Source organism: Streptomyces sp. NEAU-sy36 (genome assembly GCF_013423905.1).
GTDB classification, from domain to species: domain Bacteria; phylum Actinomycetota; class Actinomycetes; order Streptomycetales; family Streptomycetaceae; genus Streptomyces; species Streptomyces misionensis.
On the sequence record NZ_CP058977.1, the window covers coordinates 5,305,174 to 5,420,516 of the forward strand.

At 72.4% G+C, this 115,343-nt stretch carries 58 protein-coding genes and 1 tRNA gene (2 of these 59 only partly in view); 21 read left to right on the forward strand and 38 right to left on the reverse strand.

The window, feature by feature from the left end; all coding sequences use genetic code 11:
* Both HZZ00_RS23375 and HZZ00_RS23380 read left to right on the forward strand, forming a co-directional pair.
* Nucleotides 1-191: the final stretch of a 3-hydroxybutyrate dehydrogenase gene (locus HZZ00_RS23375; RefSeq protein ID WP_180328288.1), read on the forward strand. The gene continues 637 nt to the left of window position 1, outside the view; 191 of the gene's 828 nt are visible here — the last part of the coding sequence; its start codon lies beyond the left edge, outside the window; the stop codon is at nucleotides 189-191.
* Nucleotides 192-363: 172 nt separating this feature from the next.
* Nucleotides 364-460 (forward strand) — tRNA-OTHER (locus HZZ00_RS23380).
* 65 nt (nucleotides 461-525) lie between these two features.
* Here HZZ00_RS23380 and HZZ00_RS23385 read toward each other — a convergent pair.
* Nucleotides 526-1,092, reverse strand: a complete 567-nt coding sequence (locus tag HZZ00_RS23385) for a hypothetical protein (RefSeq protein WP_180328289.1) — start codon at nucleotides 1,090-1,092, stop codon at nucleotides 526-528.
* Nucleotides 1,093-1,329: 237 nt separating this feature from the next.
* Here HZZ00_RS23385 and HZZ00_RS39260 point away from each other — a divergent pair, with 237 nt between their 5' ends.
* From HZZ00_RS39260 to HZZ00_RS23400, 3 genes are all read left to right on the forward strand, one after another.
* Nucleotides 1,330-2,250, forward strand: coding sequence for a DUF4157 domain-containing protein (locus HZZ00_RS39260; protein ID WP_180328290.1), 921 nt, complete (start codon nucleotides 1,330-1,332; stop codon nucleotides 2,248-2,250).
* The gene (locus HZZ00_RS23395) at nucleotides 2,247-2,723 is read left to right on the forward strand and encodes a hypothetical protein (protein ID WP_180328291.1); all 477 of its coding nucleotides are present in this window, start codon (nucleotides 2,247-2,249) and stop codon (nucleotides 2,721-2,723) included. Before HZZ00_RS39260 ends, HZZ00_RS23395 begins: the two co-directional genes overlap by 4 nt.
* A gap of 145 nt (nucleotides 2,724-2,868) precedes the next feature.
* Complete coding sequence (locus HZZ00_RS23400; protein ID WP_180328292.1) at nucleotides 2,869-4,851, forward strand: lamin tail domain-containing protein; 1,983 nt, start codon at nucleotides 2,869-2,871, stop codon at nucleotides 4,849-4,851.
* 32 nt (nucleotides 4,852-4,883) lie between these two features.
* Here HZZ00_RS23400 and HZZ00_RS23405 read toward each other — a convergent pair whose 3' ends face one another.
* Together HZZ00_RS23405 and HZZ00_RS23410 are read right to left on the reverse strand one after the other, a co-directional pair.
* Nucleotides 4,884-5,372: a GNAT family N-acetyltransferase gene (locus tag HZZ00_RS23405; protein ID WP_180328293.1), complete on the reverse strand. Its 489-nt coding sequence runs from the start codon at nucleotides 5,370-5,372 to the stop codon at nucleotides 4,884-4,886.
* Nucleotides 5,373-5,779: 407 nt separating this feature from the next.
* Nucleotides 5,780-6,760 (reverse strand): GlxA family transcriptional regulator, encoded by a 981-nt coding sequence (locus HZZ00_RS23410; RefSeq protein ID WP_180328294.1) that lies wholly within the window; start codon nucleotides 6,758-6,760, stop codon nucleotides 5,780-5,782.
* A gap of 130 nt (nucleotides 6,761-6,890) precedes the next feature.
* On the opposite strand from HZZ00_RS23410, the gene HZZ00_RS23415 reads away from it, so the two are divergent.
* The gene (locus tag HZZ00_RS23415; RefSeq protein ID WP_180333673.1) at nucleotides 6,891-7,856 is read left to right on the forward strand and encodes an NADP-dependent oxidoreductase; all 966 of its coding nucleotides are present in this window, start codon (nucleotides 6,891-6,893) and stop codon (nucleotides 7,854-7,856) included.
* A gap of 193 nt (nucleotides 7,857-8,049) precedes the next feature.
* Here HZZ00_RS23415 and HZZ00_RS23420 read toward each other — a convergent pair whose 3' ends face one another.
* The 13 genes from HZZ00_RS23420 to HZZ00_RS23480 form a co-directional block, all read right to left on the reverse strand.
* The gene (locus tag HZZ00_RS23420) at nucleotides 8,050-9,294 is read right to left on the reverse strand and encodes an ATP-grasp domain-containing protein (RefSeq protein WP_180328295.1); all 1,245 of its coding nucleotides are present in this window, start codon (nucleotides 9,292-9,294) and stop codon (nucleotides 8,050-8,052) included.
* A 110-nt stretch (nucleotides 9,295-9,404) separates the two neighbouring features.
* The gene (locus HZZ00_RS23425; protein WP_180328296.1) at nucleotides 9,405-10,460 is read right to left on the reverse strand and encodes a hypothetical protein; all 1,056 of its coding nucleotides are present in this window, start codon (nucleotides 10,458-10,460) and stop codon (nucleotides 9,405-9,407) included.
* Nucleotides 10,450-11,706 (reverse strand): hypothetical protein, encoded by a 1,257-nt coding sequence (locus tag HZZ00_RS23430; protein WP_180328297.1) that lies wholly within the window; start codon nucleotides 11,704-11,706, stop codon nucleotides 10,450-10,452. The genes HZZ00_RS23425 and HZZ00_RS23430 overlap by 11 nt, the downstream gene beginning before the upstream one ends.
* Nucleotides 11,703-12,872 carry an acetyl-CoA carboxylase biotin carboxylase subunit family protein gene (locus tag HZZ00_RS23435; RefSeq protein ID WP_180328298.1) on the reverse strand — a complete coding sequence of 390 codons (1,170 nt, stop codon included), beginning with the start codon at nucleotides 12,870-12,872 and terminating at the stop codon, nucleotides 11,703-11,705. The genes HZZ00_RS23430 and HZZ00_RS23435 overlap by 4 nt, the downstream gene beginning before the upstream one ends.
* A complete protein-coding gene (locus tag HZZ00_RS23440; protein WP_180328299.1) occupies nucleotides 12,873-14,033 on the reverse strand; it encodes an acetyl-CoA carboxylase biotin carboxylase subunit family protein in 1,161 nt (386 codons plus the stop codon). It lies immediately after the preceding gene.
* A complete protein-coding gene (locus tag HZZ00_RS23445; protein WP_180328300.1) occupies nucleotides 14,030-14,482 on the reverse strand; it encodes a GNAT family N-acetyltransferase in 453 nt (150 codons plus the stop codon). The genes HZZ00_RS23440 and HZZ00_RS23445 overlap by 4 nt, the downstream gene beginning before the upstream one ends.
* Entirely contained in the window at nucleotides 14,479-15,243 is a 765-nt protein-coding gene (locus tag HZZ00_RS23450; protein ID WP_180328301.1) for a trans-aconitate 2-methyltransferase, read from the reverse strand. Before HZZ00_RS23450 ends, HZZ00_RS23445 begins: the two co-directional genes overlap by 4 nt.
* A 5-nt stretch (nucleotides 15,244-15,248) precedes the next feature.
* Complete coding sequence (locus tag HZZ00_RS23455; protein ID WP_219013922.1) at nucleotides 15,249-15,704, reverse strand: hypothetical protein; 456 nt, start codon at nucleotides 15,702-15,704, stop codon at nucleotides 15,249-15,251.
* Nucleotides 15,705-15,742: 38 nt separating this feature from the next.
* Nucleotides 15,743-16,978, reverse strand: a complete 1,236-nt coding sequence (locus HZZ00_RS23460) for an aconitase/3-isopropylmalate dehydratase large subunit family protein (protein ID WP_180328303.1) — start codon at nucleotides 16,976-16,978, stop codon at nucleotides 15,743-15,745.
* A gap of 8 nt (nucleotides 16,979-16,986) precedes the next feature.
* Complete coding sequence (locus tag HZZ00_RS23465) at nucleotides 16,987-18,117, reverse strand: hypothetical protein (RefSeq protein WP_180328304.1); 1,131 nt, start codon at nucleotides 18,115-18,117, stop codon at nucleotides 16,987-16,989.
* Nucleotides 18,118-18,132: 15 nt separating this feature from the next.
* Nucleotides 18,133-19,485 carry an LLM class flavin-dependent oxidoreductase gene (locus HZZ00_RS23470; RefSeq protein WP_257585151.1) on the reverse strand — a complete coding sequence of 451 codons (1,353 nt, stop codon included), beginning with the start codon at nucleotides 19,483-19,485 and terminating at the stop codon, nucleotides 18,133-18,135.
* Nucleotides 19,486-19,502: 17 nt separating this feature from the next.
* Nucleotides 19,503-20,423: an isocitrate lyase/phosphoenolpyruvate mutase family protein gene (locus HZZ00_RS23475; RefSeq protein WP_180328305.1), complete on the reverse strand. Its 921-nt coding sequence runs from the start codon at nucleotides 20,421-20,423 to the stop codon at nucleotides 19,503-19,505.
* Between the two features lie 675 nt (nucleotides 20,424-21,098).
* Nucleotides 21,099-21,998, reverse strand: a complete 900-nt coding sequence (locus tag HZZ00_RS23480) for a LysR family transcriptional regulator (protein WP_257585153.1) — start codon at nucleotides 21,996-21,998, stop codon at nucleotides 21,099-21,101.
* A gap of 123 nt (nucleotides 21,999-22,121) precedes the next feature.
* On the opposite strand from HZZ00_RS23480, the gene HZZ00_RS23485 reads away from it, so the two are divergent.
* Both HZZ00_RS23485 and HZZ00_RS23490 read left to right on the forward strand, forming a co-directional pair.
* Nucleotides 22,122-23,117: an FAD-dependent oxidoreductase gene (locus HZZ00_RS23485; protein ID WP_180328306.1), complete on the forward strand. Its 996-nt coding sequence runs from the start codon at nucleotides 22,122-22,124 to the stop codon at nucleotides 23,115-23,117.
* Complete coding sequence (locus HZZ00_RS23490; protein WP_180328307.1) at nucleotides 23,114-24,034, forward strand: hypothetical protein; 921 nt, start codon at nucleotides 23,114-23,116, stop codon at nucleotides 24,032-24,034. Before HZZ00_RS23485 ends, HZZ00_RS23490 begins: the two co-directional genes overlap by 4 nt.
* Nucleotides 24,035-24,543: 509 nt before the next feature.
* Here the strand turns inward: HZZ00_RS23490 and HZZ00_RS23495 are convergent.
* The 5 genes from HZZ00_RS23495 to HZZ00_RS23515 form a co-directional block, all read right to left on the reverse strand.
* Nucleotides 24,544-25,767 (reverse strand): cytochrome P450, encoded by a 1,224-nt coding sequence (locus HZZ00_RS23495; protein ID WP_180328308.1) that lies wholly within the window; start codon nucleotides 25,765-25,767, stop codon nucleotides 24,544-24,546.
* A gap of 35 nt (nucleotides 25,768-25,802) precedes the next feature.
* Entirely contained in the window at nucleotides 25,803-29,033 is a 3,231-nt protein-coding gene (gene fabD / locus HZZ00_RS23500; protein WP_306856112.1) for an ACP S-malonyltransferase, read from the reverse strand.
* Nucleotides 29,034-29,041: 8 nt separating this feature from the next.
* On the reverse strand, nucleotides 29,042-50,551 hold the full coding sequence (locus tag HZZ00_RS23505; RefSeq protein ID WP_180328310.1) for a non-ribosomal peptide synthetase/type I polyketide synthase: 21,510 nt from the start codon (nucleotides 50,549-50,551) through the stop codon (nucleotides 29,042-29,044).
* Between the two features lie 2 nt (nucleotides 50,552-50,553).
* Entirely contained in the window at nucleotides 50,554-58,761 is an 8,208-nt protein-coding gene (locus tag HZZ00_RS23510) for an SDR family NAD(P)-dependent oxidoreductase (protein ID WP_180328311.1), read from the reverse strand.
* Nucleotides 58,762-58,828: 67 nt separating this feature from the next.
* Complete coding sequence (locus HZZ00_RS23515; protein WP_180328312.1) at nucleotides 58,829-58,990, reverse strand: hypothetical protein; 162 nt, start codon at nucleotides 58,988-58,990, stop codon at nucleotides 58,829-58,831.
* Nucleotides 58,991-59,683: 693 nt separating this feature from the next.
* Between HZZ00_RS23515 and HZZ00_RS23520 the strand changes: the two genes are divergently transcribed.
* Entirely contained in the window at nucleotides 59,684-61,108 is a 1,425-nt protein-coding gene (locus HZZ00_RS23520; protein ID WP_180328313.1) for a DHA2 family efflux MFS transporter permease subunit, read from the forward strand.
* Nucleotides 61,109-61,347: 239 nt separating this feature from the next.
* A complete protein-coding gene (locus HZZ00_RS23525) occupies nucleotides 61,348-62,388 on the forward strand; it encodes a ketoacyl-ACP synthase III family protein (protein ID WP_180328314.1) in 1,041 nt (346 codons plus the stop codon).
* Between the two features lie 73 nt (nucleotides 62,389-62,461).
* Here the strand turns inward: HZZ00_RS23525 and HZZ00_RS23530 are convergent, their stop codons facing one another.
* Nucleotides 62,462-63,220, reverse strand: a complete 759-nt coding sequence (locus HZZ00_RS23530; RefSeq protein WP_180328315.1) for a 3-hydroxyacyl-CoA dehydrogenase — start codon at nucleotides 63,218-63,220, stop codon at nucleotides 62,462-62,464.
* Between the two features lie 502 nt (nucleotides 63,221-63,722).
* Here HZZ00_RS23530 and HZZ00_RS23535 point away from each other — a divergent pair.
* From HZZ00_RS23535 to HZZ00_RS23555, 5 genes are all read left to right on the forward strand, one after another.
* Nucleotides 63,723-72,116: an SDR family NAD(P)-dependent oxidoreductase gene (locus HZZ00_RS23535; protein ID WP_180328316.1), complete on the forward strand. Its 8,394-nt coding sequence runs from the start codon at nucleotides 63,723-63,725 to the stop codon at nucleotides 72,114-72,116.
* Nucleotides 72,117-72,130: 14 nt separating this feature from the next.
* The gene (locus tag HZZ00_RS23540) at nucleotides 72,131-81,331 is read left to right on the forward strand and encodes a non-ribosomal peptide synthetase (protein ID WP_180328317.1); all 9,201 of its coding nucleotides are present in this window, start codon (nucleotides 72,131-72,133) and stop codon (nucleotides 81,329-81,331) included.
* 75 nt (nucleotides 81,332-81,406) lie between these two features.
* Complete coding sequence (locus tag HZZ00_RS23545) at nucleotides 81,407-82,639, forward strand: LLM class flavin-dependent oxidoreductase (RefSeq protein WP_180328318.1); 1,233 nt, start codon at nucleotides 81,407-81,409, stop codon at nucleotides 82,637-82,639.
* A gap of 422 nt (nucleotides 82,640-83,061) precedes the next feature.
* Nucleotides 83,062-84,441 carry an MFS transporter gene (locus HZZ00_RS23550; RefSeq protein ID WP_180328319.1) on the forward strand — a complete coding sequence of 460 codons (1,380 nt, stop codon included), beginning with the start codon at nucleotides 83,062-83,064 and terminating at the stop codon, nucleotides 84,439-84,441.
* Nucleotides 84,442-84,655: 214 nt separating this feature from the next.
* Nucleotides 84,656-86,608 (forward strand): GAF domain-containing protein, encoded by a 1,953-nt coding sequence (locus tag HZZ00_RS23555; RefSeq protein WP_180328320.1) that lies wholly within the window; start codon nucleotides 84,656-84,658, stop codon nucleotides 86,606-86,608.
* A gap of 31 nt (nucleotides 86,609-86,639) precedes the next feature.
* Here the strand turns inward: HZZ00_RS23555 and HZZ00_RS23560 are convergent, their stop codons facing one another.
* From HZZ00_RS23560 to HZZ00_RS23585, 6 genes are read right to left on the reverse strand one after another with little or no spacing between them, the layout of a single operon-like run.
* A complete protein-coding gene (locus HZZ00_RS23560) occupies nucleotides 86,640-87,563 on the reverse strand; it encodes an alpha/beta fold hydrolase (RefSeq protein ID WP_180328321.1) in 924 nt (307 codons plus the stop codon).
* The gene (locus HZZ00_RS23565) at nucleotides 87,560-88,693 is read right to left on the reverse strand and encodes a branched-chain amino acid ABC transporter permease (protein WP_180328322.1); all 1,134 of its coding nucleotides are present in this window, start codon (nucleotides 88,691-88,693) and stop codon (nucleotides 87,560-87,562) included. Before HZZ00_RS23565 ends, HZZ00_RS23560 begins: the two co-directional genes overlap by 4 nt.
* Nucleotides 88,690-89,577 (reverse strand): branched-chain amino acid ABC transporter permease, encoded by an 888-nt coding sequence (locus tag HZZ00_RS23570; protein WP_180328323.1) that lies wholly within the window; start codon nucleotides 89,575-89,577, stop codon nucleotides 88,690-88,692. Before HZZ00_RS23570 ends, HZZ00_RS23565 begins: the two co-directional genes overlap by 4 nt.
* Nucleotides 89,577-90,377 carry an ABC transporter ATP-binding protein gene (locus tag HZZ00_RS23575; RefSeq protein WP_180328324.1) on the reverse strand — a complete coding sequence of 267 codons (801 nt, stop codon included), beginning with the start codon at nucleotides 90,375-90,377 and terminating at the stop codon, nucleotides 89,577-89,579. The genes HZZ00_RS23570 and HZZ00_RS23575 overlap by 1 nt, the downstream gene beginning before the upstream one ends.
* Entirely contained in the window at nucleotides 90,374-91,186 is an 813-nt protein-coding gene (locus tag HZZ00_RS23580) for an ABC transporter ATP-binding protein (protein WP_180328325.1), read from the reverse strand. Before HZZ00_RS23580 ends, HZZ00_RS23575 begins: the two co-directional genes overlap by 4 nt.
* Nucleotides 91,186-92,421 (reverse strand): substrate-binding domain-containing protein, encoded by a 1,236-nt coding sequence (locus HZZ00_RS23585; RefSeq protein WP_180328326.1) that lies wholly within the window; start codon nucleotides 92,419-92,421, stop codon nucleotides 91,186-91,188. Before HZZ00_RS23585 ends, HZZ00_RS23580 begins: the two co-directional genes overlap by 1 nt.
* Before the next feature lie 225 nt (nucleotides 92,422-92,646).
* Between HZZ00_RS23585 and HZZ00_RS23590 the strand changes: the two genes are divergently transcribed.
* Nucleotides 92,647-93,438: a CoA transferase subunit A gene (locus HZZ00_RS23590; protein WP_180328327.1), complete on the forward strand. Its 792-nt coding sequence runs from the start codon at nucleotides 92,647-92,649 to the stop codon at nucleotides 93,436-93,438.
* Nucleotides 93,439-93,440: 2 nt separating this feature from the next.
* A complete protein-coding gene (locus tag HZZ00_RS23595) occupies nucleotides 93,441-94,079 on the forward strand; it encodes a 3-oxoacid CoA-transferase subunit B (protein ID WP_180328328.1) in 639 nt (212 codons plus the stop codon).
* Between the two features lie 76 nt (nucleotides 94,080-94,155).
* Here the strand turns inward: HZZ00_RS23595 and HZZ00_RS23600 are convergent, their stop codons facing one another.
* The 8 genes from HZZ00_RS23600 to HZZ00_RS23635 all read right to left on the reverse strand — a co-directional run bounded on the left by HZZ00_RS23600 (nucleotide 94,156) and on the right by HZZ00_RS23635 (nucleotide 108,904).
* Nucleotides 94,156-95,274: a hypothetical protein gene (locus HZZ00_RS23600; protein ID WP_180328329.1), complete on the reverse strand. Its 1,119-nt coding sequence runs from the start codon at nucleotides 95,272-95,274 to the stop codon at nucleotides 94,156-94,158.
* A 185-nt stretch (nucleotides 95,275-95,459) separates the two neighbouring features.
* Complete coding sequence (locus HZZ00_RS23605; protein WP_180328330.1) at nucleotides 95,460-96,806, reverse strand: MFS transporter; 1,347 nt, start codon at nucleotides 96,804-96,806, stop codon at nucleotides 95,460-95,462.
* A gap of 268 nt (nucleotides 96,807-97,074) precedes the next feature.
* Complete coding sequence (locus HZZ00_RS23610) at nucleotides 97,075-97,770, reverse strand: formyltransferase family protein (protein ID WP_180328331.1); 696 nt, start codon at nucleotides 97,768-97,770, stop codon at nucleotides 97,075-97,077.
* 34 nt (nucleotides 97,771-97,804) lie between these two features.
* Entirely contained in the window at nucleotides 97,805-98,002 is a 198-nt protein-coding gene (locus HZZ00_RS23615) for an MbtH family NRPS accessory protein (protein ID WP_180328332.1), read from the reverse strand.
* Nucleotides 97,999-99,240 (reverse strand): cytochrome P450, encoded by a 1,242-nt coding sequence (locus tag HZZ00_RS23620; RefSeq protein WP_180328333.1) that lies wholly within the window; start codon nucleotides 99,238-99,240, stop codon nucleotides 97,999-98,001. Before HZZ00_RS23620 ends, HZZ00_RS23615 begins: the two co-directional genes overlap by 4 nt.
* Nucleotides 99,237-101,018, reverse strand: a complete 1,782-nt coding sequence (locus HZZ00_RS23625; protein WP_180328334.1) for a type I polyketide synthase — start codon at nucleotides 101,016-101,018, stop codon at nucleotides 99,237-99,239. Before HZZ00_RS23625 ends, HZZ00_RS23620 begins: the two co-directional genes overlap by 4 nt.
* Before the next feature lie 33 nt (nucleotides 101,019-101,051).
* A complete protein-coding gene (locus HZZ00_RS23630; RefSeq protein ID WP_180328335.1) occupies nucleotides 101,052-102,872 on the reverse strand; it encodes an amino acid adenylation domain-containing protein in 1,821 nt (606 codons plus the stop codon).
* Complete coding sequence (locus HZZ00_RS23635) at nucleotides 102,869-108,904, reverse strand: type I polyketide synthase (RefSeq protein WP_180328336.1); 6,036 nt, start codon at nucleotides 108,902-108,904, stop codon at nucleotides 102,869-102,871. The genes HZZ00_RS23630 and HZZ00_RS23635 overlap by 4 nt, the downstream gene beginning before the upstream one ends.
* 1,096 nt (nucleotides 108,905-110,000) lie before the next feature.
* Between HZZ00_RS23635 and HZZ00_RS23640 the strand changes: the two genes are divergently transcribed.
* The 4 genes from HZZ00_RS23640 to HZZ00_RS23655 all read left to right on the forward strand — a co-directional run bounded on the left by HZZ00_RS23640 (nucleotide 110,001) and on the right by HZZ00_RS23655 (nucleotide 114,098).
* Nucleotides 110,001-111,785 (forward strand): fatty acyl-AMP ligase, encoded by a 1,785-nt coding sequence (locus HZZ00_RS23640; protein ID WP_257585166.1) that lies wholly within the window; start codon nucleotides 110,001-110,003, stop codon nucleotides 111,783-111,785.
* Nucleotides 111,782-112,783: a beta-ketoacyl-ACP synthase III gene (locus HZZ00_RS23645; RefSeq protein WP_374028478.1), complete on the forward strand. Its 1,002-nt coding sequence runs from the start codon at nucleotides 111,782-111,784 to the stop codon at nucleotides 112,781-112,783. Before HZZ00_RS23640 ends, HZZ00_RS23645 begins: the two co-directional genes overlap by 4 nt.
* A 218-nt stretch (nucleotides 112,784-113,001) precedes the next feature.
* Complete coding sequence (locus tag HZZ00_RS23650) at nucleotides 113,002-113,544, forward strand: MOSC domain-containing protein (RefSeq protein ID WP_180328338.1); 543 nt, start codon at nucleotides 113,002-113,004, stop codon at nucleotides 113,542-113,544.
* Between the two features lie 14 nt (nucleotides 113,545-113,558).
* Nucleotides 113,559-114,098, forward strand: coding sequence for a GNAT family N-acetyltransferase (locus tag HZZ00_RS23655; protein WP_180328339.1), 540 nt, complete (start codon nucleotides 113,559-113,561; stop codon nucleotides 114,096-114,098).
* 46 nt (nucleotides 114,099-114,144) lie between these two features.
* On the opposite strand, the gene HZZ00_RS23660 is transcribed toward HZZ00_RS23655, so the two are convergent.
* Nucleotides 114,145-115,200, reverse strand: a complete 1,056-nt coding sequence (locus HZZ00_RS23660; RefSeq protein WP_180328340.1) for an enoyl-CoA hydratase/isomerase family protein — start codon at nucleotides 115,198-115,200, stop codon at nucleotides 114,145-114,147.
* Nucleotides 115,201-115,304: 104 nt separating this feature from the next.
* On the reverse strand, nucleotides 115,305-115,343 hold the final stretch of the coding sequence (locus HZZ00_RS23665; protein ID WP_180328341.1) for a sterol desaturase family protein. It continues 795 nt past the right edge of the window; the window shows 39 of its 834 coding nt (coding positions 796-834); its start codon lies beyond the right edge, outside the window; its stop codon occupies nucleotides 115,305-115,307.

Below are 115,343 nucleotides of genomic sequence, written 5' to 3' on the forward strand. Positions count from 1 at the left end.
CCGACCAGGCGCGCGCCCACGGCATCTCCGAGGCGGAGGTGCTGGACCGGGTGTTCCTGGACCGCACGGCGATCAAGCGCCTGATCGAGCCGGAGGAGGTCGCCGAGGCGGCCCTGTGGCTGTGCACGGCGCGCAGCGGCCACATCACCGGCGGCTCGATCCCTCTGGACGGGGGCTGGACGGCCCGTTGAGGGCCGGTCGTCCGGGGTCGCCGGGCCGCGCGGGGTGACGGCTGCGGAAGCGCGAGACCGAGGCCCGGTGACGTGCCGGTCCCCGGTGTGCTGACGTGTCAGCCCCGTGTCAGGGGCCCATGCGATTCTCTTTCACGTGAACGGCCCCCGGAACCAGCGGGGCCGGGAGCGAGGAGAGGTGCCCGGGGTGGTTGATCGGGGACCGGCGAGCACGCCTCGGGGTCGGATCCCTTCAGGGGTCCACGCAGGTTCGAATCCTGCCCTCTCCGCTCCATGCGGCGCGCCGCCCGCCGGGGAACACCGGGAGGGCGGCGCGCCGTCGCGGGCGAATCCGTCAGCGGTCGGCGACGGCTCTGGGATCGACCTCGCAGTGCGCGATCTCCTCCACGCGCCCCGTGCTCACCGCGGACACCCGGAGGGTCGCCCTGCCCCTCGCGGGCACCGACACCTCGTTGCCCGTGTCGGCGACGGCGAAGCCCCGCGCGTCCTTGAAGCTCATCTTCACCATGAAGACCCCCTCGCGTCCGTTCGGGTTCCTGACCTCGACGGTCGCGTACGGGTCCGCGGTGCTCGCGCAGTGCACGAGCACCGCGGTGCCGTCCTCGAGGGGCCGGGCGGCGGCGTGGGAGGAGGACGCCGTGGGGGTGGGGGCGGGAGTGCGGGTGGGCCGTGACCGGCGCGACCCGCCGCCCGTACTCGTACTCGTCGCTGAGTCGTCCGGGTCACTGCCGGACGAGCCGCTGCCCCGCGCCGTCGACGAACCGTCGTGGTCCTGGTGGGAGCTGCTGCAACCGCCACCACCGTGGCTCCTGTGGCCATGACCCGACGAGAACCCGGTCAGGGCCAGCACGACCATCGCCGACACCGCCGTGACCTTGAGCGTGCGCCCCCGTGTGTACATGCCATCACCCTATCCGGAGCCGTCCGGGACGTTTTCGGGGGGCGGCCCTCCGCCCTGCCGCCGGAGCCGGGACAGTGGGCCGCGGGTGTCGAAGCCCCGCCCAAGGAGGCGCGCCGTGCCGGGGGTGTCCGTTCGGGCAACGGTTCATGCCCTCGCTTCGGTCCGCCCGGCCCTGTACGCAGGTCCGGCCGGGCACGAAAGTGGACGCCCGGTACTTCAAGGTCACCGGAGGATGCCATGCGCGCTCAGCGGACCGCTCAGCAGACCGGCGACGAGACGCTCCGTTCCGCTCCCGGGAACGCGCGGCGGCCGTCCACCACCGCGGCCGTCCTGCCCGGCGGTGCGCTCTCCGCCATGAGCCCCGCGGCGGTGTCGGCCCTTCAGCGCTCCGTCGGGAACGCCGCCGTCTGCCGCATGCTCGAAGAACAGCGCGCCCGCTCGGGCGGCCGGCCGGACTCCCGTGACGGGCAGCCGTCACCGGTGGTGCAGCGCTCACGCGTGCACGACGTGCTGAACACTCCGGGACGACCCCTGGATCCGGCCGTCCGGGCCGAGTTGGAGCCCCGGATGGGGGCCGACTTCTCCGGTGTCCGCGTCCACGACGACGCCGCGGCGCGCGCCTCCGCCGCCGAGGTCGGTGCCCGCGCCTACACCTCCGGGCAGCACATCGTCATCGGCGAGGGCGGTGGCGACGCACACACGCTGGCCCACGAGCTCACCCACGTCATCCAGCAGCGGCAGGGCCCCGTCGCCGGCACCGACAACGGCGGCGGCCTGCGGATCTCCGACCCTTCCGATCCGTTCGAGCGGGAAGCCGAGGCGAACGCCCGCCGGGTGCTGGCGGATCACGCCCCGATCCAGCGGATCGCCGGCACACCCCTCGCGTCGTCCACCACGATCCAGCGGATGAAGGACGATGAATTCGATGAACTGATGAACGACAGGGACCTCGACGCCTCCGACGACGAGATGGATTTCGAGTTCGCGCTCGAAGAGGCCCTGCGTTTCGCGCCTCGCGGCACCGGGACGGAGGAGGACCCGCCGAAGAGGCCGTCGAGAAGCCCATGGACGGCGCGTCCCGCCTCAAGCGCGCCAACGAGCGCCGTACCAGGCGCGGAGTTCCGGCGAAGGGCGACCTCATCGGGAGCAAACCGGTGACGCCGTTCGGAGCGGTCTCCCTGAACCAGGGATACGAGGGCGACCTGGGGGCCGTCGTCAAGAGCAGGAAGGACGACTACCCCGGCACGCAGGGTCGGGAGTGGGAGAAGTACGCCCACCTCCTGCCGCGCCTGAGTCCCGCACAGCGGGTGGCCCTCGCGGACGCGGTGGGAGCGGGCTCGCTGACTCCCGAGAACGCGCGCCTCTTCCAGCAGGACAGCGAAGCCCGACGTGCCGCCGCCGTGCTGTACGGCATGGCGCACAACGCCGAGGAACTCCGGTACCCCGGAGCCGGCAAGGCGTTGCGCGCGGCCCTGAGGAACAACGACGGGAACTACTCCGTGGAGGAGTTCTGCGCGAACTTCCCGATGGCGAAGCCAGGTGGCGCGGGGGCGTTCCGAGGGGAACCCCGGCTGTCGTCGCCGACGCGAGCCACGTTGGAGGCGATGTCCGACTCCTCCGAGGAGGAATGAGCGCTACAGGCCCACGCCGCGCCCACCGCGCGGACCGCCGGCTCGTGTGCCGGTGTCGGGTCGCGCCTGGCGTTCCGGTAGCCAGCAGGCGGAGTTCGGCTGGAGTTCACGCTGTCTCAAGAGCGTGTCGCGAGAGTCGCGCCTCGTGCCTACCTCACACTCGCGTGCCGGCGTCGCCTCCGTATGCGCCGCGGCTCTGACGCTCTCAGGACTGCTCGTCACAGGGGTGCTCGCCGCCCAGCCCGCGGCCGCGGCGGACCCGGCCGACTACCAGAACGTCCGGATCAACGAGGTCACCTCGTCGAACAACGACACGGTCGAGCTGTTCAACGCCGGCTCGACCGCGGTGAGCATCAGCGGCTGGAAGGTGTCCGACGACAGCTTCTCGCCGCAGTCGTTCAGCCCGTCCTCCGGCACGATCCCGGCCGGCGGCTTCGTCACCTTCGACTCGCCCAAGGGGCTGGGCGATGCGGACAAGCTGGTGATCTACACGGCCGGCGGCACGGTGGTCGACCGCGTCGAGTGGGCCACCGGCAAGGCCAAGCCGGCGATGGCGCGCTGCGGCGGCGACGGGACCGGCGCGTGGGTCACCACGACCGCGGCGACCACGTTCGGCGCCCCGAACGCCCCCGGCTGCCCCGCCTCGGTCCCGGCGGCGAGCCGGGTGCGGATCAACGAGGTCACCTCCGGCGACGCGGACACCGTGGAGCTGTACAACGGCGGCACCAGCGCGGTCGCCGTCGGGTCGTGGAAGTACGTCGACGGGGACACCTCCCACTCCCCCGCCGCCCTCTCGTCCTCCTCGCCGAGCGCGACCAGCATCCCCGCCGGCGGCTACGTCACCTTCGACTCCGCCCTCGGCCTCGGCGACAGCGACTCGCTCTTCCTCGTCGACGGCAACGGCGACACGATCGACTCGGTGACCTGGGCGACCGGTGGCGCCAAGCCGTCGAGCGAGCGCTGCGCCAACGGCACCGGCTGGTTCCGGACCTCCACCACCGCGACGTTCGGGGGCGCCAACTCCTGCTCGGGCGGCAGCGCAGGCAGCGGCGGCGACGGTGGTGACACCGGACGGCTGCTGGGCGGCGGCGGCTCGCTCACCAGCGGCTGCGCCCCCGAGGCGCCCACCGGCACGGGTTCCGCCCCGGCGGGCACCCTGGCCTGGCCGGGCGGGAAGGACGTCACGATCGCCGACGACGTCTGCGCCTTCACCACGTCCACCGGCCCCGAAGGCCGGGACCTGAGCGGCCTGGCGTTCGACCCGTCGAACCCGTCGGTGCTGTGGGCGGCGAAGAACAAGAACTGGCTGTTCAAGCTGGTCAAGAGCAACGGCAAGTGGATCCCGGACCCGTCGTGGAGCGCGACCGGCAAGCAGCTCCGCTTCCTGGGCGGCTCCGGCGAGCCGGACTCCGAGGGGCTGACGGTCGGCGGCAACGGGCACGTCTACGTGACCTCCGAGCGCGACAACGCCAAGAACACGGTCCCCAAGGACACGATCATGGAGTTCGACCCGTCCGCCGCCGGCTCGACGCTCACGCCGCTCCACCAGTGGGACATGACCGCCCAGTTCCCACAGCTGAACACCGGCAGCAAGGACGACGCCAACCTGGGCTTCGAGGGCGTCGGCTACGTGCCGGACAGCTGGCTGACCGCCAACGGCTGGGTGGATCCGCTCACCGGTGCCGCCTACGACCCGGCGAACTACCCGCTGCACGGGTCGGGTCTGTTCTTCGCCGGCCTGGAGTGGGACGGCACGCTGCACGTCTACGGCCTGAACTCCGACGGCACGTTCACCACGTTCGGCACGATCTCCACCGGCAAGGCCTCCGTGATGGACGTGACGTTCGACGCCGGAACCCAGCGCATCATCGCCACCTGTGACAACACCTGCGGAGAGACGCACACCTTCATGAAGGTCGACTCCACCGGCGCGATCGTCCCGGACGTGACGTACACGAACCCGGCCGTCATGCCCACCGACAACCTGGAAGGGTTCGCCATCGCGCCGGCCTCGACCTGCGCGAACGGCTCACGCGAGGCGGTCTGGACCGACGACGGCGTCTACGGCTTCGGCCCCGGCAGCTCCTCGTACGGGCACGCCCTCTACAGCGGCACCTTCCCCTGCTGAACTCCCCGCCCGAACCCAGCCGGCGGACCGCCTCACCGCGGAGGGATGCGGAACTCGAATTCGGGGCGGTCCCACGGCACGGCGGGCGGGGTCGCGCGCGCGGTCCCCGTCCGCACCGCACCGACGCGGTGGTAGAAGTCCTCGGCGGGAAGGTGTGACACCACCTTGACCCGGTCGAGCCCGGCGGCACGGGCCTCGCACCGCATGTGCTCGACGAGCATCCGTCCGATACCCCGCCCTTGCGCTTCGTCCGCGACGAACAGCAGGTCGAGCTCCGGCGGGGCGAGGACGAGCGAGTAGAACCCGAGGACCCGGCCGCCGTCCTCCGCGCCGTCGACCGCCACGAAACTGCGGTGGGCCTCGATGTAGTCGGGACCGACCCGGTAGCCCGCGACCGCGGACGCGTACTGCCCCTGGTAGGCGCCCGAGCCGCGCACGAGCCGCGTGAGCCGCCTGGCGTCGCGCGCGACGGTCCTCCGTATCGTGATCGACCGGCCGACCGGGGAAGTGCGTGAACCCATCGGGCGAGTATGCCGCACCGGAAAGTGCCCGCCCGCGGCGGGTCGACGGTCGAGGCGGGGCGGGCCGTGCGGTCGGCCGGTGGGGCGGAGGGTCGGCGGGCGCCGTGTACCCGCGCGGCGAACCCGGGCCCGGCAGGAGACGCGGCCCCCGGCAGCGGCAGCCCGGCACTTCCCCGGGCTCAGCCCTCCCCGTCCGGCGCGACCGCGCCCGGGATCATCCGGGCGGTCGGCCGGAACCGCTTGCTGAAAGCGGCTGCGTACGCGTCCCACGCGACGGACACCGGCCGATCGGCCGCAGCCTGCTCACCGGCCGCTTCAGGAAGCCGGCCGGCTGCACCACGTCGTCCCGGAGTGCCGGCGCGGCGGCCGATCCGCGCCGGGCGTTCCCGTGGCGCCCGCCCGGGTGGTCACGCCGCGGGCATGCGCTCCGGTGCGTGGTGGGCGCGCCGGTAGGCCAGCGGTGACAGGCCCAGGTACGTGTGGAAGTGCTTGCGCAGGGCGACGGGGTCGCCGAAGCCGCAGGTGGTGGCGATCCGTGCGACGGTCAGGTCGGTGGTCTCCAGCAGTAGGCGCGCGTGCTCCAGCCGTCGCTGCGCCAGCCACTTCAGCGGGCTGCTGCCCACCTCAGCCCGGAACCGCCGGGTGAAGGTGCGCACGCTCATGTGCGCGTGCCGGGCCATGTCCTCCAGGGTGAGCGGCTCGGCCAGCCGGCCCAGCGCCCACTGCCGGGTCGCCGAAGTGGACCGGTCGGTGTCCCGCGGTACCGGGTGCTCGATGAACTGCGCCTGCCCGCCCTCGCGCCACGGCGCCACCACGCAGCGCCGGGCGGCGGCCGAGGCCACCGCCGCCCCGTGGTCCAGTCGCACCAGGTGCAGGCACAGGTCGATGCCGGCCGCGCCGCCGGCGGACGTGAGGATGCGCCCGTTGTCGACGAAGAGCACGTCCGGGTCGACCTCGACCGCGGGGAACAGCCGCGCCAGCGCGTCGCACAGCGCCCAGTGCGTGGTGGCCCGCCGGCCGTCCAGCAGACCGGCCGCCGCGAGCAGGAAGGCCGAGGTGCACAGGCTGACGATGCGGGTCCGCGGCCCTATCCGGTCCAGCGCCGCGGCGAGTTCCCCGGGGAGCGTGCCGGTGGCGAGCAGGTCCTCGGTGGGCTCCTGCGTGGCGAGCACGACGGTGTCCGCGGTCTCCAGCGCCGACTCGTCGTGGTCGACGACGAGCCGGTAGTCCTCGTGCGTGCGTACCGGCCGTCCGCCGAGGGAGCAGGTGACGACGGAGTACAGACGGGTCCCGTCCGGTTCACAGGCCTCGTTGAAGACCCGGGCGGGGATGCCCAGGTCCAGCGGCAGGACTCCGTCGAGGGCGAGCACGGCGACACGATGCGGCATGGCCGGAATGGTACGACAGGTGGCCCTCCGGCCACTCACTCGTCTCCTCGCGCACCCGCCACTCTTTCTCCTGCGGGGGCCGCGGCCCCCGCAGGAGAAAGAGAGTGAGACGGACATGAGCGAGGCGAACATGAGCGAGCACACCATGCGGGCTGTCACCCAGACCGAGTTCGGCGGGCCGGAGGTGCTGACCGTCGAGGAGGTCGCCCGCCCCGAGCCGCTGCCGACCGAGGTGCTGGTGCGGGTGCACGCGGCCGGCGTCAACCCGGTGGACTGGAAGACCCGCGAGGGTCAGGGCATGGCGGGGCTCCAGACGTTCCCGCTGATCCTCGGCTGGGACGTGTCCGGGGTCGTCGAGGAGGTCGGCTTCGGCGTCACCACGCTGAGGCCGGGCGACGAGGTGTACGGCATGCCGTGGTTCCCGCGCGCCGCCGGCGGCTACGCCGAGTACGTGACCGCACCGGCCCGCCAGTGGGCCCGCAAGCCGGCCACCCTGGACCATGTGCACGCGGCCGCCGTGCCGCTGGCGGCGCTGACCGCCTGGCAGACCGTGGTCGACACCGCCCACGTCCGGGCCGGGCAGCGCGTCCTGATCACGGCCGCCGCAGGCGGCGTGGGCCACTTCGCGGTCCAGTTCGCCCGGCACCTGGGCGCCCATGTGATCGCCACCGCGAGCGCCGCACGCCACCCGTGGCTCAAGGAACTCGGTGCCGACGAGACCGTCGACTACACCACCACCCGCTTCGAGGACGCCGTCGAGGGCGTCGACGTCGTCATCGACCTGGTGGGCGACGCCCACGACCTGACCAGCACACGCTCACTGAGGGTGCTGCGCCCGGGCGGCCTGCTGGTCGCCGTCCCGTCCGGTGTCTCCCCGGAACTGACCCGGGCCGCCGAGGAGGCCGGCAAGCGGGCCACCGCGTACCTGGTCGAGCCGGACGGCGTGGCGCTGACCACGATCGCGGGCCTGATCGACGCGGGCGAGGTCTCCGTCGAGGTGGAGGGAACCTTCCCGCTGGAGCGGGCCGGCGCGGCCCACGCCCGCGTCGAGTCCGGCCGCACCCGCGGCAAGATCGTCCTTACCGTCGCCGGCTGACCACCCGAGCGGCTTGTCCCCCACCCGGTCGCCACGGCGCGGGGCCCCCACCGGCTGGGGAACGACGAGGAAGGCCGCGCCCGTACGACCTGTCACGCACTCGGGTTTCCTGGCCCGTCGTCCGTCCGGGAGGGTTCGACTTCCTGACCCGCGCCGGGACTTCCCGAGGACGGGACGGCCGCCGGGACCACCGTCAGGACGCGGCGGCGGAACGTGCGGCGGCCGTGAACCAGGCGGCGACGTCCGCCGCGGTCGACTCCACGTCCGCGACGCTCGTTCCCCGCACCACGGCGCGCCCGGCGCGGGTGGTGGTGGTCCGGGGGCTCGTCATGACCGAGCCCACCGCGAGCTTCAGCTCCGCGTCGACCACGCCGGACCTGGCCCGGATGTCCTCGACCGAGGGCATGGACAGCACCCTTCCCGGCGGAGCGCTCAGGGTCACCCAGCCGAACAGGGCGCCGTCGGGGGGCCCATCGGTTCGTGCGGGCGGGGCGGCACCCAGCACCGCCGCCGCCCAGTGCCGGTGCAGATCGATGCCCGTGGTCAGCAGGACGGTCCGGTCGATGCGTCCGCCCGCGATACGGCCGCCGCACTCGCCGAAGACGAGGGTGCCGTCCGCCTGCTCGAAGGCCTCCAGGTGGTACACCCCGTCGGCGAAGCCCAGGGCGTCGGCCGTCTGCCGGACCAGGTGCCGGGCCCGTGTGTAGCGCGCCTCCTCCGCCGCGGCCCGCAGCGCGACCGAGCCGTTGAGCGCGCCGTCCAGCGCGGTGATCTGATTCCTGAAGTACCGGGACACGCAGATCTCGACCACCTGGCCGTCTCTGACCGCACCGTCGATGTGCAGTTCGTCGCCCGGCACGAACTCCTCGCACAGCCAGGGACCCGCGCCGTGCTCCCGCTGCCAGCGGGCGACGTCGGCGGCACGGCGCAGCGCCCTGGTGTCCTGGGCCCCCGCCCCCGACGGCGGCTTGACGACGACCGGCAGTCCGCCCACCTCGGCGACGGCCTGCGCCAGTTCTCCCGGCTGCACGAAGACCGCGGACCGCGCCAACGGCACGCCGGCGCGGCGCAGTGCCGTCTTCTGGGCCTGCTTGTCGCGCAACAGCACCGCGGCGGACAGGGGCAGCGCACGCGCCGCGCAGGACGCGCCGATCAGCGCGGCCGCCACCAGCCCGTGTTCAAGGGCGCTGGTGACCACGTCGAACTCGCCGAGCGCGATGGCGTCCCGGGCCAGTCCCAGCAGGACCTGCTCGGCGTCCATCGGGTCCTCGACCACCACGATCCGCTCGACCAGGCCGCGGCCCGACAGCGAGGCCGCGTGCCGGGGCGTGGCGACACAGGTGATCCGTGCCCCCCGCTCCCCCAGTGCCGCCACGGACTCGTCCGGCTTCGCGCCGAGCAGCAGGACCCGCCCGCCACCACCGACATCACGCGACATCTTCCCCTCCCGAGGTAACCACCGTCCGACATCGCCGCGGGGGTGACCGCGGCGCCCGCCCCCCGACCCGTCACCACGCCCTTCGCCACCGGCTCCGCCGCGTCGCCGGGTCACCCGGCGCCCAGGGTGGCCCGCTCGAACGGGTCGATCCGCCGCGCGAAGTCCCCGTGTTCGGCGACCGCCAGCCCCTGGCTGTACGGCACGCCGTGGCGCTCCAGCTGCGCCGCGACCGCCGGTGACGGGCCGGCGAACCGCAGCAGATCGGTCTCCGGGACCACCACGATCCTCGGGTCGCGCATGTCCTCGGCGGCGGCCTGTCGCAGGGTGGCGAGGCGGTGTTCGACATGCGGCCAGTAGCCGGCCATCTTGGCGCCGCCCAGCACGTGGCAGTCGCCCAGCAGCGCGAGCATCGCCAGGTTGCTGTAGTTGTCCAGCACGGTCGCCTGCCCCACCGGGCACTCCACGAGCACACCGTCGGGACCCGCCCGCCGGCCCTGCGCCTGCTCGGTGAGCAGACGGCACCAGGCGGGCAGCGCCTCGCCGCCGTCGGACGCCGGACCGGCCGCCCGTTCCCGCACGAAGGAGACGAGCAGGGAGAGCGGCAGATACGTCACCGTCCGCCCGGACACCATGCCGGCCGCCCTTTCGACCACCGCGCCGAGCAGCATGTAGGAGACGGCCAGGTCCGCCCCCCACCGGGCGGCGCGGGACGCTTCGAGATCGGTCGCGGACGCCTCCTCGGGCACGACGTCCATCGGCGGCCGGCCGGCGACGATCACGTGCTTGCGCTTCTTGTTCCGGGAGAACTGGCGGTGGCAGCGCACCTTCCCGTCCTCGCCCAGGTACCACCAGGCGTAGGGCCGCCAGCCGAGGTCGGAGAAGTTGATGTGGGTGAGGACGACGCGCACGTGGTGGGCCGGGTCCGGGCCCCGTCGCTGGACGCTCCCCGCGTACCAGCAGACCCGCGTGCGCGGGTCGAACACATTGGGGCTGGCGTGCGGCAGCGACACGAGGACGGACTCGCTCGCCGCCCACCGGTCCAGCGCGGCGTCGTCGAGACCCAGCAGGGCCAGGGCCTCACCGGCCGCGGCGGCCGGGGCGTCCGCGCGGATCAGGTCCAGGCGCTTGCGCCGTACGTAGTCGATGAACGCGGTCTTAGTTCGCACCGACCAGTTCCTCCATCTCCCTGCTCCGTCCCACGCCCCACCAGCTGAACCCGGCCGCGCCCAGCACGAGGGCGAGCGCGATCCAGGCGGCGGTGAGGCCGAGTGCTTCGACGAGCCAGCCGGCCACGAGTGCGGCACCGCACTTGGCGACCCCCGCCACGGCGTTGCGCACCACCGTGAACCGGCCCACCTGGTCCTCGGGGGGCGCCTGGTTGGTCAGCACCTGCATCACCATCACATGGGTGGTGACGACCGCGCTGAGCACGAGGAAGAGCATGACGACGGCGGCCGGCCAGCGGGTGACGGCGATGCCGACGGCCAACGCGGCGCCGGTGAGGAACGCGGTCCGCAGGACGAGGTCCGACGACAGCCGCCCGCTGGACAGCGCGGTGCCCGCGAGGAACCCGCCGCTCATGCCGGCCACGCTGAGCACCGCGTAGAAGTCACCGGACCCGGGCGAGACCGTCTGCGCCAGCGGCACGGCGACGGTGGACATGAAGGGCAGTGCGCCACTGCTGGGGAAGGAGTACAGCAGGATCGTGCGCAGGACCCGCGAACCGGCCGACGTGCTCCCCGCCCGCTCTCGCCGGCCCGGCGCCGCCACCGGCCCGGCTTCCCGCGCCGCGGCCGCCGGCGGGTCCTCGGCCCCGCGCGGCGACGGCGGTGCGGCGCGCCGCACCGCCATGAGTCCGGCCAGATAGAGCAGGGCCGTGGTGGCGAAGCACCAGCCGACCGCACCGAACCCCAGCAGCACGCCCGCGGCTCCGCCGCCGACCGCCCCGCCCGCCTGCGCCAACGAGGTGGAGCGCTGGCGCAGCCGTACGGCGTCGGCCGCCGCGTACCCCTGGCGGATGAACCGCCCCGCGTGCGCCTTGTTCATCGTCTTCACGAAGCTCAGGCTGCACTGCACGGCGGCGAACGCGGCCAGGGCGGGCCCCGGCGGCGAGCCGGCCATCCACACCAGGGTGAGCAGCGCGGACCCGGTGAACAGCACCCAGTTCGTCACGGACAGCCGGTGGGCCGCGTCCCCCGAATCGGCCCGCTTGCGGACGAGCAGTCCGAGGACGACGCCCGGCAGGTACGCCGCGGCGTTCATCGCCCCGGTCACCACCGCGTTGTGGCTCAGGCGGTAGGAGGCCCACATGATGGTGACCGCCTGGAGGGTCTCGGCGACACTGCTCGTGCAGAAGAAGGCGAGCAGCCACCTGCCGCTGCGCGCCGACCGCGAAGTTGCCTCGTGCTTCATCCGGCCGTGCCGATTCCCGTGGTCACCGGCCCGGCGCCGCTCTGGGTCGTGACGGCGGCGCGCAGCCGGTCGGCCCCCTCGGGGGTCAGTCCCTCGAAGTAGGCGCGGTACTCGAAGTCGCAGGAGTTCGTCGGATCGGCGCCCCGGGCCCGGTTCCCCTCGCCGATGAGGACGACGCCGGGCAACCGGCCGGCCTGCGCCGCGGGCAGCGGCAGGCTGCCGTCGGGGTTGGGGCGGGCCCAGAGCATCCCGCTGATCTCGGCCGCCGGGCGCAGCGGCGCGAAGCCGAGACCGTCCATGCCGAGTTGCGTGGCCACGAAGGCGCCCCAGATGTCCGCTCCGGTCGTGACGCGCAGCAGTTCCCCCCAGCCGGCACCGGCCGGGCGCATGCCGACCTCGCCGAAGGACAGGCGGGCACCGTCGTACAGGAACTCCACGTGGAAGACGCCGTCGCCGGCGTCGAGTTCCTCGATCACCCGGTGGGTGAGTTCGGTCAGCCGGGGCCGCAGCGGGTCGTCGCGGCGCAGGAACGACGTGCCCCAGGTGCCGGCGGTCTGCAACGCCGGCCGGTCGTACTCGGAGATCACCAGCCAGGAGACCCGGCCGGCGTGGAAGGCACCGTCGCAGTGGAACTCACGCTCGACCGCGACGGCCTCCTCGACCAGCCACAGGCCGTCCTGGCCCGCGAGCCAGTCGCGGGCCCGGCCGACCGGCATCCGGCGTACGTCGCGTGATGCCGAGGAGGCGATCGGCTTGACGACCACCTCGGTGACGTCGGCCCCGTCCCGCGGCCCGTCGGCCAGGAACCGCCCGGACAGCCAGGCGCGGGGAGAAGGCACCACGGAGCTGAGCCTGCCGCGCATCCGCCACTTGTTCGTGACCAGCAGGCTCTGCGCGTAGTCGAGTCCCGGCAGGCCGTACTGGCTGCGCAGGAAACCGGCGGCGAGCATGGTGCTCTCGCTCGTCGCCACCACCGCGGCGAACGGCCGGCGGGCCATCAGCTCGTCGGCGGCGCGCAGGAGCTCCGGTCCGGGCAGGCCGCCGTGCCGCTCGGCGTCGGCGGGGAGACGGACGAACTCGTGGGTGTCCGAGAAGGTGTCCATGGCCCGGCGGGCCCATTCCTTGTCGCGCCCGAGCACGAGCACGCGGGTCCTGGATTCCGACACTTAGGCGCTCCGGTTGAAGTCAGCTATCGCACGCAGTTCGTGCACCAGTTCCTTGTGGGTCGCCGCCTTGACGATGGCGTGTCCGCAGCGGCCGTAGATGCCCTCCCGGCCGTTCTCCGGCGCGGGGTAGTCCAGTTCGACCAACTCGAAGCGGTCGCGGAAGGAGTCCTCCGTCAGGTCCGGGTCGGGGCTGCGGACCAGGTAGATCCAGCCGAACAGCTCGGCGGGCCCGCTCGCCCGCCCGGGTAGCTCGGGCACCCGGCCGAGGGCCACGTCGATCGTGGCACCGTACAGATCGACTCCGTGTGTCATGCGCAGCACCTCGGGTGTCAGGGCGCCGGCCGGCCGCGCTCCCACCTCGCCCAGGACCAGTTCCCCGTCGGGCCTGATGAACGCCTCAAGGTGGAAGACGGTGTCGGGGGCGGCCAGCTCGCGCAGCACGTCGGACGCGAACCGGGTGGCGCGGTCGGCCAGTTCGCTCTCGGCGGGGCCGAGGGGTGCGTCGGCGACCGCCTTCCCCCGGGTCCAGCCCATCAGCGGGTCCAGGTAGCTCGACACCGCCGCCCAGACGGGGCGGCCGTCCCACCACACGCCGTCGACGTGGATCTCGCGTCCCTCGACGTACGACTCGGCGACCGTCCGGACGTCGGACACGAACGGATGGCGGCGCAGGTAGTCGTCGAGTTCGGCCTGGTCGTGGACGGCCTCCGTGGCCTGGGAGCCGAAGCCGTCCGCCGGTTTGACCACGAAGGTCGCGCCCAGGCGCTCCGCCAGTGCCGTGTAGTCGGGATCGGAGGGTTTCACGTACACGCACTCGGCCGTCGGAATGGCCGGGGACACGGCGGCCTTCTGGATCCGTTTGTCGCGGAACCGCAGGCACCGCGCCGGGTCGGTGTCGCCGGGCAGCCCGAACACCGAACGCAGTACGGTCGCCGCGAACATGGGGTGTTCATGGCCGGTGACGACCGCGCTGATGCCGCCGCCCGGGTACTCCGTCACGGCACGCAGGACCTCCTCGGCGTCGGCGAGGTCGGCGACCCTCGTGTACGACAGGCCGCTCAGCCCCGGCTTCAGCTTGTCGACGACGAAGTGCAGATCAAGGTCGCGCCGCCGAGCCGCCTCGACGAACCCTGCTCGATACCCCAGACAGACAACAGTCACTCTCGTACACCGATCTCTTTGACGTACAGGTGGTGGGCCGGGGGGAACGGTCCCGTCGGCCGGTACCCCAGGGAGGTGAAGAACTCGATGTTGGCGCCGAGGCTGTCGCGCAGGGCGACGACCATACGGCGCGTTCCCAGGTCGAGGGCCCGCTCCTCCACGGCGGTGACCAGTCGCGTCCCTATGCCGCACCGGCGCCAGGGGGCGCCGACGGACAGCGCGTCCAGGGTGTGCCCCGCCGGATCCGGCGTCTGGTGCACCACGCCCACGAGTTCGTCCTCCGTGTGCGCCATCAGCCAGGAGGAGGCGCAGGCGCGGACGGCCTCTTCGGACCATCGCAGGGCGGTCGGCCGGAACCCCGCCGTGAAAGGCCGGTACACCTCCTGGACCAGGTCCGCCACGGACGCCGCGTCGGCGGCGCCCGCCTGCCGGATCCGGACGGTGATCACTGCGGTCGGACGGCGTAGAACGCCTCGCTGACGTAGGGGAGTTCCAGTCGCCCACCGTCCTCGTGCTGCGCGCACAGCCGGCGCACCCGGGCGTAGAAGACCGGCCCGACGGCGGCCACGGCACGCTGGGCCTGTGTGGAGGAGGAGCTCATGGTGACGAATTCCTCGGTCGTCAGCGTCTGGGTCCAGTCCGCCGCTCGGCGCTCCACCCGCGTGAACGTCCCGCCCAGTTCGGCGGCGATGTCGAAGCTGCGGTAGGAGCGGCTGTAGCCCGGGGAGAGTTCCTCCAGCAGGTCCTCGTACGCGGCGGCGAATCCGCCGGCCGCGTGGTTGCGGTTGTTCTGGATGACCAGGCACACCCCGGTGGGGCTCAGGCACCTGGCGGCCTCCCGCACGTAGGCGGCCCGGTCCATCCACTGGTAGGACTGGGCGGCGACCACGAGGTCGAGGGTGGCGGACGGGCACGAGGCGAGGTAGCCCTCGGCCGTGCCTTCATGCCATACGACCTGCGGGAACTTCTCGCGTCCGACGCGGATCATGTCCGTCGAGACGTCGACGGCGTGCACCTCGGCGTCGGCGGGCAGCTGCGGCAGCAGTCCCTCCAGGGCGATGCCGGTGCCGGCCCCGGCGTCGACGACCCGCAGCCGGCCGGCCTTCGGGAGGTACTCGCCAAGGTGCTGGAAAAGTTCGGCGGGGTAGCGCGGCCGGGCCTGATCGTAGTTGTTGGCCAGTCCGTCGAACTTGGCTTCGGTGGTGGACAAGTGGCTTACTCTCCGGGAACTCGGGTCTTCACACGGGACAGGAGCCCGCCCTGACTGATCATCTCCAGGAGCAGGGGCGGTGGTTTCGGGAAGGTGGAGAGGGTCGTCCCCTCGCAACGGATCTCCCCGCGTCCGAGATCGAGGGATATGGTCATCCCCTCGGTCAGACGGTCGGTGTCGGTCTCGATGGCCGGCAGGGCCAGGTTCCAGCAGTTGCGGAAGAGGATCCGCCCGAAGCGAGGGGCGATCACCAGGCCGATCCCGTTGGCCAGGAGCGTGGAGACGGCCTGCTCCCGGGAGCTGCCGATGCCGAAGACGGAGTCGCTGACGATCGCGTCCCCCGGCTGGACGGTGTCGACGAACCCGGGGAGGTACGCCTCGAACAGGTGCGGTGCGAGCAGCTTCGGATCGGTGTGCATGTGCTTGTACCGGGCGGGGATGATGTCGTCGGTCGAGACCATACCCGCGACTCGGCGTACCCGGTGGGTCGATGTGTGTGTCACGGCAGGTCCTCCACACGGGGAATCGCACCGGACAACGCGGTGGCGGCGGCCACGACGGGCGAGGACAGGTAGATGTCGGCCTCGGGGTTGCCCATCCGGCCGCGGAAGTTGCGGTTCATGGTGGACAGCACGTTCTCGCCCCGGGCGGGCAGCGGGCCCTGGGTGCCCACGCAGGCGCCGCAGCCGGCCGGGGTGACCACGGCTCCCGCGGTCAGCAGGGTGTCGATGTAGCCGGCGCGCATGGCGTCCCGGTACACGGCGTTCGAGCCCGGGGTCACCACGAACTGGACTCCTGCGGGCACCCGGTGGCCGCGCACGACCGCGGCCGCCTCGGCGATGTCCTCCAGCCGGCTGTTGGTGCAACTGCCCAGGAAGACGTACGAGATCGGGGTGCCCGCCGCCTCGTCGAGCGGCACGGTCCGGGCCGGGAGGTGCGGGAGCGCCACGGTCGGCTGGAGACCGCTGATGTCGAAGTCGACGCGGGCGAGTCCCGGGGCCGTCCCGGTGGGGATCGTCTCCTGTTCGTCGGGGACGAACACGCACTTCGCGCCGAGTTCGACACCCAGGCTGGCCAGGCTCGCGGACGCGTCGCGGGAGAGCGCGCGCACCCACGCGCCGGTGAACTCCACCGACCGGTACAGGAAGGGCTCCTGGCCCTTGTCCCGCAAGAGGCTGAGGAGGACGTCCCGCGGCCGGGTGGCCCGGGCCGGTGTGCCGGTGAACCTCACCTCGACGGTCTCGGGGACCCGCAGCCAGGTGGTGCCCGTCACCATCGCGGCGACGATGTCCGAGGCGCCCATGCCGAGCCCCAGCGCCCCGAAGGCACCGCCCACACAGGTGTGCGAGTCGGAGCCCAGCACCAGGGCGCCCGGGGAGAACCAGCCGACCTCTGCGGCGAGGACGTGGCTGATTCCCTGTCCGCGTGCGCGTACGTCCACCCCGAGACGTGCCGCGAAGCGGTCCGCGTCCTTCATCCGGTCCGCCATGTCGACGTCGGCCACGAGAACGGAGTGGTCGAAGACGAAGCTCACCCGTTCCGGGTCGAAGACCGTCGTGAAGCCGTGCTGCTCGTACAGTCTGGCGACGGTGGGCGCGTTGCCGTCCTGCACGTAGACCCGGTCGGGACGGACGGTGACCAGCCGGCCCGGTGCGACCGGGCCCTCCTCGCCGACCAGGTGGCCGGCGATGATCTGTTCGGCCAGCGGGACGCCGGCTACGAGTTCGCTCGTCATCCCGGCCCTCAGCGCTGCGCGGCGCGGGCCTTGCCGGCCATCTCGCGCAGCCGGTGCGCCGGGACGGTCCCTCCGGTGGCGATGGCCTCGGCCCGCACCTCCCGCAGCAGCTCGTCCAGCACGTCCGCCTCCAGGTCGGCACCGTCCTCGCCGAGCGCGTGGGCGATCACACCGCGGCCGGAGTGCTTGCCCACGAGCAGCTTGCGCTCGCCGCCGACCCGGTCCGGGGGAAAGGGCTCGAACGTGGAGGAGTCCCGGAGCATGCCGGTGGTGTGGATGCCGGACTCGTGCGCGAAGACGTTGGGGCCCACGATCGGCTGCCACGGCGAGGAGGGGAAGCCGCAGGCGTGGGAGACCAGACGGGACAGCGCGGTGAGCCGGCTGGTGTCGATGCCGAGGTCGACGTCGTACCACTGGAGCAGGCTCATCACCACCTGGGCGAGGTCCGCCATGCCGGCCCGCTCGCCGATGCCGTTGACCGTCACGTGGAAGTACCGCACCCCGGCCTCGATGGCGGCCAGCGTGTTGGCCACCGCCATCCCGAAGTCGTTGTGGCAGTGCGCCTGGAGGTCGATGTCGCAGACCCCGGTGATGGCGCGTACCCGTTCGGCGTACTGGCTGGGCGACAGGATGCCGATGGTGTCGGACAGGCGCAGCCGGTCCGCGCCCGCCTCGGCGACGGCGACGGCGTACTCCTTGAGGAACTCGGGCTCGGTGCGCCCGATGTCCTCCGCGCTGATGCTGACGAAGCAGCCCTGGTCCTTGGCCATCTTGACCATGTCCTGGGCGGTGGACAGCAGCCACGCGCGGTCCCTGCGCACCGAGTTCTTCAGGTGGTTGTCGGAGGTGGGCAGGCCGATGTGCACGGCCCGGAAGCCCAGGTCGATGCTCTTCTGCACGTCACTGCGCACACCGCGGTTCCAGCCGATGAGGGTGACCTCGTCGCGGCGCTCGAGCATTTCCTTGAGGGCCTTGACCTCCTCGCCGCCCATCGTGGGGATGCCGGGTTCGATCCAGCGCACGCCGGCGTCGACGAGGGCGTTGAAGATCTTGACCTTCTTCTCCGCCGACAGGGCCACCCCAGGGGTCTGCTCGCCGTCGCGCAGGGTGGTGTCCTCAAGGATCAGGTCATCGCGCATGATGGTCTTTCCCTTTCAGGAGTGGTGACGTTCTCGGTCGCGTGACTGGTTCTCGGGGCGCCGCAGCCCCAGCTTGTCGCGCAGGGTCCCGGGCTCGTACCGGCGTTTGAAGACACCCCTGTGCTGGAGCCGGGGAAGAATGTTCTCGGAGAAGTCGACGAGGCTTTCCGGGAGCAGCGGCGGCATGATGTTGAATCCGTCGGCGGCACCGTTCTCGAACCACCTGACGATTTCGTCGGTGACCGTGTCATAGCTGCCGATGAGAGTCATGTGGCCACGGGAGGTGGTCATCCTCTCGTACAGCTGGCGTATGTTCAGGCCGTCCTCGTAGGCGAGTTTCTCTATGAGCGCGCGGCGGCTGGTGTTCGCGTTGCTGGGCGGCAGCTTCGGCAGCGGCCCTTCGATGTCGCACCCGGACAGGTCGAATCCGCCGACGAGATCCGAGAGCATGCTCAGGCCGAACTCCGGCCGGATGAGCGACTGCAGCTCCTCGACCTTCTCCTGGGCCTCTTTCCCGGTCTCGCCCGCGTACACGGTGAGGCCGGGAAGGATGATGATGCCCGGGTTCAGCCTCGGGTAGCGGGACGCGCGCCGGTCGAGGTCCTTCGCGAACACGACGGCGGAGTCCAGGTCCGACTGGGCCGTGAAGACCATCTCGGCGGTCCTGGCGGCCAGTTCACGGCCCGCCTCGGACGATCCGGCCTGCACGATGACCGGGTGGCCCTGTGGCGGCCGTGAGACGTTGAGTTCCGCGTCCAGCGAGAAGACCTTGCCGCGATGACGGACCTTGTGCCGTTTGGCGGGGTCGTAGAACCGGCCCCGCGCCTTGTCGGCGGGGAACGCGTCGTCCTCCCAGGTGTCCCAGAGCCCGCGGACGATGTCGATGAACTCGTCCGCCCGCTGGTAACGCTCGGCGTGCGCGGGGTGGGCCGGCATCCCGAAGTTCGCGGCCGCCGCGAGCTTCGACGTGGTCACCAGGTTCCAGGCGGCGCGCCCCCGCGAGATGATGTCGAGGCTGGCGTACTCACGGGCGAGGTTGTACGGCTCCTTGTACGTCGTCGAGGACGTCGCCACCAGGCCGATGTCCCGGCTGACCATGGCCAGCGCGCTCATCAGGGTGAGCGGTTCGAAGAAGGTCACCCGTCCGCCGAAGCCGGCTCGGTCGTCGTTGAACACGGCCGGGGCGTCGGACAGGAACAGCGTGTCGAACAGGTGGCGCTCGGCCAGGCGGGTCACCTCGACGTAGTGGTCGAGGTTGCGCGTGGCGGTGGTGTCGCTTGCGGGATGCCGCCACGAGGCGGCGTGGTGGCCGGTGCCGTACGACACGTAGGCACCCATGACCATCTGTTCCCTGCGCTGTGCGGGCATCTGGTGGGCTCCGGTGGTCAGTTGCGCGGGGCACGCACGATGGGCCTCTTGTCGTCGGGCATCGACAGGAGCTTCGAGGTCTCGATGCACATCTCGCCGGCTTCCAGGGCCCGGCCATGGTCGAGGATGCGGTGGCTGACCTCCTCCATCGCCCTGGTCGCCGCGCGGAGCATCTGGTTGGCGTAGATGATCAGGTCGAAGCCCGCCGCGTGGAGCTCCTCCTCGGTCACGGACGGGTAGGCCGTGGGGATCGCCACCAGCGGGGTGCCCGGGTGCCGCCTGCGCAGCTCGCGGGCCAGGTCGAGCAGGGGCGCCTCGTCCGAGCTGCGGCTGTGGAGCACCAGACCGTCCGCTCCGGCCGCCACGTAGGCGGCGGCACGGTCCAGGATCTCCTGTCGCGGCAGGCCGGTGATGAGCCCCTCCAGCCGCGCGATGATCATGAAGTCGGTGGAGGACTGGGCGGCCTTTCCGCGGGAGATCTTCTCGCAGAACTCGTCGACCCGGGCCATCGTGTGCAGCCCGTCACCCGGCAGCAGGGAGTTCCGCTTCTCCCCGGCCTTGTCCTCGATCACCACGGCCGAGACGCCGCGGCGTTCCATCGCCCTGACCATGTGCTCGAAGTGGAGCGTCTGCCCTCCGGTGTCCCCGTCCATGACGAGCGGCAGCGTGCTCACGGAGAAGATCTGGTCGATCCAGGACAGCCGAAGTTCCATGTCGAGCAGTTCGATGTCCGGGAGTCCGCGCAGTGCCGAGTCGGTCAGCGAACTCGACCAGAACCCGTGGAACTCCCTTTTGTCCGGGCCCTTTCCCTGGGCATGTTCCGCGATGACGGCGGCCAGCGGACTGTGCACCTCGACGATGCGCACGGGCTTTTCTCGGGCGAAATAATCCCGAAGCGCCGCCAGACGGGTCTCGTTGCCTATCGTGGAGATACTCACTCTTTCCCCTGTCGACGAATGATCTTCATCTCTGGCCGGGAGTGAATACTGACAGCGATGGAAGGCGCGGGGTGCCGCGAGCATGCGGAAGCAGAAATCCGCACGGCGTATGACCCACTGCGCTTTTCCTCCATCAGGAGCGCCCCGCCCGGTCCCGGCGAGGCAGATAAAGGAAAGGATCAGTTCCGCCTCTGCGTCAACAGGCGCCCCAGCCGCCGACCGGGCGAGTGTATGTTTCCAGCCACCCCACGGCCCCCTTCGCGTCATGCGAGGTTTACCTACCGCCCATCCGGGGCGCGGAGCCCATCGACCGATAGTTACCTTTCCCAACCAATGAACGTTGTATAGATCACGTTTGGTCGTCCAGGGAGGCGCAGCCGTCCCCGGCTGACGTGTGGCCCCTACAACAATCGTTCACTCTGCGTGGTGGCGCCCGCAGTTGGCCGGTTGCAGCTCACCAGCGGAGCGGTGCGTGAAGGGTGTCCGGCCGCGCGGCCGACGGTCCGGAACGACGCCCCGGGCGGCCCCGGCCGCCCGGCCCCGCCATGTCCCGAGGGGCCTCCGTGCCGAGGGAGTAGGCCAACCCGCCCGACTCGGCAAGCAGAGGTGCCGGAGGGCGCCGGGCCGGTTCCTGGTGTCGACGTCAGCTGTGCCGTTGCCGACCTGGTGGAAGGCTCACTGAGACACGTTGGGCTGGTTGCCCTGACCGGTCATGGCGAGGAGGAGGCGCGCGACGGGTGAAGCGGTACGGGGATGGTAGGCAAGGCCCAGGGTGACGGTCGGGGTAGGGGCGGAGAGTCTGCGCAGGCTGACGCCGGATATACGGAACGTGCGGGCCCGGCCCTCGGGGATGGGGGCTATGCCGTGCCCGGCGGCCACAGCCAGCAGGAGCTGTTCGTCGTCGGGTTCCTCGCGGACGATCCGGGGTGCGTGGCCGGGCCATAGTTGACTGGTGATCAGGTCGTACATGCCAGGGCCGTTCTCCCGTGGCCACAGCACCACCGGTTCGTCGCTGATGCGCTGCCGGCTGATCCTTCCGCGGGTGCCGGTGAGCGGATGGTTGACGGGGACAGCCAGCAGAAGTTCCTCCTCGGCCAGGATCCGGCAGGCCAGTCCGGGAGAGTCGAGCGGCGGCCGGACGAAGGCTGCGTCCAGTCGCCCGGCGAGGAGTTCGGCAACGTTGTGGCTGGTCCAGCCGGTCTGCAGGCTGAGGTCCACCTCGGGATGGCGGGTGCGGAAGGCTGCCACCAGAGCATCGGCGGCGCCGCCACGGGCGGAGCGCGTGTAGGCCAGTCTGAGGCGCCCCTGCCGTCCCTGGATGACGGCAGCTATCCGTTCGTCGGCCGCCGCCACCTGCTGCAGCACCTGCCTGGCCTCCTCGGCCACCACTGTTCCGACGGGGGTGAGCGTGCAGCCCTTGCTGCCGCGTTCGATCAACCGAGTGCCGAGCTGCCGCTCCAGCGCCTTGATCTGCTGGCTGAGCGCAGGCTGCGCGATGTGCAGCCGCCGGGCGGCCCGGGTGAAGTTCAACTCCTCGGCCAGCACGGCGAAGTAGCGCATCCGGCGCAGATCCATCCGGCCACGATAAGCGCCGCTTATCGCTGATGGGAGATCTGGTCTTGGACGCCGTCCGGGGCGACCGGCTTCCCTGGAGAGGGTTGTGGAGGCCGGCAAGCGGCCTGGCGCGGGGAGGGTGTCGTGCGGGACGTGGTGGTGGTCGGAGCCGGAGTCATCGGACTCACCTGTGCTCTGCGTCTGCAGGAGAAGGGGCTTCGGGTCGTCGTGGTCACCGCCGACGAGCCCATGACCACGACGTCGGCCGTGGCCGCGGCCGTGTGGTACCCGACGGGCATCGACAAGGACAGCCGAGTGGCAGCGTGGTGCGCGCACACCTTCGCCGAACTCGCCGCCCAGGCGGAACGCGGTGTCCCCGCGGTGACGATGCGCCTCACTCGCATGCTGAGCTTCCGGCAGCAGACGGAGTCACTGCCCTGGTGGGGGTCCGCCGTCCCGGACCTGCGCCGACTGGAGCCGGCCGAGCTGCCGTCCGGATACGCGGACGGCTGGGAGTTCACCGCTCCGACGGTGGAGATGCCGTTGTACCTTCCCTGGCTGCTGGACCGGTTCCGGAACGGCGGGGGCGAACTCGTCCACCAACGACTCGACTCTCTCCAGCAGGCCCGCGCCTGGGCACCGGCGATCGTCAACGCGAGTGGGATCGGCGCCCGGCGGCTCTGCGGCGACACGACGCTGGAGCCGGTACGCGGGCAACTCGTCCTCGTGCGCAACCCCGGCCTGCACACGTCGCTACGCGTTGAGGACGACCCGGCCGGTTACACCTACATCCACCCGCGCAGCGCCGACGTCGTCCTCGGCGGCACCTTCGACAAGGGCAGCTGGGACACCGCCCCGAACCCCTCGACCGCCAGGGCCATCCTGGGGCGCTGCCGCGCCCTGGTACCCGAACTGCGCGACGTGGAAGTCACCGGCCACCGGGTCGGACTGCGACCGACGCGCCACGGCGGCATCCGCCTGGAAGCGGACCACCGCACCATGCCCGGGACCCGGCTGGTCCACAACTATGGCCACGGGGGTGCAGGCGTAACGCTCTCCTGGGGAAGCGCAACGGCTGCCGCCGCCGCGGTCGTGTCGTGGGACGGGTCTTCCGCGTCGTTCGAGAAGGGGCTCGCATGACGACTGGTCACCCCGTCCGCCCGCTGCGGGAGGAGCTGGACGAACTCCTGGCCGACGCCGGCGTTCTGGAGCACGGAGTGCTGCTGGGCAGGTCCATGACCTACGCCATCGGCGTCCAGATGGTGGCGTGGGGCGCACGGGGCCGGGTACGGATCAGCCAGGGGCCGTGGGTGGAGCAGAGCGAGAGCACCAGCGCGCTCCCGCTGCCGCCGGACGAGGCGTGCCTGTGGAAGCTCGTGCGGGATGGTCCCATGGAGGGCGTGGACCGGCTGATCGCGGATTTCTCCCCGCGTATGCGGGGCACCCGGCAACTGGCCGAGTGGAAGCGTCTGCGGTATCCGGTGGCGGAGGCCGTCTACCGGCAGCTGAGTGGGACGGGTAAGGCCGCGCCATGGCGCGCGCCGCATCGACGGCTGCGGCGCTGGGCACTCATCACGCTCTGCGCGTCCGGCCTGACCGGGCTGATCGTCCTCGGCGCCCTTGCGGGGCCTGTCGCCGCCGACGTGGTCGCGGCGCTGGCTCTGGCTCCGATCGCCTTGATCGTCGCAGTCCTCCGGCGCTTCCTCCGCACGAACCGTCCGGCGCCGACCGAGCGCGGTCAGGAACTGGCCGCTCGCGCCCGGCGATTCGGCTCCGCGTTGGACGCGCTTCTCGCGGCGGAGGATCCGCTGCCCCCGACCCAGGAAGCACTGGAGTTCCACGAGCGGGCACTGCCGCTGGCCTTCCTGCTGGGCCGCGGCGAGGCATGGGAGGCGCGGCTGCGGGCTCACTACGCCCGTGACCCCAGCCGCCGCACCAACCTGCTCAAGCCCTCGTCCGTCGGGGACTACAGCCGCGTCGTCCAAGAGGTCGAGAAGGCCATCACCGGGGTAGCTCCGGACACGCCGTCCTGGCCCGACGTAGCGGGTGGGGGCTGACCCACCGCGCCAGGTGCCGTACTTCTCCGGCAGGTGGACCCACTGCGTCCCGGACACCACTCGTTCCGACCGCCTTCGAGCCCCTGACCGCCGCACACGCCGGCTGCTGGGCACCATCAATCCGCCCCGCCCCCCGGCGGAGTCCGCGAGCAGACCACCCGCGAACGCTGGAACAGAATCCCCGATCTCCCCGGCCGTTACGCTCGTCAGGTCCCCACGCCCCGCACAGTGATCGTCTGGAGGCTTGGTCGAATGCTGCATCGCGCCCGGGGATGTGGGACTTCGGGGTGCGGGATCCCGTCGCCGGCGCACCAGGGGCTACACCGAGATCGCCGCCGTACCACTCCGCGGGACCCGCCGGATACGACACGAAGTGCCGATCGGGATCCAGCTCGATCGGCACTTCGTGATGTCCGCGCTCGTGGGTCAGCGGCGGGCCGAGGCGGGTCACCTGGCGAGGTCGTCGGAGCGGCCGGCGCCGGCAGTTCAGCAGCAGGTGCCGCCGCGGGTCACACGCGGACCGGCAGGCGGGCTGCTCCGCGCAGGCTGAGCAGCCCGTTCCACTCGACCTCGCCGTCCAGGCTCAGGGCGGGGAAGCGGCGGACCAGTTCGCCGATGGCCACCCGGCCTTCGATACGGGCCAGGGCCGCGCCGATGCACATGTGCATGCCGCTGCCGAAGGAGAGGTGGCGGCGGGCGTTCTCACGGTCGATGCGAAGTTCTGCCGCGTCGGGCCCGAAGAAGTCCTCGTCGCGGTTGGCCGCGGCCAGGCTGGCGAGGATGAAGGAGCCGGGGGGAATTTCGTACCCGCCGACCTGGTAGGGCTCGAGGGTGATCCGCCTGCTGTTGTGCACGGGAGAGTCGTAACGCAGGAACTCCTCGATCGCGTTCTGTATCAACTCGGGCTTGGCGCGCAGCAGTTCCAGCTGGTCCGGGTTGCGCAGCAGGGCGAGGGAGCCGCCGGAGAGGAGGTTGACGGTCGTCTCGTGGCCCGCGATGTAGAGCATCGCCACCTGGGCGATCAGCTCGTCGTGGCTGAGGCTCTCGCCGTCCTCCTCGGCCGTTATGAGCGCGCTGAGCAGGTCGTCACCGAGGTTGCCGCGCTTCCAGGTGACGGCCTCGCCGACCATCTCGAAGATCTCCGCGTCGGCCGCCTCCACGGCCCGCATCACCTCGGGGTCGGTGGTCGGTTCCACGGAGCGCATCAGCATGCTGGTGAGCTCCTTCAGCCGCTTGTTGTCCGTGGGAGGCATGCCGAGCATCCGCGCGATCACCGTGAACGGCAGTGGGAACGCGAGCGCCTCGACCAGGTCGCCGCCGCCGGCCTCGGCGATCCCGTCGAGGGCGTCGTCGACGAGGGAGCGGATCTGCGGCTCCATGGCGTTGATCGCGCGCACCGTGAACGCCGCGCTGACCAGCTTGCGCAGTCGGGTGTGGTCCGGCGGGTCCCGGTCGAGCAGGGCGAGCCCCTTCAGCCTCGGGTCGTCCGTGACACCGGCGTTCGTGTAGGCGTCGCGGAACGGTCCGGGCGCGACGTGGCGCTGCTCGACGGAGAGTCCGGACCGCACCAGCGCGAGCACGTCCTCGTACCGGGAGAGCATCCAGAAGCCGCCCGGGTGCTCGTGAACCGGCGCGTGCCTGCGCACTTCCGCGTAGTGCGGGTAGGGGTCCTCCATGAAGTCCGGCGTGAACGGGTTGAAGATCACTGGAGGGTTCTGCGGGTCTTCGGTCATCGTCCTGCGTCGTCCTGTTCCGTTGATTCCTGGAGTCACTTGCCGTCGTGGTACGAGGTCTGCTGGAGGCTCCGCAGCCGGGTGGTGAGGAGAGCGGCCGCGCCTTCCATGAGGGTGTCGGAGATGCTCTCGACCGTGCGGTTGCGCCAAAGGCGCAGCTCGGTGCCGGCGACAGCATGGTTGAACGCCCCCATGGCCGGCCCGCAGTGGATGAGGTGGTCCACCGCGGACGCGCGGTCTCCGGTCACCGCCAGCCGGAGTCCGCGGGCGAAGTACTCGCGAAACAGCGCGGCCATGTCCGCCTTGGGGTCCCGGCCTGCTGCCACGAGTGGGGGCCGCTCGCCACCGAGGTACCGCTCGAGCACCTGGGTCCGGGTGGTCTGGTCGATCTCGGCGAACGAGTTGTGCCGGTGCCAAAGATCGTACAGTCGGGCGGCGCGGGCGGGGAAGAACTGGCCGAGCTTCAGATAGCTCGCCTGTACTCCGTGTTCGAACTGCTCACCCCACGGGGCGAGGGCGACGTCGTACTCGCGCGCCTCCTGCAGGAGGTCTTTCACCGGGTCGCTGGTGGCTGCCTCCACCGAGCACTGGTTGACCGATCCGGTGAGCACGAAGTCGGCGCCGAGCACAAAGGCCGCGGCAGCCGCCTCCGGGCTGCCGATTCCCCCAGCGCAGCCGACGTGCACCGGGGGCTGACCGGGCAGCGCGGTCGCGTCCCTCAGCCGGAGCACCTGCGGAAGCACCGTCAGCGGCTCCGCGGTGCCGTGCAGCCAGCCGCCGTTCCCCTCGACGCACAGGTCGTCCGCCATCGGGCGGTACCGCGCCGCCTCGGCCTCCTGCGGCGTCACCGCTCCGGCCGCGAGCAACCGCGAGACGACGCTCTGCGGCGGCGGTGCCAGGAACTCGGCGGCGGTGTCGGTCCTGGACACCTTGGCCAGGATCCGGCCCCCCTTGAGCCGGAACCGGACCAGGTCCTCGGTGATCATGGGGAAGCCGGAGGCCTCGACCAGCTCGACGCCGTGGCTGAGCAACAGGTCGACCAGGGCGGCCTCCGCCTCGGGGGCACCGTGCCGGTAGAGCAGGTTGACCCCGAAGGCGCCTCCGAGTCCAAGATCGCTGCAGAGGGTGCGCAGTTGGCGGTCCACCTCGTCCAGCGGGAGCCCGCCGACGCCGAGGAATCCGAGCAGTCCGGCCTTTGCCGCGGAGCGCAGCAGCGTCTCGCCGCTGACCCCGCCGTACATCGAGCCGATCAGGTAGGACCGGCGAAGGCCGTACCGCTCACGGAACGTGGCGGCGCCGAGCGAGTCGGCACTGAGCAGCTGAGCGGCGACCGTGGCGACCGTCGGCGCGGCCGCCGGAGGCGGCGCGGCGGACGGCGCGGCGGACGGCGCGGTGGACGGCTCGGCGGCCGGGCTCGCCGCGAGAGGTCCGGTGGTCGCCCTGATGCGCTGGACCAGCTTGCTGAGCACCTGGCCGGGGCCGAGCTCGACGAACTCGAAGTCCCCGTGCGCCATCAGCTTGCGCACGGTCTCGGTCCAGCGGACCGGAGCGGCGATCTGCGCCACCAGCCGGTCTTTGACCGTGCCGGGCGGATACGGCTCGGCGTCAACGTTGGCGATCACCGGGATCCGCGGCGGGCTCAGCGTGAACCCGTCAAGGTAGGCGGCGAACTCCCGGGCCGTGTCGCGCATATAGCGCGAGTGCAGCGGCGCGCTGACGTGGAGCCGGACCGCCCGCGCGCCGATGGCCTCGAAAGCGGTACAGGCCGCCTCGATCTGCTCGGGCGGGCCGGAGACGACGAACTGGTCCATGGCGTTGTAGTTGGCCAGGTCCAGGCCGGCGAAGTCGGGCCCGGCGAGCATCCGCGTGACGGTCTCCTCGTCGGGGCCGATGATCGCGGCCATCGCACCGCCACCGGCCGCGGCCATCAACCGGCCGCGCTGCCGCACCAGCCGCAGCCCGGTCTGGAAGTCGAAGACGCCGGCCGCGAACAGTGCCGCGTACTCGCCGAGGCTGTGCCCGACGAGGTAGTCAGGCGGCACCGGATCCTGGGCGATCCGGTCCAGGTAGCTCAGCGCGCCGACCACGTAGAGGGCGGGCTGGGTGAACTCGGTCTGGCCGAGCCGGCGCTGCGGATCGCGAACGCACAACTCCTCGATCGAGTAGCCGAGCACCCGGTCCGCCGTCGCGGTGTGTTCCGGGAACCGCTTGAACAGCTCCCGGCCCATCCCGCGCCGTTGCGATCCCTGCCCGGGGAATCCGTAGACCTTCATGCCGGGTTCCTTTCTCGGCCGCACCCGGGCGGCACGTCGCCGGGCGCTCTCGAAGAGCCTGACGTCCCGTTCGAATGGGCTGAGCAGCGGCAGCGACTCCCAATCGCCGTCGTCCGGGAGGATGTTGCGGACGAAGTTGTGCAGGCTGCCCGAGGGCCCGAGGTCGAGGTAGCAGAAGTCACCCCGGTCCCGCAGGTGGGCCATGGCCCGCTCGAAGTCGATCGGCTGACGGGCGACCCGGTGGAAGTGCTCGGCCGTCACCTCTGCCACCGGCCGCCCGTCCACACAGGACACCCATGGGATCCGCGGCGGCTTCAGCGTCACGCCGTCGAACGCACTGCGGCATTCCTCCAGCACCTGGTCGACCAGGTGGGAATGGAAGCCGTACTCGACCGGCAGGCGCAGGTGCACCACGTCGGCGGCGAGCAGGGCCGACTCGGCCCGGCTGAGCGCCTCCTCGGTGCCTGCGACGACGAAGTTGCCCGGATAGTTGCGGGCCGCGAGCTCGCACTCGCGCAACTCGGGCACCAGCTCCAGCGTCTCGAGCCCGGCCAGCACTGCCAGCATCCCGCCACGTGGGCCGGCGCGGAGCGCGTCGGCCTGCCGTGCCAGCAGCCGCAGGCAGTCGTACGGGTCGAGGCTGCCCGACACGACGGCCGCCGTGTACTCGCCAAGGCTGGAGCCGAGGACGTAGTCGGGTTCGACGCCCTTCGCCCGCAGGGCCTCGGCCAGGGCCAGCTCGATCATGACGATTCCCGGGTGGGTGATCCGGGTGTCGACCAGGGGGTGTCTGCGCTGCTTGGTCGGATCGAATATGCGCGCGAGCACCGACTCGCCGAGTTCCTCGGTGACCGCCGTGTCGTAGCGCCGCAGGGCCGTGCGGAACACCTCGTCGGCCTCGTACAGCTCCTGGCCCATCCCGTAGTACTGCGAGCCCTGCCCGGAGAACATGAACACGACGGGCAGGGATCCGGCCGGGGTTGAAGACGACACCGGCCCGCTCATCGGTAGGAGTCCCAGAACAGGCCCCCGGCCGCAGCCGCGGGTTCAACGGTTCCTCGGATGACGGTCCTCCGGTTCAACTCGGGTTCGGGCAGCGGCTCTCTGACCCGGCCCTGGCGGGCCGGTGCGGGAGCGAGCAGCAGATGGGCGTTGGTGCCGCCGTCGGCGAAGCAGTTGATCGCGGCGAGGCCGGCGTTCTCGGGCCACGGCTGCGGCTCTCGCGGAAAGTACAGCGGTGAGGCAGCGAGGTCGAAGTGCGCGAGCGGAACCTGCCCGGAGCGGAAAGGCACCTGCTCTTGGTGGTCCAGCATCAGGACCACCTTGATGAACGCGGCCATCCCCTCCGCGGCCAACGGGTGGCCGATGTTCGGCTTGATCGAGCCCAGTGCGAGCGGCTGGGCGGAGCGGGTCCGGTAGACCGCCTGCACCGACTTGAGCTCCAGCAGGTCGGTGACGGTCGAGCCGGAGCCGTTGGCCTCCAGCCAGCCGACTTCGTCCGGGCGGTGGCCACTGGCCGCCAGCGCCTCGGTCATGACGTCCTTGTGCGCCTGCGGGTTGGGCGTGGCCGGGCCCGCGGTCCGGCCGTCGTTGTTGGTCGCGACGGACTTGAGCACGGCGAGCACCCGGTCTCCGTCGGCCTCGGCCCTGGCCAGTGGCTTCAGCAGGACCACACCCACGCCCTCGCCGAGGATCAGCCCGGCTGCCCGCTGGTCGAACAGGTGGAACTCGGCGCCCGGGTTGAGCAGGCCGCGCAGGCCGAAGACCTCGTAGGGCCGGTCGGTGCCGAGCAGGCTCACCCCGGCGACCACGGCCGACTCGACGGCACCCGTGCGCAGCGCCTGGACGGCCATCTCCATCGCCACCAGGGCGGAGGAGCAGGCGGTGTCGACCACCACGCTCGGGCCTCGGAAGTCGAAGAACTGCGAGATGTTGGCGGACAGGTAGTTCTGGCCGGTGGCCACCACCGGGTTCTTGGCCTTGGCCGTCAGTGCCCCGTCCGGTACCTGGACCGTCCGGCCGCCGACGTAGACACCTATCCGACGGCCCTTGAGCTCGGTCGGCCGGTAGCCGGCGTGGTGCACCGCCCGGTTGACCTCCTCGAGCAGCAGCAGCGCCTGCGGGTCCATGGCCTCGACGTCCGCCTCGGACAGCAGGAACGACTCGGCGTCGAAGCGGAGCACCTCGTCCAGCAGTCCGGCGTGATAGCCCACTGGGCGCCCGAAGCGCCCGTCGGGGATCGGCCGCAGCGCCGAACCGCCGCGCCGCAGCAGCTCCCAGTACTCGCTCGGCGACCCGGCGTCGGGGAACCTGCAGGACAGGCCGACCACCGCGATGTCGTCGCCGGTGCCGCCCGGCTGCGGCACCGGCGGTGCGACGGGGGCCGTCCCGACCTCGTCCGGGGCCGGCCGGGTGTCCGACGTGGCGCCGTCCGGCGTGGCGGGCCCGAAGGCCACGAGCAGTTCCTCCCCGTGTTCGTCGGCGAGGTACCGCGCGAACTCGTCTGCGGTCGGGTGCTCCAGCAGCGCCGACGGGTCGACCGACACGCCGAGCAGTTTTCCGGTGTTCTGGATCAGTTGGCTGACCAGGATCGAGTCGATGCCGTAGTCCTGGACCGGCACGTCGCCGGTCAACTTCGCGCGGTCGAAATGGAGTTCCTCCGCCATCCGGTCGAGCAGCCACGACGCCGCCGCGTCGATGGCGCTGCCGAGGGCGCCGGGTCGGGCCGCCACGGCCGGGCCCGCATCGGCGGCCGCCGGTACGGCGGGGTCCGTCGCGTCAGCCGTCACAGCGGCCGCCGACGGCATGGAATCGAGCCGGCGGTCCGTCAACCGCTCGGGCCGCCAGTCGGCGTCCGGCCGGGGCAGCGCGGGCAGGACGACCCGGGCACCGCTCGCCAGCGCCCGCTCCAGCAGCTCCAGGCCCTGCTGGTCGGTGAGCGCGGCCAGCCCGGACGCCTGGTAGGCGGCAGTGCGCGCCTCCCCCATCCCGGTGTCCTTCCAGCTCGGCCACTCCACGCTGACCAGCGGCAGCCCGTTCGGCCGTGCCTCTGCCACGGCGTCCAGGTAGGCGTTGGCCATCGCGTAGTCGCTCTGCCCGACCGCGAGCGCCGGAACCGCGGCGGCCACCGACGAGTACAGCACGAACAGGCTCAACGGCTCGTCCTGGAAGCACTCCACAAGCGCGTCGAGACCGAGGACCTTAGGGCCGATCACCCGGTCCATGCCTGCCCGCGGCTTCCGTATGAACGCGGGATTCTCGAAGTCGGTGAACCCGGCGCTGTGGACCACCGCGCCGACCGGGCCCAGCCTGCGCCTGACGTCGGCCAGGGTCTTGGCCAGCGCGTCCTTGTCCTCCAACGCCACGGCGAGGACCTCCAGTTCGATCCCCTGGTCCGCCAACTCGGCGATCGGGCGCAGCTTGCGGCCGAGGGGCGTGTCCGCGGCGATGTGCGTGGCCCACTCCTTTCGGGGCGGCAGCTCTTCGCGACCGGTGAGGACGACCTTGCGCACTCCGTGCCGAGCGACGAAATGACGGGCCGTCAGGAGCCCGATGCCACGCGTGCCGCCGGTCACCCAGAGCACGTGGCCGGCCGGGAACCGCGGCGCGGCGGACGGGCCGTCCGGCAGCTCGCGCAGCTCTGCCCGGTGCCGGACACCGTCGCGGTAGGCGATCTCGGCCGGCTCGTCCGTACTGCCGAGTTCGTCGGCCACCCAGCGGCACAGCTGCTCGTCCGGGACGTGCCACTCGACGCTCACGTGGCGCGAGCGCAGGTGGCGGTACTCGCTCTGGAGCATCCGGTACAGGCCCACCCGGGCCGCGCCGCCGAGGCCGACCGAGCCGCCGGCGTCAGACGCCGCGCTGCGGGAGACCAGCAGGGCGCAGAGCCCGCGCCTGCCCCGGTCGACCAGGTGCTGCAGCCAGCTCAGCCAGTCGGGCAGCAGGTCGTGCGCGGGGGGCATCACCGGGTCGGCGCAGCCGGCCAGGTCGACCACGGCGTCGAACCGGTCCCAGCGGGTGCCGGGGTCGGCAAGGTCGGCGGTGAGCCGGGCCGCGTCGAGCACCTCGGCGGACGGCAGCACGGCGGCGAGCCGGGCGGCGAGGGCCTCGGTGCCGGGCGCCGTGAGCACGGCGGTGCGGCCCGGCAGGGCCGCGCGCCCGGCGGGCTCGGCGGTGGCCCACTGCTTGGTCAGCAGCACGCCCCGCGGACCGCGGTCCGCGTCCAGGGCGGCCAGCTCGGCATCGGCGGCGGCCAGCCAGACCCGCTCGCCGTCGAACGGGTAGCCGGGCAGCGCCACCCGGGCGGGGCGCACCCGGTTGTGCAGGGCCGACCAGTCGACCTGCCGGCCCGTGGTCCAGGCGGCGGCGAACGCCGCCGGGTCGGCCGGCACCCCGTCGCCCGGGAGCGGCTTGCGCGGGTCGACCACCCCGGTCCAGCTGCCGGCCGGCGCCCCGCCTGCGGCGAACTCGTCCAGCCGGCCGGCCAGCTCGGTGAGGTCGTGGAAGAGCACCGCGAAGCGGTGCGCCATGGCCTCGCGCCCCCATTGCAGGGTCCAGGCGACCTGTTGCGGAGCCGCCCCCGCCCCCTCGGCGCGCAGGTGCGCCGCGAGGCGACGCGCCTGGGTGGCAAGCCGGCCGCCGTCCCGGGCGGAGAGCACCGCCAGTTGCGGACCTCCCGGGACGGCCATGGACGTCTGCCGCGGCTCACCCATGTACTCCTGGAGGATGACATGGGCGTTGGTGCCGCCCGCGCCGAAGGAGCTCACTCCGGCGGTCCTGGGCAGCGGTGTGCCGTCCGCGCTCAGGCGCCGCCGCCACGGCGCCAGCTCCCGCTGGACCTCGAACGGCGTCGCCGTGAAGTCGATGTTCGGGTTCAGCCGGTCCGCGTGCAGCGTTGGGGCCAGCTCGCCGTGGCGCATCTGCAGCAGCACCTTGGTGACCGCCGCGATCCCGGCCGCCGACTCGGCGTGTCCGATGTTGGACTTGACCGAGCCGATCGGAAGCCGCTGCGGCAGGTCGTCCTGGAAGGCGCGCAGCATGCCGGTGATCTCGACCGGGTCACCGAGTGCGGTGCCGGTGCCGTGCGCCTCGATGTAGTCGAGGTCGCCCGGGCGCATCCCGGCACGGTCGAGCGCGGCCCGCACGAGGTCGCCCTGCGCCTTGGGATTGGGCACGTTGAACCCCCGCCCCGTTCCGCCGTGGTTGACCGCCGAGGCCTTGACCACGGCCAGGATCCGGTCACCGTCGGCGAGTGCCGCGTCGAGGCGCTTGAGCAGGACCGCTCCGGACCCCTCGGCCGGCACGTAGCCGGTGCCGCCCTCGCCGAAGCTGCGGCACCGCCCGTCCTCGGCGAGGAACCCGCGCCAGGCCAGTTGCAGGTACTTGGCCGGGTGGCTGGTGATGTTGACCCCGCCGGCAACCGCCACGTCGCAGTCACCGTTGCGGATGGCCAGGCATGCCTGGTGGATGGTGACCAGTGCCGAGGAACACATGGAGTCCACGCCCACACTGGGGCCGGTGAAGTCGAAGAAGTACGACACGCGGTTGGCCACCGAAGCAAACGAGGAGTGCGGGGGCAGGCCCTCGCCGCGCAGCGCCCCCTGGACTCCGTACAGCTGGTACTGGCCGTACATCATGCCGACGAACACACCGGTGCGAGAGCCGCGCAGCTGCTCACGGGTGTAGCCGGCGTCCTCCAGGAGGTGCCAGGTGGTCTCCAGGAACACCCGCTCCTGGGGGTCCGTGTGCTCGGCCTCGATCTGCGACATCCGGAAGAACAGCGGGTCGAAGCGGTCGGCGCCACGGATGAAGCCGCCCCACTTGCCGTACGTCCGGCCGGTCGCCGACTTGTCCGGGTCATAGAACCTTTCGTGGTTCCACCGATCGGCCGGCACCTCCTCGATGCTGTCCCGGCCGGCCCGCAAGTTGCGCCAGAACTCGTCCACGTCGTCGGCCTGCGGGTAGCGGCCCGCGACTCCGATGATGGCGATGTCGCCGCTGTCACCGGCGGCCAACGCCGGTTCGGCGGTGGCAGGGGCGACGGCAGCGGCAGGCTCGTCCTCGGCGTGGGCCGGGGGTTCGGCTCCGGCTTCGGGTTCGGTGAACGCGTCGGGGTACTCCGCGACCAGGTACTCCGCCAGTTCGCTGACCGTCACGTACTCGAACAGCAGCGTCTTGGACAGCGGGCCGAAGCGCTCCTCTAGCCGCCGGGTCGCGCTGAGCGTGATCAGTGAGTCCAGGCCGTAGTTGTCGAACGACTCCGTGAGGGCGATCTCCTCCTCGGGGAGCTTCAGCTCCTCCGCCATCAGCTTGAGCACCAGCTGCTCGGCCTGGGCACGCGCGTCAGGCCGGACTCGTGGCGCGGCGGCCTGCCGGGCGGCGGCCGGGCGCTCCGGTTCGAGCGGCGCCGCGTTGAGCGCGCCGAGGATCCGGACCGGGTCGCCGGGGGCGAGCAGCAGCCGCGGCGCGGTACCGGCCAGCGCGCGCTCGAGCGCGTCCAGCGCCGGTCGGGTCCGCAGCGGGCGGATGCCGAGCTCGCGGGTCATGTACTCGGTTCCGGCGGCGTCCGTCCGCATGGCGCCGTCGGCCCAGACCGGCCAGGCCGCGGCGAGGGTGCGGCCCTGCCGTGCTCCGCGGCGGCGCTGCTGTTCCCGCCGGTCCGCGAAGTGGTCGAGGAAGGCGTTGGCGAAGGCGTAATCGGTTTGGCCGACGTTCCCGAAGGCCGCCGCCGCGGAGGACAGCAGCACGAAGTAGTCCAGCGGATCGTCGCGTGTCGCCTCGTCCAGCAGCACCGTCCCGTGCACCTTGGCGGCGAGCACCGCGGCCGCGTCCGTGCGGTCCTTGCGGTGCAGCAGGCCGTCCCTGAGCACTCCCGCGGCGTGCAGCACCCCACTCACCGCGCCGTGGACCCGGCGGGCCTCGGCGAGCAGCGCCCGCACCGCTTCCGGGTCGGCCACGTCGGCCTGCACCACACGGGCCCCGATGGCCTCGATCCGGGCCCGGGCCGCCGGGTCGGGAGCGGTCCTGGAGGCCAGTACGATCCCGCCACGGCCGATCCCGGCGGCGCGCCGGACGGCGGCGATGTGTTCCGCGAACAGCAGGCCGAGCGCGCCGGTGCCACCGGTGATCACGTGGGCTCCGGAGCCGTTGAACACCGACTCGCCGGCGGGCGGCAGGCTCACCCGGCGCCACACCCGGCGGCTCCTCGCCCCGCCGTCGGTCCGCACCTCGGGCTCGCCCTGGACGCCCAGTTCGGCGGCCACCGCGTCGGCGAGCGAGCCACCCGCGACAGCCAGCACGGAGAAGTCGATCGACGGGTGCTCCCTGCGCACCGAGTGGGCGAAGGCGGCCATCGCCGGGTGGGCCGGCGAGTCGGCCGGGTCGTGGTGCGCGTACAGGTAGCGAAGCGGACCGCGCCGCTCCCGCTGCCATGCCTGCAGGAAGGCCATGGCCGCGTAGAAGCCGTGCTCGACCTCGCTGCCGGGCTCACCGTGCTCACCGGCCAGGTGCACCACGTGGTGGACCGGTTGCAGCCCTTCGGCCCGAACCGCGGCCGCCGGGTCGAACCCGGCACCGAGCTCGATGCGCCGGGTGACCGCGCCCCCGGCCGCCAGGGAGGCGCTCACCGCGGCCCCCTGGGAACCGGCGTCAAGGATCAGCACGGCCGCGACCGGCACACGCCGGGTGGCGGCGGCCGGCTCCCAGGTCGGTTCGAAGGCGGCCACCGCGTCCTCGACCGACGTGGCCCGGGCGGGCACTGCACGGAGCGTGAAACCGTCGATGGCGACGACGACCTTGCCGCTGGGGTCCAGCAGTGCCACGTCGAAGCAGAGGGTGCCGGGAGCGGCCGGGCGCGTCGAGACGGTGGCGTAGGCGTGTACCCGCTCCGGCAGTTCGGCGTAGCGCCGGACCGAGCCGAGCGCGAACGGCAGGTACGGCACCGGGTCGCTCGGGTCCTGCGCTCCGGGCGCGAGCCGGGAAGCGGTCTGCAGGGCCGCGTCGAGCAGCGAGGGGTGGAAGGCGTAGTCACTTGCGTCGGCGACCCGCTCCGCGGGGAGTCGGAGGTCCGCCAGCACCTCGTGCTCCCCGACGACGAGTTGCTCGATCACCTGGAAGCTCGGACCGTAGTCGAAGCCGAGCCGGGAGAAGACTTCGTAGCAGTCGGCGCCGCTGTGCGCCTGCGGGCAGCGCGCGCGCACGCCGGCCAGGTCGACCGGCGCGGGGCGTCCGTCCGCCGCGCCGAACAGCAGGGTGCCGTGGGCGTGCGGTGACGCTCCGGCGTCCTCGGTCCGCACCTCGAAGGACGCCCTGTCGCGGTCGCCGGTGATCCCGACCGTCAGACGGTGTTCGCCCCCGGTCGCGGGGAGCCGCACCGGGGCCGCCCAGATCAGCCCCTCGACGCCGTGGACCCGTTCCCCGAAGGCCAGTTCACCGGCGAGCCGGGCCATTTCCAGGTACGCCACCCCGGCCAGCACCGGCTCGCCGCCGACGACGTGTTCCCGCAGGAAGAACTCGGCCCCGGTGAGGGTCTTGGCGAAGGCCGGCGCCCCGGCGCCGGAGACCTCGGTGTCCAGCAGGGTCGGGTGCAGCCGGGCGGGCGCTTCGGGGGCCGGAGCGACCCAGTGCCTGGTACGGGCGAACGGGTAACCGGGCAGGTGCACCCGGCGCCGCTGCGCGCCCCGGTGCAGCGGCGCCCAGTCGACGTCGGCGCCGGCCAGCCACTGCTGTGCGGTCTCGGCCAGGTCGCCTGCCGGAACGGCCGCCTGCACGGTGCGACGCTTGGCCGCCGTCCCGACGTGGACGGCCGACGGGCGGCCGGCGAGGTGCTCGGCGAGCTCGGTCCGCAGCCTCGCGGTGCTGTCCGCCCGCACCGCGAGCCGATAGGTCATCGGCTCCCGGCCGACCTGCAGGGTGTACGCGAGGTCGCCCGGCGGCACGTCCTGCTCCGCCAGGTGCTCGGCGAGCCGTCCGGCGGCCTGCCGCAGCGCCTCGGGACTGCGCGCGGAGAGCACGAACAACTGCTCCGCCGTGGCCTCCTCACGGGTGTCCGGCATGGTCGGCTCCTCCAGTACGACGTGTGCGTTGGCTCCGCCGAAGCCGAAGGAGCTGACTCCGGCCCGGCGCGGCAGGTCGTTCCCGGCGGCATCGCGTGCCTGCGGCCAGGGCCGGGTGGTGGTGGCGATCTCGAACGGGCCGCCGTCGAGTTCCAGATAGGGGTTCGGCTCCCGCACGTGCAGGCTGGCCGGGATGGTGGCGTGCCGTATCGCGAGCACCGTCTTGAGCAGCCCGGCGATGCCGGCGGCGGCCTCCAGGTGGCCGATGTTCGTCTTGACGGACCCGATGGCACAGCCGGGCGCCGCCTGCGTCCCGCGCTCGGCGCGCAGTCGGCGGAAGGCAGTGCTCAGGCCGATGGTCTCGATCGGATCGCCCAGCGCGGTGCCGGTGCCGTGCGCCTCGATGTAGCCGACGCTCTCCGGCGGCACGTCCGCGGCCTGGTAGGCCTCGACCAGCAGGTCAGCCTGGGCGTCCGGGTTGGGCGCGGTGAGCGAGGTGCTCCGGCCTCCGTGGTTGACCACGGCCGCCCTGATCACCGCGTGCACGGCGTCGCCGTCGCGGCGGGCCCGATCGTCCGGCTTGAGCAGCACCACGCCGACGCCCTCGCCCCGGACGTATCCGTCGGCCCGGCTGTCGAAGGCCTTGCAGCGTCCGTCGGGGCTGAGCATCTCGCCCTGGCTGAGCAGTTCGTGCACGCTCGGTGACAGGATCAGGTTGACCCCGCCCGCGATCGCCAGGTCGCAGGTGCCGTCGCGCAGTGCGGCGTACGCCTGGTGGACGGCGACGAGCGAGCCGGAGCAGGCCGTGTCCACCGCCATGCTGGGGCCGCGCAGGTCAAGCAGGTAGGAGATCCGGTTCGGGATGATCGAGAGTGCCGCGCCGGTGGCGCTGTGGGCTCCGGGGGCGTGCCCGGCAGTCCGCTGGACCTCCAGGTACTCGCTGTTGGCGACTCCGACGAACACCCCGACGCGCTTGCCGGCCAGCTCGGACGGACGGTAACCGGCGTCCTCGACGGCCGACCACACCGCCTCCAGCAGCAGCCGCTGTTGCGGGTCCATCAGTTCGGCCTCGCGCGGCGATATCCCGAAGAAGGCGGCGTCGAAGCGGTCCAGGTCGGGGATGAAGCCGCCCCAGCGGGAGTTCGGTCGGTCCCGCCAGTCCCAGCGCTCCGCGGGCACCTCTCCCACCAGGTCGTCCCCGGCGGCCAGGTGGCTCCAGAACTCCTTGAGGTCGGCCGAGCCCGGCAGCCGGCCGGCCATGCCGATGATCGCGGCTCCGCCACCGCCGCCGCCACGGCCCTCCGGCTCGCTCGGTGTCTCGGCGGGTCGACGCACGGCGACGGGCGCCGCGGTGGCGCTCGCCGCCGTGGCTGTACCGAACCGGGCGGCCAGTTCGGCCGAGTGGTGCTCCCACAGGTGCCGGGCCAGCCCGGACAGGGTGCCCCGGCGGTAGAACAGCGTCGGGTACACGGTGATGTCGTAGGACTTGCGCAGTTCGGCGCTGAGCGCGGTGAAGGTCACCGAGTTCATGCCCAGGTCGCCGAGCTGGGTGTGCGCGTCGATGCCTTCCGGTTCCACCCCGGCCAACCGGCCCACCATCGCGGCCAGTTCGGCGATCAGAGCCTCGTCGCGGCCGCCGGGGGTGGACAGGTTGTCACGTTCTTCGGCCTTGTTCGCGCCGAAGCGGGCCCGGAGTTCGGTCGGCGCCATCGTGGCCAGCGCGGTCCGGTCGACCTTTTCGTTGAGCGTGCGCGGAAAACCGGTCACCTCTAGCAGCACATCCGGGATCATGTGGTCCGGCAGCCAGGCCGCCAGTCGTTCCCGAGTGGGCTCGGTGGCTCCCTCGGCGAGCACGTAGCAGGCCAGCAGCGAGCGGTCCCCGCCGCCTTGGCCGCGGGCCACCACGACGGCCTCGCGGACGCCGTCCAGCCGTCGCAGGGTGGACTCGATCTCCTCCAGTTCCACCCGGAAGCCACGCACCTTCACCTGGGAGTCGATCCTGCCCAGGTAGGCAATGCGGCCGTCGGGCAGCCGGCGGACCAGGTCACCCGTCCGGTACATCCGCGCGCCGGGCTCGGTGGCGAACGGGTCGGTCAGGAAGCGCTCGGCGGTCAGCTCGGGGCGGCCCAGGTATCCGTCGGCCACGCCGTCGCCGCCGATGTACAGCTCACCGGCCACGCCGGTCGGGACCGGCCTGTGTTCGCTGTCGAGGACATGCAGCACGGTGTTGGCGATCGGGTTTCCGATCGTCACCCGCTCGCCGCGGCGCAGCCGGCTCGCCGCCGACCAGATGGTGGTCTCGGTGGGGCCGTAGAGGTTCCAGACCTCGCGGTTGCCCGCGAGCAGCGCCTGGGCGGTGTCGTCGGCCAGGGCCTCACCGCCGCAGAGCACCGTGAGTCCGGGGTTCCCCTGCCAGCCGGCGGCGAGCAGCATGCTCCAGGTCGCCGGGGTCGCCTGCATCACCGTGGCCGAGCTGCGCTCCACCGCCTCCCGCAGCCGCAGCCCGTCCTGGGCGACCTCTGTCGGCAGGAGCTCCACGGTGCCGCCGCTGATCAGCGGCAGGTAGAGCTCCAGACCGGAGATGTCGAAGCAGACCGTGGTGAGCGCGAGGAGCGTGTCCCGAGGTCCGAACCCGGGCTGACGGGCCATCGACCAGAGGAAGTTGGTCAGGGCACGGTGCGGGACCCTGACGCCCTTGGGGCGCCCGGTCGACCCGGAGGTGTAGATCACGTAAGCGGTGTCCGACGGCCCGGCCGGGCCGGGCGAGGGAGCCGCGGGTGGCTGCACGTCCCGGTCCACGAGCAGTCGGGCCACCGCACCGCTCCACGGGGCCTCGACGGCGGAGTGCGTGAGCATGAGGTGCAGCCCGGCGTCCTCGGCCATGTAGGCGAGCCGCTGCGCCGGGTAAGTCGGGTCGAGCGGGACGTAGCTGCCGCCGGCCGCCTGGACGGCCAGTAGCGCGACCGGCAGGTCGGCGTCGCGCGGCAGCAGGACACCCACCGTCCGGCCCCGGCCGACGCCGGCGGCGGTCAGCCGGGCGGCGAGGCGCTCCACCCGCTCCTTCAGCTGAAGGTAGGTCAGTTCCGTTTCGCCGTACCTGACCGCCACCGCTGCGGGACGTGCCTCGGCCTGGTCGCGCACCAGCTCCCAGACCAGGGTGTCGCTCGGGTAGTCGGCGCGGCCTGCCCGGGTGAGCAGCGCGCGCTCGCCGTCGGTCAGCAGACCCAGGTCGCCGACCGAAGTGTCAGGGGCGCCGACGGCGGAGGCCACCAAGGTGGCGAAGTGTTCCCCGAGGCGTTCCACGGTGGCGGCGTCGAACAGGTCGGGGTTGTACTTCAGTGTGTACCGGCAGCCTTCGGGCTCGTCGACCAGGTCGAGGGTCAGGTCGAACTCGCCCTCCTGGTGGATGCCTTCGACCCGGTCCCCGACCACGCCGTCGTCCTGCAGGTCGCGGGCCCAGTTGTGGAAGTAGAAGGCGACGTTGAACAGTGCGCCGGTGGCGCCGGGGGTCTCCCGCCGCAGTTCCTCGGCGAGGTCGATCAGCGGGTAGGCAGAGTGCTCCAGCGCTTCCAGGACCATCCGGTGGATCCGCCCCAGGAGGCCGCGGAACGACTCCTGGCCGTCGACCTGTTCGGCCAGCACGACCATGTTCATGAAATAGCCGAGCACGTCGTCGTAGCCCTCGGCCGGGCGACCGGCCGTCGGCGTGCCGACAGCGATCTCCCCCTGGTCGCTGTAGCGGTGCAGCAGCGCGAAGTAGCCCGCCAGCAGGACGCTCGACAGCGAGGTCCGCGCCGCGGTGGCCAGGGCACGGGCCCGGTCCGTCACCGCGGCCGGCAGGCGTCCGCCCACGCTCGCGCCCCGGAAGGTGGGCACGGGCGGGCGCGGGCGGTCCAGCGGCAGCGGAATGGCGGTCTGACGGCCCCGCAGGCGCCCGACCCAGTACTCACGCAGTCGCTCCGCCCCGGGCCCGGCAAGCAGGTCCCGCTGCCAGGCGGTGAAGTCGCCGAAGGTGCGGGCGGGCCGGTCGGCCGGCAGCGGGCGGCCCTCCCGGAGGGCCCGGTAGCCGCGGTTCACGTCGGCCAGCAGCAAGGGGATGGAGAGGCCGTCGAGCACCATGTGATGCACGTTCAGGTGCAGGGCCTGACGGCCGTCGCCGAGGGTGTACAGCGTCGCACGCAGCAGCGGGCCCCTGGCGAGGTCGAACGGCTCCTCGCGCTCCGCGTGGATCCGGTCGCGCAGGTCGCTCTCCGCGACGGAGGTCAGGAAGACCTGCTTGAACGGGAGTTCGGGTTCGGCCGCGATCCGGATAAACGGCTCCTGCTCGTCGGCCGAGACGGTCGCGCGGAGTTCGTCGTGCCGGTCGAGCAGGTCCTGCAGGACCACCCGCAGGGTGAGGACGCAGACGTCCGGGTCCAGCCAGAAGGCGAGCGGCAGGTTGTAGGCGTGGTTGCCGGGAGCGATCTGCTCGATCACCCACAGCGCGTGCTGCCCCCGGGACATCGGGTGGGTGCTCTGCTCCAGAGCCCGGCGCGGACGCAGGACCAGGGCGGCCTCCGGGGGTACCGGGACCGGGCCGGACACGTCGGCACCGACGGCGGCAGGGGCGGCGGTGACGGGTCGCCCGGCGACGGGCGCCTCGGCGGCCGGGGCGAGTGGTGCGGGAGCGGACGGCTCGGGCACGACGGGCGCGACCGCCGCGGCCCCGGACTCGACGGCCTCTGTTTCGGCGGCCTCTGTTTCGGCGGCTTCGGACTCGACGGTTTCGGCCAGCCATCGGGCGGCCAGATGTGCCGACAGCTCACGCAGCGTCGGACGCGCGAAGAACTCGTCGAGCGGCACGGCGACGCCGAAGGCATCGCCCACCACCGACACGATCTTCATCCCGCTCAGCGAATCGAAGCCGTAGTCCGCCAAGGGCCGATCGGGATCGATCCGCTCATCCAGCTTCAGCACCCGCTCCACCAGCTCCCGCAGCCGCTCCCCCACCGCATCGGCGGCTTCCGGCCGGAGAGCGGCCGTCACGGCCCGGGCTGCGGAGGCGGGAGCGGCTGCGGGTGGTGCCACGGCCCGCGCCGCGTCGCCGTTCCCCGCGACCAGCACGTGCTGACCGAGCTCGGCCGACCCGGCGCCCAGTGCCCTGACCTCCGTGTAGCCCTCCTCTTCGAGCATCGTGGTCCAGCTCGCCGGCGTGGCCAGCGGCGACCGCGGGATCCGCACCTCGCCGTCCTGGAAGGCCCACCAGCCCTCCATCACGCCGCCGCCCAGCGTCAGGTACGGACGGATGGCGGTCAGCTCGTTGAGCACCAGCAGCCCGCCCGGCTTGAGCAGGGCCCTGAGCCTGCGCAGCGTGAGCCGCAGGTCCTTGGTGGCGTGCACCACGTTGGTGCCGAGCACCACGTCCGCCGAGCCCGGCGCGAACCCCTGCTCGGGCAGTTCGCGTTCCAGGTTGAGCAGTTGGAACCGGACGAACGGGTACTGCTCGGAGAACCGGTCACGGCCGTGATCCAGGAAGCGCGGCGACACGTCGGTGAAAGTGAAACCGACCCGGCCCGGGTGCTCGGCCAGGACCGGCAGGACCCACTCGGTGGTGGCGCCGGTACCGGCGCCCACCTCCACCAGCTGGATCGTCTCCTCCTGCGCCGGCCGGGACAGCCTGGCCTCCAGGTGACGGCGGACGTTGTCCGCCACCATCTGGTTGAAGTAATCGGTGAGCGGGTTCCCGCGGTAGAGGTCCCGCACCAGCTGCATCGAGGAGTCGGGGAACATGACCTCGGTGCCGATCACCTCGCCACGCAGCAACTGCGGATACAGCCGCAGGAACTCCCGATTGAGGGTGACCGTGGGCTCGACCTCCGGGTAGGCGGCCGCGATCCGGTCGAACTCGGCTTCCCACTGGTCCGCGGCAGGATCCGCGGTTGCGCCGACGGTGACCAGGTCGCCATGGCGGGTCAGGTGCCCGGCTTCGGCCAGCAGGTCGAGGATCGCCTCGTGCAGCCGCCGGAACTTGTCCCGGATGCGCAGAGTCCCACGCAGTTCCTCACTGCGGTGCCGCTCGCCCGGACGGTGGAAGACGCCCATCCGCCGGTACACGCCGAGCAGTCCGGTCACCGAGGCCGCGTCCAGTGCCCGGTACCCGGCGAGCACCCGGGCGACGGCGGGGTCGGCGCCCGGGCCGTCCTGTGGCCGGGGTGCAGTGACCGCCGGTGCCCGCTCGGCGGCCGACGGCTCCGGGATCCACAGGCGCTTCCGGGCGAAGGGGTAGCCCGGCAGCTCGATCCTGCGGGCGGCCGAAGAGGTGATCCGGGACCAGTCGATCTCGGCTCCGGCCACCCAGTGCCGGGCCACCTCCGCGAGGTCGCGCCGGGCCAGCGCCTGTTCCAGGGCCGCAGCGGCGTCCCCGGCTGCCCCCGCCGCGGTGCGGGAGTGGTGGCCGGTGGCGACCCGGCCGTCGGCACCGCCCGCCACGTACGCCTCAAGCAGCTCGGCGGCCTCGGGCACCGAGGCGGCGGACAGGGCAAGCCGGAACTCGTGCGCGGTGCGACCCGATTGCAGCGTGTGAACGACATCGACGAGGCGCACCGAGCACTCCTCGGACCGGTCCGCACCCGGCGGTCGGATGCCGGCCACCGCCTCGGCCACCGCACCGATGGTGTCGGCGGCCAGCGCGGCCGGCGGCAGCCCCACCCCCAGCTCCTCGGCCAGCCGCGCGTGGAAGTGGGAGCGTTCGGCGATGCCGAAGCCGCAGTCGACGAGGTCGGTCGCCGGTGTCAGGGACTGCGGCGCCACACCGGCCAGCTCGGCGACCAGCCGCAGGCACCGGTTCTGGGAGTCCACCAGTGCATCCGCCGCCGACTCGGGGCGCCGCGACATGCTCCGGCGCAGGAAGGCCGCAAGGTCCGCCGCGTAGGCGCGCAGCCGGTCCTCGGTCCTGGCGGAGAGCACCAGCAGTTGCTCCCCGGCGGGCCCGTCCGGCTCCGGCGCACCGACCGGCAGGTACTCCTCCACCACCACGCAGGCGTTGGCGCCGCCCGCGCCGAACGAGCTGACCAGCGCGCGCCTCGGCAGTTCCCCCTCGGGGCCCGACTGCCTCTCCCAGGGTTCCAGCGTCTGCTGGATCTCGAAGGGCGTACCGGTGAAGTCGATCTCCGGGTTGCGCTGCGCCGAGTGCAGCGACGGGGCCAGCATCCCGTGCCGGAGCTGCAGCAGCACCTTGGTCAGGCCCGCGATCCCGGCCGCCGATTCGAGATGACCGATGTTGGTCTTGACCGAGCCGACCGCGACGAGCGGCCGCCGGCCGCGCTGTACCGGATCGCTCGGCTCGCCGAAGGCCCTGGTCAGCCCCGCGATCTCGATCGGGTCGCCGAGCAGGGTGCCGGTGCCGTGCGCCTCCACGTAGCCGATGGTCTGCGCCTCGACCTTGGCGCCGTCGAGTGCCCCGCGGATCACCTCGCTCTGCGCGAGCGGGCTCGGCACGGTGTAACCGCCCGTGTTGCCGCTGGAGTTGATCGCCGAGCCGCGGATCACGCCGAGGATCCGGTCGCCGTCGGCGACCGCCGCCGACAGCGGCTTGAGCAGGACGGCGCCGACGCCCTCGCCGTCGACGAAGCCGTCCGCGCCGGTGCCGAACGCCTTGAGCCGGTCGTCGTGCGCCAGCATGCCGGCCTGGGCCAGCCCGCGCAGGTGCTTGGGGTGCAGGATCAGGTTCACCCCGCCGGCGATCGCGGCGGCGCACTCCCCTGCCCGGATGCTCTGGCAGGCCAGGTGGATCGCGGTCAGCGAGGCCGAGCACGCGGTGTCCACCGCCAGGCTCGGCCCGGTGAAGTCGAAGGAATAGGACACCCGGTTGGCGACCGACCAGTGGCGCGAGTGGGCCTCGGTCGGGACGCCGAGCGCGTTCGCCTCGCCGCCCATCCACTCGTAGTCGTTGCTCATCACGCCGGCGAAGACGCCGACCGGGCCTTGGGCGGCGAGCACGGCCGCCGGATATCCGGCGTCGTCCAGGGTGGCCGCCGCGGTCTCCAGGAACAGGCGCTCCTGAGGGTCCATCGCTTCGGCCTCGGCGGGCGAGATGTGGAAGAAGAGCGGATCGAACTTGTCGACGTCGTCGAGGAACCCGGCCCACTTGCTGTACGAACCGTGGGTCCCGGTCGGGTCGTAGTGCGCGTCCGCGTCCCAGCGGTCGGCCGGGACCTCCCGGATGCAGTGCCGTCCCTCGGCCAGGTTCTGCCACAGCTCGCCGACCGTGGGGGCCAGCGGATAGCGCCCGGCGACGCCGATCACGGCGATCCGGTCGACCCCGCTCTCCTCGGTCTCCTCGGCCGTGGTCCCGGTGTCGGCCGCGGCCGCCACCGCTTCATCGCCGGCAAGCCGGCTGCCGAGGAAGCGGGCCACGGCATTGGGGGTGCGGTGCTCGAAGATCAGGGTCGCGGGCAGCCGCACCTTGGTGCGCGCGCTGAGCTTGTTCCGCAGTTCGAGCGCCGTCAGCGACGTGAAGCCCAGACGCTGGAAGTCGGCGTCGAGGTCGATGTCGCCGACCGAGTCGTGTTTGAGGGCCGCCGCGGCCTCCCGCAGCACCAGGTCGCGCAGGGCTCGCTCCCGCTCGGCCGCCGGCAGCCCGCGCAGCCCTGTACCGCCGTCGGCGGCGGGGCCGACGGCCGCCGGACCGGCGGGGGCCACGCGCGGCCGGTGCCGCCGGGCCGGAGCCACTTGGCGGAACAGCGGCGGCAGCGCACCCACCGTGCGGTCCACCGCGGCGAGGTCCAGCCGGACGGGCAGCAGGTGGGCCCGGTCCCCGGTGACCGCGGTGTCCAAGAGGGCCAGGCCCTCCTCAGTGGTCAGCGGACCCACCCCGGCACCGGCCAGCCGTGCCAGGTCGGCCTGGTCGAGCCGACCAGTCAGGGCGCTGCGCTCGGCCCACAAGCCCCAGCCGAGCGACACCGCCGGAAGGCCGAGACCGTGGCGGTGCTGCGCCAAGGCGTCCAGGAAGGCGTTGGCTGCGGCGTAGTTGCCCTGCCCGGCGGTGCCCAGCGTGGCGGCCACCGAGGAGAAGAGCACGAAGGCCGACAGGTCGAGGTCGCGGGTCAGCTCATGCAGGTGCCAGGCGCCGTCGGCCTTCGCCGCCAGCACGGCCCGCAGCCGCTGCGGCGTCAGGGAGCCGAACACCCCGTCGTCCAGCGCGCCGGCGGCATGCAGGACGGCCCGCAGAGGGCGGTCCCGCGGGATCGCCGCGAGCACCTCGGCCAGCGCGGCGCGGGCGCTGACGTCGCAGGCCACCGAGGTCGCCGTCGCGCCGAGCTCGGTCAGCTCCTCAGCGAGCGCGGGGGCTCCGCCGCGGCTGAGCAGCAGCAGGTCGCGGACGCCGTGCTCGGTCACCAGGTGGCGGGCCACCAGCGCGCCCAGAGTGCCCGACGCTCCGGTGACGAGCACCGTACCGTCGGTGGGGAAAACCGGTGCCTCGGGTGCCGCGGGCGGGGCCACACGCACCAGCCGCGGCACCCGCAGCTCACCGCCGCGCACCGCGATCTGCGGCTCACCGCAGGCCAGCACCTGCGGCAGCAGCCGTGCGAGGTCGTCCGGGTCGTCGGTGTCGACCAGGACGATACGGTCCGGATTCTCCGTCTGTGCCGACCGCACCAGGCCCCAGACCGCGGCGGCGGCCGGATCCAGTGGCGCCTCGCTCTCAGCTCCGGTCGCCACGGCCTGGCGGGTTGCCACCACCAGGCGCACATCGCCGGTCTCCGCGTCGGCGAGCCGCTCCTGCAGGTCCGCGAGCACGGCGGCGGTCACCGTCTGGACGGCGCCGGGCAGTTCGCCCTCGGTCGGCGGGCAGCGCAGCACCGTGGCGCTCGCGGCCCCAGCGGTCGGGGAGTCGGACCGCGCGGGCACCCAGTCCAGCGCCAAAAGCGAACCGTCACCCGGGGCGCCGAGCAGCGCGGTGCCGAGCGGACGCAGCGTCAGCGAGCCGATCGACAGCAGGTCGTGGCCGGTGGCGTCGGCGATCCGCACCGCGACCGAGCCGTCCGCCCGCGGGGTGATCCGCGCCCGCAGGCCGGTCACCCGCGCCGCCGCGTCCGGATCCAGCCAGTGCACGTCACTCCATGAGAACGGCAGCGCCGGCTCGCTCGTCACGTCCAGCGCGTGCAGGGCCGCGTCGAGCAGCGCGGGGCGAACCGGCACGGGCAGCGAGACCTCGGCGAACAGCTCGCCGCCGTGCCGCCACAGTGCCCGCAGACCCCGGAAGCCTGGCCCGTACTCCAGGCCGCACGCGGTGCGCTCCTCGTACCAGGAGGCCAGGTCCACCGCCTCGGCGCCCGGTGGCGGCCACGCCGCCAGATCCGGCGCGGTCACGTCCGGTGCCGGGCCCCCGGCCACGTCGATGAGCGTCCCGGTCGCGTGCAGCCGCCAGTCGGCCTCGGCGGTTCGGGCGTGCAGCCGCAGCGCGCGGTAGCCGCGGTCGTCGGCCGGGTCCACCATCAGCTGGATCTCGACCTCGCCCTGCTCGGGCACCACCACGGGAGCCAGCAGGGTGAGTTCGTCCACCGCGTCGCCGGCCTGCAGTGCCATCTCCAGCAGCGCCGTCCCCGGCACCACGACGCTGCCGCGCACCTGGTGGTCGGCCAGCCATGGATGGGTCCGCAGCGACAGCCTGCCCGTCACCACCGTCGGCCCGTCGCCCGCCAGTTCGACGGCGGCGCCGAGCAATGGCTGCTGGGTCCGGAGCCAGTAGGGCTTCGTCTGGAAGGCGTAGGTGGGCAGCCCCACCGTGCGGGCGCCGGTGCCATCGAAGAGCCGCGGCCAGTCCACCTGGAACCCGTGTACGTGCAACTCGGCTACGGACGTCACGAATTCGCGCCTGGCGTCCTTGTTGCGGCGCAGCGAGCCGACTACCACGGCGGGCCGGTCGGCGGCCTCCGCGGCCTCCGCGATGCCGACCCGCAGCACGGGGTGGGCGCTGCACTCGACGAAGACTCGGTGCCCGTCGGCCAGCAGGTCCTTGATCACGGATTCGAAGCGGACGGTGTTGCGCAGGTTCCGGTACCAGTAGTCGCCGTCGAGCCCGGCGGTGTCCAGGACTTCGCCTGTGAGCGTCGAGTGGAAGGGCACCGAGCCGGAGCGCGGGCTGATCCCGGCCAGGTCGCGCAGGATCCGCTCGCGGATCCGTTCGACCGACGCCGAGTGCGAGGCGTAGTCCACCGGTACGCGCCGGGCCCCGATCGCCGCGCCCTCGCAGTACGCCAGCAACTCTTCCAGCGCGGTGTTCTCACCGGCGACCACGGTCGACTGGGGCCCGTTGAGGGCGGCGATCGAGATCCGTTCGCTCCACGTCTCCAGCAGGGTGCGGGTCCGGTCCGGAGGCAGGGCCAGGGAGACCATGCCGCCGTCACCGGCGATCTCCAGCAGCGCCTGCGAGCGCAGCGCCACCACCCGGGCGCCGTCCTCGAGTGACAGCCCGCCGGCCGCGCAGGCGGCGGCGATCTCGCCCTGGGAGTGGCCCACCACGGCGGAGGGCACCAGGCCGAGCGAGCGCCACACCTCGGCCAGGGACACCATGACCGCCCAGAGCGCGGGCTGCACCACGTCCACCCGCTTCAACGCTTCCTCGTCGTCGAGCACCTCCCGCAGCGACCAGTCGACCAGGCCGCTCAGCGCCTGCTCGCATTCCTCCAGCCGTGCGGCGAAGACGGGGGAGGACTCGCGCATGCCACGGGCCATCCCGGCCCACTGCGAGCCCTGGCCGGGGAAGACCCAGACCACGCCGGATCCGCCGACGGCCGTACCCTGCGACTCCACCAGGTTCGACGACGGCTCACCCGCCGTCAGGGCCGCCAGTCCCTCAAGCAGTTCGGCACGGTCGCCGGCGACCACCGCACCGCGGTACTCCAGTGCCGACCGGGTGGTCACCGAGGCGAAGCCGAGGTCCATCAAGCTCGCCTCGGGCCGGGACTCCACCCACTCCAGCAGTCGGGCCGCCTGGGCCCGCAGTGCCTCCTCGGACGCACCCGACAACACCACCGGCACCACGGACGACCCCACCGGCTCGACCGGCTCCGCCTCGTCCGCCTCGTCCGCCTCGGCCACCTCGTCCGCCTGCTCCAAAATCACATGCGCATTGGTCCCGCTGGCCCCGAAAGCGGAGACGCCGGCCCGGCGCGGCCGACCGGGGCGCGGCCACTCCCGCGCCTCCGTCAACAACTCCACCGCCCCCGACGACCAGTCCACATGACGCGACGGCCGATCCACATGAAGCGTCCGCGGCAGCACCCCCTGCCGCAATGCCATCACCATCTTGATCACACCCGCGACACCCGCCGCCGCCTGCGCATGACCGATGTTCGACTTCAACGACCCCAGCCACAGCGGCTCCACCCGACCCTGGCCATAAGTCGCCAGCAGCGCCCGCGCCTCGATCGGATCACCCAGCGCGGTGCCGGTGCCATGCGCCTCCACCGCGTCCACATCCGCACCCGACAACCCTGCCGACGCCAACGCGTCACGGATCACCCGCTCCTGCGACGGCCCGTTCGGGGCCGTCAGCCCGCTGGAGGCGCCGTCCTGGTTGATCGCCGAACCACGCACCACCGCCAGCACTCGATGCCCATTGCGCCGCGCGTCCGACAGACGCTCCAGCACGAGCACCCCCACCCCCTCGGACCACCCGGTGCCGTTAGCCGCATCCGCGAAAGCCTTGCACCGACCGTCCGGCGAGACCGCGCGCTGACGGGAGAACTCCACGAAGGTGGTCGGCGTGGACATCACCGCCACCCCGCCCGCCAACGCCAGCTCGCACTCCCCGGAACGCAGCGACTGCGCCGCCAGATGCAAGGACACCAGCGAGGACGAACACGCCGTGTCCACCGTCACCGCCGGACCCTCGAACCCGAACGTGTAGGCCACCCGACCCGACGCCACGCTGGGCAGACTGCCGATCAGCAACTGGCCCTCGTAGTCACCCGTGTCCTGCCCAAGACGTGACGCGTAGTCGCTGTACATCACGCCGGAGAAGACTCCGGTGCGGCTGCCGCGCAGGGTGGACGGGGCGATGCCCGCGCGCTCCAGCGCCTCCCAGGACGCCTGGAGCAGCAGCCGCTGCTGCGGGTCGGTCGCCGCCGCCTCGCGTGGCGACATCCCGAAGAATCCCGCGTCGAACTCCGCCGCGTCGTACAGGAACCCGCCGTGGCGCGTGTAGCTCGTACCGGTCTGTTCCGGGTCGGGGTCGTAGAGCCCTTCGATGTCCCACCCGCGATCCGTCGGGAACTCGGACACCGCGTCCACGCCGTCGACCGCCAGCCGGAACAGTTCCTCGGGCGATGTGACACCGCCCGGGTAGCGGCAGGCCATGCCCACGATCGCAACCGGATCCGGGGTCGCCGACTCCGCTTCCGCCAGCTTGTGGCGAGTCTGACGCAGTTCGGCGGTGACCCGCTTCAGGTAGTCGAGCAGCTTGTCGTCGCTCATCGTCAGGGCCTTCCAAGCTCATCGTCGATCAAGGCAAAGAGTTCATCGGCGCTCGCGTCGGCGAGCTCCTGGTCGAGTACCGGTCCGGTCCCGTCCGGCTCGGCGGTCAGGGTGGCCAGCAGCGCCCAGAGCCGGGCGGTGACGGCCGGGCGCTGGTCGTCACCGACGGCGGTCACGCTCGCCTCCAGCCGGTCGAGCTCCGCTAGGACCGGGGTCACGGCCTTGGGCTCTTCCGGAGTGAGCCGCTCCAGCAGGTGCCGGGCCAGCGCGGCCGGACTCGGATGGTCGAAGGTCACCGTGGCGGCCAGGGTGAGGCCGGTGCGGGTGCCCAGCCGGTTGCGCAGCTGGAGGGCGGTCAGCGAGTCGAAGCCCAGTTCCGTGAAGCCCCGCTCGGGCGGCACGTCATCCGGTCCGGACCGGCCGAGCGCGGTCGCGATCTCGCTGCGGACCAACTGCCGTACGGTCCGCTCCCGGTCGTGGTCGGCCATGGTGAGCAGTCGCTCGCGCAGCGGCTCGGCGGCCGGCCGGACCCGGCCGGCCTGTGCGCCCGGGCGGGCCGGGGCACGGACCAGCCCGCGCAGCATCGCGGGTGGCTCGGCGTCGCCCGCTGCGGCCAGGTCCACCCCGGTGGGCACCAGGTGAGCATGGTCCGCCGCGAGTGCGAGGTCGAGCAGGGCAAGGCCCTCATCCGTGGGGAGCGGGCGCAGGCCCAGGGCGGCGATCCGCTGCCGGTCGGCTTCACCGAGCCGACCGGTCAGCCCGGTGCTCTGCTCCCAGAGCCCCCAGCCCAGGGCGATCGCGGGCAGCCCCGCCCGGTGCCGCTGGTGGGCCAGCGCGTCCAGGAACGCGTTCGCCGCCGCGTAGTTGGCCTGCCCGGCCAGGCCGACCGTGGCCGAGACGGAGGAGAACAGGACAAAGGCCGAGAGGTCGAGTCCGCGGGTGGCCTCGTGCAGGTGCCAGGCCGCGTCCACCTTCGCCGCCAGGACCTCGTGCAGCCGCGGCGGCGTGAGCGACAACACCGCTGCGTCGTCGAGCACCCCGGCCGCGTGCACCACGGCCCGCAGCGGCGCCGTCCCGGACACGGACGCAAGGACCTCCGCCAGCGCGGCCCGGTCAGTGACGTCGCAGGCGACCACCCGGACCTGGGCGCCTTCCGCGGTCAGCTCCGCCACCAGCTCGCGCGCGCCGGCGGCGGACGGGCCGCTGCGGCTGACCAGCAGCAAGTGGCGGACACCGTGCTCGGTCACCAGGTGCCGGGCGACGGTGGCGCCCAGCCCGCCGGTCCCGCCGGTGATCAGCACAGTCCCGTCAGGGCCGGTCAGGGTACGGTCCGGGCCGGGGACACCGGCGCGGGCCAGACGGGGAATCAGCACCCGGTCCGCGCGCAGGGCGACCTGTGGCTCGCCCGCCGCCAGAACACGGGCCAGCTGGTCGGCCGTCGGCTCATCGGTGCCCTCGGAGTCCAGCAGCACGATCCGGTCGGGATGTTCGGTCTGGGCCGACCGGAGCAGCCCCCAGGCGGTGGCGGCGGCCAGGTCGAGGTCTTCGTCCGCCGCCACGGCCACCGCCCGCCGGGTGGTGACCACCAGCCGGGACGCGTCGTCCTGATGCTCGGTCAGCCAGCGCTGGACGTCGTGCAGCACCGCCTCCGTGGTCCGATGCACCGCCTCCGGCGTGTCGCCGGGCACGGGCTCGACCGCGAGCGCGGTGCTCCCGGCAGCCGACTCGGCCGGGCTGCCGTGCGCGGCGGCCTCCCGCCACTCGACCCGGAACAGCTTGGGGTCGAAGCGCCGGGCGTCCAGCGGGCGCAGGGTCAGTGACTCGACCGACAGCACCTCGGCACCACTGCCGTCGGCGACGGCCAGCGAGGCCCGGTGCTCGCCCGCCGGACTGATCCGGACCCGCAGCCGGTCCCCGGCCGCGCGAACGGATCGCACACCGGTCCAGGAGAACGGCACCAGCGGTCCGGGGCCCGCCTTCAGCACCAGTGGATGGAGCGCCGCGTCCAGCAGCGCCGGGTGCACGGTGAACGATCCCGCCTCGCCCGGCAGTGCCATCTCGGCGAACAGTTCATCGCCGTGCTGCCAGACCCGGCGCAGGTTCCGGAACTGCGGCCCGTACTCCAGGCCGAGGTCGGCGAGCCGGTCGTACCAGTCGGTCGGCTCCATCGGCGTGGCCCCGGGCGGTGGCCACTCGGTCAGGTCGAAGCCGGACTCCTCGGGCCCGCTCTCGCTCACCTGTCCTGTGGCGTAGAGCCGCCATGACGGGTCGGTGCCATCGCGCTCCCGGCCGTGGATGCGGAACTCGCGCCGGCCGGTCCGGTCCGCCGGCCCGGCCCTGAGCTGCACCTCGACCTCGCCCTGTGCGGGCAGCACCAGCGGGGTCTGCAGGGTGAGTTCGTCCACCGTGCCGCCGAGGGTCAGGGCCATCTCCAGCAGCGCGGTGCCGGGCACCACGACCTGTCCGAGCACCCGGTGGTCGGCCAGCCAGGGCCGTGCGCGCAGTGACAGCCGCTCCGCCAGGACGGTGCCGTCGCCGTCCGCGAGCTCCACGGAGTGCACCAGCAGGGGCCGGTCCGACTGGGCGTCCGTCCAGTAGCGCCGGTGCTGGAAGGCGTACGTCGGCAGGTCGATCCGGCGCGCGTCGGCGAAGGCCCGGCGCCAGTCCACCGCGACACCGCTGGTCCACACCTGGGCCACTGAGGTCAACAGGCGGGCCGGGCCGCCTTCCTGGCGCCGGAGCGTCTCGGAGACCGTCGCGGGTGCCGCCGACGTACCGCCGTCCAGGATCTCCTGGAGCGCCATGGTGAGTACAGGGTGGGAGCTGACCTCGATGAACGTGTCATGCCCCTGCTCGGCCAGCGCTCGCACCGCGTCGTGGAAGTGCACGGTGTGCCGCAGGTTCCGGTACCAGTAGCGTGCGTCCACCAGCCCGTCGCCCAGCCAGTCGCGCTCCACGGTCGAGAAGAACGGCACCTGGGCAGGGTGCGGCCGCAGATCCGCGAGCAGCGAGTGCAGCCGCTCCTCAATGCGCTCCACGTGCGAGGTGTGCGAGGCGTAGTCCACTGGGATCCGGCGTGCCCGGACCCCGTCGGTCTCGCACGCGGCGAGGAGTTCCTCCAACGCCCGCGGATCACCGGCGACCACTGTGGCGGACGGGCCGTTGAGCGCCGCCACCTCCAGCCGGCCCCGCCACGGCTCCAGTCGGGCTTCGGTATCCGTCGCCGACAGGGCCAGCGACACCATCCCGCCGAGACCGGCGAGTTCCTTCGCGATCGCCTGTGAGCGCAGGGCCACCACGCGGGCACCGTCCTCGAGCGACAGCGCACCGGCCACGCAGGCCGCCGCGATCTCCCCCTGCGAATGCCCCAGGACCGCCGCGGGCTCGACGCCGTACGAGCGCCACACCGCGGCGAGCGAGACCATGACGGCCCAGGAAACGGGCTGCACCACGTCCACCCGCTCCAGCGTCGGCTCGCCTTCCAGCTGCCGCAGCACGCCCAGCAGGTCCCAGTCCACGAACTCGGCCAGCACCGCCGCGCACTCGGCGATGCGCTCGGCGAAGACCGGTGAGGCGTCGAGGAGTTCGACGGCCATCCCGGCCCACTGCGTGCCCTGGCCGGGGAAGACGAAGACCACCTGTCCGCCGCCCGGCCGGGCCACCGCCTGGACCGGCCCCGGTTCCTGCGACCCCTGGGCAACCACGCCCAGCCCGGCCAGCAGTTCCTCCAGGTCCGCGGCCAGGACCACGGCGCGGTGCTCGAACTCGGACCTCGATGTGGCCGACGACCAGCCTACGTCCGCCGGGCTCGCCTCGGGCCGGGACTCCACCCACTCCAGCAGTCGGGCCGCCTGGGCCCGCAGTGCCTCCTCGGACGCACCCGACAACACCACCGGCACCACGGACGACCCCACCGGCTCGACCGGCTCCGCCTCGTCCGCCTCGTCCGCCTCGTCCGCCTGCTCCAAAATCACATGCGCATTGGTCCCGCTGATCCCGAAAGCGGAGACGCCGGCCCGGCGCGGCCGACCGGGGCGCGGCCACTCCCGCGCCTCCGTCAACAACTCCACCGCCCCCGACGACCAGTCCACATGACGCGACGGCCGATCCACATGAAGCGTCCGCGGCAGCACCCCCTGCCGCAATGCCATCACCATCTTGATCACACCCGCGACACCCGCCGCCGCCTGCGCATGACCGATGTTCGACTTCAACGACCCCAGCCACAGCGGCTCCACCCGACCCTGGCCATAAGTCGCCAGCAGCGCCCGCGCCTCGATCGGATCACCCAGCATGGTGCCGGTGCCATGCGCCTCCACCGCGTCCACATCCGCACCCGACAACCCTGCCGACGCCAACGCGTCACGGATCACCCGCTCCTGCGACGGCCCGTTCGGGGCGCTCAGTCCGTTGGAGGCGCCGTCCTGGTTGATCGCCGAACCACGCACCACCGCCAGCACTCGATGCCCATTGCGCCGCGCGTCCGACAGACGCTCCAGCACGAGCACCCCCACCCCCTCGGACCACCCGGTGCCGTTAGCCGCATCCGCGAAAGCCTTGCACCGGCCGTCCGGCGAGAGCCCACCCTGGCGGGAGAACTCCATGAACATCCCCGGGGTGGACATCACCGCCGCCCCGCCCGCCAACGCCAGCTCGCACTCCCCGGAACGCAGCGACTGCGCCGCCAGATGCAAGGACACCAGCGAGGACGAACACGCCGTGTCCACCGTCACCGCCGGACCCTCGAACCCGAACGTGTAGGCCACCCGACCCGACGCCACGCTCGGAGTACCGCCGGTCAGGGCGTGCCCGCCGAAGCTCTCGGGCGCCTGGTGCAGCGGGGGGACGTAGTCCTGGTTCATCACGCCCGTGAAGACGGCTGTCCGGCTTCCGCGCAGGGAGACGGGGTCGATGCCGGACCGCTCCAGCGCCTCCCAGGACACCTCCAGGAGCAGGCGCTGCTGGGGGTCCATCGCCCGGGCCTCGCGCGGGCTGATCCGGAAGAAGTCGGCGTCGAACTCGGTGGCGTCCCGCAGGAAACCGCCGGTTCGGACGTTGCCGGTGCTCGCCGGGTCCAGGTTCCAGCCGCGGTCCTCGGGAAACTCCGAGATGGCGTCCACCCCGTCGGCCACCAGTCGCCACAGCTCCTCCGGGGACGAAACTCCGCCGGGCAGCCGGCAGCCCATCCCCACGATCGCGATCGCGTCCTGGTGCGGGGCGACGTCCCGTTCGGCCCGGCTCGCTCGGCTGTCGCTCCCCGACAGTCGGTCATGGAGGTGCCGTACGAGGTCGCTGGGGGTGGGCTGGTCGAAGAGCAGCGTGCTCGGCAGCCGTAGACCGGTCGCCCGGCTGAGCCGGTCGCTGAGCTCCACCGAGGTAACCGAGTCGAACCCGATCTCCTTGAACGGGCGGTCGGTCTCGACCAGGTGCGGATCGGCGTACCCGAGCACGGCAGCCGCCTGGGCGCGGACCAGGGCCGCCAGCTCCCGCTCCCCCAGGCCGGCCGGCTGGGCGGCGGGCACATCGGACGCGTCGGACTCGTCAGGCGCGGCCGGCGCGGCCGGTTCGAACCGGCGCGGGGGCGCGGCTGCGCCCCATGCGCCCAGCCAGTAGGGCTGTCGCTGGAAGGCGTAGCCGGGCAGCTCGACGCTGCGGGCACCCGTGCCCTCGAACAGTGCCCGCCAGTCCACCGCGACACCCCGCGCGTGCACTTCGGCCATGGAGAGCAGCAACCGGCGGAGCCCGCCATCGGCACGGCGCAGGGTGCCCTGCACGACCGCCTCGCATGTGTCGCGCAGCGTGTCCTGGATCGGCACGGTCAGCACCGGATGGGGACTGGCCTCCAGGAAGACGCGGTGGCCATCGGCTGCCAAGGCGCGTACCGCGTCCTCCAGCCGCACCGTCTCACGGACGTTGCGGTACCAGTACTCGGCGTCCAGCGTCTCAGCGGGCAACCGGCCCCCGGTGACCGTGGAGTAGAACGCGACCTCGTTCGGTGTGGCCGTCACTCCCTCGGCGGCGCGCAGCACCTCGTCGCGGATCTCCGCCACCTGCGGCGAGTGCGAGGCGTAGTCGATCGGGACCATCCGGGCGCGCACCCCCCGGGCCTTGCTCTCGGCCACCATCGCGTGCACGGTGTCCACCGGTCCGGACACGACCACGGCGTCGGGCCCGTTCACTGCGCCGATCGCGACCCGGCTCTGGTCGACCTCCTCGACCGGCATGGCCAGCAGGGCCATCGCCCCACGTCCGGAGAGCCGGGCGACGATGGCCTTGCTGCGTTCGACCATCAGCCGCAGCGCGTCCGGCAGTGCGAGGATCCCCGCCGCGCAGGCCGCCGTGATCTCGCCCTGGGAGTGCCCCACCACGGCTGCGGGTGCGAGCCCGACCGAGCGCCACACCTCGGCCAGCGACACCTGGACCGCGAAGAGCGCGGGCTGCATCACGTCCATGCGTTCGAGCGCCGCCTCGTCGGCGAGCACCTCCCGGAGCGACCAGTCCACCTGGCCGCTCAACAGCCGCGCGCACTCGTCCATCCGCGCGGCGAACACCGGTGAGGAGTCCCACAGTTCGAGCCCCATCCCGGCCCACTGCGGTCCCTGGCCGGGAAAGATCCACACCACGCCGGACGCGGGAACGGCCGTGCCCTCCACCACGTTCGGGGCGGCCTGACCCGCCGCCAGCGCCTCGAGTCCGGTCAGCAGGTCGCCGCGGTCCTCGGCGACGACAACGCCGCGCCGCCCCAGGGTGGTTCGGGTGGTCACCGTCGAGTACCCGATGTCCACCGGGCGCAGGTCGGCAGCGGACTCCACCCGATCCAGCAGGCGCCGCGCCTGAGCCCGGAGTGCCTGCTCGGTCGTGCCCGACACGGTCACCGGCACGGGGACCGGGTCGGTGACCTCGGCGGACTCCTCGGCGGCCTGGTCGTCGGGGCCCGGGGCGACCACCAGATGGCAGTTGGTACCGCCCAGCCCGAAGGAGCTGACGGCGGCCAGACGCGGGCCCTGCGGCCAGGGGCCGGTGGCGGCGTTGACCCTGAGTTTCAGCCGCTCCATCGGGATCGCCGGGTTCGGCTCGGAGTAGTTCAGGCTCGCCGGGAGCGTGCCGTGCCGCAACGACAGTGCGACCTTGATCAGACCGATCACGCCGGCCGCGCCGTCCAGGTGCCCGATGTTGGTCTTCACCGAGCCGACGAGCAGCGGCTCCCCGTCGGCCCGCCCCTGACCGAGGACCGAGCCGAGGGCGTGCGCCTCGACCGGGTCACCCGCCCTCGTTCCCGTGCCGTGCAGTTCGACGTACCGCACCTGGGCCGGGTCCACTCCGGCCCGGTCGTATGCCCGGCGCAGCAACTCTCGCTGCGCCTCGCCGTCGGGGACGGTGAGGGCCTGGCCGCCGCCGTCGTTGTTCACCGCGCCGCCGAGCAGCACGCAGTGCACCCGGTCGCCGTCGGCGATGGCATCGCTCAGCCGCTTCAGGACCACCATGCCGCCGCCTTCGCCCCGCACGGTGCCGTTGGCCCGTGCGTCGAAGGTGTAGCAGCGGCCGTCCGGGGAGAGCGCACCGGATCGTGCGAAAGCGAGCGTGCTGTCCGGTATGAGGTTCAGGTGTACGCCACCGGCCAGCGCCAGTTCGGCGGCACCCGACAGCAGGCTCTGGCAGGCCTGCTCCACGGCGACCAGGGAGGACGCCTGTGCCGCGTCCACCGTGAGGCTGGGCCCTCGCAGACCGAGGTGGTAGGAGATGCGGTTGGCGATGAGCCCCCGGCTCAGCCCCGCCAGCGAGTGGTGGGACACCGCGTCCGGGCCGTGCTGGTGGACCAGCGCCGCGTAGTCGTCACCGGTGACCCCCAGCAGGACCGCCGCGGACTCGCCGCGCAGGCTGTCCGGCGCGACACCGGCGTGCTCCAGCGCCTCCCAGGCGAGTTCGAGCGCCAGTCGTTGCTGCGGGTCCATCGCCGCGGCCTCGCGCGGCGAGATACCGAAGAAGACGGGGTCGAAGCCGGCAATCCCGTCGAGGAAGCCGCCCCTGCGGGGTACCCGCGCCTCGTCCGCGTCCGGCAGACCGTCGAGGTCCCACCGTCCGGCGGGCACGTCGGTGATCGCCTCCTCGCCGTCCACCAGCAACTGCCAGAAGGCGTCGACGCTGTCGGCGCCCGGCACTCGGCAGGACATCCCGACGACGGCAACCGCGTGCTCGGTCGGATAGTTCATGGGCATGTCCTGCTCCCCTTCCGGTGATTCCTGGCAGCGGTGCGGACCTGACTCGCTCTCCGCACGGTCAGGCTGAGATCGGCACCGCGCGCAGTGCCTGCGGGTGGTCGGCGGCCGGGTGGCGGGCCGGCTCGCGAACGGTCTCGACCTCGGACAGGAGGGTCCGGGGCTGCCGCAGGTGGTCCACCGCTGGGTCCTCCAGCGACTGGGCGGCGTTGTGTTCCGGCATCTCACTCCGTTCGATGGGCGCTTGCTGGGATTCGTCGGTCATGGGGAAGGCGGCGGGGGCATCGGTGCCGCTCCTCGGCACCCAGCCGGCCGAGCACCACGACATGACGCCCGGCGAAGCCACCCGCAACCACCCGCGGGCTCGCCCTTCCGCGCGACCCGACCAGGCCACAACAACGACATCTCCGCAGGCTCCGGGAGAGTCTCCACCGTGCTGTCCAATTCCATGTCGTATCCGTGCCCTTCACGCGCGATGAGGAGTTTGGACAGGCTGAACGGCATCCAGAAACCGGCTCGTCGCGAGCGGCGGCTACGGGCGCAACAGCGTGGAAGTACGGCGAACGTCTGCCGTCCCGTAGCTCTGGCTGAGGTGACCGCGCGGGCCTTGGAGAAAGGGCGTTCCGCGCTGCGGAGGCGGCAGGGCCGTCCGAGGCATGATGTGAATGAACGCCTAGCGCTTGAGCATGCTTGACCCACCCCCGTTTGTCCACGGAACTCTATCCAGACGCGTTGCCCGAGATCAATGGCTCAGGATCATTTCCCGGACCGGTAAGGCGTTTTGACAGTAAAGTGACAGAGCGTCAGCTTTACCGGTGCATGATGTCGTCAGGGACCCTTCCCTTATATTCTGGGGCGCTGCTGTGCCCGACTCGGCGCTCTCAGCCATATGCGAATGAACGGAGACCTGTTCCGCATGCCCTTCTCTCCTGCGCTGCGCAGGGTGCTCATCGTCACGACACTGGGGTCGTTTCTCGCGTTCCTCGACTCCAGCATCGTCAACGTCGCCCTGCACTCGCTCTCCGACCGGTTCGACACGACGCTGTCGACCATCCAATGGACCGTCACCGCCTACCTGTTGGCCCTGGCTGCCGTGCTGCCGGTGTCCGGCTGGGCTGCCGCTCGCTTTGGCGCCAAGCGGATGTACGCGCTGTCCATCGGAGCCTTCACCCTGGGCTCGCTGGCCTGCGGGCTTTCCCACTCCATCGGCGAGCTGATCGCCTTCCGCGCCGTCCAGGGCGCTGCCGCGGCGGTCGCCGCGCCCGTGGCGCAGATGATCGCGGTGCGCGCCGCCGGACCCGAACGCCTGGCCAAGGTCATGAGCGTCGCCGGTGTTCCCACGATCCTCGCGCCGATCCTCGGCCCGGCCGTCGGCGGGCTGCTGCTCGACCACGCCGGCTGGCGCTGGATCTTCCTGATCAACGTGCCGATCGGTGCGCTCATCGTCGTCCTCGCCCTGCGGCTGCTGGAGCCGGACGAGGCCACCGAAGCCGGTCGCCTCGACCTGCTGGGCTTCCTGATGCTCGCCCTCGGCTGCGTCGGACTCACCTATGGGCTCAACGAGTTCGGCACGCGAGGTGACTTCGCCACCTGGCACGTGCTGCCCTGGGTCGTGGGCGGTGTACTGCTCCTGGCAGCCTTCGTGATCTACGGTCTGCGGGCGACCGTCCCGCTGACCGACCTGCGCCTGTACCGCAACGCCCGGTATACGGCGGCCTCCGTCGCCAACTTCTTCCTGGGCGCGGTCCTGTTCGGCTCGGTCATCCTGATGCCCCTGTACTTCCAGATCGTGCGGCACGAAAGCCCGGTCGCCACGGGCATGCTGCTCATCCCGCAGAGCATCGGAGTCGCGATCGCGGTCGGGAGTGGATCGAAGTTCGTGGAGTCCCTGGGCATCGGGCGCGCGGCGCTGCTCGGCGGCCTGGTGAGCACGGTGGGCACGCTGCCCTTCGTGCTGGTCGGCGCGCACACCTCCTACTGGCTGCTCGGTGTCGTCATGGTGCTCCGCGGCTTCGGTATCGGAGCCACCATGGTGCCCGTGATGGCGGCGGCCTTCCGGGTCATCCCGCCCACGGCCATCGCCGATGCCACCGTCCAGACCAACGTGCTGCAGCGCATCGGCGGTTCGCTGAGCACCGCGATCCTCGCCGCCGTGCTGCAGAGCCGACTCGACTCCGCGACGACGCCCGCCCAGCAGGCGGCGGGCTTCGGTACGGCGTTCTGGGGGGTGCTGGCCATCGGGCTGTGCGCGACGGCCCCCGCGTTCCTGCTGCTGAAGGCCGAACCCGCCGGGCGACCCGCAGAGCAACACCACGAACCCGCTGCCTCCGGGCATCAGTAGGACACCACGCAGGGCCGGTGGCAAGCCGCTCAGACGCGCCGCCAGCCGGTACCGGTGCGTGCTAATTTACGAAAACATCACGGGGGATCGCTGGTGCGCCCAGTTGCTGTCGCACCGTCTCTGATCAGGTATCAGCCGCCGCTAGGGCGCCGCCTGTTCGCCGCTGTCTTCGGCGTGCCCCGCGAGCTCTCGATCACCCACCGCAACCTTCGGCAGAGCCGACTAGGGAGACGTGACCCATGCTCTGGAACGACATCTACATAGATGCGGCAGCGACCCGGCTGGGGCGGCTGGAGGACGTACGGCAAGCGGCCGCCGAGGGGCGCTATGACCCCGCGGAGTGCGAGGCCGACGACCTCGTGAGCGTCAGCGTCGTGGACGACGCGAGCCAGGCCGACATGGCCGTCGAGGCGGCCGGACTGGCAGTGAGCCGCAGCCGGGCCGCCCGCGAGGACTACACCCTCGTCGCCCATGTCTCCAGCGGGACCTTCCACGGGCTGGACCACTGGGCACCCGCCTCCTACATCCAGGCCCGCACCGTCGGCGGCAATGCCTCGGCGATCCAGCTCCAGCAGGCATCCAACGGCGGCCTCGGGGCACTCGACCTCGTCGCGGCGCACCTGGCCGCCCGCCCCGCCCCGTCCGCCGCCCTGATCACCACCAGCGACAAGTACCAGCTGCCGATGTTCGACCGGTACCGCTCGGACAAGGGTGCGCCACGCGGGGACGGGGCGACCGCGGTGGTTCTGCGCCGCGGCGAGGGCGTTGCCCGCCTGCTGTCCACCGTGGTGATCTCCGACACCCGCTTCGAGGGCATGTACCGGGGAACGGCGCAGTGGGAGGAGACCGCGGGCGAACAGGGCTGGCCGATCGACATGCGCAGGCGGCTCAAGGAGTTCCTGAGCGCGGGGGACCTCCAGGTGGCCGACATCGCGCAGGGGCTGGCCGGCGGGCAGCAGGCCTCGATGCTGGCGGCCATGGGCGAGGCGGGGGTCGACATCAAGGACGTCGCCCGTTTCATCTACCCGCACTCCGGGGCGACACAGGTCGACTGGGAGACCGTCAAGGCCGTCGCGGGCGTCGACGTCAGTCAGACCAACTGGGAGCTCGGCCGCCGCCTCGGGCACCTGGGCGCCGGTGACCAGTTCGCCGGGCTGGCCGACATGCTGGAGAACAAGCTGGTCGGGCCGGGTGATCTGGTGGTGATGTCCGCGCTCGGGCACGGGTTCAACTTCGGTGCCGCGGTCCTGGAGATCGTGGCCGAGCCGCAGTGGTCCTAGCACCCCGCCCGGCGTACGGCTGAACGGAGTCGGCGGCCCCGCTCTCGGTGAGCGGGGCCGCCGGCTCCGTCCGTTACCTGGGAGCCATCCGGATGGCGCCGTCCAGCCGGATCGTCTCACCGTTGAGCATCGGGTTGCGCACGATGTGCGAGACGAGCGAGGCGAACTCCGAAGGGTCGCCGAGCCGGGCCGGGTGCGGCACTTGCCGGCCGAGCGCCTCCACCGCGTCCTCGGGGAGGATGTCGAACATGGGTGTGCGGAACAGGCCGGGCGCGACCGTGACCACCCGGATCCGTGACTGCGCCAGGTCCCGGGCGATGGGCAGGGTCATGCTCACGATGCCGCCCTTCGACGCGGCGTAGGCGGCCTGCCCGACCTGACCGTCGAACGCGGCCACCGAGGCGGTGTTGACGATGACTCCGCGCTCCGCCGCGTCGTCCTCGGCCTGGCACATCCGTGCCGCGGCCAGCCGGATGACGTTGAAGCTGCCGATCAGGTTGACCTGTACGACCCTGCTGAAGGCGTCCAGTGGGAACGGGCCGTTCCGGCCGACCGTCTTGAAGGCGTTGCCGATCCCCGCGCAGTTCACCGCGATGCGCAGCGTGCCCAGGGAGGAGGCCAGGTCGATCGCGGCGGTGACATCCTCCGGGCTGGTCACGTCGCCGGCGCAGAAGGCGACGCGCTCCCCGAGCTCGTCCGCGACCTCCTTCCCCCGCGAGGAACGACCGAGGATGACCACGGACGCCCCTTGGTCCCGCAGGTCACGGGCGACCGCCAGGCCGAGGCCGGACGATCCACCGGTGACCAGCGCGACGCTTCCTTCGATCTGCACGGTTGTCTCCTGTTGTTCGCTTGGGTATCAAGTATCCACTGTTTGACCGGATTTGACTTTACGTCAGCCACTGACTGCGGCACGCAACGATCACGCTGTGTTGATTGCGTCGGGTCTTGAACCAAGTTAGTGTCCTAACAGGATTGGCCGCGACGGAACGTCGATACGCAGTTCAGCGCGGAGGACTCGGCGCAGGAATCCTGCGACGGGACGAGTTCAAGCTCCAGATACTTTACGACGGAGCACCACGGGGGAGCGCAAGTGGCTTTGTTTAATTCGTAGCGGATTGTTCCGCTTTCTTTGGTGATCTTGCTGACCTATCGGGGTCGGCAAGCACACGTTTCGATTTCTTCTTTTCATCGCGCCGAGTCGCGGAATTGGCATGCCCGAAATTCCCATTCTGGCTTCGCGATCCGTATGAATGGCTGCCCTGTGGGCGGAGCCGGATTGCCCTGACGCCTCGACGCCGTGTCTGGACACCGACTTGCCGGGATGGACACCGATGACCGACTCGCCGACGTTCTCCGAGACTTTCACCGTCACCGCCGACAACCCTTTGCTGCACGGCCACGTCGTGCACGGGCGCAACGTGCTGCCCGGTGTCGGATACGTGGATCTCGTGCTGCAGGTCCTCGCGCGGCACGGCCGGGCCATGCGGGAGGTCGAGCTGCGGAATCTCACGATCCTCGCGCCGCTCGTCGTCGCGCCCGGCGACCCGGTCCTGGTCACCGTCGCGGGGCAGCCCGTCGCGGGCGGAGGGTGGCGGATCAAGGTCGGCAGCCGACGCCGGAACAAGGACGGCGACGAGGAGCTCCTGCACGCCTGGGTCACGGCGGCCGAGTGTGCCCCGACCGCCTTCCAGGAGCGGCTGGAGCTGCCCCTCACCGGTGCGGACCGGCTCACCACGCTCTTCGACCTCTACGCCTGGCTGCGGGGACGCGAACTGGTCCACTCCGGGCTGATGAAGATCGACGGGGAGATCCACCGGCGGGACCAGGACTGGGTCGCGGAGCTGGAACTGACCGCAGAGCAGCTCACGACGGCGGACCGGTTCCTCTTTCACCCGGCCCTGTTCGAGGCCGGACTGCTCAGCGGCAGCGTGGGCCTGCACATGTTGCACGAGGGGAGCGAGAGCGACCAGCTCTACCTGCCCCTGGTCTTCGAGTCGTTCCGCGCGGCCGGGCCGCTGGGTCGGCGCTGCTACGTCCGGGTCCCTGCTGGATCGGCCGACAGGGACGACGAACTCATGCGGCTGTCCGTGGAGTTCTACGACGAGACCGGGCTGAAGGTCGCCGAGGTCGGCCGGCTCACGGCGAAGCGGGTGCGGGCCGTGGCGGCCCTCGACGTCCGCGCCGAGCCGACCCCGCATGCCGCGACCACGGGCGCCGAGCCGAAGCCGGCGGTCGGCCCGTCTGCCGCCACGACCGTCGCCGCACAGGATGTCCTCGGCATCCTGCGGGAGTTGGTCGCGGCCCGGCTGGAGATACCGGTGGCGCAGGTCGACGTCGACGGTGGCTTCTACGATCTCGGGCTCGGGTCGGCGGACCTCGTGTCCATCGTCCCCGAGCTGGAGGAGCGGTTGTCGCTGCCGCTCTCTCCGACCATCATGTTCGAGCACAGGTCGATCGCACTGCTGGCGGCCGCGCTGCGCGAGGAACTCGCGGCGGCCGGCCTCGGACAGCCGGACACCGCCGCCCCCGAGGCGCCGGCCGTGACCCGAGCGGCGCTGGTGGACGAGGTGTCGGCCCTGCTGAGGGTGCCGGCCGGTGAGGTGCGCCCGGACAGCGAGTTTCGCGAGTTCGGGTTCGACCGAACCGGTCTCGCCAGGCTGGTGGTCCGGCTGAACGAACGCTTCGGACTGGCTCTCACGCCCGCCGTCGTCACCGAGTACCCGACCGTGCAGGCCCTGGCCGAGTACCTCGCCGCGGCCGGGCACGAGTCGGCCCCGGCCTCGACCGGTCCGGCGCGGGAATCGGCGGACCGCCCGCATCCGCTGCTCCAGCGTGAGCTCCGCGACGGTGCCGCGGTCGCCTACCTGACCCGTTTCGACGGCAGCGAGCCGTTCCTGCGGGACCACCAGGTGGGCGGCTCCCGGGTACTGCCCGCCGTGGTGCAACTGGAACTGGCGCGGGCGGCGGTTCAGGGCGCACTCGGCCGGCGGCACCCCGGCCGGGTACGGCTGGACGACATCGTCTGGCTGCGGCAGGCGAGCTGCGGCCAGGACGGACTGGAACTGCGGGTGGACGTACGGCCGTTGGCCGGTGACAGCTGGGACTACTCGATCCAGTACCTGGGTGCCGACGGTGCGTTCGTGCTCTGCAGCCAGGGCCGTGCGAGCCTGTCGGAGGACGGCGACCGCGACCTGCCGCGGTTGGACGAACTGCGCGCGGCCTGTACGGAGCAGGTGATTCCCGCCACGGACCTCTACCAGCTCTACGAGCGCGTGGGTATGGACTACGGCCCCGCGCAGCGGTCCCTGGTGACCGTGGGCCTCGGCACCGACGAGAGCGGACGGCCTCAGGCACTGGCAGAGCTGAGGCGGCCCGCGGCCGCGGACGGGTCGGACGACTGGCTGCTTCACCCGAGCATCCTCGACGGCGCACTGCAGGCCATCGTCGGTCTGCGGCTGAACAGCGGTCAGGAGGCGCGTCCCGCACTGCCCTTCGCCGTGCGACACGTGGAGTGCGCCGCCACCACTCCGGTGACGGCATACGCCTGGATCAGGCACCAGGGCGCAGGCGACCCCGACTCTCCGAAGGCCCGGGTGGACGTCACCGTGTTCGATCAGGAAGGCCGGGTGTGCGCGGACCTGACCGGTCTCAGCACCCGGATCCTCGGAGACGCCCCACAGCCCGCGCCCGCGCCTGTGCCCGCTGCCGAGAGCGTCGGCAACGACATCGCCATCGTCGGCATCAGTGGCCGCTACCCGGAGGCGGAGGATCTGGACGAGTTCTGGCAGAACCTCCGTTCCGGGCGCGACTGCATCCGGGAGGTTCCGGCGGAGCGCTGGGACCACCGCCGGTACGCGGATGTCGAAGGCTCCTCCTCGGGCCGATGGGGCGGGTTCATCGACGGCATCGACCGCTTCGACTCGCTGTTCTTCCAGATCTCGCCGCACGAGGCGGAGCTCCTCGATCCCCAGGAACGTGTCTTCGTCGAGTGCGCCCACCATGCGCTGGAGGACGCCGGATACACCGGCGAACTGCTCGCACGGGCCGCGGCCGAACCGGGCGGCAGAGCCGCGGCCGTCGCGCCGCCCGGCAAGGTGGGCGTCTTCGTCGGCGCCATGTACCAGGAGTACCAGCTCTACGGCGCACAGGCGCAGGAGCGCGGTCAGGCGGTCACGCTCTCGAGCAGCGCCTCCGGCATCGCCAACCGGGTGTCGTACAGCTACGGCTTCACCGGCCCGAGCATGACCGTGGACACCATGTGCTCGTCGTCGCTGACGGCCATCCATCTGGCCTGCGAGGCGATCAAGAGCGGCCAGTGCGAGATGGCACTCGCCGGCGGGGTGAACCTCCACTCGCACCCGAACAAATTTCTGATGCTCAGTCAGCGCCGCTACCTGTCCGCCGACGGGCGCTGCCGCAGCTTCGGTGAGGGCGGCACCGGCTATGTGCCAGGCGAAGGCGTCGGCGTGCTGGTGCTCAAGTCCCTCGCACGGGCGATCGCCGACGGCGACCACGTCTACGGAGTGATCAAGGGGACCGCCCTGGGCCACGGCGGCAGGGCCCCCGGCTACTCGGTGCCCTCGCCGGCGGCGCAAGGCGAGGTCATCACCGAGGCGCTCACGGCCGCGGGCGTCGACCCGCGCTCGGTCAGCTACCTGGAGGCGCACGGCACCGGGACGTCTCTGGGCGACCCGCTGGAGATCAAGGGCCTGACCAAGGCATTCCAGGCCGAGGGCGGTCCGCCGCTGCGGATCGCGGTGGGCTCGGTCAAGTCGAACATCGGACACTGCGAGGGCGCCGCCGGCATCGCCGGCGTCACCAAGGTGCTGCTGCAACTCCAGCACGGGGAACTGGTGCCGAGCCTGCACTCCGGCACCCTCAACCCGCACATCGACTTCGACCGCGCACCGGTCCGAGTGCAGCGGGAGCTGGCACCGTGGCCCCGCCCGACTCTGGAGATCGACGGGGAGCGGCGAACGTTCCCGCGGATCGCGGGTGTGTCCGCGTTCGGCGCGGGCGGCTCGAACGCCCATGTCGTCATCGCCGAATTCCGGCCGGAGCAGCGCGACTCCCGCCCGGCGCCACCCGCCCCGGCCGGCCGGCCCGCACTGCTGGTGCTCTCCGCCCAGAGCGAAGGCCAACTCGTGCAGCAGGCCGAGCGGTTGTCCGCACGGCTGGCGCAGCTCGCCGAGACCGACCTCCCCGACGTCGCCTGGACCCTGCAGATCGGTCGGATGACGTTGGACGAGCGACTCGCTTTCGCTGCGACCTCACTGGCCGACGCCAGGGCACAGCTGGCGGCGTTCGCCGCCGACCCGCAGCGGCCGGGCAGTTGGCTGCGCGGCACCGCCCACCCCGGCCGACGGGCGCCGGACGCGACGGCCGAACAGGCGCTCCGTGGGGCCGCGGCCGACTGGACCGACCGTGGCGAGTACGACGCACTGCTGCGCCTGTGGGTCGACGGCGCCACGGTCGACTGGGAGACCGTCTACCCGACGGCCGTGCCCGCGCGGCGGATCTCCCTGCCCGGTTACCCCTTCGCCCGTGACCGCTGCTGGTACGACCTGGACCTCGGTGACGAGGCGGCGGAGCCGCTCCCTCCCGTGGCGGACCTCGGCGTTGTTCGGGAGCAGGCGACCGCCGAGGCGGCCGCGCCCGTGTCGGTCCCGGAATCCGACGGGGCGGCGGAGCCCGGGGAGATGTTGTTGCTGCGGCCTGGTTGGGTCGCGCGGGAGGGCGAGCCCGCGGGTGGTGCGGGCGAGTTCGCCGGGCGTCATGTCGTGGTGCTCGGTCGGCTGGGTGCCGGGGAGCGTGAGGGGTTGCGGGCCGGGTTGCCCGTGGGCGTGTCCTGTGACTTCGTGGAGGTCGGGGAGGGTCGGCTGGAGGGGCTGTACGGCGAGGTCGTGCGGCGGGTGTTCACGCTGTTGCGGGAGGTCCTGCTCGGTGGTGTGCGGCGTCCGGTGCTGGTGCAGGTGGTGCTGGTCGGGGCTGTCGGCACGGACAGCGAGCGTGAGCGGCTGGCCTGTCTGGGCGGGGTGGCCGGTCTGCTGAAGAGCGCCCGTCAGGAGAATCCGTTCCTGCGCGCGCAGTACGTCGAGTGTCTCGACGGGGTGCCGGTGTCCGTCGTGGCGGGCCGGCTCGAGCACGAAGCAGCGCTGGACACGGAGCCGGAGGTGCGTTACCGCGACGGCCGTCGCCTGGTGGCCCGGTCGGCCCGGAAGGCTCTGGCGGATGTGGGCAGTGGCGCCTCGCCGTGGGAGGAAGGCGGCGTTTACCTGATCACCGGAGGCGCCGGAGGGCTGGGCCGGATCGTGGCGGCGGAGATCGCCGCCTCGGTGGGCCACGCCACCGTGGTCCTGACCGGCCGGTCGCCGCTGGACGAGCACAAGCTGCGCGAGCTGAACGCCCTGCGCGCCCGCGGCCTCGTGGTCGACTACCGACAGGCTGACGTGGCCGACCGGGAAGCGGTGGCCCGGTTGTTCGACGACATCGCGGACAGTCACGGGCCGTTGACGGGCATCGTGCACAGCGCGGGTGTGGTCGCCGACAACTATCTGATCCGCAAGGATCCCGAGGAGCTGGCCCGGGTGCTGGCGCCGAAGGTGCAAGGCCTGGTCAACCTCGATGAACTCAGCCGCGAGCTGCCGCTGAAGTCCTTCGTCTGCTTCTCCTCCGTCACCGGCGCGTTCGGCAACGCCGGCCAGGGTGACTACGCCGCCGCCAACGCCTTCATGGACGCCTACGCCGCCTACCGCGACCAGCTCGTCCGGGCCGGTGTGCGCAGCGGAACCACGGTCTGCGTCAACTGGCCGCTCTGGGACGAGGGCGGCATCGGCGGCCGGGCCGTACGCGACCGCCTGCGCACCCTCGGCCTGGCCCCCCTGGACACCCCCCGCGGCCTGACCGCCCTCCGGCACGCCATGACCCCGGAGAACACCAGCACCACCCGGAGCACCCTCACCGTCCTGGTGGGCAGCCCCGATGCCCTCGCCGCCTTCCCCGTGACCGACGAATCCCAGCAAGCGCCCATCGAACGGAGTGAGATGCCGGAACACGACACCGCCCAGTCGCTGGAGGACCCAGCGGTGGACCACCTGCGGCGGCTGCTGGCCGGAGCGCTCAAGCTCGCCCCCGAACGGCTGTCCCCGGAGGCCCCGCTGGAGCGCTACGGCATGGACTCGGTCATCGCGGTCAGCGTGATCGCAGAGCTGGAGAAGACCTTCGGGCCGCTGCCCCGGACCCTCCTGTTCGAGGTCGAGACCGTCCGCGAGCTGGCCCGCTATCTGGCCGCCGACCACCCGCAGGCACTGCGCGCGCTGCTCGGCGAGCCGGCCGCGCCCCGCCCGTCCGCGCTGCCGGAGCCGTCGGCACCGGCACCGATACCGGCACCGGTACCGGCGGAGCGCGTCGCATACGCAGAAGACGCGGAAGACATCGAGCGCCGGCCCTGCCGTGAGGAGGACATCGCCGTCATCGGCGTCACCGGGCGCTACCCGCAGGCCGAGGACCTCGAAGCGCTATGGGCGAACCTGCGTGCGGGCAAGGACTGCGTCACCGAACCGCCGGCGGACCGCTGGGACGGAACCACCGGCGCCTGGGGCGGCTTCCTCGACGGGATCGACCGGTTCGACTCGCTGTTCTTCGGGATCTCGCCGCGCGAGGCCGCGGCGATGGACCCGCAGCAGCGGCTGATGCTGGAAACCGTGTGGCAGCTGCTGGAGCAGAGCGGCGTGACCCAGGACACCGTCGAGCGGCGCTACCGGCGGCGTGTCGGTGTCTACGTCGGGGCGGCGTACCAGCTGCACCGGGCGGACGAGTCGGACCCCGCGCTGGCCGCGGTCACCGAGGCGACCTCGTACAGCATGATCGCCAACCGGGTGTCGCAGTTCTTCGGCTTCGAGGGCCCCAGCCTCGCCCTGGACAGCATGTGCACATCCTCGACCCTGGCCGTCCACCTCGCCTGCGCCGATCTGCAGCGCGGCGAGAGCGAACTGGCCGTCGCGGCAGGCATCAACCTCACCGTGCACCCGGCCAAGTACCGGGCGCTGGCCGAGATGCAGCTGCTCGGCAGCCACCCCGGCAGCCGCAGCTTCCGCGACGGTGACGGCTTCCTGCCCTCCGAGGGCGTCGGCGCCGTACTGCTCAAGCCGCTGTCCGCCGCACTGCGCGACGGCGACACCGTGCACGCCGTCATCAAGGGCACCGCCTCCTTGCACAGCGGCCGTTCCAACGGCTTCATGAAGCCCAGCTACCAAGCGCAAGTCAGTGTCATGCGACGGGCGTTGGAGAAGGCCGAGGTGGAGGCCGACACCATCGGCTACGTCGAGGCGGCGGCCAACGGCACCCCGCTCTCCGACGAGGTCGAGCTGCGTGCCCTGCGCGAAGTCTTCCGCGGGGTGAGCGAGCCGGTCGCGCTGGGCAGCGTGAAGTCCAACCTCGGCCACCCCGAGGCGGTCTCCGGCATAGCCCAACTGACCAAGGTGATTCTGCAATTGCGTCACCAGGAGCTCGCGCCGTTGGTGGCGGCCGGAGCCCCGAACCCGAACCTGGACTTCGAGGGCACCGCGCTGAGACTGTGCGAGGAGCAGGAGACCTGGCAGACGCGCGCCACGACGGCCCGGCAGGGTGCCCCCGCTCCGCGCCGGGCGCTGATCAACTCGGTGGCCGCGGGCGGCAGCCTGGCCAGCCTGGTGGTCGAGGCGCCGCCGGCGGTCGAGGCGCCCGCGGCAGATCCCGACGAGGTCGGCCCCCATCTGGTGTTGCTGTCCGCCAGGACACCGCAGCGGCTGCGGATCGCGGCAGAACGGCTGCACGCCTACCTGGAGGCCGACAGCGAGGTGAGCCTGGCCGACGTCGCGTACACCTCGCAGCTGGGCCGCGAGGCGCAGCCGGAGCGGCTCGCCGTAGTGGCCGACTCCGTGGCCCAGCTGCGGCAGGCCCTGACCCGCTACCTGGCCGAGGGCTCCGCGGACGCGGCCGCCGCAGCCGGGGGCGGCCCGTCGGCCGCACCGTTCCACCTCGGCAATGCCGAGCAGGGGGCGGGGCCGTTGGGCAGCGTCCTGACCGGTCCGTCGGGCGAGGCGTTCCTCGCCGGTCTGGTCTCCGACCGCAACCACGAGCACATCGCCGAGATGTGGGTCCGCGGCATCGACATCCCCTGGCAGGGTCTGCACCGGGCACCTCGCCGGGTGGTATCGCTGCCGCCGACGTGGTTCGAACCGGCGCGGCACTGGGTCGGCCGACCGGCCGGCCTCCGTGCCCCGGCGACAGCCGAGGCGCTGACGGAACGTCCGGTCACCGCGGAGGCCGACCAGCCCGGCGAGCCCGCGCCCGCCCGGCCCGGCGAGAACGGCGCCGCCGGTACCAAGCAGCCGCCCGCCCGCGCGCTCACCGACACCGAGCGGTTCCTGGTCGAGTCCTGGTCGGAGCTGCTGCAGATCGACGCCGAACTGATCGACGACAGCAGCGACTTCCTCACTCTCGGCGGCAACTCACTGCTGGCCACCCGCCTGATGAACCTGGTGAAGGAGCGGACCGGGATGGAGTTGCCCGGCCACGTGGTCTTCGCCGCGTCGCGGCTGTCCGAGTTGGCAACCACGCTGGAGGCCTACATCCCGGCCTCGGCGGACGCGTTCGCGGCAGAGCAGTCGATCGCCGACCAGATAGCCCTGGTCGAGAACATGAGCGCCGATGAGCTGGACGCGCTCTTGGACAGCGGGAACTGAGGAGAAGGACGACGATGACCGCCCCCAATCAGGAACACGGCGGGCTTGAGTTGGTCCAGCGGTTCAGGACCCTCTCGCCCAAGCAGCAGCGCGCGGTGCGGGCGCTGCTCATCAAGCAGGGTGTCGACCCGTCGCTGCTGGACGTCATCCCGCAGGTGCCCCGGTCGGCCGACGACCTGTCCCCGTTGTCGTCCACTCAGCAGCGCCTGTGGTTCCTCGCGCAGCTGGACGGGCCGAGCGCGGCGGCCGCCTACAACCTGCCGGGCGCGACCCGCCTGCGGGGACCACTGGACGTGCCCGCACTTGTCCGGGCGCTGGACGCCGTGGTGCAGCGGCACGAGGCCGCCCGGACCCGGTTCGTGGTCAAGGACGGCGTGCCGTATCAACGGTTCGGCGACGGCACGGAGTTCACGCTCCGCACGGAGGAGCTGGCGGACCCCGAACTGCTGCCGCTGCTGATGGAGCGTGAGGCGACCACGCCGTTCGACCTGGAACGCGATCCGCTCATCCGGGCCCGCCTGCTGCGCATCTCCGAGCAGGAGCACGTCCTACTGGTCACCATGCACCACACCGTGTGTGATGGCTGGTCGTACCGCGTCATCAACCGCGACCTCGCGCTGGTCTACGAGGCATTCCTCGAGGGCCGGCCGAACCCGTTGAAGCCGCTGCCCATCCAGTACGCCGACTTCGCGCACTGGCAGCAGGAGTGGTTCACCAGCGAAGAGTACGCGCGGGGGCTGGAGTACTGGACGCGGCAGCTCGCCGGGGTCAACCCGAGGCTGTCGCTGCCGACCGACCGCCCCCGCCCGCCGGTGAAGACCTACAACGGGGCCCGCGAGGCGTTCCGCTGCCCTCCCGAGCTCGTCGACAAGCTGCGGGCCGTCGCCACGCAGCACGGGGCCACGCTCTACATGATCCTGTTGGCGGCCTACAACGTGGTGCTGCACCGCTACACGCAGCAGACGGACATCGCCGTCGGCACGGTGGTCGCGAACCGCAACCGCGCCGAGGTGGAGGAGATCGTCGGCTATTTCGCCAACACCTTGGTGATCCGCACCGATCTGACGGACGACCCGACCTTCACCGAGCTGCTCGCCCAGGTGCGCAAGACCACCGTGGCGGCGTACGACTACCAGAACATCCCGTTCGAAGCGGTGGTGGACGCACTGCAGTTGGAGCGCGACCTCAGCCAGCACTCCCCCGCCTTTCAGACGATGTTCGTGCTGCAGGAGGCGCAGGCGGAGACGGTGACCAGGGTGGGCGGCCTTGAACTGCGCCTCCTCGACATCGAGGTCCCGGTCGCCAAATTCGATCTCACCTTCGAGCTCCAGGAGACCCCGGACGGGCTGGTCGGAACACTCGAGTACAACACCGACCTGTTCGACCGGGAGACGGTCCAGCGCCTGGTCCACCACTACACCACGATGCTCGACACCGTGGCGGAGGAGCCTGCGGGGCGGATCTCTCGCCTGCGGATGCTCGATCAGGCCGAGCGCCGCCGGGCGCTGCTGGAGTGGAACGAGCTCCCGCCGGACGTGGAGTCGGCCGAGCGGTGCCTGCACCAGTGGTTCGAGGAGACGGCGTCGGCGACGCCCGATGCGGTCGCGGTGACGTACGGCGAAGTGTCCCTGACCTATGCGGAGCTGAACGCACACGCTAACCGACTGGCGCGACACTTGCGGCGGTTGGGAGTGGCCCCGGGTGACCTGGTCGCGCTGTGCCTGCCGCGCACCGAGCAGATCCTGGTGAGCGTGCTGGCGGTGCTGAAGGCGGGGGGCGCGTACCTCCCGCTGGACCCGGCGGTTCCGGCGGAGCGACTGGAGTACGTGCTCGGCGACGCCGCGCCGCGGGTGCTCCTGGTGGACGGCGCGGTGCCCGAGGGCGTCGCGTGGTCGGCGGGACCGGTGATCGATGTGCGGGCGGATGCCGGGCAGTGGGCCGACGAGTCGGTCGACGACCTGGTGGCGGGCGAGGTGGGGGCGTCGCCCTCCGACCTGGCGTACGTGATCTACACCTCGGGGTCGACCGGTCGGCCCAAGGGCGTGATGATCGAGCACCGGAACGTGTCGCGGCTGCTCACGGCGACCCGGCAGTGGTTCGGTTTCGGTCCCGATGACGTGTGGCCGCTGTTCCACTCCTTCGCCTTCGACGTCTCGGTCTGGGAGATGTGGGGTGCGCTGCTGCACGGCGGCCGCCTGGTGGTCGTGCCGCAGGCCGTCACCCGCAACCCGCGCGAGTTCTACGAACTGCTGTGCTCGACCGGGGTGACGGTGCTGAACCAGACCCCCAGCGCGTTCCAGCAGCTGATCCCGGTGCAGGGCGAGGACGGCACGCCGCACCGGATCCGCGTGGTGGTGTTCGCGGGTGAGGCGCTGGACGTGGCGGCGCTCGCACCGTGGCTGCGGCGCCCGGCCAACCGCGGCACGCGGCTGGTCAACATGTACGGGACCACCGAGACGACCGTCCACGCCACGTATCGCGTGGTGACCGAGGACGACCTCGCCAGTGCGGCGAGCCCGATCGGACAGCGGATCCCCGACCTGCGCACCTACGTCCTCGACGGGCACGGCGAGCCGGTCCCGGTCGGCGCCGTCGGCGAGATCTACCTGGGCGGCGCCGGCGTCGGGCGCGGCTACCTGAACCGTCCGGAGCTGACCCGCGAGCGGTTCCAGCCCGACCCGTTCAGCGACCGTCCGGGCGAACGCATGTACCGCACCGGCGACCTGGCCCGGCAACTGCCCGACGGCTCACTGGAGTACCAGGGCCGCAACGACGACCAGGTCAAGATCCGCGGCTTCCGGATCGAACTCGGCGAGATCGAAGCCGTCGTCGGCCGGCACCCCGGCGTGCGCTCCTGCGTGGTCACGGCTCGGGAGGACCAGCCGGGCAACAAGCAGCTGGTCGCCTACGTGGTCCTGACGGGCGAGCAGGACGAGTCGGAGCAGCGCACCGAATTGCGCCGGCTCGCCGAACGCGCGCTTCCGGAGTACATGGTCCCCAGCGCCTTCGTCATGCTGGAGAGCCTGCCGCTCACCAACAACGGCAAGCTCGACCGCAGGGCCCTGCCGGCTCCCGGGATCGACGCGTACACCCAGCGGGAGTACGTCGCGCCGAGCACCACCACCGAGCGGGCGCTGGCCGCACTCTGGGCGGACCTGCTGGGCTTCGAGGAAGCCCGGGTCAGCGCGCACGACAACTTCTTCCAGCTCGGTGGCCACTCACTGCTCATCACGGTGTTGGTGGCCAGGCTCAAGGAGCTCGGCTACGACGTCCCGGTCCGCAGCGTGTTCAGCAGTCCGACACTGGCCCGGCTGGCGACGGAGATCGACGCCGGTCCGACGGGCCCGGAGTACCGGACGCCGCCCAACCTGATCCCCGACGGCTGCGAGCGGATCACCCCGGACATGCTCCCGCTGGTCGACCTGAGCCAGCAGCAGATCGACTCGATCGCGGCCACCGTCCCCGGCGGCGCGCCCAACATCCAGGACATCTACCCCCTGGCCTCCGCGCAAGAGGGCATCCTCTTCCACCACCTGCTCGACCCGGACAACGACCCCTACCTGGTCTCCCTGCTCCTGGTCGCCGAGAACGAGCAGGTGTGCGCCCGGTTCACCCGGGCGCTGCAGAAGCTGATCGACCGTCACGACGTGATGCGCACGGCGGTGATCACCACCGGACTCCCCGAGCCCACACAGGTCGTGTACCGCAACGCCCGGCTGACCGTGGAGCGGACCGTCCTCGATCCGCGCTCGGACATCGAACAGCAGGTGGACACCCTGCTGAACCAGCCCGCGCGGATGCGGGTCGACCAGGCTCCCATGCTGCGGCTGCTGGTCGCCGAGGACCCGCACGCCGACCGCCGGTATCTGCTGCTGAGCGCGCATCACCTCGTCGAGGACGCCACCACCCTGTGGCTGTTCCTCAAGGAGATGGCGGTCCACATGGCCGACCGCACCGCGGAGCTGGCGCCCGCGCCGCCGTACCGCGACTTCGTCGCCCACAGCCTGCACCAGACGGCGTCGGCGGACGGGGAGGCCTACTTCCGGGACGTCCTCGGTGACGTCACCGAGCCGACCACACCGTTCGGGCTGACCAACGTGCGCGGGGACGGGCACCAGTACCCGCAGCTGCGCCGGGCCATGCCGGCGGACCTGGCGCGTGACCTGCGGGCCCAGGCGATGCGACTGCGAACCAGCCCGGCCTGTCTGTTCCACGTCGCCTGGGCCCGTGTCGTGGCCGCCGCGACCGGGCGGGACGATGTCGTGCTCGGCACCGTGCTGTCCGGACGCCTTCAAGGCGTGCCCGGGGTGGAGCGGATGCTGGGCAACTTCATCAACACCCTCCCGCTGCGCGTGCGGCTGGCCGGACGGACGGTCCGGGAGCTGATCAGCGAGGTCGACAGCGGCCTCCGGGAGCTGATAGCCCGTGAGCAGAGCCCGCTGAGCCTGGCGCAACGGTGCAGCGGCCTGGCCGTCGACACGCAGCTCTTCAGCGCGGTGGTCAACGTCCGGCACTTCGACGGGGTGCCGGGCGCCGAGACCTCCCCCCTGGAGGACCAGGGCATTCACTGGCAGGGGGAGGCGGACGCGATCAACTACCCCCTGGTGTTGTCGCTGGACGACTTCGGAGCCGAATTCGCGTACCACGTCCGAGCCGATGACTCGGTGGACTGCGAAAGGCTGGTCGACCACGTCGAGACGGCGTTGTCCGAGATCGTCGCCGCCCTTGCCGCCGACGACGGCGCGAGCACCCTCGCGCTCGACGTCGCGGTGCTGTCCGCGGCCGAGCGCCGCCGGGTGCTGACCGACTGGAACCGGTCACCGGCGGACCTGGCCGCCCCGGCCCACTGCCTGCACGAGTGGTTCCAGGAGGTGGCCGCGAGGACCCCCGACGCGGTCGCGCTCGAGTACGAGGACCGCACGCTCACCTACGGCGAGCTGAACGCTCAGGCGAACCGGCTCGCCCGGCACCTGCGCGGGCTCGGCGTCCGCCGCGACGTGCTGGTGGCGCTGGCGCTGCCTCGCAGCGAGCAGCTGATGGTGTGTGTGCTGGCGGTTCTGAAGGCGGGGGGCGCGTATGTGCCGGTCGACCCGGCGGTCCCCGTGGAGCGGCTGCGCCACATCCTCGATGACAGTCGGCCGCGGGTCCTGCTGACGGACGGGCCGCCGCCCGAGGGCCTGGACACCTCCGGGGTTCCGGTGGTGGACATCCGGGCCGATGCCGAGCGCTGGGCGGACGAGCCGGACGGCGACCCGACCGATACCGGGTCGGCGCCGACGGACCTCGCGTACGTGATCTACACCTCGGGATCGACCGGCCTGCCCAAGGGCGTGCTGGTGGAACACCGCAACGTGACCCGGCTGTTCACCTCCACCGAGGACTGGTTCGGCTTCGGCCCCGAGGACGTGTGGACGTTGTTCCACTCCTTCGCCTTCGACTTCTCGGTCTGGGAGATGTGGGGTGCGCTGCTGTACGGCGGCCGTCTGGTGGTCGTACCGCAGACCGTCACCCGCAACCCGCGCGAGTTCTACGAACTGCTGTGCTCGGCCGGGGTGACGGTGCTGAACCAGACCCCCAGCGCGTTCCAGCAGCTGACCCTCGCGCAGGGCGAGGACGGCACGCCGCACCGGATCCGCGTGGTGGTGTTCGGCGGTGAGGCGCTGGACGTGACGGCGCTCGCGCCGTGGCTGGGGCGCCCGGCCAACCGCGACACCCGGCTGGTCAACATGTACGGGATCACCGAGACGACCGTGCACGTGACCTACCACGTGGTGACCGAGGACGACCTCGCCGGTACGGCGAGCCCGATCGGACAGCGGATCCCCGACCTGCGCACCTACGTCCTCGACGGGCACGGCGAACCGGTCCCGGCCGGCGCCGTCGGCGAGCTGTACGTGGGCGGCGCGGGTGTGGCCCGCGGCTATCTGAACCGTCCGGAGCTGACCCGCGAGCGGTTCCGGCCCGACCCGTTCAGCGACCGTCCGGGCGAACGCATGTACCGCACCGGCGACCTGGCCCGGCAACTGCCCGACGGCTCACTGGAGTACCAGGGCCGCAACGACGACCAGGTCAAGATCCGCGGCTTCCGGATCGAACTCGGCGAGATCGAAGCCGTCGTCGGCCGGCACCGGGCGGTGGCGCAGAGCGTCGTCCTGCCGCAGGAGTCCGGCGACGGTCGCACCCTGGTCGGGTACGTGTGCCCGAGCCCCGAGTGGCTCGACGAGGTCGCCCAGGAGCAGAACGCCGCCCTGGTCGAGCAGTGGCGGCATGTCTTCGAGGACGAGTACACCGGGTCGCTGGACTCGGCCGCGGCCGACGATCTCAACCTGGCCGGCTGGGAGGACAGTTACACGGGCGGATCCATCGCCGAGTCCGACATGCGCGAGTGGATCGACGGCACGGTCCGGTTGATCGAGGACCTGCGGCCCAAGCGGCTGCTCGAGATCGGCTGCGGCACCGGGCTGCTGCTGTTCCGCTATGCCGGTGCCTGCGACGAGGTGCACGCCGTCGACCTGTCCGCCGCCGCGCTCGATGACGTCCGCAGCGGTGTGAAGCGCCGCGGCTGGTCGCACGTCACGCTGGCCCAGGGGGACGCGCTGTCGGCGGCGGCACTGCCCGAGGGCAGGTTCGACACCATCGTGATCAACTCGGTGGTCCAGTACTTCCCGAACAAGCGCTACCTGGAGGAGGCCATCGCCCGGCTGCTGCCGCTTCTGGCGGACGGCGGCCGGATCCTGATCGGTGACGTCCGCAACCTGGACCTGCTCTCGGCCCACCTGGGCGCGGTGGAGCGGAGCAGGTCCGGGTCGGGCATCGCGGCCGCGGCGCTTGCCGCGCAACTGCGCCGCCGCCGGCGGCATGAGAGCGAGCTGCTCCTCAGCCCCACCTACTTCGCCCGGCTGAACGAGCGGTTCCCCGAGCTCGGGTCCGTCGACCTCATGGTCAAGCGCGGGGTGGGCGACAACGAGATGCTCGCCTACCGCTACGACGTGGTGCTGACCAAGTCGGCCGTCCTGGCTGCCGAGCCGCTCCCCTGGCTGGAAGCCGCCGACCTGGGAGCGCTGCGCGACCTGCTGGACGGGGAACTCCCCGACCGGTTCGGGGTCTTCGGTCTGACGAATCCCCGGATCAGGGAGGACGTGCGGGTCGCCGAGGGGGTGACGGTCTGGTCGCCCGGTCACGAGGTGGCACCGCTGCCCGGCGGGGCCCGGCTGTCCGCGGCGGCCGCCGAGGAGGTGCGGGAGCTGGAAGCGCTGCTGCGCCATGCCGAGGAGCTCGGCTACCGGGTGTCGGCCACCTGGTCGCAGAGCCGCCTCGACGGCCTTGACCTGGTTCTCGGCCGCGGCGAGCTGCCCAGGGTGCTGGCCCGGGACGGCTACCGCGCTCCGCAGTCGGCGAACGTGCCGCGCCTCGCCGACCTGGTGCCCGCCATGGCCAAGGTGCTCCGTGAGCACCTGTCCGCCCGGCTGCCGGAGTACATGGTGCCCAGCGCCTTCGTGCTCCTCGAAGAGCTCCCGCTGACCCCCAACGGAAAGCTCGACAAGCGGGCCCTCCCCGCCCCGGACGAGAACGCCGTGGCCAAGGAAACGTACGTCGAGCCGCGCACCGAGGCCCAGCGGACGCTGTGCCGGATGCTGGAGAGCACATTGGGGGTGGACCGGATCGGCATCAAGGACAACTACTTCGCGCTGGGCGGGGACTCCCTGCTGGCGGTCCGGCTCGCCATGCGCCTCCGGCAGGAGACCGGCATGGACATCTCGCTCCAGGCGGTCCTCGCCAGCTCCACCGTCGAGGAGATGGCCGCAGCGCTGGTGGAGTCCACCTCGGAAGGCGCCCGGGAACGCGAGCCACTGCTGCCGGCCGCCGCCGAGCGGACCGGTGGTCCGGCCCCGCTCTCGCTCCAGCAGCGGGAGTTGTGGTTCCTGGACCGGCCGGAGCATCTGGGCACGGCGTACCGCAACGCCCAACTGGCCCTGCGGATCACCGGCCCGCTCGACCGTGGCGCCTACGCCCGTAGCGTCCGGGCCCTGGTCGAGCGCCATTCCATCCTGCGCACCGTGTACGTCCACCGCGACGGCGAGGTCCTCCAGCAGGTGACCGACGGCACCGACATCGCCGTCAACGTCATGAAGGTCCGGGACCTCGACGCCGTCACCGAGTGGCTCCGGGCCGAGCGAGCGCGTCCGTTCGCGATGGGCGACCGGCCGATGCTCCGTGCGCATCTGCTGGTGCTGTCCGAGAACGAGCACGTCATCGTCTTCACCAGGCCGTGGGGCGTCTTCGACGGATGGTCGGTGAACCTCCTGCTGACGGACCTGTTCGAGATCTACGGCGCGTTCACCAAGGGCGAGGAGCCTCGGACGGCGCCCCTTCGGCCCGACTACGCCGACTTCGCCCGCTGGCAGAGCCGCGCGGTGGACGCGGCGGAGCTCGCCCGGCAGGAGGAGTACTGGCGGCAGCGGCTCGCCGGACTGCCCGCCTCCATGGCGCTGCGTACCGACTACCCGCGGGGCCCGGTCAGGTCGTACCAGGGCGCGTCGGTGGAGTTCGACCTCCCGCACGACCTGCTCACCCGGATCCGAGCGCTGAGCCGGCAGAAGGACGCCACGCTGTACATGGCCCTGCTGTCCGCGTACGCCGTCCTGCTGAGCGGCTACACCTGGGACCATGAGCTGGCGATCAGCACACCGGTCGCCAACCGCCCGACGCCGGAGCTGGAACAGGTCGTCGGGATGTTCGTCAGCGAGCTCGTGATGCGGCTGGACGTGACCCGGGAGCAGGCGTTCACCGCTGTGCTGGCCCAGGCCAAGCAGGCCATGGTCGAGGGGCAGCAGCACAAGGACCTGCCGCGCGCCGACCTTGTCCGTGCCCTGGTGCCGGAGCCGGACCCGGCCCGTCCGCCACTGGCCCAGGTGATGTTCAACCTGCTTCCGCGGGCGGCGTCCGCGAAGGACGGTGCGGTCGGGGCGGCGGATCTCCAGGTGACCCAGCTGCGAACCGACCCGGGCCCGGCGATGTTCGACCTCGCCCTGACCGCCGTCGAGACCGACTCCGGCCTGCACTGCTCCCTGGCGTACAGCACTGATCTGTTCGCGCGGGATACGGCCGAGCGCATGGCGCTGTGCTACGAGCGCCTGCTCGGCGAGATCGCGGCGGCTCCGGGAGCTGCCCTGGATGCGCTGCGGGCCGGCGCCGGCCTGCCCGAAGTGCTCTGAACCAGCTGTTGTCGCAGTCGGCTCCCGCACCGAGCGCCGGTGCGGGAGCCCGTACCACTGATGAGAGGAACCCACTTGCGATTCGGACTGTTCTACGAGCTTCAGCTGCCGCGCCCGTGGCAGCCGGACTCCGAGCTGAAGCTGGTTCAGGAGGCGCTGGAGCAGATTGAGCTGGCGGACCGTCTCGGTTTCGACTACGCGTGGGCGGTGGAGCACCACTTCCTTGAGGAGTACAGCCACTGCTCCGCGCCCGAGGTCCTGCTCGGCGCGGCGAGTCAGCGCACCAGCCGGATCCGGCTGGGACACGGGATCGCGGTGATGCCCCCGGGGGTCAACCCGACGGCGCGGGTGGTCGAACGGGTCGGGATGCTCGACCTGCTCTCCAACGGCCGGATGGAGTTCGGCACCGGCGAGTCGAGCACCGTGATGGAGCTGTCCGCGTTCGGCGTGGACCGCGAGACCAAGCGCGAGCAGTGGCTGGAGGCCGTCAACGCCGCGAGCCGGATGTTCGTCGAGGAGCCGTTCGCCGGCATTGACGGCAAGTACCTCAAGATGCCGCCGCGCAACGTCGTGCCGAAGCCGGTGCAGAAGCCCCACCCGCCCATGTGGACGGCCTGCAGCCGACAGGAGGGCCTGGTGTATGCCGCCCGGAACGGTCTGGGCGCGCTGACCCTGTCGTTCGTCCAGCCGGACGAGGCCAAGAAGTGGGTCGGGGACTACTACTCGACGATCGCTTCCGAGGAGTGCGTGCCGGTAGGGTTCTCGGTCAATCCCCAGGTCGCCATGACGGCGTACATGATGTGCCACGAGGACGAGGCGGTGGCGCGTGAGCGCAGTCTCGCCGATCACCAGTTCTTCGCCCGGTCGCTCTCCTACTATTGGGGGGTGGGCTCGCCGGCACCCGGACAGACGGTGCTGGCGGAACAACTGGGCCTCAACCTCTCCAAGGACTCCGTCCTGGGCACGTTCCCGCAGCAGTTGGACGGGGCGTACGCCGCAGTCGGCACCCCCGAACAGATCCGGCAGGCGCTGCGCGAGTACGAGGCGGCCGGCGTGGACCAGATCCTGCTGATCGCCCAGTCCGGGCGCATCAAGCACGAACACATCTGCGAGTCGCTGGAACTCTTCGCCCGGGAGGTGATGCCGGAGTTCGCCGAGCGCCACGAGAAGGCCGAGGCGGAGAAGACGGCACGGCTGGCCCCGGCGATCGACGCGGCGCTGGCGCGCCGTCAGCCGGCGCAGAAGGCGGACCCGAGCTACCGCGTTCCGCCCACCATCGCGCCGCCCGGTGCCATCGAGCGCCTGTGACCCCGTTGTCGGCCCTGAGGTGAGGGTTGGTACCCGTTTCACGGTCTTCCCAGGCTCGTACCGTGGCGCCGGCCTGCGGTTTCGGGTGCTGGGTGGACCGGGTCGGGACGGTTTCGGTGCGGCTGCCGGTTGGGGCGGAGGCAGCCTGACACCCCATCAGGACGAGCGTCAGACGAGCGTCATCTCAGCGGCAAGACATCGCCCGTAACGCCCACACGGCACAATCCCACCCGCACGGACGGCGAACGGAGCAGTGGTGCCTATGACGGACCGCGGCCTCCCCCTCCCCCGACCCGGCATGGTGTCCGCACGCATACCCGTCCCCCGAACTATGGTGTCCCACCACATGTGCCCCTGACCTGCGCCTTCCTACCGTGTGCCGACACGTACCCGTCCCCATCGCACACGAGGAAGTGGCGCACATGGCCGCAGGAAACACCGCTCCCCCGCCCTCCGCCGGGCTCGGCAGGATCGTCGCCGCCAGTCTCGTCGGGACCACCATCGAGTGGTACGACTACTTCCTGTACGGGTCGGCCGCCGCGTTGGTCTTCGGCCGGGTGTTCTTCCCCGAGACGGATCCGTTGACCGGCACCCTGCTGTCCTTCCTCACCTATGCCATCGGCTTCGCCGCGCGGCCGATCGGTGCCGTGGTCTTCGGCCACTACGGCGACCGCCTCGGACGCAAGAAACTGCTGGTGATCAGCCTGCTGATGATGGGGCTTTCCACGGCACTGATCGGCTGTGTGCCCGGATACGGCACGATCGGCGTCGCGGCTCCCCTGCTGCTGACCACCCTGCGGCTGATCCAGGGCTTCGCCCTCGGCGGCGAGTGGGGCGGCGCCGTGCTGCTGGTCTCCGAGCACGGGGACGCGAAGAGGCGTGGTTTCTGGGCCTCCTGGCCGCAGGGCGGGGCACCGGCCGGCAACCTGGTCGCCGTCGGGGTGCTGTCCTTGATGACCACCGTGCTGAGCGACGACGCGTTCGACTCGTGGGGCTGGCGGGTGCCGTTCCTGCTCTCCGCCGTGCTGGTCATGGTCGGGCTGTGGATCCGCCTGTCCGTCGACGAGTCCCCGCTGTTCAAGCAGGCGCTGGCGCAGGCGGAGCGGCGCAAGGCGGAACAGCGCGCCGAGCGGCTGCCGTTCGTGGCGGTCATGCGCGACCACTGGCGGGACGTCCTCGTCGCGATGGGCGCGCGGATGGCCGAGAACATCTCGTACTACGTCATCACGGCCTTCGTGCTCACCTACTGCGTCGAGCACCTCAAGATCGACAAGCAGACGTCGCTGAACGCGGTGCTGATCGGCTCCGCCGTGCAGTTCTGTCTGATCCCGCTGTTCGGCGCGCTCTCCGACCGGGTCGGGCGCAAGCCGGTGTACCTGGTGGGCGCGGTCGGCGTGGGAGTGTGGTCGTGGGCCTTCTTCGCCCTGCTCGACACCAAGTCGTTCCCCGCGCTGGTGCTCGCCGTGACCGTCGGACTGGTCTTCCACAGCGCCATGTACGCGCCCCAGGCGGCGTTCTTCTCCGAGTTGTTCGCCACCCGTATGCGCTACACTGGCGCGTCCATCGGGGCCCAGTTGTCCTCGGTGGCGGCCGGCGCCCCGGCCCCGCTGATCGCCACCGCGCTGCTGAGCTCCTACGGCGACTCCACCCCGATCTCGCTGTACGTCGCGCTGGCCGCCCTGGTCACCGTGATCGCCGTCGTCGCCTCCCGTGAGACGCGCGGCCGGGACCTGGCCGCCATCGAGCCGGACGGCTCCGCCGCACGGCCCGCCGCGGACCAGCAGGCGGCCACGTCCGCCTGACGGACCGGCACCGCTGCCCGGCCGGGGAGGGTCGGAGTCCGCCCTGGCCGGGGCGAACCCGATCCTCCCCGGCCGTCACCCGCTCTCCGCCCCCGACTCCCTTCGGCCCGATCCCGTCCCGGCCCTCCCGGCCCCTCACCCGAACCCCGCCCCGGCTTCCGATCCCCGCCCCGGCTTCCGGCCCCCGCCCCGACTTCGCAACGGTTGTCCGCCCATGCCGCACAGACCCGCCTCCGTCGCCCCGCACCTGCGCCGGCTGCTCGAACTGCTCGCCGCGGGCGCGCCCGCCGAAGACCTCGGCGCCGTCGCCGTCGAGGCCCGGCGCAGCGGTGCCACCGCCCAGGACCTCGCGGAGGTCGAGCAGGCCACCGAAGCGGCGCTGCGGGTGCAGAGCACGCTCAGGCAGCACCGGCGCCGGGAGGCGGAGCTGACCGCGCTCTTCGACACCGCGGGCGACCTGGCGTCCCTGCGCGACCTGGACGCGGTGCTCCGCTCCATCGTCCGGCGGGCCAGGATGCTGCTGGGCACCGACACGGCGTATCTCACGCTGCCCGACGAGGAGGCCGGGGACACCTACATGCGGGTCACCGACGGCTCGGTGTCGGAGCTGTTCCAGAACCTGCGGCTGCAACTGGGCGAGGGCCTCGGCGGTCTGGTCGCGCAGACCGCCCGCCCCTACGCCTCGCCGGACTACCGCACCGACGACCGCTTCGTCCACACCGGCAGCATCGACGCGGGGGTCCTCGACGAGGGTCTGGTCGCGATACTCGGGGTGCCGCTGCTGCTGGGGTCGGGAAGCGGCGGCCAGGTCATCGGGGCGCTCTTCGCCGCGGACCGCACGCCCCGCACCTTCGCCCCGGACGAGGTGGCCCTGCTCTGCTCGCTGGCCGACCACGCCGCCATCGCCATCGACACCGCCAAGGCCATGGCCGACGCGCGGGCCGCGCTCGCCGAACTGGCCGAGGCCAACACCGTGATCCGGGAGCACTCCGCGGCCATGCAGCGTGCCGCCGAGTCACACGACCGGCTCACCGATCTGGTGCTGCGCGGCGGCGACGTGTCGGATGTGGCCGCCGCCGTGGCCGGCCTGCTGAAGGGGGACGTCGCGGTCCACGACGGCTCCGGGTGGCCGCTGACCGCGGTCGGCGAGCACGGCGGCGCGCTCACCCGGGGCACGCCGGACGCCGGCGGCGCCGAGGAGGCGGCGGCGCTGGTCGCGGCGGCGGAGAGTTCCCGCGCCACCGCCCATGCGGTGTTCCGGGACGGGCGCTGGGTCTGCGCCGTGCTGGCCGGACACGAGCTGCTGGGCTGTCTGGTCCTCTACGGGCGGCCGGAGCTGGACGACCCCGACCGGCGGCTGTTCGAGCGGAGCAGCGTCGTCACCTCCCTGCTGCTCCTGCTGAGGCGTTCGGTGGCGGAGACCGAGAACCGGGTCCGCGGCGACCTGGTCACCGATCTGCTCACCGCGCCCGACCGCGACCCGGCCGGTCTGGTGGCCCGCGGCCGCCGGCTCGGCATCGACCTCGACCGCCCGCACGTCCTGCTCGTCGCCCGGGCCGACGACGCGGTCCGGGGGCGGCTCGCCGACGCCGCCGTGCAGTACCTGTTCGGGAACGGCGGGATCAGCGCCGAACACGAGGGCGCCGTGGTGCTGTTGCTCCCGTGCGACGGCACCGTTCCCGGCGCGGCGGCGCGCGCCGCCGCCGGGCAGCTCGGCCAGCTGACCGGCGTACCGGTCACGGTGGCGGGTGCCGGACCGGCCGCCGGGCCGCGGGCCCTCGCCGACGCGCACGCCGAGGGTCTGCGCTGTCTGCGGGCGCTGCGCGTGCTCGGGCGCACCGGGCACGGCGCGAGCGTCGCCGAACTCGGGTTCCTCGGCGTCCTGTTGGGCGACGGCCATGACGTGGACGGTTTCGTCACCGCCGTGCTGGGACCGCTGCTGGAGTACGACGCCCAGCGCGGCACCCACCTGGTCCGCACCCTGCGCGCCTACTTCGACCGCGGCGGGAGCCTGACCCGGGCGAAAGAGGAGCTGCATGTGCATGTGAACACGGTGGTGCAGCGCCTGGACCGCGTCCAGGCGCTGCTCGGCCCCGACTGGAACACCCCCGAGCGGGCCCTGGAGCTCCAGCTCGCGCTGCGTCTGCACCTGCTGTCGGGCGCCTGACGCGGGGGCGGTCGCCAAGGGGCCGGGGTGGTCACCGGGCCGGCACGGCGGCCGGTCCCCCGGGCCCCGGCACGCCGGCCGCCGCCAGCAGGTGCCGGGCCACGGCCCGGGCGCCCTCGTCGCCGACGAGGATCGTGTAGTGGTTGGTGCCGGGCACCTGCCGTGTGCGCACCAGGCGGGGGTCGAGGCCCGCGGCGGCGAGCCGCCGCTCGTCGTACAGGCCCTGCGGCTCGTCCAGCAGGCCGCGTTCGGCCCACAGCAGTACGGCCGGGACGGGCAGCCGGCGCACCGCGCCCGACACCTCCTCGCCGAGTTGGTCCACGCCGTCGGTGCGGACCGCCTCCAGTGCGCAGGAGGAGCGCAGTGCGGGTTCCTCCCCCACGAGATCGCGCTGGATGTAGGCGTCCGCCCACGCCGACCAGGAGGCGGCGAAGGCCGGGTGGCTCCGCCAGAACGCGCGGTAGGCGTCCCGGTCCGGGAACGTCATCGACAGCCGCCGCATGGCCGGGCCGATCACGGAGGTGATCAGCGCGTCGGGGTCCGAAACGGCCGGGACGGGGAAGCCGACACCGCCGTCCACCAGCAGCAGCGCCGCCGGCAGGTGCGGGTGGCGCACCGCGGTCACGGCCGCGGCGAAGGCTCCCATCGAGTGGCCGGTCAGCACCACCGGCCCCGCGCCGAGCGCGGCCACCAGGGCGGCCGTGTCGTCGGCGTGGGCCGCGATGCCGTACGGGCCGGGCAGCCGCCCGCTGCGGCCCCGGCCGCGCAGGTCGGGTGCCACCAGGGTGACCCGTCCGGCCAGGTGGTGGGCGACGCGGGCCCAGCTCAGGCCGTTGGCCGTGATGCCGTGCAGCGCGACCACCACCGGGGCGCCCGGGTCGTCGGCGGGCCAGCGCAGCACCGCCAGGCTTCCACCGGGCACCGGTACCTCGAACTCCTCGGGTGTGCGGGTCATGAGGCGGAGACCTCCTCGGGGTCGGCCGTGGTGCGGGACGGACGGAGGGCGCGCAGCCGGGCCGGCAGCCGCACCACACCGCCGGGCAGTACGTAGATCACCACGACGAACAGCGTGCCGAGCAGGAACAGCGGCTGCGAGAGCGGCACCCTGACGACGGAGGGCAGGGCGGCGACCGTGCCGGAGCCGGCCAGGTCGCCGAGCCGTTGGTCGGCCCAGGTGTAGAGGATGCCGCCGACCATGGGCCCCCACCGGGTTCCCGAACCGCCCAGTACCACCATCACCAGCAGGGACAGGGTGAAGTCGGAGGTGGTCGTGCGCGGGGTGGCGCCGCCGGTCAGCAGCAGGTACACGACGCCGCCGAGCGCGGCCAGGGTGCCGGCGAGGACGAAGGCGGCGAGTTTGAAGCCGTACGGGCGCAGGCCCAGCACCTCCACCCGGCGTTCGTTCTCCTTGATGCCCTCCCAGACCCGGCCGATGGGCGAGCGGACCGTCCACCGCACCACGACCAGCACCACGACCAGGTAGGTCAGCGCGATCCAGTAGAGGTTGGCGGTGTGGTCGATGCCGACGAGCGAGGCCGGCAGCCGGTCGGCGGGCGCGGCCCGGCCTTCCTCGCCGCCCGTGACACCGCCGGGGTCGCGCTGTACGAGGATCGACGCGGCCTGCGCGAAGGCCAGGGTGACCATGGAGAATCCGATGCCGCCGACCCGCAGGGCGACCGCGCCCAGCAGGGCGGACAGCGCCGCCCCCGCGAGCAGCCCGAGCAGCGCGGACACGGCGAACGGCAGGCCCGCTTCGAGCATCACGGTGTTGGTGACGTAGGTGCCCGCGGCGAAGTAGAGCGCGTGCCCGAAGGACAGCAGCCCCGTGCGGCCGAGCAGCAGGTCGTAGCCGGTGGCCAGGCCGCCGAACACCAGGCACAGGGCGAGGAGTTGGAGGTTGCCCGGGCCCCCGATCGGGCCGTCGAGCAGACCCGGCAGCGGCAGCGCGCCGTAGGGCACGGTGAACAGGAGCGCCAGCATCGGCAGCGGCCACCAGCGGGTGGCCCGCCGCAGTCTTCCCGAGCGGCCGGCGGCGGGCCGGTCCGCCGTGCGGGCCCTGCCGCGCGGCTGGGTGGCGGTGGTCATGCGAGCCTCCCGGTGAGCCCCCGCGGCCGGACGAGCAGCAGGGCGGCGAGCAGGACGACGACGGCGACGTCGCCGAGCCCCGCGGTGGTGTAGTAGTTGGCGAACTGCTGGACGAGTCCCACGGCCACCGAGGCCAGCGCGGTGCCGGTGAGCGAGGTCATGCCGCCCGTCACGACGACCACGAAGGCGAAGACGAGCAGGGAGGTGCCCTGGCCGGGATCGACGGAGCCGAAGTAGAGGCCGCCGAGGGCGCCGCCGAGGGCCGCTGCCGCGCCGCCGAGGGCGAAGACCAGGGTGAAGGCCCGGCGCACGTCGATGCCGAGCGCGGTGACCATCGCGCGGTCCTCCACACCCGCGCGGACCACGAGTCCGTGCCGGGTGCGGCCGAGGAACACCTTGAGCGCGACCAGGACCGCCAGGGCCGCCGCGATCAGCACCGGGCGGTTGAGCGGCACCTCGGCCCCCAGCACGCCGAGCGTGCCGGACAGTGCCCGCGGCCCGGGGAAGGGCCGGGCGTCGGCGCCCCACACCGCCGACAGCAGGGCCGGTACGGCCAGGCCCACCCCCACCGTGGCGAGGATCTGTTCGCGGGGGCGGGTGTACAGCGGGCGGATGACGGCGACTTCGAGGAGCACGGCGGCGACGGTGCCGACCGCGGTGCCGAAGACGACGGCGAGGACGAATCCCGCCCCGCCGAAACCGGCGCCGGGCAGGTGGCCGCGGGCGGCCCACCAGGTGCCGTAGGCGCCGATGGACAACAGGGCGCCGTGGGCGAAGTTGAGCACGTCCATCAGCCCGAAGATGAGGGACAGGCCGGAGGCGATCAGGAAGTACAGGGCGCCCAGGCCGAGTCCGGTGAAGGTGAGCAGTACGACGGTGGCCATCAGGTGTCCGCCTCCGTGGTCCGGGCGGTGGGACGTGCCGCCGTGCGGGCGGGCGAGGCCGGTGCCCCCGCCGGGGCGCGGTGGCCGGTGCCGCCGACGCCGAGCAGCCGGCGGGCCGCCTCGGGGTCGGCGAGCAGTTCGCCGGCCGGGCCCTGGTGCACGGTGCGGCCGTCGGCGAGGACGGCACAGTGGCGGGCGAGGCGGCGCACCACGGCGAGGTTCTGCTCCACCAGCAGGACCGGCACGCTCTCGGCGACGCGCTCCAGGACCTGGGCGACCTCGGTGACCGCCTTGGGCGCCAGGCCCTTGGTGGGTTCGTCGGCGATGATCAGCCGGTTGCCGTTGAGCAGGGTCCGGGCGATGGCGACCATCTGCTGCTGTCCGCCGGACAGGGTGCCGGCGGTCTGCCGGGCGCGTCGCGCGAGTTCCGGGAAGAGTTCGTGGACCAGGTCGTAGGCCGGTTCGCCGGCTCCTTCGCGCTCGGCGAGGCGCAGGTTCTCGGCCACGCTGAGGGCGGCGAAGACACCGCGGTCCTCGGGGGCGTAGCCGATGCCCCGGCGCACCAGGACGTGGGTGGCCAGGCGGACCGTCTCCTCTCCGGCCAGCAGCACGCTCCCGGTGCGCGGCACCAGGCCGAGCACGCCGCGCACGGTGGTGGTCTTGCCGGCCCCGTTGCGGCCCAGCAGGGCGGTGGTGCCGGAGGCGGCCACGGTGAGGTCGACGCCGTGCAGGATGTGCCTGCCGCCGATCACCACCCGCAGGTCGCGCACGGTCAGCAGGGGCGGCGGGGCGGCGGTCACAACTCCTCCCCGAGGTAGGCCTGTTGCACGGTGGGGTCGGCCATCACGGCTCGCGGGGTGTCCAGCGCCAGCAGCGTGCCGTGGTGCATCACGGCCACCCGGTCGGCCAGGCCCAGCAGTACGTCCATGTGGTGTTCGACCATCAGCACGGTGCGTCCCTCTTCCCTGTGCAGCGACCGGATGAGCTCGGTCAGCGCGGGCACCTCCTCGGCGCTCACGCCCGCCATCGGCTCGTCCAGCAGCATCAGCCGGGGCTCGCCGACGAGCAGCACGGCGAGTTCGAGCTTGCGTTTCTCGCCGTGCGAGAGGGCGTCGGCGCGGGTTCCGGCGCGGTGCGCGAGCTGGGTGCGCGCCAGGACCCGGTCGACGAGCGCGGGGTAGGGGTCGGCGCGGCGCCAGACCCGGTACGAGCCGCCGTCGGCCGCCTGGGCCGCGAGCCCCACGTGGTCGGCGACCGTCATTCCGGGCCAGAGGCTGGAGGTCTGGAAGGTGCGCCCGAGGCCGCGCCGGGCCCTGGCGTAGGCGGCCTCGGCGGTGATGTCGCGGCCGTCCAGTTCGATGGTGCCGCGGGAGACCGGGCTGACCCCGCTGACCAGGTTGAACAGGGAGGTCTTGCCCGCTCCGTTGGGGCCGATGAAGGCGAGGAACTCGCCCTCGTGGACGTCGAAGGAGACGGCGTCGACGATGGTCGCGCCGCCGACCGTCCAGCCGATGTCGCGCAGTCGGAGCACCGGCGCCGGGAAGGCGGCCGCGTCCCGGTCGCCCGGGGTTCCCGCGGTGCTCGGTGAGGTCGTGTTCGAGGAGGACATCAGCCCGCCGTCCCCGCGGTCGGCGGCGCGATGGCCGTCATCGGGATGCTGTCGATCAGTTTGGGGCGGGCGGTGTCGCCGCTGCCCCTGAGCCGTGCCGTGAACATCGGCTGGAGCAGGGCGTGGTCCCTCGCGCGGACGCGTTCCGCGCCCTTGGGGCCGTCGAAGCTCCAGCCTTCCAGTGCCTTGGCCATGGCCGTGGTGTCGGTGGCGCTGCCGGACTCGATCGCGTGCACGATCATCTGCGCGGCGGTGAAGCCGTCCGGGCTGAACAGGTCGGGGGTTCCGCCGGCCTTGGTGATCCCGTCGAGCATGGCCTTCTCCACCGGGTTGCCGCCCCCGGCGCCCGGGAAGTAGTGGGCAAGGAAGGCGATCTTGGAGCCGGCCTTCCCGAAGACCGGGTACGAGGCGGTGCCCGCGAGGCCGGTGACGACCTTGCTGGTGTCCAGCACGCCCTGCTGGTCGAGCGCGGTCCACAGCGCCGGTGCGCCGGCACCCGCCCAGGCGACGAACACCAGGTCCGGCTTGCCGGCCCGGGTCTGGCGGGCGAAGGGGGTGAGGTCGGTGGCGCTCGGCGGGGCCAGCACGGAGCCGACGTGCGCTCCCTTCGCGCCGAGGACCGCCTTCACCGCGGCCACGTTGGCCTGTCCGAACGCGGAGTTCTGGGCGAGCACGGTGACCTTCTTGCCGCGGGCGTCGCCGAGCAGTGCCCCGGCGGCGAGTATGTCCTGGTACGACTGCCGGCCCGAGCGGAAGGTGTAGGCATTGACGCCGGTGACCGCGTCGGCGGCGGCCGGACCGCTGACGTACAGCACCTTGTTCTGCGCGGCCAGCGGCGCCATCTGGAGCGCCACGCCGGAGTCGGTGGTGCCGGCGAGGACTTTGCAGCCCTTGCCGACCAGGGACTTGGCCGCGGCGACGGCCTTCGCCGGGTCGCCCGCGTCGTCCTGCTCGGTGACCTCGATCGGATGGCCGCCCGCCTTGTTCGTCCCGTGCGTGGCGTAGGCCAGTCCCGCCGTGAAGCCCTCCTCGTACTGCTTGCCGTAGGCGGCCAGGAGTCCGCTGCGCGAGTACACCAGCCCCACCTTCACCGGGGCGGCCTTGCCGCCGGAACCGGCGGACGCGGTGCCGGCGGTGCCGGCCGCGGAGCAGCCCGCGACCAGGGCGCCGATGGCGACGAGGGTGAGCGCGCGGAGGGTTCTGCTTCTGAAGGGGTCCGTGAGGCTGGAACGCATGGCGATCGACTCCTGACAGTGCGGTGCGTGATTGCCGGAACCCTAGGAGCGCCGCCGAACGGTCGGCATGTCGTCGGTCACCGCTCTTCGCGGCCCGGTCATGGCACCGGCACACATGGCCCGCGACCGCCGGTCGGGCAAAGGTGAAAAGCACCCGGCCCGGTCGCGAGACGGCGGCGGGCCGGGGCGACGAACGGAACGGACCCCGGCGGGGAAGGAAACGGCATGGACAAAGTGGTGGCCGCGGCCGCGCAGGCAGTGGCGGACATCCCTGACGGTGCGTCGCTCGCGGTCGGCGGGTTCGGCCTGTGCGGCATCCCGTCGACGCTGATCGCCGCGCTGGCGGAGACCGGCGCGGCCGGGTTGCGGGTCGTGTCCAACAACTGCGGTGTGGACGACTGGGGCCTCGGGCTGCTGCTGCGGGCCGGCCGGATCGCCCGGATGACCTCCTCCTACGTCGGCGAGAACAAGGAGTTCGCCCGCCAGTACCTGTCCGGCGAGCTGGAGGTGGAGCTGACACCGCAGGGCACGCTCGCCGAGCGGCTGCGGGCCGGCGGCACCGGCATTCCCGCCTTCTACACCCCGGCGGGGGTGGGCACCCAGGTCGAGGAGGGCGGCCTGCCCTGGCGGCACACCGCCGACGGCGCCGTCGCGGTGGCCTCGCCGCCCAAGGAGACACGGGAGTTCGGCGGTCGCCGCCATCTGCTGGAGGAGGCCATCACCACGGACTTCGCCCTGGTCCGGGCCGCGGTCGCCGACCGGCACGGCAACTGCGTCTTCCACGCGGCGGCACGCAACTTCAACCCGCTGTGCGCGATGGCGGGACGGGTGACCGTGGTGGAGGCCGAACGCGTCGTCGAGGCGGGTGAACTCCCCCCGGACGCCGTGCATTTGCCGGGCGTGTACGTGGACCGCGTGGTCGCCGCCGACGCGTCGCTGGGCAAACGGGTCGAGCGCCGCACCACACGCCCGGCGCGCACCGGCACCGTCCCGCGTACCGCACCCGAGGAGAAGTGACCGTGCCGCTCGACCGTGATCAGCTCGCCGCCCGCGCCGCCCGGGAACTGCGCGACGGCCAGTACGTGAACCTGGGCATCGGCCTGCCCACCCTGATCCCCGGCCATCTGCCGGACGGGGTGCACGTGGTGCTGCACTCCGAGAACGGCGTCCTGGGCGTGGGCCCCTACCCGTACGACGGCGATGAGGACCCCGATCTGATCAACGCCGGGAAGGAGACGGTGACCACCGTCCCGGGCAGCGCCTGTTTCGACTCGGCCCTCTCCTTCGGCATGGTGCGGGCCGGCCGGATCGACGTCTCGGTGCTCGGCGCCATGCAGGTGTCGGCCCACGGCGACCTGGCCAACTGGATGATCCCCGGCAAGATGGTCAAGGGGATGGGCGGTGCCATGGACCTGGTCCACGGCGCCCGGCGGCTGGTGGTGGTGATGGAGCACGTGGCCAGGGACGGCAGCCCGAAGATCGTCGAGGAGTTGTCGCTGCCCGCCACGGGTCGCCGGGTGGTGGACCGGATCGTCACCGATCTGGGTGTCATCGACGTCGCCCCCGAGGGGCTGCGGCTGGTCGAGACCGCTCCGGGTGTCGGCGTGCGGGAGGTCGTGGCCGCGACCGGGGCCCGGCTGCTCGTCGGGGAGGACTGACGGTCCCGGACGCCGCCGGCCCGGCACGCGGTCGTCCGCGTGCCGGGCCGGGTGGTGCCGGTGGGGCTGTGTCACCTCACCTCAGGGACTGCGGGGCCAGCCGGGCGAGGGTCGAGTAGTCGTTCACGTACAGGGACCCGTCGGGTGAGGCGGACAGCTCGCCCGAGGTGGACAGGACGCCGCTGGGTCCGTTGACGAACTCCCAGGCCGTGCCGGTCCAGCGGGCCATGGCCTTGCCGGTGTCCGACGACAGTCCGGCCCAGAGTTGGCCGTTGTGGTACGCGAAGGAGGAGACCCAGTGGATGTCCGTGCCCGGCACGTCGATCCGCTTCCAGGTGCTGCCGTCCCAGTGGAGGACGTAGCCGCCGGTCTTGCCGCCCTTGACGTCGCCCTGGAGGTTGTACAGGTTGCCGCCGAGCCACACGTCGTTCGGGTTCTTCGCGATGACGGCGTAGAGGAGGGTGCTGTTGGGGCTGGACGAGGGCAGCGCCGACTCGGTCCACTGGGTGCCGTTCCAGTGCGCCGCGAACGGCTGGTAGGCGTCGCCGCTGATGGTGCCCTTGTTCTTGAAACCGGCCACCCAGATGTCGTCGTCCGCGTTCACGCTCATGGTGTTCAGCGTGGCCGTCTGCATGGAGTCCGGCAGCTTGGTGACGTTCCAGCCCCGGCCGTCGAAGTGCGCGACGGCGGGCACCCACTGCGAGGTCGTGGCCTTGTAGGCGCCGGCCGTCCACACGTCGTTACGCGAGAGCGCCTTGCTGTCCTTCGTGTCGAAGCGCGCCGTGTCCGGGGAGTTCGCCGTCCAGGCGGTTCCGTCCCAGTGGTATCCCATCAGGCCGTTGTCGTTCTTGAACGCCCACACGTCGTCGGCGGCCGTGCCCGTGGTGGAGTCGACGATCTCCTTGCCGGGGGGCGAGATGTCCTTCCACGCCTGGCCGCCCTGCTTCTGCCACAGCTGGTAGGTGACGTTGCAGGGGTCGCAGAACGGTCCCCCGCCCGCGCTGGTCGTCGCCATGTACGTCGTGTCGCCGAGCGGGGTGAAGGTCGATACGTCGGCAGGCGGGTAGTCGATCTTCTGCCAGGCCACGGTCACGGCCGCCGCGGCGGGCGCGGCGGACACCGCCGCCGCCGTGCCGGATGCGACCAGTACGGTCAGCGCGGAGCCGATCAGGCGCCGGACGCCGGTCTTCGTCATCGGGTGCGTCTCCTGGGGTCTGGGCAGTAGGTCCGTGGGGGGACTCGGCCTGCCGTCGACGCTTGCGCAAACAGGCCCCGAAGATCCTCCGCGGTCGCCCTATACGACTCCCATACCGGCCGGCGGGCGGAACCGGCGGTCGGGCCCGACCACCGGTTCCGCCCGCCCACCGAGGCAGCGGATGCTCAGCTGCGCCGTGTCGCGGCGACGCCCGCGGCACCCACCACGCACGCGACGCCGGCCACGAGATAGGCCAGGTGGTAGCCCGACAGCCGGTCGTCGGCGGTCGCCGCGACCAGGACCAGGGCCGCGACTCCCGCGCTGGAGCCGATCTGCTGGGCGACGACGTTCACCGCGCCGGCGACCGCGTGCTGGTGCGGCGGCACGCCGCCCAGGCCGGCCGTGGTCATCGCCGGGAAGTTCAGGCCCTGACCGAGGCCGCTGATCACCAGTCCGGGCATCACGTGCAGCAGGTAGTCGCCGTGGTGCGGGGTGGTGATCCACAGCGCCGTGCCCGCGCCGATCAGCACCAGCCCGGTGACCATCAGGGTCCGCGGGCTGAACCTGGTCAGCAGCCGTCCGGTGACGAAGCTCGCGGTGAGGAACACCGTCAGCGACATCGGCACCAGGGAGAGACCCGATTCGACCGGGGAGTACCCCAGCATCCCCTGGAGGTACAGGGGCGCGAAGAACACGATCCCGACCGACGCCGTGTACTGGAGGAACGCCGCCGCGGTCGCCAGCCGTACCGACGGGACCCGGAACAGGCCGAGCGGCAGCAGCGGGTCGGCGGTGCCGCGTTCGCGGACGACGAAGAGCACCAGGAAGAGCACCGCACCGGCCACCAGGGCCCAGGCCCACGTCCCGCCGAGGCTCACGCCGACGACGAGCAGCGCGAGGCCGAGGGTGCCGAAGACCGCGCCGGCCATGTCCACCGGGCCCCTGCGGCCCGTCCCGTCGGGCAGCCCGGCCCGGGTGACCGCGAGCACGAGCACGCCGAGCAGCACGGAGAACCACAGCACCGACCGCCAGCCGAGGAACTCGGTGAGCACGCCGCCCAGCAGCATGCCGCCGCTGAAGCTGGCCGCGCCGACCGCGGCGTACACGCCGAGCGCGCGGCCCCGCTCCGGCCCCTCCGGGAACACCTCGGTCAGCAGGGCGAGGGCGGCCGGGCCGGACAGGGCCGCGCCGATGCCCTGGACGCCCCGCGCGCCGAGCAGCACCGCGCCGTCCGGTGCCAGGGCCCCGACCAGCGCGGCCGCCGTGAACAGGGCGACCCCGGCCTCGAACACCCGCCGTCTGCCGAACACATCGGCCAGCCGGCCGCCCACCAGCAGGAAGCCGGCGAACGTGACGGAGTAGGCCGTCATCACCCACTGGAGGGTGGTGTCGGCCAGGCCGAAGCGCGCGCCGACGGACGGCAGGGCCGCGTTCAGTACGGCCATTCCGCTCAGATCCAGTGCGAGCGCCCCGGCCAGCACTCCGAGCGCCAGGCCCGACCTCTGCTGCGACGTCGTCGCGACGCTGGTCATGCGGGCCTGCCGGGGAACACGCCGTGGTCGTCCGACGGGCGCAGGCCGCCGAAGCCCGGCTGCCGGCCGTCCGCGGCCGGGCGGGCCCGTCCCCGTGATGTTCCGTTGTGCATGGCGGTGTTGCTTCCTCTCCCCAGGCGGGTTGCGTACGAACCCCACAAGCCGATCACCGCGCCCCGCCCAGGTCAATCGATTGCTTCCCAACTGGCCGGAAACGACGTCTAGTTCGCCGCGCACGCCCCGTGTGAGCAGGGCGGACGCCGTCGGCTCACCGGGCGTGCAGGGCCCACTTGCTGCCGTCGACGAGCGCCGTTCCGGGCAGCGCGATGAGTTCGGGTTTGAACAGCGGTTGCGCGTCCATCGCGGGCTCCCAGGTAGCCAGCTTCTCGTCCTGGGGGACCTCGATGCGCCGGCCCTCGGCGAGGTCGGCGACCACCCGCACCAGCAACCGCACCCCGAGCGGCGCCAGATGCTCGCGCCACAGGCTCTGCGGGGTCGAGCCCGGGGGCACGAACAGGTGCTCCTGCGCGGCGATCGGGCCGCCGTCGGTGCGCTCCGTGAGGTGGTAGACGCTGCCGCCGGTCACCTTGTCCCCGTCACGGATCGTCCAGCGGATCGCGTCCCGCCCCCGGTGCAGGGGCAGCAGGCTGGGGTGGTAGCCGATGGCCGCGACGGCGGCCCGGGCGCGCGTCCGGCGGCCGATGAAGGCGTGCGAGTGCGCGGCGACGATGATGTCCACCCCGTCCGGCACGTGCATCGCGCGCAGTTCGGCCGAGTCCGTCCACGGGACGCTCCTGGGGTACGCCCAGGCGCGAAGCCGGTCCCAGGACATCGCGTTGCTCTCGTCGCAGTGCCCCTTGCGCAGCCGGGGGGCGGCCACGCCCGCGATCCGGTGTCCTTCGTCCCACAGGGCGTCCGCGACCTGCACCGCGAACGCCCCCTGCCCTGAAATGTAGATGTTCACTCGCGCTCCCGGCGCTCGCTGGTCGGGTACCTGTTCAGGCCGTCGGCGTGTCCACCGGAGCCGTGAAGTTCTGTTCGGCGTAGTCGAGGGCGTCGTCGCGGCGGGGGCCGCGGTGGACGATCCGCCAGCCCTTCGGCAGCTCCAGGTACGGCCGCCACAGCGCGTGCGCTCCTGCGTCGTTCACCACGACCAGCCAGTCGCCCTCACCGCCGTCGAAGGGGTTGCCGCTCATCGGTCGACCTCTTTCATTCCGGAGTCGTCGGGCCAGAACCGCACCGGCAGCGTGGAGAACCCGGTCAGGAAGTTGGACCGGATGCGCAGCGCCTCGCCGGTCTGCTCGAACCCGGTCGTGAAGTCCCGCAACGCCATGAGGAGTTCGGCGATCTCCACCTTGGCCAGGTAGGAGCCGAGGCAGAAGTGCGGGCCGTAGCCGAAGGCCAGGTGCTTGTTGGGGGTGCGGCCGAGGTCGTACTCGCCGGGCCGGTCGAAGACCCGCTCGTCCCGGTTGCCGGAGGCGTGCCAGAGCGTGACGATCTCGCCCGGCCGCAGCGGTACGCCGTGCAGCTCGGTCTCGCGGACGACCGTGCGTCCGAAGTGCATGGTGGGCGACGCCCAGCGCAGCACCTCGTCCACGGCGGTGTCGATCGCGACCTCGCCGTGTTTGAGCCGCCGCCACTGGTCCGGGCGGGCCGCGAGGGTGTGCACGCCGTCGATCATCGTCAGCCGGCTGGTCTCGTCGCCGCCGATGATCAGGCTGTAGCAGTTGAGCACGATGTCCTCGTCGGACAGCGGCACCCCGTCGATGGAGCTGGCGATCAGCATGCTGATCACGTCGTCGCCGGGCGTCTCGCGCCGCTCCTCGACCATGTCCATGAAGTACAGCAGGATCTCGTTGCGGGCCATCTCGGAGTCGACCTCGTCGATGTCCTCGGTGTCGGCCGACAGCGCGGCCTTGGTCTGTTCGAGCAGGTAGTCGCGGTCCTGCTCGGGCACGCCGAGCAGGTTGGAGATCGTGGTCATCGGGATGCGGGCGGCGATCTGCTCGGCGAAGTCGCAGCCACCGCTGTCGACCGCCTCGCGGATCAGCTGCCGGGTGTTGGCCCGCACCGCCGCCGCGACGTCGCTGAGCACCCGCGGCGACAGCACCCGCTGGAGGATCTTGCGCAGCTCGTGGTGCCGGTGCCCGTCGGTGACGGCCAGCATCCGGCCGGCCCCGGCGTCCCCGCCGCCCAGCAGGGTGACGAGCACGTTGCCGCGCTCGGACGTGAAGTGCTCGTCGTCCCGGTAGGCGGCCATGATGTCGTCGTAGCGGGAGACCACCCAGAACCCTGGGCGGCCGTCGGCCGGTGGGTTCCAGTGCACCGGCGCGGTGTCCCGCAGGGTGCGCCAGAACTCGTCGAGGTCGCCTTTCGCGAAGGTGCCGGGGTCGCCGAGGTCGACGGTCTTCGGGGCCGGCGCGCGCACGCTCACCAGTTCGTCCGCCAGAATCGGCGCGGCCGGAACGGGTAGGTGGGCAGCGGCACCCGGTGACTGCTCTCGCCCCGGTGCAGGGCGTCGAAGTCCACCCGGCGGCCGGTCACCCAGGCCGCGGCGACGTCGAACAGGGCCGGTGCGTCCTGGCCGGACGGCACGATCCCGCGGTCGTCGTGGCGCAGCGAGTCCTCGTCCACCCGGGGCGCGGCGGCGGTCGTGGCGACCAGGCCGCGGGGCGCGTCGGCGGACAGCGCCTCGATCAGTTCCTCCCGGCTGCGGACCACGGCCGCCCACCGGCGCTCCATCGCGCGGCGGCCCAGGTTGAGGCTGAAGCACACGTCGTCCAGGCGCAGTTCGGGGTTGGCGACCAGCCAGTCCCGCAGGCGGGCGCGCCGGTCGGCCAGTGCCTCGTCGTCCAGGGCGGACAGGGTGGCCAGTCGCGGTCGGGTGGTCTCGGGGGCCCGCTCGGCGAGGACCGGCGGCTCCTCCAGGACCAGGTGCGCGTTGTATCCGCCGCCGCCGATCGCGGTGATGCCCGCGCGGCGCACGCCGGCCTCCGGTTCCCAGTCCGCCGCCTCCAGCTGCGGCACGAACGGGGTGCTGGGGAAGTCGATGTCCGGGTCGACGTCGGTCAGGTTGATCGTCGGCGCCAGCGTGCGGTGGTACAGGGCCAGCGCGGCCTTCACGGCGCCGAAGCCGCCCGCGACGACGCCGCCGTGGCCGACGTTGCTCTTGACCGAGCCGATCGAGCAGGTGCCGGTCTGCTTGCCGAACGCCATGCTCACCGCGTGCACTTCGAGCTGGTCGGTCATCGGCAGTCCGAGGCCGTTGGCCTCGTACATGGAGACGGTCTCCGGGGTGACGCCGCCGACCTGCATGGCGCCCGCGATGCAGGCGCTGAGCCGCTCGGGCTGGGCCAGTCCGTACGCCATCGCGCTGACGCCGTTGTTGTTGATGGCCGAGCCCTTGATCACGGCGTAGACGTGGTCGCGGTCGGCGACCGCTTCGGCCAGTGGCTTGAGCAGCAGGGTGGCGACGCCGCTGGACAGGGCGGCGCCGGTGCCGCCCGCGTCGAAGGGGCGGCAGTGGCCGTCCCGGGACAGGATCCGGCCCTCCTCCCACAGATGGCCCCGGGGCTGCGGCAGCCGGACCATGGCGCCGCCGGCGATCGCCAGGTCGGTCTGGCCGAGCAGCAGCGACTGGCAGGCCAGGTGCACCGCGTAGTGGAAGCCGGCGCAGGCGGTGGTGACGGTGACGGCCTCGCCGGTCAGCCCGATGTAGTAGAGGGCGTTGGAGGTCATGGTGTCCGGCGACCACGCCAGGCCGTGCTCGATCGCCTCGGGCCCGACCGACACCCGGTCCGGCGGGGAGCTGTACAGCGCGGCGGTCTGCGGGTTGTTGGCGCCGTAGATGCCCACCTCGCCCGTGATCCGGTCGGGGTCGTAGCCGCCGTCCTCCAGCGCCTCCCAGGCGCTCTCCACGAACAGCCGGTTCTCCGGGGTCATCACGGCGGCCATCCGGTCGCTGATCCCGAACACCGACGGATCGAACGCGTCGTACCCTTCGAGCGTGCCGCAGGCCCGCACGTAGTAGGGGTTGTTGATCAGGGTCTCGTCGACCGTGATCTCGTCCTTGGCGAGGAACGTCACGGACTCCCTGCCGTGCACGAGGTTGTCCCAGAACTGTTCCTTGGTGCGGGCGCCGGGGGCCCGGCACGAGATGCCGATGACGGCCACGTCGCCCGGGTCGTAGTCCTGCTCTGGACTGTCGGACATGAAAGGCTCCTGCTCGGGTCGGGTCGGGGGGACTCAGTTGCCGCCGGAGGCGGCGCGGCCGCGCAGCGCGGCGCGGCGGACGGTGGCCCGGCGGCGGGCCGACTGCACGGCCTCGGGGGTGGCGCCGCTCTCGTCGTCCAGCCAGCGGCCGAGCGAGTGGATGTCACGGAAGCTGAACAGGTCGGGCACGCGGACCCGGCGGTTGAACCGCCGGGTCATCAGCCGGGCCAGCCGGACCAGCAGCAGCGAGTCGCCACCGAGGTCGTAGAAGGCGGCCCGGACGTCGATGCTCGCCGGTTCGAGGTCGAGCAGCTGGCCCCAGATCTCGGCAAGCGCCACCTCGGTCGGGGTGCCGGCGGGCGTCACCGGGCGCCCGGTGCCGGCGGCCGGCGGCTCGGGGAGCGCGGCGCGGTCGAGCTTCCCGCCCGGCGTCAGCGGGAGCGCGGGCAGCAGGACGATCGCCGAGGGGATCATGTAGTCGGGCAGCTCGGTGGCGAGCTTGCCGGTGACGGCGGCCTGGAGCGCGGCGTCCACCCGGACGCCGTCGGGCGCCTCGCCCTCGGGCACGACGTACCCGAGGAGCCTGCGGCCCCGTACGACGGCGGCGGCCTCACGGACCTCGGGGCAGCCGGTCAGCCGGGCCTCGACCTCCTCCAGTTCGATGCGGTGGCCTCGCACCTTGACCTGGTTGTCGGTGCGGCCGACGAACTCGAGTTCGCCGCTGTCGGTCAGCCGGACGACGTCGCCGGTGCGGTACATGCGCTCGCCGTCCCGGAACGGGTCGGGGACGAACCGTTCGGCGGTGGTGCGCGGCCGGTTGACGTAGCCGTGGGTGAGGCCGGCGCCGCCGAGGTACAGCTCGCCGGGCACGCCGGGCGGCAGCGGCTTCAGCTTCTCGTCGAGCACGTAGACCCGGGCGCCGTCGGTGGGCGGGCCGATGGTGGGCTCGTCGGTGCCGTCCTTCGGCACCGGTCCGAAGGTGCAGAAGACGGTGCCCTCGGTGGGTCCGTAGGCGTTGAAGACCCGGTCGGCGCCGGTCTCCTGGTACACCCGGTCGACCAGCTTGCGCCGCAGGGGTTCGCCGCCGAACACGACCGTGCGCAGGTTCGGGGGCAGGCCGCCGGCGTCCAGCAGGGTGTTCATCACGGAGGGGATGGCGTGCAGATGGGTGATGCGGTCGACGTGCGGGCTCTCGGGGAGGTGGACGGCGCTCTCCACGAGCACGACGGCGCCGCCGCGGCACAGCGCGGGGAAGATCTCCATCACGGACATGTCGAAGCAGATCGAGCTGGCCGCGGAGACGCCGCTGAGGTCGCAGCCGGCCAGGACCCGGTCCATCGCGGACAGCATGGCGACGCAGCCGCCGTGCCGTACGGCCACGCCCTTGGGCCGCCCGGTGGAGCCCGAGGTGTAGATCACGTAGGCGGTGTCGCCGGGCACGACCGGTACGGGCTTCTCGCCCGGCTCGGTCGTCACGGTCCCGTCCAGCACCACCATGGTCGGCCCGGCCGGGCAGTTGGCGCGGGAGGCCGGCGTGGTCAGCAGCAGGCGGGTTCCGCTGTCGCGGACCATGAAGGCCAGCCGCTCGGCGGGGTAGCGGGGGTCCAGCGGGACGTAGCAGGAGCCGGTGCGCAGGACGGCCAGGATGCCGGCGAGCAGGTCGGGCGTGCGCTCGACGCAGACGCCGACCGGGACGCCGGGACCGGCGCCCTCGGCGGAGAGCCGTTCGGCGAGCCGGCGGGACCGCTCGTCCAGCTCGCGGTAGGTCAGGACACCGGCGTCGGCGTAGACCGCGGTGGCGTCCGGGGTCCGGGCGGCCTGTTCGGCGAACTGCGCGTGCAGGGTCTGGGTCACTGGTCCGTCCCCTCGGACAGGCCGGCCGGCGCGATGGCGTCCAGTGCCAGGTCGGGTCGGGCGATCGAGTCGAAGAGCACGGTGCGGTAGAGGCTGAGCAGTGCCGTCACGGTCTGCTTCTCCAGGTAGCTCGGTTTGTACTGGACATGGCCGACCACTTCGCCGGAGATCTCGGCCATCGAGATCTCCAGGTCGAACTTGGCGAGGTGCCTGCGGACGGGCAGCGGTTCGAGCGGCAGGGCGCCGTCGGGTGCGATGGTGTCGCCGATGCCGTGGAAGAGCTTGACGGAGCGCGGGAAGGCGTCGGAGGACAGCCAGTTGAGCACGACGTCGAACCACGGGGAGCGGCCCTCGGTCCGCGGTGGCTTCAGGGTGGACGCCAGCAGGTCGAGGGGGTAGTTCATGTGCTCCAGCAGGCCGAGCGAGAACGCGTGGACCTCGTGCAGCAGTTCCCGGAAGGAGCGGTCGCCCGCGGGTTTCGCGCGCACCAGCACCGTGTTCAGGTAGTAGCCGATGGCCGACTCCCAGCCAGGCTCGCCGCGTTGGGCGATGGCGGTGGCGAGCACGGAGTCCTCGACGCCGGCCGCGCGGTTGAGGGTGGCGAAGAAGCCGGCCAGTGCCACGGTGCTGATCGACACGCCCTCGCGCACCGCGAACTCCCGCAGGACACGGGTCTCTTCCGCGCTCCAGCGGAAGGTGAGGTCGCGGCCCTCGTAGGTGACGCCGGGCGGGCGCTGTCCGGGGGACAGGTCGAGGCGGGCGGGCGGGTCGGCCAGCCGCTCGGCCCACCAGTCGAGGGCGGCGTCGGCGGCCGGGCCGGCCAGCCACTGCCGTTCCCACTCCACGAACTCCGTGTAGGGGGCGGCCGGTTCGCGGTCGGCGGGGTCGGCGCCCGCGTAGAACTCCTGGAGTTCGCGGATCATCACGTCGGCCGAGGCCGCGTCCGAGGCGATGTGGTGCACCAGGACCAGCAGGTAGTGGTCGGCGGGGCCGCGGGTGAGCAGCACCACCCGCACCAGCGGCCCGTTGTCCAGGTCCATGGGCAGGTGGCCCTGGACGGCCAGTTCCTCGCGGGCCTCTTCCTCGTCGAGGTCCGTGCCGTCCAGGACGACGAACTCGTACTCCGGTTCGTCGAGGATGACCTGGTAGGGGCTGCCGCCCGCCTCCACGAAGACGGTGCGCAGCGCGGGATGCCGCTCGATCACGGCGGACACGGCGCCTTCCAGGGCCTGTTCGTCCACCTCGGTGCGGATCCGGGCGGCCACCATGAAGTTGTAGGGCACGGCGTCCGGCGCTATCTGCTGCATGAACCACAGGGAGGCCTGGCCGTGCGAGGCCGGGGCGATGCGGAAGCCGAGTCCGGCTGCGCGCAGTTGGTCGAGCGCCGGGGCGTCGGTGGGTTCCAGCAGGCCGCGCACGGCCAGTTCCTCGACCAGTTCCCCGGCGTCGATCTCGGACAGCCCGTCGGGGAGGGCCGCCGCGTGCCCGGCCCCGGGCGCCGGCTCCGGCCGGGGGGCCGGGGCGGGCGGGGCGGGCGGGGCGGGCGGGGGCGGCTCGGCCGTCGCGGTCGCGGCCGGTTCCCGTGTGGCCTCGGTGAGGTGGGCGACGATCTCCCCGATGGTGCGGCCGTCGAGGAACACCACCGGCGACACCCGCTGTCCGAACAGCGACTGCACCTTGTTGACCAGGCGGATCGCCAGCATGGAGTCGAGGCCGAAGTCGCGCAGTCGCGAGTTTGCGTCGAGCCTGTGCTCGTCGACGCCGAGCACGTCGGCGATCTCGCCGACGAGGATCTCCTCGGGCGACCCGCTGTCGGCTGGGGCGGTCGCGGGCGTGGCCGCGGTCTGTGCCGCGGGTGCCGGGGCCGGGGCCGCGACCGCCTTGGGCGCCGCGTCGGCACGCGGCTCGACGTCCAACCAGAAACGTTCCTTCTGCCACTGCACGAGCGGGGTCTCGACGACCTCGACGTCGTCGGCGAACAGCGGGTCGAAGGTCAGCGGGATGCCCCTGACGAACAGCGACGCGGCGGCACCCAGCAGGCAGCGCAGGTCGCTCTCGCCGCGCCGCAGGGAGTTGACCGCGTGCACGGGGGTGCCGCGGCTCAGCGCGATCTCCTCGACCGCGCCGCGCAGCGTCTCGTGCGGGCCGATCTCCACGAAGGTGCCGACGCCGTCCGCGACCAGCGCGCCGATCGTCTCGGCGAACCGGACCTGGTTGCGCAGGTTGTGCAGCCAGTAGTCGACGTCGACGACCGGGTTCACCGTGTCGGCCAGGGCGGTGGAGTGGAAGTCGATGGTGCCGGCGGCCGGGGTGATGCCGGCGATGCGTTCGCGCAGCGGCTCGATCAGCGGGTCCATGCCGGGGCTGTGCACCGGTCGTTCGACCCGGATGTTCCTGGTGGAGACCCCCGCCCGCCGCAGCTCGGCCTCCAGGGCGCGGACGGCTTCGGGTGAACCGGAGACGGCCGCGCTGGTGGGGCTGTTGACCACGGCGATCGCGGCGTGCTTCGCGTACGGGACGAGCCACGGCAGCAGGTCGCGCTCGGGCAGGTCGACCGAGATCATCGCGCCGGGGGCCGCCTTGCGTTCGAGAAGGTGCGAGCGGGCGACCACGACGCGGGCGGCGTCCTCCAGGGACAGCGCCCCGGCCACGCACGCGGCCGCGACCTCGCCGAGGCTGTGCCCGACGACGGCGGCCGGCTGTACCCCGAGCCCGAGCCAGACCTTGGCCAGCGAGACCTGGAGGGCGAACAGGACGGGTTGCTGGAAGTCCATCTCCTCGAACCGGGCCGACTCCTCGGGCGCGTCGAGCTGTTCGAGGACGGAGCAGCCGCCGGCCGCGCGCACCGCGCTGTCGCAGGCCCGCATCCAGGTGCGGAACCCCTCGTGGGTGCGCATGAGTTCACGGCCCATGCCGACCCAGTGGGTGCCGCCGCCGGAGAACACCAGCACCACGCGCCGGTCGCCGGTGCCGGTGACCGTGCCGGTGACGACGTCCGGGTGCGGCCGGCCGGCGGCGACCCGGGCGAGGCCGTCCAGGACCTCCTGCCGGTCGCGGGCGAACAGCGCCACCCGGTGGTTCTGCGGGGAACGCCTGGTCGCCAGGGTGTAGGCGAGGTCGGACACCCGCAGGCCCGGGTCGCGTTCGACGTGGTTGGACAGTTCCCGGCAGGTGTCGGCCAGCGCGGCGGCCGAGTGCGCCGTGACGGGCACGAGGTACGGCCGATCGTCGGCCGCGGGGGCGCTCCGGCGGGGGGTGACGTGGCGTCCCCGGTCGCCCGCGAGGAACGGGCTCGCGGTGACGGGGTGCCCGGCGGCGAACAGCGCGCCGAGCGAGCCCAGCAGGGTCCAGGCCTCGTCGGTGCCGCGGCGCAGCGAGGGCAGGGTGGCGGCGCCGAGGATCTCCGTCACCGACTTGAGCAGCACGGGGTGCGGGCTGAGTTCGATCACCGCGTCGATGTCGTGGTCGCGCAGGGTGGTCAGGGCGTCGACGACCCGGATCTCCCGGCGCAGGTTGTCCGCCCAGTACTCCGGTCCGAGTTCGGCGCCGTCGACGCGTTCGCCGGTGACCGTGGAGATCATCGGGATCCGGGCGGTCCGGGGCGTGAGGCCGGCGAGTTCGGCCTTGAGCGGGGCGAGGACGTGGTCGACCAGCGGGGAGTGCGGGGCGTGGCCCATCCGCACCCGGTGGGTGGTCAGGCCCTCGTCGGTGAGCCGCTGGACGAGGTCGTCGATCTCCTGCGGGGTGCCGGTGACCAGCGTGGAGTTCGGGCCGTTGTGGCCGGACACCGTGAGCTGCCCGGTCAGGTACCGCCTGACGGCGTCGGCGCCGGTGGTGACCACGATGCCCTCGCCGCGCCCGACGGCCAGCTGCTGGAGGAGCCGGCCGTGGCAGGCGGCCAGCCGGGAGGCGTCCTCGAAGTCGAGGGCACCGGCGACGTGGGAGGCGGCGAACTCGCCGACGCTCTGTCCGACGACCACGTCGGGCTCCACGCCCAGCGAGCGCCAGGCGTCGGCCAGCGCCACCTGCATGCAGAACAGCAGCGGCTGGAAGACGTCCATGTCGTCGAGCCGCCCGTCGGGCGCCAGCATCTGGTCGACCAGCGAGAAGCCCAGCAGCTCCCGCATCCGTTTGTCGGAGCGCATCATGGAACGGCGGAACACCGGCATCCCGGCGAGCAGTTGCCTGCCCATGCCGACCCACTGCGAGCCGTTTCCGGAGAACAGGAACGCCACCCTGGGCCTGCGTTCGCCCCGTCGGCCGACGCTCAGCCCGGGCGCCGCCGTACCGTCGGCGAACGCGTCCAGCTGTGCCCGCAGCTCGGTCATGTCGCGGGCGGCGGCCGCGAGCCGGAAGCCGCCGTCGCCGGGCGGCCGGCCGCTGATCGCACGCAGGTCGTGCTCGTCGCGCAGCGCCCGGGCGCGCTCGGCCAGCGCCTGCGGCGAGTCCTCGGCCAGCAGGACGAGGGAACCCTCGGGGCGCGGCAGTTCCTCGGCGACGACGTGGCAGATGGCGCCGCCGAAGCCGAACGAGCTGACTCCCCCGCGGCGCGCGTCGGACCGTCGCGGCCACGGTGTCAGCCGGTCCTGGACGGTGAGGCCGTACTCGTCGAAGAGGATCTGCGGGTTGGGGGTGGCGTAGTGCAGGCTCGGGGGCAGCACCCCGTTGCGGATCGACAGCGCGAGCTTGACCAGGCCGACGATGCCGGCCGCGGCCTCCAGGTGACCGACGTTGGACTTCACGGAACCGAGCCGCAGCGGCACCGGGCGGTCACCGCCCAGGACCGCGCCGATGGCGTTGGCCTCGATGGGGTCGCCGAGCGGGGTCGCGGAGCCGTGGCACTCGATGTAGTCCACGAGGGACGGCGCGATGCCGGCCCGCCGGTAGGCGGTACGGAGCATCAGCTCCTGCGCCTGCGGGTTGGGCGCGGTCATGCCGTTGCTGGCCCCGTCGTTGTTGGCCGAGCTGCCCTTGATCAGGCAGTACACCGGGAGTTCGCGTTCGAGCGCCACGCTCAGCGGGGCGAGTACGACGACACCGGCGCCCTCGCCGCGGACGTAGCCGTCGGCGCGGGCGTCGAAGGTCTTGCAGCGGCCGTCCGGGGCGAGCGCGCCCATCCGGTCCATGGCGGTGTAGTAGTCGGAGACGAAGCTCAGGTTGACGCCGCCGGCCAGCACCAGTTCGCTCTCGCCCATCCAGATCGACTGGCAGCCCAGGTGCACCGAGACCAGCGATCCGGCGCAGGCTGCGTCGATGGCCATGCTCGGGCCCTGGAGGCCGAGGACGTAGGAGACGCGGTTGGCGATGATGCCGTCGTGCATGCCGGTCGCGGTGTGCGGGGTGATCTGGCTGTCGGGGCCGCGATAGTGCGCGAGTGCCGCGTAGTCGCCCCAGCAGGAGGCCATGAAGACCCCGGTGTCGCTGCCGACGAGGCCCCGGGGCGCGATCCCCGCGTCCTCCAGCGCCTCCCAGGCCAGCTCCAGCACAAGGCGCTGCTGCGGGTCCATCTGGACGGCTTCCCGGGGCGAGATGCCGAAGAACAGCGGGTCGAACCGGTCGATGCCGTCGATGAACCCGCCCCAGCGCACGCTGTCGCGCAGGAGTGCGCGGCGCTCGGCCGGCACCGGTCCGACGGCGTCGCGGCCCTCGGTCAGCAGCCGCCAGAACGCGTCCGGGTCCGGGCCGCCCGGGAAGCGGCAGCCGATGCCGACGATCGCGACCGGCTCCCGCGCCGCCGTCCGGCGGTCGGTGACCGGTGTGCTGGTCTGGGTGGCCCGGGGACCGTCGATGAGCGCACGGCTCAGTTCGTCGATGGTCGGGTACTGCCACATCCAGGTGACGGGGACCTTCCAGCCGAGGAATTCGGAGAGCGAGGCGGCGAGCGCCGCGGCTTTCACCGACTCCAGGCCGTACTGGTGCATCGGGGCCCAGCGGTCCACCGCGTCCTTGGACACGTCCAGCAGCTCGACGACGCGAGAAAGCAGGAAGTCTGTGACGGCGCGCGCAGTGGGCGCTCCGCGCTCATGGGGCATTTCGCCTCCTCGGCAGGGCGGATGGAAGGGGCCGGTGGACGGCGCCGTCGTCGGATCGGCGGTCCGGGCACGCGAAACGGCGGGGGGAGGGGGTGATGCGGCGCACGCATGCGGCGGCGCCGGTCAGCGCGGCCGGGGTCGGCGGCGCTCGGGAGAAGGCCGGTCAGAGCCCGAAGGGACCGGCCGGGGAATGGCTCACCACGCAGAGGTCAAAGCTGTTGCTCTTGACGCCGAGAAACGGCATCCGAGTGAAGGCGCGACTGCCGGAATACCCATGATTGCAATGTGACTGCCCTCGTTGAGTCATCCTGACCGAATCACCTGACGTACTGATTCGGAATCACTGCCCGGCAGTCCACCCGCCGAGTACGTCGTCCGTCTCCTGTCACGGCCACTGCCGACGGGCGCAAGGATCCGCCATACCCAGACGGATCGGATTACGAGGTGCTCGCCCGATCGGCGAACGTCAGACTGCCATCCTGTGAAGGGCGAGACAAGAGTGACCGGGCGGACCTCAGGTGCACTGGCAAGAATTGATGCCCCCGTGGCCGGTTCACTCTTGTCGGTGACTTGCCGACTGCTTGCCGTTCGCTTGCCGCCGACCGACGGCCGCCGACGGCCGGTTCCCGGTCGGCAGAACGTCGTACAACCGGATATATCGTCCCACCCCTTGGCGTCGGCGCGAAACCGACGACACCGACGCTCCTTCTTTTCCCATTATGGGCGGACAATTCCCTTATCTCCCTAGTAATTTCACCAAATGACCGTGGATACAGTCGATGTGACGGCAACTTCGACCGCCGCGGTCCGGTCGCTTCTCGCGCACTCCAGGGAAGTCCCGGGGAAATCTCCACGGAAAGGACACGTCATGGACCGTCGAACGCGTGCGTCATGGCCGCTCGTGACCATGGACCTGGAACACCCGTCGCGTCCCGCCGGGCCGTACCGCGATACGGAATGCCACCCGCAGCCGGTTCCGAGCATCCCGGAACTGCTGGCCGCGGTCCTCACCCCTTTCTCCGCGCATTCCGCCCCCCTCACCGCGACGACATGCCCGCCCAGGGTGAATTCCGGGCCGCACAAGGAGATATGACACGTGAACACCACCGGACTCGATCCGCATGCGGACGAGGTGCGCACCCTGCCCGACGCCCTGCGGCTGCGCAGCGCCAAGCAGCCCGACGAGACCGCCTACGTCTTCCTGCGCGACGGCGAGGAGCCGGAGTCCGCGCTCACCTACCGCGCGTTGCACGAGGCCGCCCGCGACCGGGCCGCCCGCCTGGCCGCGGCCGGGCTGTCCGGCGGCCGGGCCGTGCTGCTGTACCCGTCCGGGCTGGAGTTCATCCGCACCCTGCTGGGCTGCATGTACGGCCGGGTGGCCGGCGCGCCCGTGCAGGTCCCCCGGCGCCGCGAGGCCGTCCGGCGGCTGCGGCGGATCGCCGACGACGCGGGCACCACCACCGTGCTGACCACCACCGCGGTCCGTGCGGAGATGTACGAGCGCTTCGGCGACCTGCCGGACCTGGCCGGGCTGACCCTGCTGGCCACCGACGCCCCGGACCCGGTGCCCGGGCCGGGCGTCCTGCCCGAGCCGCCCGGGCCCGAGGACATCGCGCTGCTCCAGTACACCTCGGGCTCCACCGGCGACCCCAAGGGCGTCATGGTGAGCCACGCCAACTTCCTGGCGAACGTGGCCGAGACGGACGAGCTGTGGCCCTGCGAGCCCGACGGCACGGTGGTCAACTGGCTGCCGCTCTTCCACGACATGGGCATGCTCTTCGGCGTCGTGCTGCCGCTGTGGTCGGGCATCCCGGCGTACCTGATGGCGCCCGAGTCCTTCATCCGCCGGCCGGCCCGCTGGCTGGAGGCCATCGCCCGGTTCGGCGGCACCCACGCCGCGGCGCCCAGCTTCGCCTACGAGCTGTGCGCCCGCGCCGCCGCCGACGGCGCGACGAGCGGCGTCGGCGACCTCTCCCGCTGGCGGGTGGCCGCCAACGGCGCCGAACCGGTGCGCTGGCCCACGATCCAGGCGTTCACCGCCGCCTTCGCGCCGCACGGCTTCCGGGCCGCCGCCATGTGCCCGGGCTACGGGCTGGCCGAGAACACCCTGAAGGTGACGGGCGACAGCCAGGACCGGGAGCCCACCGTGCTGTGGGTCGACGCCGGGGCGCTGCGCGAGGGCGCCGTACGGCGGGTCACCGACACCGCCGGGGACGCGCTGCCGCTGGTGAGCAGCGGGAGCACGGTCGGCACCACCCGGGTGCGGATCGTGGACCCGGACTCCCGGCTGCCCCGGCCGCCCGGCGAGGTCGGCGAGATCTGGGTCGACGGGCCCTGCGTGGCGGGCGGTTACCGCGACCGGCCCGAGGAGAGCGAGGCCACCTTCCGGGCCCGCGTCGAGGGCGGGGACGCCCGGCCCCATCTGCGCACCGGCGACCTCGGCTTCCTGTACGAGGGCGACCTGTACGTCACCGGGCGGCTCAAGGACGTCATCATCCGCCAGGGCCGCAACCACTACCCGCAGGACATCGAGCTGTCCGCCGAGCGGGCCGTGCCCGGGCTGCACCCCAACTGCGCCGCCGCGTTCTCCGTGGACGACGGCGTGCGGGAGCGGCTTGTCGTCGTCCTGGAGGCGGACGGGCGGGTGCTGCGCTCGCCGGGGGCGGACGCCCTGCGGGAGCGGATCGGCGCCGCGGTCCGGGAGGACCACCGGCTGGCGGCCGACGAGGTGCTGCTCGTCCGGCGCGGCGCGCTGTCCCGGACGTCGAGCGGCAAGGTGCAGCGGCGGGCGTGCCGGGCGCGCTATCTGAACGGCGAGCTGGCCGCCCTGGCGGCCGGGCGGACGCCGGCGACCGCCGCCGCCCGTGGGCGGGAGGCGTGATGGCCCGGCTGCGGCTTCCCGATCCGCACCCCGGCTCCCGGATCCTCGGCATCGGTGTCTACCGGCCGTCGCGGGTGGTGACCAACGAGGAGATCTGCGCCCGCATCGACTCCAGCGACGAGTGGATCCGGCGGCGCTCCGGGATCGTCAGCAGGCGTTTCGCGGGCCCGGACGAGACCGTGATCACGATGGCCGTGGAGGCGGCGCGCAAGGCCATGGCGCAGGCCGGCACCGATCCGGACGAGATCGGCATGGTGCTGGTGGCCACCATGTCCTTCCTGGAGCAGTCCCCGGCCGCCGCGCCCCGCGTCGCCCATCAGCTGGGCGCCCGGGCGGCGGGCAGCCTGGACATCGGCGCCGCCTGCTCCGGGTTCTGCTACGCGCTGGGACTCGCCGACTCCCTGGTCCGCTCCGGGGACGCGCGCGCGGTGGTGGTGGTCGGCTCGGAGCGGATGAGCGACATCGTGGACCCGCGGGACCGCGGCACCGCCTTCCTGTTCGGCGACGGCGCGGGGGCGGTCGTGGTCGGCCGGTCCGAGACCCCGGGCATCGGGCCGGTGGTGTGGGGCTCCGAGGGGTCCCGGCACCACATGATCGCGCATGACCGCGCCTGGCCCCCGGTGGGCGAGACGCCCCGGGCGGGTGCCGCGCTGCGGATGGCGGGTCCGGAGGTGTTCCGCTGGGCGACGCGGGTGATGCCGGAGGTGTCCCGTGAGGCGCTGCGCCGGGCGGGCCTCGGCGTCGCCGACCTGGCCGCGTTCATCCCGCACCAGGCCAACGCGCGGATCGTCGACGCGGCCGCGAAGTCCCTGGGGCTCGCCCCGCACACGGTGGTGGCCAGGGACGTGGTCACCTCGGGCAACACCTCGGCCGCGTCCATCCCGCTGGCCATGGAGGAGTTGCTGGCCCAGGGCAGGCTCGCCGGCGGCGACCCGGCCCTGCTGGTCGGCTTCGGCGCGGGACTGGCCCATGCGGCACAGGTGGTGACGCTGCCCTGACCGGGCGCGCGGTTCCGGGCCGCCGGTTCGGGAGGCCCGAAGTCCCCGGTCCGGCGGTGCGTCCGGACGCGCGGCGCACCGCCGGACCCCGCCGGGCGCGAACTCCTCACCGGCACCGGGGAGTCCACGTGTGCGGGCCGGTGTCCGGGATCGACGCCGTCGCGGATCGCGGCATCCGTTAGGCTCGTGAAGTACCCCGGCGAGGAGGAGGACCGCACATGGGCGGATCGGTGACGGCGGTCAGCAGCAACGGCACGTACTCGTTCTCCAAGCCGAACCGGGCGAGCATCACCCTGCTCGCCGGGCTGGGCGTCGAGGGCGACGTGCACGCGGGCGTCACGGTCAAGCACCGCTCGCGCGTGGCGCAGGATCCGACGCAGCCGAACCTGCGCCAGGTCCACCTCATCCAGGAGGAACTCTTCGACGAGGTGCGCGCGGCGGGTTTCGAGGTCGCCCCGGGCGAACTCGGCGAGAACGTCACCACCCGCGGGCTCGACCTGCTCGGCCTGCCGGTGGGGACCCTGCTGCACCTCGGCGCCGAGGCGGTGGTCGAGGTGACCGGCCTGCGCAATCCCTGCCTTCAGATCGACCACTTCCAAGGCGGCCTGCTCAAGCAGGTGGTCGGCCGCGACGACCTCGGCAATGTCGTGCGCCGGGCCGGGATCATGAGCGTCGTCAGGGCGGGCGGCGTCGTCCGCCCCGGCGACCCGGTGGAGGTGGAACTCCCCGAGGGTCCGCACCGCCCGCTGGACCGGGTCTGAGCCGGCCGGGCCCCGTGTGGCTGCGCGACGTCTCGCCGGACGACGTCGACGCCTATGTCCGCATGCGGTGCGATCCCGTCATGATGGCCGACCTCGGCGGTCCGCTGCCGCGGGCGGGGATGGCGGACAAGGTGCGCCGGGACGCCGCGGAGGCCGCGGCGGACCGCGCCTGGCTGAAGATGATCGTGCCCGATCCGGACCGGCCCGATGTGGTGGCGGGGACGGTGACCCTGTGGGCCCACGACGGCGGTGACGGGCCGATGTCGGAGATCGGGTGGATGGTCCTGCCCGAGTTCCAGGGCCGGGGGCTGGGCAAACGCGCTGTCCGCGCCCTGCTGGAACAGGCCCGTGACCAGGACCGCTGGGGCCTTGTGCACGCCTTCCCGGCGACCGGCAACGCCGCGTCGAACGGCATCTGCCGCTCGGCCGGCTTCCGCTTGCTCGGCCGGACCCGCACCGCCTTCGCCGGCCGTGTCCTCACGACCAACCACTGGGTCGTCGATCCGGCGCGGGACCTTCCGGCCGGCCGTGCCGCGTTGCCCGGCGGAGGCTGAGACCGCCCCCGCCGGACGTGGTCTCCCGCTCGGGTGCGCGGGCTCCCTACTGCGGTGCGGCGAGCCCGAGTTCCCGCTCGCCGAGCGGGGCGAAGAAGCGCTCCACGTCGGCGTCGGCGACCTCGGCGAGCGTCGCCGGCGACCAGCGGGGGTCGCGGTCCTTGTCGATGATCCGGGCACGCACGCCCTCTACCAGGTCGTGACTGGCCAGGGCGGCGCAGGAGACCCGGAACTCCTGGTCGAGGACGGCCTCCAGGGACCCGAGCCGCCGGGCGCGGCGGACGGCGGCCAGGGTGACCTTGAGGGCGAGCGGCGACCGGGTGCACAGGGTCTGCGCCGCCTCCTTCGCCTCGGGGCTGCCGTGGTCGAGCAGCCGCCCGACGATCTCCTCGACCGTACCGGCGGCGTAGCAGGCGTCGATCCACTCCCGCTGCGCGGCCAACTCCCCCGGCGGCGACGGCCGTACGTGCCGGGCGAGGGCGTCGGGTACGGGCATCACCGCCAGGTCGTCCACCAGGCCGGCGAGGGCCGCGGAGGGCACGTGGTGATCGGCGAGGCCGCACAACACGGCATCGGCCGCCCCGATCTGATCCCCCGTCAGCGCGAGGTGGGTGCCCAGTTCGCCGGGGGCCCGTGCGAGCAGACGGGTGCCACCGACGTCCGGCACGAAACCGATGCCCGTCTCCGGCATGGCGATCCGCGAACGCTCGGTGACGATCCGGACGCCGCCGTGCGCGGAGAGACCGACACCGCCGCCCATCACGATGCCGTCCATGAGGGCGACGTACGGCTTGGGGTAACGGGCGATGCGGGCGTTGAGACGGTACTCGTCCCGCCAGAACGCGGCCGAGGCGCTGCCGTCGCCGTCCCGGGCGTCGTCGTGGATGGCGCGGATGTCGCCGCCCGCGCACAGCCCGCGCTCCCCGGCGCCGGACAGGACCACCGTCTCGACGCCGGGATCGTGCTGCCAGGCGGCGAGCGCCGCGTCGATGCGCCGCACCATCGCGTGGTCGAGGGCGTTGAGCGTCCTGGGCCGGTTGAGGACGATGTGCGCGGCCCGACCGGCGGTGCGCAGCAGCACGGGTGCCTCGGTGCCGTTCATCCGGTGGCCGCCGTCAGGTCGCGGGCCGCGATGTCGTACATGATCTGGTTCCTTCCGGGTTCCGGGGGCGCGGGGCCGCCTGTGATCTTCCCGCGCCCTCGCGGCTACCCTTTCACGCCCGGTGCCCACCCCGGCGGCCCGAA

What these genes read in the sequence shown, in the direction of transcription:
- HZZ00_RS23385 (WP_180328289.1), bottom strand. Translation starts at nt 1,092, where the DNA reads ATGTACACACGGGGGCGCACGCTCAAGGTCACGGCGGTGTCGGCGATG.
- HZZ00_RS39260 (WP_180328290.1), top strand. Translation starts at nt 1,330, where the DNA reads ATGCGCGCTCAGCGGACCGCTCAGCAGACCGGCGACGAGACGCTCCGT.
- HZZ00_RS23405 (WP_180328293.1), bottom strand. Translation starts at nt 5,372, where the DNA reads ATGGGTTCACGCACTTCCCCGGTCGGCCGGTCGATCACGATACGGAGG.
- HZZ00_RS23410 (WP_180328294.1), bottom strand. Translation starts at nt 6,760, where the DNA reads ATGCCGCATCGTGTCGCCGTGCTCGCCCTCGACGGAGTCCTGCCGCTG.
- HZZ00_RS23415 (WP_180333673.1), top strand. Translation starts at nt 6,891, where the DNA reads ATGAGCGAGCACACCATGCGGGCTGTCACCCAGACCGAGTTCGGCGGG.
- HZZ00_RS23420 (WP_180328295.1), bottom strand. Translation starts at nt 9,294, where the DNA reads ATGTCGCGTGATGTCGGTGGTGGCGGGCGGGTCCTGCTGCTCGGCGCG.
- HZZ00_RS23430 (WP_180328297.1), bottom strand. Translation starts at nt 11,706, where the DNA reads ATGAAGCACGAGGCAACTTCGCGGTCGGCGCGCAGCGGCAGGTGGCTG.
- HZZ00_RS23455 (WP_219013922.1), bottom strand. Translation starts at nt 15,704, where the DNA reads ATGGTCTCGACCGACGACATCATCCCCGCCCGGTACAAGCACATGCAC.
- HZZ00_RS23460 (WP_180328303.1), bottom strand. Translation starts at nt 16,978, where the DNA reads ATGACGAGCGAACTCGTAGCCGGCGTCCCGCTGGCCGAACAGATCATC.
- HZZ00_RS23465 (WP_180328304.1), bottom strand. Translation starts at nt 18,117, where the DNA reads ATGCGCGATGACCTGATCCTTGAGGACACCACCCTGCGCGACGGCGAG.
- HZZ00_RS23470 (WP_257585151.1), bottom strand. Translation starts at nt 19,485, where the DNA reads ATGCCCGCACAGCGCAGGGAACAGATGGTCATGGGTGCCTACGTGTCG.
- HZZ00_RS23480 (WP_257585153.1), bottom strand. Translation starts at nt 21,998, where the DNA reads ATGGATCTGCGCCGGATGCGCTACTTCGCCGTGCTGGCCGAGGAGTTG.
- HZZ00_RS23490 (WP_180328307.1), top strand. Translation starts at nt 23,114, where the DNA reads ATGACGACTGGTCACCCCGTCCGCCCGCTGCGGGAGGAGCTGGACGAA.
- HZZ00_RS23495 (WP_180328308.1), bottom strand. Translation starts at nt 25,767, where the DNA reads ATGACCGAAGACCCGCAGAACCCTCCAGTGATCTTCAACCCGTTCACG.
- HZZ00_RS23505 (WP_180328310.1), bottom strand. Translation starts at nt 50,551, where the DNA reads ATGAGCGACGACAAGCTGCTCGACTACCTGAAGCGGGTCACCGCCGAA.
- HZZ00_RS23510 (WP_180328311.1), bottom strand. Translation starts at nt 58,761, where the DNA reads ATGAACTATCCGACCGAGCACGCGGTTGCCGTCGTCGGGATGTCCTGC.
- HZZ00_RS23515 (WP_180328312.1), bottom strand. Translation starts at nt 58,990, where the DNA reads ATGCCGGAACACAACGCCGCCCAGTCGCTGGAGGACCCAGCGGTGGAC.
- HZZ00_RS23520 (WP_180328313.1), top strand. Translation starts at nt 59,684, where the DNA reads ATGCCCTTCTCTCCTGCGCTGCGCAGGGTGCTCATCGTCACGACACTG.
- HZZ00_RS23525 (WP_180328314.1), top strand. Translation starts at nt 61,348, where the DNA reads ATGCTCTGGAACGACATCTACATAGATGCGGCAGCGACCCGGCTGGGG.
- HZZ00_RS23535 (WP_180328316.1), top strand. Translation starts at nt 63,723, where the DNA reads ATGACCGACTCGCCGACGTTCTCCGAGACTTTCACCGTCACCGCCGAC.
- HZZ00_RS23540 (WP_180328317.1), top strand. Translation starts at nt 72,131, where the DNA reads ATGACCGCCCCCAATCAGGAACACGGCGGGCTTGAGTTGGTCCAGCGG.
- HZZ00_RS23550 (WP_180328319.1), top strand. Translation starts at nt 83,062, where the DNA reads ATGGCCGCAGGAAACACCGCTCCCCCGCCCTCCGCCGGGCTCGGCAGG.
- HZZ00_RS23555 (WP_180328320.1), top strand. Translation starts at nt 84,656, where the DNA reads ATGCCGCACAGACCCGCCTCCGTCGCCCCGCACCTGCGCCGGCTGCTC.
- HZZ00_RS23560 (WP_180328321.1), bottom strand. Translation starts at nt 87,563, where the DNA reads ATGACCCGCACACCCGAGGAGTTCGAGGTACCGGTGCCCGGTGGAAGC.
- HZZ00_RS23565 (WP_180328322.1), bottom strand. Translation starts at nt 88,693, where the DNA reads ATGACCACCGCCACCCAGCCGCGCGGCAGGGCCCGCACGGCGGACCGG.
- HZZ00_RS23570 (WP_180328323.1), bottom strand. Translation starts at nt 89,577, where the DNA reads ATGGCCACCGTCGTACTGCTCACCTTCACCGGACTCGGCCTGGGCGCC.
- HZZ00_RS23580 (WP_180328325.1), bottom strand. Translation starts at nt 91,186, where the DNA reads ATGTCCTCCTCGAACACGACCTCACCGAGCACCGCGGGAACCCCGGGC.
- HZZ00_RS23585 (WP_180328326.1), bottom strand. Translation starts at nt 92,421, where the DNA reads ATGCGTTCCAGCCTCACGGACCCCTTCAGAAGCAGAACCCTCCGCGCG.
- HZZ00_RS23590 (WP_180328327.1), top strand. Translation starts at nt 92,647, where the DNA reads ATGGACAAAGTGGTGGCCGCGGCCGCGCAGGCAGTGGCGGACATCCCT.
- HZZ00_RS23600 (WP_180328329.1), bottom strand. Translation starts at nt 95,274, where the DNA reads ATGACGAAGACCGGCGTCCGGCGCCTGATCGGCTCCGCGCTGACCGTA.
- HZZ00_RS23605 (WP_180328330.1), bottom strand. Translation starts at nt 96,806, where the DNA reads ATGACCAGCGTCGCGACGACGTCGCAGCAGAGGTCGGGCCTGGCGCTC.
- HZZ00_RS23615 (WP_180328332.1), bottom strand. Translation starts at nt 98,002, where the DNA reads ATGAGCGGCAACCCCTTCGACGGCGGTGAGGGCGACTGGCTGGTCGTG.
- HZZ00_RS23625 (WP_180328334.1), bottom strand. Translation starts at nt 101,018, where the DNA reads ATGTCCGACAGTCCAGAGCAGGACTACGACCCGGGCGACGTGGCCGTC.
- HZZ00_RS23635 (WP_180328336.1), bottom strand. Translation starts at nt 108,904, where the DNA reads ATGCCCCATGAGCGCGGAGCGCCCACTGCGCGCGCCGTCACAGACTTC.
- HZZ00_RS23650 (WP_180328338.1), top strand. Translation starts at nt 113,002, where the DNA reads ATGGGCGGATCGGTGACGGCGGTCAGCAGCAACGGCACGTACTCGTTC.
- HZZ00_RS23660 (WP_180328340.1), bottom strand. Translation starts at nt 115,200, where the DNA reads ATGAACGGCACCGAGGCACCCGTGCTGCTGCGCACCGCCGGTCGGGCC.